Origin of the sequence: Streptomyces sp. NPDC091972, from assembly GCF_044756385.1 — a bacterium.
Taxonomy (GTDB): domain Bacteria; phylum Actinomycetota; class Actinomycetes; order Streptomycetales; family Streptomycetaceae; genus Streptomyces.
Map to the genome: position 1 here is coordinate 57,169 of NZ_JBIVSV010000015.1, position 113,274 is coordinate 170,442.

Genomic DNA, 113,274 nt, shown 5'->3' on the forward strand with positions numbered 1-113,274 from the left:
CCGTGACCGCGATCCGGGTCGCGCTGTCACCGGTCGGGGACTGGAGCCGGAAGTCCGGCAGGATGCCGGCCAGCACCAGCATCGTCAGGGTGGAGACGGCCCACACCGTGACGCTCCGTCCGACCTGACTGGCCACCCGTCGCCAACGCCCCGCACCCACGCCCCGCACACCTCACGTCCCGGCCCGTCGTCGGTGCGGGCGCTGGGATCAGCGTGTCATACGGGTGGACCGTCAGCGTCCGTCGTATCCCGCCGTCGGCATCGACAGCCTGCGGTGCACCCTGGCCTTCATCTGGGCGTCGTAGTGGGGTTCCGCGAAGCCCACCGTCTCGACCCGTACCCCGCGGCGGGCGCACTCGGCGGTGAACTCCTCCACCGAGGACAGGGCGCTCGCGAGGACGCGGAAGCTGGGGGCCACGAAGAGGTCCCGTCCCGCCCGCACCCCGTCCCACAGCACGCAGTGGTCGGCGCGCAGGCCCCGCACCAGCAGCTCCCGCCGCACGGTGTACCCCCGCTCCGCGGCCCAGCGCGCGCACATGGCGTGCTGGCTGCGGGAGTCCACCAGGAAGGGATCGGCGTCCAGTTCCTCCAGCGGCGTCAGACTCGCGATCGCCGTGACGCGGAACGCTCCCATGGTGTCCCCCTCACCTCCGGGTTTCGCCGCCGACCCTACTCCAGCCCGTAGGCTTCGGGGAGTCGCGCGAAGGAGGCAAAGAGGTGCCGGTGGAGATCACCTGGTGGGGCCACGCCACCTGCACGGTCACGGATTCGGACGTACGCGTGCTCACCGACCCTCTGTTCGCCCGCCGGCTCGCGCATCTGCGCCGGCGCCGCGGTGCGGTGCCCCCGCCCGACGCCCGGCGCGCGGACGTGGTCCTGGTCTCCCATCTGCACGCCGACCATCTGCACGTTCCCTCGCTGGCGCGCCTGGAGCCGGGCACGCGCCTGCTCGTGCCCCGGGGCGCACCACGCCAGGTGCCGGGGCTGCGCCGGCTCACCCACCTCAGGGTGGACGAGGTGGCGCCCGGCGACGAGCGGCGCGTCGGCGACCTGCTGATACGCGCGGTCCCGGCCTGGCACGACGGGCGGCGGCTGCCGCTCGGACCGCACCGCTCCCCCGCGCTCGGTTACGTCGTCGAGGGCTCGGCGCGGACCTACTTCGCCGGGGACACCGGCCTGTTCGACGACATGGCCAAGGAGGTCGGGCCGGTCGACGTGGCGCTGCTGCCGGTCGGCGGCTGGGGGCCGTATCTCGGGGAGGGGCACCTGGACGCGGGGCGCGCGGCCGAGGCGCTCACCCGGCTGGGGCCGCGCAGTGCGGTGCCCGTGCACTACGGGACGTACTGGCCGATCGGGATGGACGCGGTACGGCCGCACGAATTCCACACGCCGGGCACGGAGTTCGTGCGGCGGGCGGCGGAGCTCGCGCCCGAGGTGGACGTGCACCGGCTGGAGCACGGCGAGAGTGTGCGGCTGGGGGTCTCGCGGTGACGTGGCTCGCGGCCGCGACCACGGGGGCGACTCCCGGGGCCGCCGGACAGGCGATCGGGTACCCGACGCTGTTCCTGCTGGTGTTCCTGGGGGCGTTGGTGCCCGTGATCCCCACGGGGGCGCTGGTGAGTTCGGCGGCCGTCGTGGCGTTCCACCAGACGGCGCCCCTGGCGCTGCTGTTCGTGTTCGTCACGGCCTCCGTCGCCGCGTTCCTCGGGGACATCGCCCTGTACTGGCTGGGGCGGCGCGGGATGAAGTCGAAGAACGGCTCGCGGTGGCTGGAGGCGCTTCGGTCGAGGGCGCCGGAGGAGCGGCTCTCCCAGGCGCAGGGGAAGCTGGCCGACCACGGGGTGGCGGTCCTCGTGCTGTCCCGGCTGGTGCCGGCCGGGCGGATCCCGGTGATGCTGGCCTGTCTGATGGCCGAGTGGCCGTTGCGGCGGTTCGTGCGGGGGAACCTGCCGGCCTGTCTGGCCTGGGCGGTGACGTATCAGCTCATCGGGATTTTGGGCGGATCGCTGTTCAAGGAGCCCTGGGAGGGCGTGGTCGCGGCGGTCGCGCTGACCGTGGCGATCAGCGCGGCGCCGACGGTGTGGAAGCGGGTCCGTTCCTGAGGGCGCGCTTCCCCGGGTGCTCCTGGGGATGCCCGTGGAGGTGCTCCTCGGGGTGCTCCTAGGGGTGCTCCAGCACCCGTGAGCCGCCGACCGGCAGGTCCCACAGGTCCTCGCGGTCCAGGCCCGCCTTCTCCCACGCCGCCCGCACCCTCGTCAGCGGTTCCAGCACGGGCTCGGCCGACAGCACGAACGTCGCCCAGTGCATGGGGGCCATGCGCCGGGCGCCCAGGTCCTGGGCCGCTCGCACCGCCTCCTCCGGGTCGCAGTGCACGTCGCTGAGCCACCAGCGGGGGTCGTAGGCGCCGATGGGCAGCAGGGCGAGGTCGATGCCGGGATAGCGCATGCCGATGCGGGAGAACCAGTGGCCGTAGCCCGTGTCGCCCGCGAAGTAGACGCGTCGGCCGTCCCGGTCGGTGAGGACCCAGCCGCCCCACAGGGTGCGGCAGGTGTCGGTGAGGGAGCGCTTGGACCAGTGGTGGGCGGGCACGAAGTCGAAGCGGACGCCGTCCAGTTCGGCCGCCTCCCACCAGTCGAGCTCGGTCACCGCGGTGAAGCGGCGGCGGTGGAACCAGCGGGCCAGGCCGGCCGGGACGAAGACCGGGGTGTCGCGCGGCAGGCGGCGCAGGGTCGGGGCGTCCAGGTGGTCGTAGTGGTTGTGGCTGATGACGACGGCGTCGACGCGGGGCAGGGCGTCCCAGTCGATGCCGACCGGGGTGATGCGGGCCGGGGTGCCGAGGATGCGGCGGGACCAGACCGGGTCGGTGAGGACGGTCAGGCCGCCGATCCGGACCACCCAACTGGCGTGCCCCGCCCAGGAGACGGCGACCGTGCGGGCGTCGACGGCGGGCAGCGGTGCCGGTGCGTAGGGCAGCCTCGGGATGTCGGCGAGTCCCTCGGGGCCGGGGCGTACGGCGCCCTCGCGGGCGAACCGGGCCATGGCCTTCAGACCGGGCAGCGGGGCGGTCAGGCGGTCGTGGAAGGACTTCGGCCACGCTCTGCGCTCCCCCAACGGGCGTGGTTCGGCGAGCGGCGGCGACGCGGGCGCGAGGGAGGACGGGGCCGGGGGCTCGTCGGCCACTCGCGTGCTGGTGGTCGACTCGGACTGCTGCGTCATCGAGGAGGCTCCCATCGCTGAGCGTCGTCGCGGAGTTCGTCGAAGACCGACTCCAGGGTGTTCAACGCGCGTTGCACGTGTGGCAGTTCCAACGGCGCGGGTGACGTGAGGCATTCCGCGCGTTCCTCGTCGGAACGGCCGAGCAGAGGGCCGGTGGACAGCCGTACGCGCAGCGCGCCGAGGTCGTCGCCGAAGCGGTGGCCGCCGGGGGCGGGCATGCCGAGCCGGGCGGTCAGGAAGTCCTCCAGGTCCTGGGCGTCGCCGACGCCCCGCGCGGCGAGCGCGGGCCGCAGGGGGCCGAGGTCGACGTAGAGGTGGCGGCCGGCCCGCGGGGGCCGGCAGAGCGCGCCCGCGCCGACGACCACGCAGTGCGCGGCGGCGGCCACGCGCGCGTGGAGGTGTCCTGCGGCGGCGCGGCGGGAGGTGACCGGTTCGGGTTCGGCGAGGGCGTGGGCGGCGGCCGCGGCGACGGGGGCGGCGATGCGGGCGCCGAGCGCGGTCAGGATGTCCAGCACGCGGGCGTGCAGGCCGTCGCCGCTGCCGTCGGCCGGGAAGCGGGCGAAGGCGGCGGGCCAGCCGGCCGGGAGCAGGCTGCCGGCCAGGTCGGTGACGACGGTGACCCGCTCGGGCAGCATCTCGGCGGGGCTGAGCAGGACCGTCTCGTGCGGGGCGTGCACGGTGTCGCGCCAGGTCTCGTCGCTGACCAGGTGCAGGCCCTCGCCCGCGGCGGCCTCGACGGTCTCGTGGAGGACCTCGGGCGGGGCGACGGTGGCGGTGGGGTCGTCGGCGACGGACAGCACCAGCAGCCGTGGGTCGCCGCCCTCGGCGCGCACCCGGCGCACGGTCTCCAGGAGGGCGTAGGGGTCCGGGACCCCGCCGCACTCGGCCGGTGTCGCCACGTGGAAGACGGGTCTGCCCAGCAGGCGTGCGTACGGCGCCCACCAGGCGGCGCAGGGGCGGGGCACCAGGACGTCGCCGCCGAGCGCGGCGGTCAGGGCGAGCAGGAGGGCGGGGGCGCCGGGGGCGGCGGCCACGTGGTCGGGTCCGGCGGGCAGTCCGCGCCGGGCCGCGTAGCCGCAGGCGGCCTCCAGGAGGCGGGTGCCGCCGCCGACGGGTTCGGCGTGGGGGCGGGCGGCCGCGGCGGCGAGCACGGCGGCGAGGTCGGGCAGGACGGGCAGCCCGTCGTCGGGCAGCGGAGGGCCGTAGCGGACGGGGCCGTGGCCTTCCGGGTCGGTCCGCATGGTCACCTCCGCAAGGCGCTGTCCGCCGTCTCGTCCCCTCGCGCCTGGCGCGCTCCCCGTGCTCCGCGTACCCACCGGACGGTCGTCCCATGGGCGCCCGCGCGGGTTGCGCCTGTCACACGGAGGTGAGGTTTCGATCCTGGACATCGGTGCCGGGGGCCTTGCGGCGCAGCCGGTACACGGCGCCCGCGGCGGCGCCCGCGATCAGCAGTCCGCCGGCGACCAGAGCGGGCACGGAGTCGGTGAAGGAGCCGCCCTGGCCGGCCCGGACCGGCCTCTGGACGACCGCGGTGCCGCAGCTGTCGGTGTACGTCTCGGTGCGCGGTTCGGTGTACGTCTCGGTGCGCGGCTCGGCGTGCGTCTCGGTGCGCGGCGGCGGGCACGGGCGGTGGCTGGTGCCCGTGGTGTTCCCGGTGGTGGTGCCGGTGCCCCGGGTGACGGTGAAGGTGGCGGTCCACGCCTTGCCCGCCGCGCGGTCCGAGGTCGGGCAGGTGCCGTCGACGGTCCACGCGGAGTCCGTGCCGTCACCGCCCGTACCGTCCTGGAGCTCCGGGTCGGCGGAGATCCGGGCGGTGCCGCTGTACTCGGGGCCGGAGACCTGGTCGTCCTCGCCGGGCACCAACTCCAGCCGTACGGTCTGCGACTCGAAGGCGTCCGAGGTGGCGTCGACGGTGGCGGGCGGTGTCCCGGTGCCGGGATCGCAGGAGACGGACACGGTGACGCTGCCGCCCGGCTGGACACTGCTCGGGCTGACCTCCGCGGCCGGATCCGCGTAGGCGCTCGGCGCGGCGGCGCCCAGGGCGATCCCGAGTGCGGGCAGGACGACGGACAGGGCCCGGAGACGGGCGGTGCGGCGCATGGGGCGGACTCCTTCGGCCGACGGCTGCGGGGGCCCGTCGTCGGGCGTCGGGGTCTCGACGACCGGGCCGAGGGCACGACGGTCGCACCCACGGCCATCACAGCCCGGCCCTCCCCGTCCCGCGCGCGGCCGAAGGCCATTGGCGGGACGGGGAGGGCCGAGTGGGTGACACCCGACGCCGCGGGACCGGCCCCCGCGGCGTGCCCGGGTCAGCCGGCGGCGTCGCGCATGATCTCCTCGCGCATCCGTCCGCAGCAGCGGCTGATCAGCCGGGACACGTGCATCTGGGAGATGCCGAGCTGCTCGGCGATCCGGCTCTGGGTCATGTCGCCGAAGAAGCGCATGTAGAGGATGGCGCGCTCCCGCTCCGGCAGGGCGGCCAGCCGGGGCTTGACGGACTCGCGGTCGACGACCGTGTCCAGCGCCGGATCGGCCGAGCCGAGGGCGTCGGCGAGCGAGTAGCCGTCCTCGCTGCCGGGCAGTTCGGCGTCCAGGGAGAGGGCCGTGAAGCTGTCCAGGGCCTCCAGGCCGACCAGGACGTCCTCCTCGCTCATGTTCGCGTGCTCGGCGATCTCGGCGACCGTGGGCCCGTGTCCCGGGACGGTCTGGGCGAGGTCCTGGGAGGCGAGGCGGACGCGGTTGCGCAGGTCCTGGACCCGGCGCGGCACGTGCAGGGTCCACATGTGGTCCCGGAAGTGCCGCTTGATCTCGCCGGTGACGGTGGGCACGGCGTAGCTCTCGAAGGCGTTGCCGCGCTCGGGGTCGTAGCGGTCGACGGCCTTGACGAGGCCGAGGGCGGCGACCTGGCACAGGTCGTCGTAGCTCTCGCCGCGGCTGCGGAAGCGGCCGGCGAGCCGGCGGGCCATGGGCAGCCAGGCCTCGACGACCTGTCCGCGCAGGGTGTCGCGCTCGGGTCCCGGGGGCAGTGCGGCGAGCCTGCGGAAGGCCTCGGCGGTGTCGGGCGCGTCGTCGTGCGGGTGGTGCTTCGCGCTCACTGGAGTGGGCATGTGCGTCGCAACTCCCTGGATCGTGCTCTGGTGGACGATCGGCGTGGGGACGCTTTCGCGTGCGGACAGGCGCGGCCGTGGCGGCCGATCGCCGCTCCCACGGACGTGCCTCCGGTCCGAAGCACTGTGAGTGCGCCTGCCCCCGGCCTCGCGGGGCAAACCCCAGGCGACAGCAGACCGTTGACGCCGTCGCCGGGACCACCGCGGACAGGGCCACGGTGGAGGACGTGGTCGAACCCTCGGTGCCCGCGGGCCGACTCCCCGGACACGGACGCCCCAGGCAGCCGTACGGGTCACTGGAGGCGAGCGGAGAACCGGGCGTCCAGGGGGAGGCGGGGCCTCAGGGCGAAGGTGCCGGAGTTCCCGCCGGGGCGGGCGAAGCAGCCGTCGGGAGGGCGGCCGGTTCGAGCCGGTCGCCCTCGGGCTCCGGCAGCATGACTTCCTCGTACCTGCCCAGCGCGAGGACGGCGGCGAGCATGAGGATCGGTATGAGCGCGGCGAGGAGCACCATCGCCATGTCCTTCCCAAGGGAGGTGCGCGGGGGGTTCCGAACGGGTCTCCCGACTTCTGTCCGGCAAACCCCGTGTCGGCCTCCGGTGCACGGGTACGCGGTGCGGACCCCGAAGATCTGGAGGGAGACATGCAGCGAGGCAGCGACCGGCTGAGCCGCCACCGCGACGACGAGATGAAGCACGAACTCCAGGGACTGCTCCGCTCCGGGCACCCCACCCGGACCGAGGAGTGGAACGATCCGGAGCCGACCGCCGACGACGATCCGCAGGTCTGGGGCGGACCCGTGACGCCGGGCAGCGACGGGGCGTCGCTGGAGACCGTCCGGCTGGAGCTGGCCCGGCTCCTGGGCCGCAGCTCGTTCCCCGCCGCTCCCGGGGAGCTGGCGCGGGTGCTGCGCCGCAAGAACGCCCCCGACCCCCTCACCGAGGCGGTGGAGGCACTGCCGGGCAAGGAGACCTACGCCACGGTGCAGGAACTGGCGCGGGCACTGACCCGGACGGCGGGCACCCCGTGACGGCGGAGCTCGTCCGGGACGTGATGACGCCCGGAGTGGTGGCCGTCCGCCCGGACGCCTCGCTGGTCGAGGCGGCGCGGCTGATGCGCGCGCAGGACATCGGCGATGTCGTCGTGGCCGACGGTCAGCACGTGGTGGGGGTGCTCACCGACCGGGACATCACGGTCCGGGCGGTCGCCGACGGCGTGGACCCGCTGACGGTGAGCGCCCGGTCGGTGTGCACGCCCGACCCGCTGACGGTCGCCCCCGGCGACCCGGTGACGCAGGCGGCCGCGCTGATGCGGGCCCACGCCGTGCGGCGGCTGCCGGTCGTCGAGGACGGTCTGCCGGTCGGCATGGTGAGCCTCGGCGACATCGCCGAGGCCCGCGACCCGGGCTCGGCGCTCGCCGACATCAGCCGCGCGGACCCGGACGGCGGGGAACCCGTATGAGGAAAAGGCTTTCCAGGAAAGGACGTTGAATCATCATGCGCATCGCGTTTCTGACCGCACCCGAGGGCGTCGAGCAGATCGAGCTCACCGATCCGTGGCAGGCGGCGGTGGACGCGGGGCACGAACCCGTGCTCGTCTCGACGGAGTCCGGCACGATCCAGGCGTTCAACCATCTCGACAAGGCGGACACCTTCCCCGTGCAGGAGGTCGTGGGCGAGACGTCCGCGGACTCCTTCGGCGCTCTGGTGCTGCCCGGCGGGGTGGCCAACCCCGACTTCCTGCGGATGGACGAGAAGGCCGTGGCGTTCGTGCGGGACTTCTTCACGCAGGGCCGCCCGGTGGCCGCGATCTGCCACGCGCCGTGGACGCTCGTCGAGGCGGACGTCGTACGGGGCCGGGTGCTCACCTCGTGGCCGAGTCTGCGGACGGACATCCGCAACGCGGGCGGCACCTGGGTGGACGAGCAGGTGAAGGTCTGCGACCACGGTGACAACAAACTGGTCACCAGCCGTAAGCCGGACGACCTCAAGGCGTTCTGCGAGACGTTCCTCGACGTGTTCGCGAAGGAGGCCGCCTAGCCGGGGCTCCCGGCCGCGTCCGCGGCGGCGATCGCCGCGCACCGGCGCCGGGGGCCGACGCGCCACTGAGCCCTGCGGGCAGCGCACCGGTGGCCTGCTGATCAGGGGATCGGCAGGCCGCCTTCGGCTGCTCCCGGGCTGCGCACGGTCAGTCCAGCGCCGGCGTCGCCGACTCCCCCGACCCGCGCTCCCGGGCGCCCTCGCGCGTCCGGCCCGCGGCCACGGTCCGGCGCGGGTTGCGGCGCAGATACTCGCCCTCGAGCCGGGCCATGCGCTCGTTGTGCGTGCTGAGCGCGTCGTTCGAGCCGTGGAGCAGGGTCTCGTGCCGGGTGCGGTGGATGGTCTCCAGCTCTTTCATGAGCTGCTGGTCGTCCAACTGGCTGGGGTCGACTCCGGTCATGGTGGTGGTCCGCTCGTCGTGTTCGTTCATGGGCCTCGGGTACCCGCCCCGCAAGCATTACCGCACTGCCCCCGAGCGGCATCCGGGAGGGAACCGATGGATCTCGCTTTCCTGCGTCCACTCTACGAACATCCGGGCCCCTGGGCCTCCGTGTACGTCGACACCTCACGGCGCACGGAGGACACCCCTCACGAACGGCACCTGGCGGCGGTCGCGGTCTCCCGCGAGTTGTCCGCGCAGGGCGCCGACGAGAAGACCTGCGTGGCCGTGCGGGAGGCGCTGGAGGAACTGCGGCACTCGTCGGAACCGCGCGGCCGGGCCGTCTTCGCACGGGCCGGCGAGGTGGTCCTGGACCCGCCCCTGACCAGGTCCCCGGAAGCCGGCCTGGTGTGCTGGGCCCCGCTGCCGCACACCGCGCCCCTTCTGGAACTGGCCGGCGAGGACCCGGTGTGCGTGGTGGCGTACGTCGACCGCAAGGGCGCCGACTTCGAGCTGCGCGGGGCGCTCGGCAGGCAGGGCGCGGGGTCGGTCGCCGGCAGGCAGTGGCCCGTGCACCGGACGAGCAGCTCGGACTGGTCGGAGCGGCACTTCCAGCTGCGGGTGGAGAACAGCTGGGAGCACAACGCGGCGGAGATCGCCGACGCGCTCGCCGTCTGCCAGGAGGAGACCGGTGCCGATCTGCTGGTCCTGGTCGGTGCGGAGCGGGAGAAGCGGTCGGTGCACGAGCGGCTGCCGAAGCGGCTGCACGGCCGGGTGGTGGAGGCCGGGCACGGCGCCGGGAGCCGGCTGCTCGACGAGGACGTGGAGCGGGCCCGCGCCGAGCGCGTACGGCGGCGCGCGGAGCGGGAGCTGGAACGGTTCCTCGCGGCCCGCGCGCCGGGCGACGACGGCCGCCCGGGGGCCGTGGAGGGCCTTTCCGCGCTGGTCGAGGCCGCGCGTGAACACCGTATCGACGAGCTCCTGATACGTCCGGACGGGCCCGACGCGCACCGCGGGGTCTGGGCCGGGGAGGACCCGGACCAGGTGGCGGTGCGCCGCACGGATCTGACGATCCTCGGTGAGCAGATCACCTGGTCGGTGCGCGCGGACGACGCGCTGATCAGGTCGGCGGTGGCGACGGGCGCGCCGGCGCTGTCGGTGACGCCGGTGGCCGAGGAGGCCCCGGTGGGCGGCCTGGGCGCCCTGCTGCGCGGGGCCTGAGAGGCCGCGGACGGGTCCGGTGGCCGTCGGTCACCGGACCCGTTCGACGCGTCGTTCGTCCCAGACCGGCTCCGGGGTCTCGCGCACCCGGCCGTCCGAGCCGAAGACGAGGTACCGGTCGAAGGACCGCGCGAACCAGCGGTCGTGGGTGACCGCGAGGACGGTGCCGTCGAAGGCTTCCAGGCCCTCCTGGAGGGCCTCGGCGGACTCCAGGTCGAGGTTGTCCGTGGGCTCGTCCAGGAGGAGCGCGGTGACGCCCTGGAGCTCCAGCAGCAGGATCTGGAAGCGGGCCTGCTGGCCTCCGGAGAGCCGGTCGAAGCTCTGCTCGGCCTGTCCGGTCAGCTCGTAGCGGCGCAGCCGGGACATCGCGGGGCCGCGGTCCTGGGCGTGCTCCTTCCAGAGGATGTCGAGGAGGGTGCGGCCGAACAGCTCGGGGTGGGCGTGGGTCTGCGCGAAGTGGCCGGGCACGACCCGCGCCCCGAGCTTCCACTGCCCTGTGTGGGCGACGCCGGTGTCCCCCGCCAGCAGTCGCAGGAAGTGCGACTTCCCGGAGCCGTTGGAGCCCAGGACGGCGACCCGTTCACCGTAGAAGACCTCCAGGTCGAAGGGCTTCATCAGGCCGGTCAGTTCAAGTCCCTTGCAGGTGACGGCCCTGACGCCGGTGCGGCCGCCCCTGAGGCGCATGGTGATGTCCTGCTCGCGCGGCGGCTCGGGCGGCGGTCCGGCCTCCTCGAACTTGCGCAGGCGGGTCTGGGCCGCCTGGTAGCGGGAGGACAGCTCGTGGCTGATGCTGGCCGCCTGGCGGAGGTTCAGCACCAGCTTCTTGAGCTGCGCGTGCTTCTCGTCCCAGCGCCGGCGCAACTCCTCGAAGCGCGCGAAGCGTTCGCGCCGCGCCTCGTGGTAGGTGGCGAACCCGCCGCCGTGCACCCAGGCGTCCGCACCGGTGGGCGAGGGTTCCACGGAGACGATCTTCTCGGCGGCCCGGGACAGCAGTTCCCGGTCGTGGGAGACGAACAGGACGGTCTTGCGGGTCTCCGCGAGCCGCTCCTCCAGCCAGCGCTTGCCGGGCACGTCGAGGTAGTTGTCCGGCTCGTCCAGCAGCAGCACCTCGTCCGTGCCGCGCAGCAGCGCCTCCAGCACGAGCCGCTTCTGCTCACCGCCGGACAGCGTCCGCACCTGCCGGAACTGCGCCTTGTCGTAGGGCACCCCGAGCGCGGCCGTCGTGCACATGTCCCAGAGCGTCTCGGACTCGTACCCGCGCACCTCGGCCCAGTCGGACAGCGCCTGCGCGTACTTCAGCTGGGCGGCCTCGTCGTCGACGGTCATGATCAGGTGCTCGGCCCGGTCGACGGCCTGCGCGGCCTCCCGGATGCCGGGCGGCGCGACCGACACGAGCAGGTCCCGAACGGTCGTCTCGTCCCGCACGGACCCCACGAACTGGCGCATCACACCCAGGCCGCCGCTCACGGTGACCGTCCCGCCGTGCGGCTTGAGCTCGCCGGAGATCAGCCGCAGCAAGGTGGTCTTCCCCGCGCCGTTCGGCCCGACGAGGGCCACCACGGCCCCCTCGCCCACCCGGAACGACACATCGCCGAGCAGCGCCCTCCCGTCGGGAAGGTAGTACTCGAGATGTGCGGCTTCCAGATGTCCCATGGGCGGCATTGTGGGTGCAGAGGCGAGACCCGGGCAAACACATAAAGGGCGCGGGGAACCGCGCGACCGGCTCCGTACGGCCGGCGGACGGCACCGACCAAGCGCCCCGACGGCGGGTACCCGCAAGGGCATGAGCCCAGACGTTGATCTCACCGCCCTCCGCACCGGCGTGCGCCCGCTGCGCGACCGCCTGCTCGCCCTGGACTCCCGTCTCTTCGCGTTCGCGGCCGCCCGGAACTGGCCCGCGGCCGAGCCGGTGCTGCCCCGGCTGAGCAGGAGCGCGAACCACGGTGTCCTCTGGTTCGCCACCGCCGCCGCGATGGCCGCGAGCCGCACCCCCCGGTCCCGCAGGGCCGCCGCCCGCGGTCTCGCCTCCCTGACCCTGGCCTCCCTGACCGTCAACACCCTCGGCAAGCGCTCGGTGCGCCGCACCCGCCCCGCCCTGGACCCGGTCCCGCGGGCCCGGCAGCTCGGGCACCGGCCGATCACCACCTCGTTCCCCTCCGGGCACGCCGCCTCCGCGGCCGCCTTCGCGACCGGCGTGGCGCTGGAGTCCCCGGCGTGGGGCGCGGCGGTGGGCCCGCTCGCCTGGTCCGTCGCGCTGTCCCGGGTGTACACGGGCGTGCACTTCCCGAGCGACGTCCTGGCCGGTGCGGCCCTCGGCGCGGGCGCCGCGTTCGCCGTACGGGGCCTGGTGCCCACCCGCGCCCAGGTCGTGCCGCCGGCCCGGCCCCGCGCGGAGGTTCCCGCGCTGCCGCAGGGCGAGGGTCTGGTGATGGTGGCGAACACCGCCTCGGGCACCGCGGAGCGGGTGCGCGCCCTGCACGACGGGCTGCCGATGGCCGAGATCGTCGAGTGCGAACCGACCGATGTACGGGCCGAGTTGGAGAAGGCCGCGGCCCGTGCCACGGTGCTGGGCGTGTGCGGTGGCGACGGCACGGTCAACGCGGCCGCCGAGATCGCCCTGCGGCACGGCGTGCCCCTGGCGGTGCTGCCGGGCGGCACCCTGAACCACTTCGCCTACGACCTCGGGGTGGAGGGCGCGCGCGATCTCACCAGTGCGGTCCGCCGGGGCGAGGCCGTGCGCGTCGACGTGGGCCGGTACGTCAGCGACGGCCGGGAGGGCGTCTTCGTCAACGGGTGCAGCCTGGGCGTGTACCCGGAGCTGGTGCGGGAGCGGGAGCGCTGGTCGGGCCGGATCGGCGGCTGGCCGGCCGGGGTGCTCGGGGCGCTGCGGGTGCTGCGGGCCGACCGGCATCCGCTGGAGGCCGAGTTCGGCGGCCGGACCCGGCCGCTGTGGCTGCTGTTCGTGGGCAACGGCACCTACCACCGGATGGGTCTCGCCCCCGGCCGCCGCACCGACCTCGCCGACGGCCGGTTCGACGTGCGGGTGGTGCACGGCGGGCGCCGGCCCGCGCTGCGCCTGCTCGCCGCGGCCGTCGCGGGTCCGCTGACCCGCTCCCCCGCGCACGCGGCGGTCCAGGTGGGACGGCTGCGTCTGACGGGTGTCGCGCCGGGCACGCTCCTCGCCTACGACGGCGAGGTGACCGAGGTGCGGGGCGAGGTGACCCTGGAGAAGCTGCCCGAGGCGCTCACCGTGTACCGCCCGCTGCCCGGGAGCTGACGATCCATCAGTCCACATTCCAATACGGGGGTCTCACCATTCGACATGCGGGCGTACGGTTCTGCGTACCGACGGACCTGTCGAGAAGGGGAGCCCAGTCATGCCGACATCGCCGGAGACGCAGCAGGAGAAGCCGCGGGAGACCGCCGTCTACACACACGGCCACCACGAGTCCGTACTGCGCTCGCACACCTGGCGCACCGCCGCCAACTCCGCGGCCTACCTGCTCGGTTCGCTGAAGCCCCACATGCGGATCCTGGACATCGGCTGCGGGCCGGGCACGATCACCGCCGACCTCGCCGCCCTGGTCCCCGACGGTCACGTCACCGGCGTCGACCACGCGCCGGGCGTCCTGGACCGGGCCCGGGAGACGGCCGCCGCGCGCGGACTCGGCAACGTCGACTTCGCGGTCGCCGACGTGCACGCGCTGGACTTCCCGGACGACACCTTCTGTGTGGTCCACGCCCACCAGGTGCTCCAGCACGTCGGGGACCCGGTGCGGGCTCTGCGCGAGATGGTGCGGGTGACCAGGCCGGGCGGGTTCGTCGCGGTGCGCGACTCGGACTACGCGGCCATGACCTGGTACCCCGCGTCCGCGGGGCTGGACGACTGGCTGGACCTGTACCGCCGGGTGGCCCGGGCCAACGGCGGGGAGCCGGACGCCGGCCGGCGGCTGAAGTCCTGGGCGCTGCGGGCCGGGCTGACGGACATCACCGCGACCTCCGGCACCTGGACCTACTCCACCGCCGAGGAGCGGGAGTGGTGGAGCGGGCTGTGGGCGGACCGCACGCTGGCCTCGGCGTACGCGGAGCGGGCCGTCGAGGGCGGCCACGCCACCGTGGAGCAGCTGCGGGCCGTCTCGGACGCCTGGCGGAAATGGGGCCGGCAGGACGACGGGTGGTTCTGTGTGCCGCACGGGGAAATTCTGTGCCGGAAAAGCGCCTGAATCTTCGTATTCCGGATACTCGGACAGCAGGAGGTACACATCATGGTTGCGCTTCTGCTGGTCCTGCTTCTGGTGCTGATTCTGTTCGGCGCCGGATTCGCGGTGAAAATACTGTGGTGGATCGCACTGGCCGTGCTGGTGCTGTGGCTGCTGGGATTCCTGATGCGCGGCACGACGTCGTCCGGAGGCAGGGGCCGCTGGTACAGGTGGTGACGGCCCCCGGCATCACTCCCGGGGAAGCAGCGGTCCGAGCGGCCCGAGGTCCAGGTTCAGGTCCTCGGGCCGCAGTCCGTACCGCTCGCGCAGTTCGGTCATGCGCTCGTCGAGCAGCATCAGGGTGAGCCCGATCCGCTCCTCCTGCTCCTCGCTCAGGTCGCCCTCGTCGAACCGGCGCAGCGCCTGGCGCTCCATGAGCTGCCGCAGCAGCTCCACGACGGTCAGCACGAGCTTGACCAGGTCCCGCTCGACCGTGTCGGGCTCCAGGTCCAGCCGATTGCGTCGGGCCGTCACAGCAACTCCTCGAACGGTGAGGGAACTTGCGCGTTGACCGAGCTGATCAGCGCGTTCAGGTCGATGCGGACGAGGTCGACGTCCGCGATGCGCAGGGTGATGTCCCCGGTGATGACGACCCCGCCGGCCAGCAGCCGGTCGAGCAGGTCGACGAGGGCGACCTCGCGGCGTTCGATGACGGTCACGGCTGCTGTTCCTCCCCCGCGAAGGAATAAGCCGCCCAGGGCCCTGTGAGTTCCACCCGCATTCCCGGCACGTCGTCCTTCGTGCGGTCCACCATTTCCACGAATTCCTCGGAGTCGGCGCGCGGCACCAGATAGGCCGCATTCAGAATGTTCTGTCCGGACGCCCCGGAAAGCGCGGGGTTCTGCGGCGCGTGCAGCCGCGCGTCCTCGGCATATCCGGACAGCGTTTCGTGCAGCCGGGTCGCGAACGCCTCCGCCTGCTGCCACATCTCCTCGTGCGAGCGCACCCGCTGGCGGCGCTGGCGCAGATAGTCCCGCCCCGAGGCCGGCCGGGCCGGCGCCTCGGCGGGCTCCGCACCGGCCGGGGCCGCCGTCTCGGCGTACACCTTGACGCCCCACTCCACCCGGTCCTGGAGCCGGTCGAGGGTGCGCCGGAAGCTCTCCTCGCGTTCCTCGATCATCACCCGGACCCCGCTGTCGTCGCGGAACACGGTGCCGAGCCGGAGCGGCAGCGGAGTGGTCACCACGGTGAGCGCGTCGATCACGCTCTGGTGCGCGCGCACGGTCCGGGTCAGCCAGTCCAGGTCCTCCAGATGCCTGCGGAGCGGCTCCTCGGCGAAGTCGCGCTCCGGTACGTGGCTGACCACGGCCACCAGGCCGTGGTGGTGCAGCAGTCTGGGCGGGTCCCCGGCGACCCCGGCCAGCTGGGCCTGCAACGGGGTGCCGAAGGGACGGCAGACGGCGTACACGTACCGCAGTCCGGTCATGAACTCTCCTCCTCCTCGGCACGCCGAGTGGGCTCCAGCTCCTCCAGGCGCGCGAGCCGTTCTCGCAACTCGCTGTTCTCCCGGGCGAGTTCGTCACGGCGGGCGCGGGAGGACAACGCCGGGTCGTCCTCCCACCAGTCGATCCCCATCTCCTTGGCCTTGTCGACCGAGGCGACGATGAGCCGCAGCTTGATCGTGAGCAGCTCGATGTCGAGCAGGTTGATGCGGATGTCTCCCGCGATCACGATGCCCTTGTCCAGCACACGCTCCAGGATGTCGGCCAGGTTGGCACCGCTCCCCTGTCCGTACGGATCCGGGAGCCGGCTGGGCATGCTCATCGTCGGCTCCCGCCCTCGGCGTACTCCTCTTCCTCTTCCTCCTCGGGCAGCTCCTCCTCGGACATCTCTTCCTCGTCCTCGGGAACCTCGTCCTCGGCAGCCTCGTCGTCCTCGGCCACCTCGTCCTCGGGCTCCTCCTCGTCGTACTCCTCGTACTCGTCCTCGGGCTCGCCCTCTTCCTCGGGCTCGTCCTCGGTCTCGTACTCGGCGTCGGGGCCCTCCTGCTCTTCCTCGTCCTCTTCCTCGGCGCCCTCGGCCTCTTCTTCCTCCGCCACCGCGTCCTCGTGGCTCTTGACGACCTCGCCGTCCTGGATCTCGCCGCGCCAGCCGTCCTCCGCCTCCCCCTTGAGGGTGATGAAACGGGCGAAGTGCTTGAGGTCGAGCCGGGCCCGACGGCCCTGGGCGCGCCAGATGTTGCCGGTCTTCTCGAAGAGACCCGTGGGGTAGTACTCGATCACCAGCAGGACGCGGGTGAGGTTGTCGGCGAGCTTGTGGAAGGTGACGACACCCTTGGTCGTGCCCTTGGCGCCCTCCGAGGTCCACTGGATCCGCTCGTCGGGAACCTGTTCGGTGGTGGTCGCCTTCCAGCTGCGGCTGGACCAGAAGATCTTCGCCTGCCAGTCGGTGTGGGTGTCGTCGGCGCGGTTCGCGCTCTTGACGCCCTTCGCGAAGGTGGAGAAGGACTGGTACTGCGTCCACTGGTCGTAGGCCGTGCGCAGGTCCACGCCGACATCGATGTACTCGATGATCACCGTGGGCTTCTGGCCCGCGCCGCCCTTTTTCTTGCCCTTGCCGCCGCCGAGGTTCTTGAAGGCGCCGACCACGCTGTCCTTGGCCTTGCCCGCTCCGAGCTCCAGCGCGCTGCGCAGCGGCCCCTTGCCCTCGGCGAGCTTCTTGCCGCCGTCGAGGGCGAGCTTGGCGAAACCGGGGCTGTTGCCCTCGGCGATGTCGTTCAGCTTGCCGGTGGTCTCGCCCAGCTTGCGCCCGACACCGACCAGCATGCGCTGGGCCTGCGCGGCGAAGTACTCCTGCAACTCGGCCTTGAGCCGGTCGGCGGCCTCGCTGTGGGCCACGTCGGTGAGCGGGTTGCTCTTGGCCTTGTCGGTGGCGGATCCGAGTGTCTCGGTCATCACTCACCGCCTCCCTTCGGCAGCCGGGAGCGCGTGCTCCGGCCGGCTCCCCTGGCCGCGGTCGTCTTCTTGGCGGCCGTCTTCTTCGCCGTCGTCTTCTTGGCCGCGGCCTTCTTGGCGCCCGAGCGGCTCTGGCCCTGCGCCGTCTTCTTCGCGGGCGGCTTGCGGCCGGGCTCCTTCTTCGCGGCCGTCTTCTTGGCCGGGGCCTTCTTGGCGGTCCTCTTCGCCGCCGGAGCCTCGTCCTGCTCGTCCTCGGCCCCGTCTTCCTCGGCCTCGTCGTCCGAGGGCTCCTCGTCGGCCTCGGCCTCCGTGTTCCCAGTCTCCTCCTCCTCGGGCTCCTCGTCCCTTTCGGACTCCTCGTCCTCGTCGTCGGAGAGGCCCGGCACCTGGGGCGCCACACCCGAGAGCTGGTCACGGACCTGGGCGGTCCGTCCGTGCAGCCGGTCGGCGATGGCGTCGATCTGCCGCTCCACCATGGCACCGGAGGCCGCCTTGCCGACGCCTCGCAGGTCCTGGCGGAGCGTGTCGCCTATCTCCTTGAACTGCGGGTTCTTCAGCAGTTGCTGGGAGACCAGTTCGGCCACCGCCCGCGGGGTCAGGTTCATCTTCTTGCCGGCCACCACCGAGCCGACGGCGAAAGCCAGTTTCAGTTTCTTGGTACGTCCGAGGACGTATCCGGCCCCTATGGCGAGGCCCAGTCCCATGCGGTTCATCTCGTCGTCCCGTCGCCAGTCCCCGCGCCGCCGCGCAGGCCGATCTCCAGTCGTTCGAGGAGCTCGTCCTCCTGTCGGTCGAATTCCTCCTCGTCGATCTCGCCCGCCTCGAGCCGCTCCTCGAGCCGGGCGAGTTCGGCCCGGACCGTCGCCGGGTCGTAGTAGAGGCGCTCCGCCTCGTGCAGCACCTGCTTGATCACCCAGGCGCTGCCGCGCACCGGGGCGAACGGCAGCAGCAGCACCTCTCCGATGAGACCCACACCGACTCACTCCTCCGCGTGGTCGACACCGACCGTGGTGCCCGCGGGTTCGGCCGGGCCCGGGTCGACGAAGCTGTACGGCGGCAGCGGGCCGTTGACCCGCAGATCCAGGTGCGGATGGGCCTTGCGCAGCTCGTCGACCGCGTCCAGGAAGGACGCCGCCGCGTCGCGCTCCACGAGGAAGGACACGTTGGCCAGCCAGCCCGAGGACTCGGGGCCCACGCTGATCGCGTCGGCCACGGGTTCCAGGGCGCGCTGCACCTCGCCGGCGTCCTCGGCCTCACGGGCCTTGACCGCGGCCACGACCATCTCGCCGAGCCGCAGGCGGTCCTCGTAACTGCCGCCGCCCGCCTGCCGGTTGGCCTCGGTCATGGCCCGGACCTCGGGGTTGTCGGACATCACGCGGTGCAGGACGGCCTCTTCGTCGTGCGTGGCCTTGACGTTGTACTCGACCTTGCCCTCAAGGGTCCGCAGGCGCTCCTTGTAGTGGTCCTGGCGTTCCGCGAGCACTCCGGTGACGGTCCCGTCGTCGGGGGCCACGCTGCCGAACCGCATGGGCAGGATGCAGCCGTCCGCGCCCGCCTCGCTCAGCACGTTCTGGTGGGCGAGGAGGTCACGGCGCTTGGGCCGCAGCCCTTCCGGGGCATCGCTGACGATGGCCGCCAGCTCGCCCTCCTTCAGCACCCGCACCGGCATCGCGGGCTCACCGACGCCTGCCAGGTCCTCCGGCAGCGCGGGGTGGGAAGCGGCGGTGATGCCGTACACGTACGTGCTCACTCCTGTTCCTCCTTCCTGCGCGAAGCGGTGGACTTACGGGCACGCGGCCTGGACTCGCTCTGGCCGTCGCCCTCGCGTGCCTGCTTGAAGGCGTCGGAGATGGTCTCCGCGGCGCCGGACAGCGCGCCCTTGGACTTGCCGCGCGCCCCCGACTCGGTGATCGAGCCGACGACGTCGGGCAGACCCGGGCTCTTGTTCGGGCCGGACTCCAGGTCCAGCCGGTTGCACGCTTCGGCGAAGCGCAGATACGTGTCGACGCTGGCCACCACGACCCGTACGTCGATCTTCAGGATTTCGATGCCGACCAGGGAGACCCGTACGAACGCGTCGATGACGAGACCCCTGTCGAGGACCAGTTCCAGAACGTCGTAGAGGCCGCTGGAGCCGCCTCCGCCACCGCCCTGTTGTGCCGGGACAACGGTCATGTCGACCGCGCCTCCTTTTCTGTGTGCTGGTGAGTGAATGTCTGTGCGCCGGGGCGGCGGTCTAGCGGCCGCCCTGCCTCTGTGCGTCCGCGCGACCGCGCTCGTAACGACGAACACGCCGATAGCCGGTGAGCTGTCCTTCCGGGTCGAGCTCGACCTGGTAGCTCGCCATCAGGCTCATCGTGTCGGGCACGCGGGACAGCTCGAGCACCTCGATCTCGAGGGACCAGCCGTCCTCCGTCTGTTCGAACGACGACACGTTCTCGGCGGCCATGCCGGTCAGCTCGGCGAGCTGGGTGCGCGCGTTGCGCAGCACCTCCATGGGGTTCGGCCGCCGGTTCTCCGCCACGTTCTCTTCCGTGTCCTCTTCTGTCCCTTTGCGGGAGTTCCGTGAATTCTGTGATTCGGATGAGTTTTTTGTGTTCGACATGGCACCTCTCACCTCGGGTGGCCGCTCGTTCCTTCGCCAAACCTTCAAGAGGGCATCAAGGCGTTCAACCTGCGACGGGCCGGTCCCAGCGCGCGCCCCTTGGCCATCACTCCGGCCCAGGGATCGGTGCGGGCCTGTTCGACCGCGTCGGCGACGGTCCAGCGGCGGGCGTCCAGGTCCGGATCGTCGAGCTGGTCCCAGGACATCGGGGTGGCCACGGGCGCTCCGGGTTTCGCCCGCACGGTGTAGGGGGCGACGGCCGTCTGCGCGTAGCCGTTGCGCTGTACGTCCAGGTAGAGGCGGTCGCCGCGGTCCTTCTTGCGGGCGGCGGTGGTGAGCCGGTCGGGGTGGCCCGCGACCAGGGTGTCGGCGACGTCCTTGGCGAACTCGCGGACCTCGTCGAAGTCGTGCCGGCCGTTGAGCGGCACGACCACGTGCAGCCCGCGCGATCCGGTGGTCATCAGCGCCGAGGGCAGTTCCAGCTCGTCGAGCAGTTCTCCGAGCAGCAGGGCCGCCTCGCGCACGAGGGCGAAGTCGTCGTCGCCGGCCGGGTCGAGGTCGAAGACCATCCGGTCCGGCCGCTCGACGCTCCCGACCCGGGACAGCCAGCGGTGCAGGGTGAGGGAGGCCTGGTCGGCGAGGTACAGGAGGGTGGCGGTGTCGTCGCAGACGGTGTGGCAGACGGTGCCGCCCTCCTTCGGCACCTCGACCCGGCTGATCCACTCCGGGTAGGAGTCCGGGGTGTTCTTCTGCATGAACAGGGGCCCGGCGAGGCCGTCCGGATGCCGTTCCAGCATCAGGGGACGGCCCCGCAGGTGCGGCAGCATGAAGGGCGCGACGGCACGGTAGTAGTCGACGAGGTCGCCCTTGGTGTACTCCTTGGCGCCGTCGCCGCCGGGGAAGAGCACCTTGCCGGGCCGGTGCACCTGCACGGTGCGCTTCCCGGCGCGTACGGTCCGTACGTCGTCCCCGCTCACGGCACGATCGCCTGCTCCACGAGGAGCCGCCCGGCGGCCGCGATCGACTCGGCGTCGATGCCGGCGGCGTGCAGCGACTCCTCCGGCGAGGCCGAGCCCGGCATCGTACGGACCGCGAGGCGCACCAGGCGCGGTACGGGGCGGCCGTCGGTGAAGGCGTCGAGGACGGCGTCGCCGAGGCCGCCCTCCTCGCGGTGGTCCTCGACCGTCAGCAGACAGCCGGTGTCCTCGGCGGCCTGGCGCAGGGTGGCCCGGTCGACGGGCTTGACCGAGTACAGGTCGACGACCCTGATGCGGATGCCTTCCTGCTCCAGCGCCTCGGCGGCCTTGAGCGCCTCGTGCACGGTGACGCCCGCGGCGACGACGGTGAGCCGGTCCTCGTCCGAGGAGCGCAGCACCTTGCTGCCGCCGATCGGGAACTCCTCGTCGGGGCCGTAGATCACCGGGCTCTCGCCGCGGCCCGTACGCAGGTAGCGGATGCCGTCCAGGCCGGCCATCTCGGCGACCAGGCGGGCCGTCTGGTTGGCGTCGCACGGGTACAGCACGGTCGACTCGTGGATCGCCCGCATCATCGCCAGGTCCTCCAGGCCCATCTGGCTGGGCCCGTCCTGCCCGATGGCGACACCCGCGTGGGAGCCGACGAGGTTGATGCCGGCCCCGCTGACGGAGGCCATGCGCACGAAGTCGTAGGCACGGGTGAGGAAGGCCGCGAAGGTGCCGGCGTACGGCACCCAGCCGCGCGCGGCGAGTCCCACGGCGGCCGCGACCATCTGCTGCTCGGCGATGTAGCACTCGAAGTAGCGGTCGGCGTGTTCCTTGGCGAAGTACTCGGTACGGGTCGAGTCGCCGACCTCGCCGTCGAGGGCGACCACGTCACCGCGTCCGGTGCCGAGGGCGGCGAGGGCCTGTCCGTAGGCGTCGCGGGTGGCCACTTCCTCGCCGGTGTCCCAGCGGGGCAGTTCGAGGTGCCCGGCGCGGACGGCGTGCAGGATGCGGGCGGCCGGCGGCTCCTGCACCCGGACGCGGAGGTCGCGGACGCCACCGAGCTCCTCGATCGCCTCGTCGGCGTCCTTGAGCGGCTTGCCGTGCAGTCCCTCGCGGTCCTCGATGTCGGCGACGCCCTTGCCCTTGAGGGTGCGGGCGAGGATCGCGGTGGGCTGGCCCTTGGTGGACGCGGCCTCGCCGTACGCACGGTCGACGGCGTCCACGTCGTGCCCGTCGATCTCGACGGTGTGCCAGCCGAAGGCCTGGAAGCGGCGGGCGTAGGCGTCGAGGTCGTGGCCGTGCCGGGTGGGGCCGCGCTGGCCGAGCCGGTTGACGTCCACGATCGCGGTGAGGTTGTCGAGGTGCTCGTGTCCGGCGTGCTCGGCGGCCTCCCAGATCGAGCCCTCGGCGAGCTCGCTGTCGCCGCACAGCACCCACACGCGGTAGTCGGCGCGGTCCAGCTTCTTCCCGGACAGCGCGATGCCGACGCCCACCGGCAGGCCCTGGCCCAGTGATCCGGTCGCCGTCTCGACCCAGGGGAGCCTGCGCGGGGTCGGATGTCCTTCGAGCCGGCTGTCGAGCTTGCGGAAGGTCAGCAGTTCCTCGTCGTCGACGGCACCGGCCGCCTTGTACGCGGCGTACAGCAGCGGTGAGGCGTGTCCCTTGGACAGTACGAAGCGGTCGTTGCCGGGGTGTGCGGGGCGCTCGAAGTCGTAGCGGAGGTGGTTCGCGAGGAGTACGGCCATCAGGTCCGCGGCGGACATCGAGGAGGTGGGGTGCCCGGAGCCCGCGGCGGCCGAGGCGCGCACACTGTCCACACGCAACTGCTGGGCGAGTTCGACGAGTTCACCGGTGTTCATGAGTCTCCTTCCGCGGGGTCCGCGTCAGTGCGCTTGGCGGGACCGGGGGTTTGTCCCGGCTCACCGCCGGGCTGGTTGCTTGCTGGTTCGGCGGCCGGCTGGTTCTTGGCGGGTTCATCGCCGGGCTGGTTCCTGGCGGGCTCCGGGCCCGGTTGGTTCCTGGCCGGTTCCGGGCCGGGCGGGTTCCCGGCGGGTGCGGGCGCCCGGTCCTGCGCGGAAAGGCCCGGCGGCACCTCTTCCGGCGATTCCCACTCCGGTGACCCCCACCGCACCGGCTCCCGCCCGGGCGACTCCCGTTCGGCCGTCTCGCGGGCCTTCGCCTCCGCGATCACCGCCTCGCCCGCGCTCCCCGCGTCGGTCGGCTCCCGCGCGTCGGTCATCTCGGCCTCCTCGGCCCCTTCGGCCTCCTCCAGGAGGTCGCCCGACCCGTCCGGCCTACCTTGCGCGGCCGCTCCGCGCTGCGGCGTCCCGTGCCCCGGAACGGTCTCCCGCTCGGTCGCGGCGCCGGGTCCGGAGCGGGCGTCGGCCTTGTGCTGCTCCTGCGGTCGTCCGGGGACGCGTGCCACTTCCGGCGAGGCGGTGTCCAGCGGCACCGACCAGGACCGCACGAGGCCCAACTGCACGGCCTGGCGCGGGAGTACGGCGTCCAGCAGCCAGTCGGCGGCGACCCGGACCCGGTTGCCCGGCATCGCGGCGAGGTGGTAGCCGCGGGTGACGGCACCGGCGGCGAGGCCGGACAGCGGGACGCCGAGCGGATTGGCCGCGGCCTTCGCGCCGCCGAGGTCCACGACGAAGCCCAGGTCCCGGTGCTCGTAGGGGCGGCGCACCCCGGCTCCGAGCGAGGCGGCGACGTTGAGGGCCGCGACACGGCCCTGCCGCCAGGCGTGCTGTGCCGTCATCGGCGTGTACTGCCCCGGGTTCTCCAGATCGGGCACCGCGGCCGCGTCCCCGCACGCGAACACCTCGGGCCGGCCCGGCACTTGGAGGTTCGGGTCGACGAGCAGCCGGCCGCGCTCCATGGGCAGTCCGAGCGACTCGGCGAGCGGATCGGGCCGTACTCCCACGCACCACACCAGCGACCGGGTCGCGACGAACTCGCCGTCGGTCAGCAGCACCCCCTCCGGTGTGGCCTCCTTCACGGAGGTGCCCATCCGCACCTCCACGCCCCGTTCCCTGAGCGTGCGGTCGGCGGTGCGGGAGAGATGCGGGTCGAGTTCGGGCAGGACCCGCTCGGCGACGTCCAGGAGGATCCAGCGCGGCCGCATGCCCCGGCGCAGCGGGTGCCTGCGCACCTGCGCGTCGGTGAAGAGCTGCCCGTGCGCGGCGACCTCGGTCCCCGTGTAGCCCGCGCCCACCACGACGAAGGTGCACCGGGCGGCGCAGGTCTCCGGATCGTCGGCGGCCGCGGCGAACTCCACCTGCCGGGTCACGTGGTCGCGCAGGTACAGCGCCTCGGGCAGGCCCCGGAAGCCGTGCGCGTGCTCGGCGACGCCGGGGATGGGCAGCAGCTTGTTGACGCTGCCGGCGGCCAGCACGAGCCGGTCGTAGCCGAGGGTGCCGCGGCCGCCCTCGGGGTCGGTGTAGTGGACGGTGCGGGCGTCCAGGTCGATGCCGTCGGCCTCGCCGAGGACCAGCCGCACCCTCGGCAGGGTGTCGGAGAGAGAGACGGTCACCCGCCGGGGTTCCAGGAGGCCGGCGGCGACCTGGGGCAGCAGGGGCAGGTACAGGAAGTAGTCGGTCGGGTTCAGCAGGGTGATGTCGGCCTTGCCGCGGGCTTTTCGGGACAGTTCCTTGGCCGTCCGGTACCCGGCGAAGCCGGCACCGACGATCACGATGCGGGGTCGACTCACGGTTCGCCTCCGGGGCTGTCGCGTACCTCGGGAGCCTTCCGCGTCCCCCTGCCCGGAGCGCCCAAACGCCGGTTTCCGCACGGGCCGCCGGGTACTCGGACGGGGCCCCTCTGATCACGGAACCGCCGGAGGTACCCCCCATGCCCGAATACGGCTATTTCCTGTCGTGCGAGGAGTTCGGTCCCGCGGACCTCGTCGAGCAGGCGCGGATGGCCGAGCAGGCGGGCTTCAGCTCGCTGTGGATCTCCGATCACTACCACCCGTGGAACGACGCGCAGGGCCAGAGCCCCTTCGTGTGGTCGGTGATCGGCGCGCTCTCGGAGGCGGTGTCCCTGCCGATCGAGACCGCCGTGACCTGCCCGACCGTGCGGATCCACCCGGCGGTGGTGGCGCAGGCCGCGGCGACCTCGGCCGTGATGACGAACGGCCGCTTCCGCCTCGGCGTCGGCTCCGGCGAGGCCCTGAACGAGCACGTGCTCGGCCATGTCTGGCCGCCCGCGCACATCCGCCTGGAGATGCTGGAGGAGGCGATCCAGGTGATGCGCCGCCTCTTCACGGGCGAGGAGGTCAACCACCACGGCACGCACTACACGGTGGAGAACGCCCGTCTGTACACGATCCCCGACGAGCCGGTCCCCATCGACATCTCCGGCTTCGGCCCGGCGGCCACCGCGCTCGCGTCCCGGGTCGGCGACGGCTTCATCACGATGACGCCCGACGAGTCGATGGTGGAGCAGTTCCGCAAGGGCGGCGGGGCCGGGAAGCCGGTCATCGGCGGCACGAAGGTCTGCTACGGCATCGACCGCGACGAGTGCGTGCGTACGGTCCGCAAGCTGTGGTTCAACCAGTTCCTGCCCGGCGAGATGGCCCAGATCCTGCCCTCGCCGCGGCACTTCGAGCAACTGGGACCGCTGGTCACCGACGAGATGGTGAGCGAGAAGGCGGTGTGCGGGGACGACGTCGACGAGCACGTCTCCGCGCTGAGCGCCTTCGCCGACGCGGGCTTCGACCGGGTCTACGTGAACCAGATCGGCCCCGACCAGCGCGGCTTCTTCGACTTCTACCGGACGAAGGTGCTGCCCCAGCTCCAGCAGGGATGACGGACGGAGCGGGGGAGCACCGCGTGGCCCGGATCCCCGGCCCCGGTGCTCCCCCGCCCGGCCGGTCCTCGTCTCAGCCCCGGCGCCGCAGACCGGCGGTCACCGCGGCGCCCACCCCGCCGGCGGCCGCGGCCATGAGCATGCGTCCCCGGTTCCGGGACAGCCAGCCCTGCGGGCTGGAGGACACGGCCTCGTCGTCGAACCGGCCGTGCGCCCCGAAGTCCCGGCCGTGCGGCCCGTCCGCGGGGGCCCACAGGTTCCCGGGGCCCTCGTGCCCGCCCTCCTCCTGCTGCGCCTCGACGTTGGTGCGGGCCAGGTAGCGGTCCAGCACTCCCGGTACGACCGCGTTGGCGATGAGCGTGGCCACGGTGGACCCGCCCACCCAGTACTCCCGCCGCCGCGCGTGGGAGGCCGCGTGGACGACCGCGCGGGCGGCGACCTCCGGCTGGTACACCGGCGCCACCGGCCGGGCCTTGCCCGGCATCCGGTTCAACACCCAGTCGAACTGAGGGGTGTTGACGCCCGGGAGCTGCACCATCGTGGTACGGACTCCGCTGCCCGAGTGGAGCAGCTCGCACCGCAGGGACTCGTTGAAGCCCTGGATGGCGTGCTTGGCCCCGCAGTACGCGGACTGAAGAGGGATGCCCCGGTAGGCGAGCGCGGACCCCACCTGCACGATGCTGCCGCGGTCCCGGGGCAGCATGTGGTGCAGGGCGGCCCGGGTGCCGAACACATAGCCCAGGTACGTCACTTCGGTCACCCGCCGGAACTCGTCCGGGGTGATCTGCGTGAAGGGTGCGAAGACCCCGGTGAAGGCGTTGTTGACCCAGACGTCGATGTGTCCGTAGGCGTCCACGACCTGCTGGGCGGCGTCGTCGACGGCCTTGGGGTCGGCCATGTCGACGCTCACGACGAGCGCCTCACCGCCGGCCCGCTGCACCTCGTCGGCGGCGGCCGCGAGACCCTCGCGGCCCCGGGCCAGCAGGGCGACCCGGGCTCTGCTCTCGGCGAAGGCCCGGGCGGTGGCCCGTCCCACGCCGCCGCTGGCCCCGGTCACCACGACGACCTTGCCGTGCTTCACGCGTGCTTCCTTCCATGCGCCGCGCACCAGGCGTCAGGCCCGGTGGTGCGGCTGCTCGGGGTCGATGTCGTCCTGTCGCGGCGCGGCGCCCGGCTTCGCGGGGGTCTCGGGGGCGACCGACGGCATGGGCGGGACCGGCGTCCCGAGCCCGCTCGGCGGCGCGGCGACCGGCGCCGCTCCCCCGGCGGCCCGGTCCGGCACGGCCGCCGCCTCGGCGTCCCGCGCGGCCGTCGGCCGGGACGCGGACGGTTTGGCCGCCCCGCGCAGTGTGTAGGCCACGGCCGCCAGGATCACGGCGGTGATCAGCGCGGCGGCCCAGTCGGGCAGTCCGAGGGCGAGGGCGAGGCCCACGGCGAGTGCCAGGGCCGCTCCCGCGTACAGCGCGACGGCGCCGGACGCGGCGTACAGCATGGCCGTACGGCGCTGCTTGCGCGTCTGCTCGCGCAGCTCCTCGCGTACGGTCTCGCGCGCCACCTGCGCCAGCTCGTCGACGAGATGCCTGTCCAGATGCTCCAGGTGATCCAAGCGCTCCATGACCGCCGGGTACCCGTGCGGGCGTGCGCGTAACGCCGGCCCGGTGTGCGCTGCGGGCGGCCGGGTGGGGAGGATCGCGTGAAACGATCACCGCGCCCCGGTCCCCCCAACTAGGCTCGTCCGCATGGACATTCTGGGAACCACGCTGCGTGTCTGTGTCGACGACCTGGAGGCCGCGGTCGTCTTCTACGAACGGCTGGCGGGCGCCACGGCCCTCCGTTTCGAGCGCGGCGGCGTCCAGGTGGCCGCGGTGGGCTGCTTCCTGCTGATGAGCGGCCCCGAGGCCGAGCTGGAGGTGCTGCGCAAGGTCGCGGCGACCATCGCGGTGAAGGACGTCGACGAGGCCCACCGGCTCCTGAGCGAGCTGGGCGCCCGGATCGTCGCGGGCCCGGTGCCCACGCCGGTGGGCCGCAACCTGATCGCGATGCACCCGGACGGCGTGGTGTACGAGTACGTGGACCGCAACGTCACCTAGCCGGACCGGCGCCCTGCGTCCCGGGCCGCATGCGGAAGTCGTGGTGCGGCGGCAGCGGTTCGTCGCTGATCCGGCTCCACAGGTCGCCGATCGCCTCGTCGCCCTCCCGCAGGTCGGCGACCTCGAAGCCCTCCTCGAAGACCGCCCGGGCCGCCTCGGGCCGTTCCTCGGCGAGCAGCAGTCCGGCCTCGATCAGCCGGAAGCGGCCGCGGGCGCGGATGGCCGGGTACAGCCGCTCCCACCCGGCACGCGCCTCGGCCGTACGCCCCGCCGCGAGCAGCGCCTCCAGCGTCTCGCGGCCGAGCGCGGCGGTGGCCGCCGTCCAGGACTCGCCGTCGTCGCGCCGCTCCTGGCACAGGTCGTCGAAGGCGTCGGCGTACCGGTCGGCGGCCCGCTCCCGGTTGCCGGTGACCTGGTCGGCGACGGCGAGGCAGCGCAGCAACGGCCAGCGGGACGGCGCCAGTTCGAGACCCCGCTCCCAACTGCGCACGGCCTGCGCCCGGTCGCCGGCGTGCCACTGGGCGACCCCCAGGTGGTACTCGGTGAGCGGGGTGGCGGGCGCGGTCTCCAGCATGTCCCGCCAGTGCGGGGCGACGAGCGTCTCGCCGGGCGGACGTACCCGTCGCGGTTCGGGCAGGGACCCGGCCCGCAGCAGCTCCAGCCAGGGGGCCTGCGCCTGCCCGAGGGTGCTCTCCTCGAAGGGGGTGCCGGGCAGCTTCCAGCCGGCGCGCAGGACTTCGAGGGCGCCCCAGCCCGAGCCGACGGCCAGGATCCCGGCGGGTTCGGCGTCGGCGTACGGCGTCCAGGCGGCGTGGGCCTCGTCGACGGCGGCCCGCGGCAGCACGGCCTCCAGGCGCGCCTCCGCCTCGGCCGTCACCGGTGCCGCCGCCAGGGGCCCGTACGCCTCCAGCCACGCCACCTCGCTCTCGGCGTCCAGGCGTACGTGCTCCAGCTGGGTGCGGGCGAGCCCTGCCTGGATCTCGCAGTAGCCGCCGGTGCCGGGTTCGGTGAGCCATTCCTGCCAGCGCCGGCCGCCGCTGCCGGTGCCCCAGGCGAACAGCTTGCGGCCGCGCAGGAGGTCGGTGGAGGTCTGCACGAGGCCGTGGCCGTCGGGGTCGAGGGCGGCGATCCAGCGGCGCTGTGCGTCGGGCAGGTCGTAGAAGTAGTCGGTGGCGTGCGGGCCGGCCAGGGGGTCGGGCGGGACGGGGACCCGGCGCAGGTGGCGCTCGTGGCCGAACTGCCAGGCCGTTTCGGCCGGGGCGAGCACCGTGCGTCCTTCGGGCACGGCGATGTTCGACCACCAGTAGCCCGGCACCGGCCGCTGGTGCGGATTGCGGATCCGTACCCCCACGTACAGGAAGTCCGAGCCGTCGGGCAGCCACAGGTCCACCTGGAAGGGCAGGTCACGCAGGCGTTCCCACTCCCACAGGCGGAGCATCTCCCCGCCGTCGGGGGCGGGCACGCGGGCGGCGTGCAGGGGGGCGCAGGACAGGGTGGTGTGGCCGGTGGCGCCGATGTTCCACTCGATGCCGCCGGAGAACCAGGCGCCGTTGAGGGCGAAGTTCGCGGGCTGGAACACCGGGTTGCGGTAGAGGAGTTCACGCCCGGTCGGCCGGTGCACGAGGGAGGCGACCCGGCCGCCGAGACCGGGCAGGACCGTGGCCGTGAGCCGGTCGTTCTCGATCACGAGCGTCTCGAACGTGCGGGGTGCGCGCTGCCTGCCGTAGCCGTCCCGGACGCGGACCGGCAGCAGGCTCCCGAGGTGCCCGTACCCGGCCTGCCGGGCCATGTCGCGGGGCAGGTCGTCCCGGTGGCGCACGTCCACGCGGTGCACCTCGTGCGGGAGCCGCAGCGGGGGCAGGGGGTTGTCGGGGCCCAGCGGTGCGGCGGGCAGGGTGATCGCGTCTCGCCGGATCGTCGTCACGATCACCATGGAAACCGCTCCGCGGCGAGTCGGCCAGGGGAGCTGCCGGTCAGGATTGCGCAAAGGCGTCCACGACGATGTCGGTGAGCAGGGCGCCCGCCGTGCCCTCGGGGTCCAGGTCGGGGTCGTAGATGGTGACGTTGAGGCCGGCGCAGGCCGGGGAGGCGAGCAACGGCCGCAGCAGCGCGACGAGTTCGGCGGGCAGGAGACCGCCCGGGTCGGGGCTGTCGACGGCGGGCATGACGGACGGGTCGAGGCAGTCGGCGTCCAGGTGCAGCCAGAAGCCGTCGATCTCCGGGGTCTCGAAGGCCTCGGCGGTGGCCCGGGCGAGGGCGTCCGCGCCCCACTCCCGGATGTCGCCGACGGTCACGACGGGGATCCTCAGGGCGGCGAGCTCGGCCCGGTCCTCCTCGAACGCGTCCCGGATCCCGAAGTACCGCACGTCCTCGTCCCGCAGATAGGGCCTGAGCCCCTCCAGGTCCGTCAGGTCCTGCTGTCCGCGCCCGGTGGCCAGTGCGACCTCCTCGCCGCCCGCCGCGCCGATCCGGTCGGAGTTGCCGGGGTGCCGGAAGTCCGGCGAGGCGTCCACGGCGGCCAGTCCGTACCGCCCGATGCGGCGCAGGGCGAGCGAGGCGCCGAGCTGGATGGAGCAGTCGCCGCCGAGGACGACGGGGAAGTCCCCGGCGCGCACATGGCGCTCGATGCGGTCGGCCAGCTTCACGGTGTACGCGGCGATGGCGGCGGCGTTGAACACCCCGTCGCCCTCCTGCCAGTCCCCGCGGTCGTAGCGCGGCGGCACCACCACCCCGCCCTCCAGGGCGCGCAGCCGCTGCACGATCCGCTGCTCGCGCAGGGCGCCGGCGAGCTTGTGGCAGCCGGGCACGGTACCGGGGGCGGGAGGACGCAGGCCGAGGTTGGAGGGGGCGTCCAGCACGACGATATTCCGCATGCGGATCATCCTCGCCGACGTACAGTCGGCCGTCCACGGAGATACGCGAGGGAGCGACAGTGAGCGAGCAGCACACCTACCGGGTGATCGTGCGCGGAACCTGGGACGGGCTCACCGAGGAGGCCCGCACCCGGCTGCTCGCCGAGGCCGCGGAGCACGGCATGGCGAACATGCGGTTCTGCGAGGAGGGCTCGCTGACGTACGAGCCGGCGCCGCTGAAGCACTTCTCGATGCGGTACGTGGTGGTGTCGGACGCGGCGGACGGCGAGGAGATGGCGGGCGCGATCGCCGAGGACCGCGCGGAGCGGGCGCTGCGGGAGCTCGGCTACGGCTTCGGGGCCCTGAAGTCGACGGTCACCGACCTCGACACCATGAAGATCAACCGGAAGGCCGCATCTCGGCGGTGAGCGCCCAGCGCTCGTGGTCGCGCCACTCCCCGTCGATGTGGAGCATCTTCGGGGAGAACCCTTCCAGCCGGAAGCCGCAGCTGCGGGCGAGGGCGAGGGAGGCGGTGTTGCGGGGCTGCGCGTTGATCTCCAGCCGGTGCAGCCCCATCCGCCCGAAGGCGTGGCCGATCACGAGTTCCAGCCCTTCGCGCATCAGTCCGCGCCCGGCGGCGTGCGCGAAGGCGCCGTAGCCGAGGGCCCCGCACCGGAAGCCGCCCTGGACGATGTTGTTGATGTTGATGAACCCGGCGATGGCCCCGTCGCCGCGCTCCCCGTCCTTCTCGCAGACCAGGAACCCGGCCTTGGTCGGGTCCTCGATGAGCCGCCCGGCGTACGCGAGGTAGGCGCTCTCGCTGTCCGGCGGGAACAGCCAGGGCTGGTGCAGTTCCTTGCTCTCCCGAGCCCGGGCGGTGAACTCGGCGGCGTCCTCGTAGGTGAAGTGGCGTATGCCGGTGCGGGGGCCTTCGGCGAGCCAACGGGAAGCGGTGTGCGGCATTCCGCCAGCCTACGACGTCCTAGCCGCGGCGTTTCACGACATACGCCCCGCACAGGGCGCCGATCAGGCCGGTGGCGAGCAGGGCCGTCCACAGGGGCACGGTCACCTCCGGCCCCAGCAGCCGGATCCTCGTGGCCCGGGTGTTCTCGAAGACGAAGATCAGGGCGACGACGGCGAGCAGCAGGACGACCAGGCGGGCGGGCGCCGCGGCCCCGCCCGTGTTACTGGTGGTGCCGCCGCTCTCGGAGGTCTTCGGGCTCATACGCCCAGGGTGGGCCCACCGCCCGCGTCCCGCACGGCGAGGGCCCCCCACCGGGTGACCGGCGGCCGGTGTCCGGCCTCCCGGCCACCCCCTCGTCAGCGGAGCGCGGGTTCGTCGAGGGTCAACGTGCCCGCGTCGGCGTCGAGTTCCGCGGCCACCCCGAAGGGGATCGTCAGCGCCCCCTCGCAGTGCCCGAACCCGAACTCCTCGACGACGGGTACGCCCAGGCCGCCGAGCCGGTCGAGGAGCAGCGCCCGCACCCCCTCGTACGGTTCGCACCTCTCCCACGAGCCGAGGAGCACCCCGCGCACCCCGTCGAACCAGCCGGCGCGCAGGAGTTGGGTGAGGTAGCGGTCGAGGCGGTACGTCTCCTCGCCGACGTCCTCCAGGCAGAGCAGTCCACCGCGTGCTCCGGGCCGGGCGTGCGCGGAGCCCAGTTCGGAGGCGAGCAGGCACAGACAGCCGCCCAGGGTGGTGCCGCGGGCCCGGCCGGGGACGAGGGCCGTGCCGCCGGAGGCGATCGTGCGGACCGTCTCCGGCGCGAACAGCGTGGCCCGCAGGTGCTCCTGGGCGCGGGCGTTCTTGATGAAGTCGACACCGGCGGCCATCGGGCCGTGCAGCGTGACCAGGCCGAGCCGGGCGGCGAACGCCTCGTGCAGCGCGGTGACGTCGCTGAACCCGACCAGCACCTTCGGCCCGGCCGCGCGCAGCGCGTCCCAGTCGAGGAGGTCGACCATGCGCAGCACGCCGTATCCGCCGCGGGCGCACAGCACGGCGTCCACGGAGGGGTCGCACCAGGCGTTCTGGAGGTCGGCCGCCCGGTCGGCGTCCGTGCCCGCCAGGTAGGTGAACCCACTGTGCCGGTCGAGGACATGGGGTGCCACGACCGGGTCGAGGTCCCAGCCGCGCAGGACGTCCAGGCCGGCCTGGAGGCGCTCCTCCGGCACCGGTCCGCTGGGGGCGACGACGGCCACGCGGGCTCCGGGCGCGAGCCTGGACGGCCGTACGAGTTCCTTCACCTGGTGAGCTCCAATGTCGGGACGCCGGGCGGGTTCAGCCCGAACACCTGGGCGTACAGCGAGAGTTCGGCCTCCAGTGCGCGGATCATGGTGTCCGCGCGGCGGAAGCCGTGCCCCTCTCCCTCGAAGGCGAGGTAGGCGTGCGGCACCTGCCGGCCGGCGATCCGGGCGAGGAACCGCTCGCACTGCGCGGGCGGGCAGATCACGTCGTCCAGGCCCTGCAGCAGCAGGAAGGGCGCGGTGACCCGGTCGGCGTGCTCGACGGGCGAGCGTTCCGCGTACCGTCCGGGGACCTCGGCGAGCGGTCCGACCAGGCTCTCCAGGTACTGGGACTCGAAGTCGTGGGTCTCCCCGGTGCCCCAGCCGGCCAGGTCGAGGATCGGGTAGACGATCGTGCCGCAGGCGTAGACGTCGGTCATGGTGAGCGAGGCGGCCGCGGTCCAGCCGCCCGCGCTGCCGCCGCGGACGGCGAGCCGGTCGCGGTCGGCGGTGCCCTCGCCGGCGAGGGCGAGCGCGACGGCCGCGCAGTCCTCGACGTCGACCACGCCCCACTGTTCGCGCAGCCGGTTGCGGTACTCCCGGCCGTACCCGGTCGAGCCGCCGTAGTTGACCTCGGCGACGCCGATGCCGCGCGAGGTGAAGTAGGCGATCGAGAGGTCGAGGACGAGGGGCGCGTGGCCGGTGGGCCCGCCGTGCGCCCAGACGACGTACGGGGGCAGCTCGTCGCCCGGGGCCCGGTACCCGGGGTGGTGCGGCGGGTAGACGTGGGCGTGGATGTCCCGGCCGTCGGGCCCGGTGAAGACGCGGATCTGGGGTTCGGGGTAGTACGCGGGGTCGACCGGGTCGTCGTGCTCGGCGCCGATCACCCGGGCCCGTCCCGTACGGGCGTCCAGTTCGACGACCTCGTGGGCGGTGCGCGGGCTGGCGCCCACGGCGACGACCCGCTCGCCGTGCACCGCGAGGGTGGGCGCGAACTCGGTCCAGGGGCCGGCCGCGTCGACGAGCTCACCGGTCTCCGGGTCGAGTATCGCGAGGGCGGTCGAGCCGGTGCCGTGCACGACGGCGATCAGTCCGCTGTCCAGCGGGGCGAACCAGCGGTGCCCGAGCTTCCACAGGGCGCCGCCGAACTCCTCCTCGCGCGGGCAGAGTTGCTCCCCGTCGCGGTAGAGGTTCCACCAGCCGGTGCGGTCGCTCGCGTACAGGAGGCGGCCGTCGGGCGACCAGTCGGCCTGGGCGATGGACTCGTCCGGGCCGCCGGCCACCGTGCGGGGCTCCCGGAGCGTGCCCTCGTGGACCTCGGCGACGACCAGCTCGGTGCCGTCCCAGGGCATGCGGGGGTGGTCCCAGGCGAGCCAGGCCGCGCGTGAGCCGTCCGGGGAGAGACGGGGCCCGGTGACGAACCGGTGGCGGTCGTCGGTGAGTTCACGCACCGCGTCCCGGTCCTGCACGGCCGAGCCGTCCAGCGGCACGGCGGCCAGGACCCGGCGGACATCGGTGGGCCCGTCGCCGGTGAACTCCTCCAGGACGCACCACACCTCGCCCAGGTCGGGTCTCAACTGCGGCTCCGCCCAGCGCAGTCCGCCGCCGACCGGGGAGACGGGCGTGAGGGGGCGCGGCTCGCTGCCGGGCTCGTACCGGTACAGCCGCTGGTCGGCGAAGTGCACGAACACGACGAGCGGTGCTCCCTCCACCACCGCGCCCGCCCAGGGGTGACCGCCGTACTCGATGACCCGGCTGCGCACGTTCCACGGGGCCGGCAGCACCGGCTCCTCCCGGCCGTCGGCGCGCCTGCGCACCAGGGTGCGGCGGCCGCCCTCGGCGGGCCGGGGCTCGGTCCACCACACCTCGTCCCCGACGAAGCCCAGCCATTCGGGGTGGCCGTCGTGCGCGGCGGCGAGCGCCGCGTCGATGGGCGAGGGCCAGGAACCGTATGCCAAGGTCTGCACGTTCTCCCCCACTTGCTCAGGCCGTCCTCAGGAAGCGGTCGAGTACCCGTACGCCGAAGTGCAGCGCCTCGACGGGGACCCGCTCGTCGACCCCGTGGAACAGGGCCTGGTAGTCGAAGCCCTCGGGGAGCTTCAGGGGCGCGAACCCGTACCCGGTGATGCCGAGGCGGGAGAACTGCTTGGCGTCCGTGCCACCGGACATGCAGTACGGCACCACGGCCCCCTCGGGCGCGAACTCCTCCACCGCGGCCCGCATCCGGGCGTACGTCGGCGAGTCGACCGGCGCCTGGAGGGCCACCTCGCGGTGGCTGTACTCCCAGTCCACGTCGGGTCCGGTCAGCAGGTCGAGGGTCGCACGGAACTCGTCCTCGCCGCCGGGCAGAAAGCGGCCGTCGACGTAGGCCACGGCCTGGCCCGGGATCACGTTGAGCTTGTAACCGGCCTCCAGCATCGTCGGATTGGCGCTGTTGCGCACGGTCGCCTCGACCAGCTTGGCCGCCGGGCCCAGCTTCTCCAGGAGCCCGTCCACGTCGCTCAGGTCGCTCTCGATGCCGTAGAGCGCGGCGAGTTCGGTGAGCGCCGCGCGGACGGTCGGGGTGAGCCTGAGCGGCCACTCGTGCTCGCCGATGCGGGTCACGGCGGCGGCGAGCCGGGTGACCGCGTTCTCCTTGTTGACCTTGGAGCCGTGTCCGGCGCGGCCGTTCGCGGTGAGCTTGAGCCAGCCGGTGCCGCGCTCGCCCGCCGCGATCGGGTAGATCTGCCGCCCGGCGCCGTCGTGGAAGGTGAACGCCCCGGACTCGCTGACCCCTTCGGAGCAGCCCTCGAAGAGCTCCGGGTGCTCGTCGGCGAGGAACCCGGAGCCGTCCTCGGCGCTGGCCTCCTCGTCCGCGGTGAACGCGATCACCACGTCCCGCCGGGGCCGTACGCCCTGCCGGGCCCAGGAGCGCACCACGGCCAGGATCATCGCGTCCATGTTCTTCATGTCGACCGCGCCCCGTCCCCACACGACGCCGTCGCGGACCTCCCCGGAGAAGGGGTGCACGCTCCAGTCCGCGGCCTCGGCGGGCACCACGTCCAGATGACCGTGGACGAGCAGGGCGTCCGCCGACGGGTCGGTGCCCTCGATCCGGGCCACGACGTTGGTACGGCCCCTGGTGCGTTCCAGCATCAGGGGCTCGAGTCCCGCCCCGGCGAGCTGTTCGGCCGCGTACTCGGCGGCGGGCCGTTCCTGGCAGTCGCCGCCGCCCCGGTTGGTGGTGTCGACGCGGATGAGGTCGGACGTGAACCGGACGACCTCGTCCAGTGCCTGCTGGTCAGCCATACTGCTCCTCCACGGCGGCCGAGACGATGGTGGTGACCGCCTTGAAGGTACGGATTCCCGCGTACATGGTCCCGCTCGTGTACGCCACCTTCCGCGCCCCGGTCCGCTCGACGCCCGGCACCACGGTGGCGGCCATGGCGAGGTGCTCGGCGTCGAACTCGACCGCGATCGTGAACGGGCCCGCCTGCGCGGGTTCCTGACGTACCGCCAGCCGGGCGGCCTCCTTGGCCGCGGCCCGGATGTCGGCGGCGGTGCGGGCCGGGGTACGGCACACGGCCGCGTACCGCGACACATGGTCCTTGACGGCGACCTTCAGCGCCCCGGGCGCGTACCCGAGGGCGTCCTCGCAGGCCACGTCGTCCCCGGTGACGAGGACGACGGGGACGCCGTACTCCGCGACCACGTGCGCGTTGAGGTACCCCTCGCTGGCGGGCACGTCGTTCAGCCACACCCCGGTGATGGAGTTGGCGAGGTAGGTGTGGGCGAGGACGCCCTCCTGGCCCGCGCCCGCGTGGTAGCCGATGAAGGCGATGCCGTCGACGTCGCCGTGCTGGACGCCCTCGACCATGGAGAGCGACTTGTGCCGCCCCGTGAGCATCTGGACGCGCTCGTCGAGCCGCTCCAGGAGCAGGTTGCGCATGGTCCAGTGGGCCTCGTTGACGAGGACCTCGTCGGCTCCCCCGTCGAAGAAGCCCAGCACGGCGGCGTTCACGTCCGAGGTGAACATCGACCGGCACCGCTCCCACTGCGCTGTGCCCGGCAGCACGTCGGCCGGCCAGGTCACGCCGGTGGCGCCCTCCATGTCGGCGCTGATCAGGATCTTCATGGTCCGCCACGTTACGCGTCGCGGAGGTTTGCGTCGCCCGCGAGGGGTGAGGCGAACCGAACGCGGCTCACCCCCGCCGCACGGGCAACCCCTGGAAGACGCGTATTCTCCCTCGCGGGTTCCACAGGAGACGGACAGGGAGAAGCGTGAGCGACACCGCACAGCCCGTACAGACGGCACGAGGGACGGCGGCGACCGCCGCGCCGGAGAACACCTCCGGGCGCCCGAAGCAGCGCGACGCGTTCTTCGACAACGCCAAGTACCTGGCGATCGTGCTCGTCGCGATGGGCCACGCCTGGGAGCCGCTGCGCTCCGACAGCCGTGCCGTCACCGCGCTGTACACACTCGTCTACGCCTTCCACATGCCCGCCTTCATCATCATCTCGGGCTATTTCTCCCGCTCGTTCGACGCGAGCCCGGCGAAGATCAAGCGGCTGGTCACCGGAGTCGTCGTCCCCTATGTCGTGTTCGAGACGGCGTACACCCTTTTCACCCGGTGGTCGGACGGCGTCCCGGACCGCCCGATCAGCCTCCTCGACCCGCTGTACCTGACCTGGTTCCTGGCCGCCCTGTTCATATGGCGGCTGACCACGCCCCTGTGGCGCTGCGTGCGGTGGCCGCTGCCGGTCGCCCTCGCGGTCGCCGCGCTCGCCACCCTCAGCCCGTCCATCGGCGACGACCTCGACCTCCAGCGGACCCTGCAGTTCCTGCCGTACTTCGTGCTCGGTCTGTGCCTGCGCCCGGAGCACTTCTCCCTGGTGCGCACATGGCGGGTGCGGCTGCTCGCGGTACCGGTCATCGCGGGCGCGCTGGTGTTCTCGTACTGGGCGGTCCCGCGCATGGACTACGCGTGGTTCTTCCACCGCGACGCCGCCGAGCACTTCGGGGTGCCCGCCTGGTACGGCCCGCTGATGACGCTGGCCCTCTTCGGCTGCTCGCTCGTCCTGGTCGCCTGCTTCCTGTCCTGGGTGCCGGGGCGCCGCATGTGGTTCACGGCCCTGGGCGCGGGCACGCTGTACGGCTATCTGCTGCACGGTTTCGTCGTGCAGGCCGGCAACCACTTCGACTGGGCCGGCCACCGGTGGCCGCACACCCCGCTGGGCGCGATCGCCGTGACGCTGGTCGCCGGCGCGGTGGTGACCGTGCTGTGCACCGCGCCCGTACGGCGGGTCTTCCGCTGCGTGATGGAGCCCCGGATGGAGTGGGCGTTCCGGAGGACCTCGCCGGTCACGGGCTCGACCACCGCCCAGGCGCACCGCTAGGACTCGGCTCGGGAAGGAGCACGCCCGCCGCTCCCCCTGATCCGCGGGACCGCCGGCAACCGCCCGCCGACGCAGCGGAGCCGGCGATCCCTCACCGGCCCCGCCCCGCCCGTCAGGCGGTGCGGCCCACCACCCACCACTTCGAGGGCAGCTCGATCCGGGTGCCGTCGGAGCGGTACTCGGTGGTGATGAGCGGCAGTTCCCCGCTCGCCACCACGGTCAGCCCGGCCGCCCCGAGGTACACCGGCACCGCTTCGTCGGCCACCTCGCCGGGCGCGATGCCGTGCCGGAAGACGGGGGCCAGCTTCGGGGGCGGCCCGTCGGGGCCCTGCGCCAGGCCCACCAGGACGGACTTGGCGGCCTCGGAGAGCTCGACCAGGAAGGCCCGGCCGCGCTCCCCGACGAGCGTGGCGATCCCGTCGACCAACTGCTGCCGGTCCTCGGGCGCGGCCTGGTGCAGCACACCCCGCATGTAGACGTTGGTGTCCCCGAGCTCGGCGTGCAGGTTCTGCGGTTCGCTTTTGTCGGAGGCGTCCATCAGCCGGTACGTCACCTGGCCGCCGGGATCGGCGTCGCGGGCGCGGTCGAGGGCGGCGGCGGACAGGTCGACGCCGACGACCTGCGTGAAGTGGGCGGCGAGGAAACGGCTCTGGGTGCCGTTGCCGCAGCCCAGGTCCACGAGGGGCAGCCCTGGATCGACCAGGAGCGGCTCGAAGTGGGCGAGGTGGACTCCGGCGGTCAACACCGGCTCCGCGTCCCAGAACACGGCCCCCTGCCGCGCCGGGGCCTCCCGCCAGAAGCCCTCCCAGGACTCCCGGTACCGACCAGTCACGCTCATGCCCAACTCCCCAGGATGCGCCACAACCCGCCACACTGGCGGGCCAGTACGGTGTATCGCGCCGGGGTCACGCGGACAAGCGCACGGCGCATTCCTTCACCGCCCGTTCGCCGGCCGCGCGCCCGCGCGAGGGACCGCTGGACGCGCGCCTCCGCGAGGGACCGCTCAGCGACGCGGCAGGGTCAGCTCGAACCACACGGTCTTGCCGGCCTTCGTCCGGCTCGCGCCCCACTCCCGGGCCAGCGTGCTGACCACCCTGAGCCCCCGCCCCTGCTCGTCGGTGGGCCCCGCGCTCAGCAGGTTCGGCAGATCATGGTCGTCGTCGTCCACCTCGCACAGCAGCGTGTCCTCCCGCACCAGCCGCAGCTCGACGGGCCTGCGGTGCGAGTGCCGTACGGCGTTGGTGACGAGCTCGCTCACCATGAGCTCCGCGCCGTCGGCCAGTCGCGCCAGTCCCCAGTCGTGCAACTGCTCGCGCACCACCGCCCGGGCCCGCCCCACCTCGGCCGGGTCGAGGGAGAGCCGCCATTCGGCCACGTCGTCCGGCTCGATGCCGTTGAGCCGGGCCATGAGCAGCGCCACGTCGTCCTTGCGCCCGCCGCGCGGGTTGAGCGCACGGATGATCGCGTCGCAGGCGTCGTCCATGGACGCGGCCGGGTGCGCGGCGGACTCGGTGAGCGTCGCCAGGCCCACCCCGATGTCCTCGCCCCGCACCTCCACCAGTCCGTCGGTGCACATCAGCAGCCGGTCACCGGGCTCCACGCGGACGCGTACCGCCTCGAAGGGCACCCCGCCGACGCCGATGGGCGCGCCGGTGGGCAGGTCGAGCAGCTCGCTGCGGCCGTCCGCGGCCCGCACGATCACCGGCGGGATGTGCCCCGCGTTGGCGAGGTGCAGTTCGCTCGCGATCGGGTCGTAGACGGCGTAGAGACAGGTCGCCAGGTAGGTGTCGCCGAGCCGCTGGGCGAGGTCGTCGAGGTTGCGCAGCAGTTGGGCCGGCGGCAGGTCGAGCGCGGCCATGGTCTGTACGGCCGTCCGCAACTGGCCCATCATGGCCGCCGAGTTGAGCCCGTGGCCCATGACGTCACCGACGACCAGGGCGGTGCGCGCGCCGGGCAGCTTCACGGAGTCGAACCAGTCGCCGCCGACGCGTCCGAGGAGGGTGCCCGGCAGATAGCGGGTGGCGATGTCGCAGCCCGCCATCCGCGCCGCGATGTGCGGCAGCATGCTGTCCTGGAGGGTCTCGGCGACGGACTCCTGGAAGGTGTACATGCGCGCGTTGTCCAGCACGAGGCCCGCGCGGGCGGCGAGTTCGGCGCCGGTGACCCGGTCCATGTCGTTGAACTCGGCGCGCTCGGGGTGCCGGAGCAGGATCATGAACCCGAGGACCACGTTGCGGGCCTTGAGCGGTACGACGAGCATGGAGCGGCCGGTGATCAGCGGCCGGATGTCCCGCTTCTCGAACTGCGAGGCGATCGCGTGCCCCATCTGTTCGCTGATGCGCGGCACGAGGACCGGCTCACCGCTGGTCATGCACTGGAAGAACGGGGTGTGCGCGGGGAACGGCATGGCCTCGCCGACCGGCACCACGTCGTCCCAGCGGCCCGGTTCGTCGGTGTGCTCCAGGGCCACCCGGTGCCACATGGTGGTGGTGTCGGGCACCCCGTCGGGGAACCCCTCGCCGGCGACGACCTGTTCGCGCAGATAGGTGCCGGCGACATCGGTGAAGCGGGGCACGACGGCTTTGCTGACCTCGACGATGGTCCGCGACAGGTCGAGGGAGGTGCCGATCTTTCCGCTGACCTCGTTGAGGAACTCCAGGCGCTCGCGCACGGCGACGTACTCGAGGTCCTCGCCCTCGTCCGGCTCGTCCTGCGGCACCGGCAGGCCGGCCGCGACCGCCCGGGCCGCCCGCTCCCGGCGGGCCCTGCGCTCGGCGCGCCGGGGCACACCCCAGTCGGGGGTGACGGGCACCCGGTCGTTCTGGCTGAACTCCAGGACCGGATAACCCAGTTCGAGGATCTGCGCGACGATGCGGGCGCTTTCGCCGACGCTCATGCTGGGCAGGATCTCGGGGAGCCTGCGGGCGAGTTCGTCGGCGCCCGGGAAGTCGGTGTGCAGGGCGAAGGCGGGCGCGATCCGCTCGACGGCCGCACCGCCCGCGTCGAGGCCGGGGTCGCGGTGGAGCCCGCCCGCGTCGGCGGCCAGCACCAGCAGGCGCTCCCGTCCCGGGCCCACCAGCGGGTAGGCCCACCACAGGACGTCGACGCGGTCCGCGCCGGGCACGGTGAGGCGGGCACGGCCCGCGGCCGGGTAGGACAGCCCGCCGTCCAGGGAGGACTCCAGGTCGGGTCCCAGTCCGTCGTAGGCCGCGTGGACACCGTGGGGCGGGGTGCTCAGCTCGTCGGGGAGGGCCCCGGAGACGGGCAGCAGGTCGGCGGCGGGACGGCCGATGGCCTCCTCCTTGCCGGCGCCGAACAGCCGGCTCGCGCCCCGGCTCCAGTGGGAGACCAGGCCGTCGCGGTCCACGACCACCACGGCCAGCGGGACCCGTCCGGCCGCGGCGGGGCCGTCCGCCGTGCCGTTCCCAGCTCCGCGGCTGGGAGGTGCGCCCCTCTCGGTGCCACGGTCCATGGCCCAGGCCCTCTCTCCGCAAGATCTGTGCCGCCTGCCTCCACCGTACGGCGCCGGTCGGTCACGGTGTGCGGCAATGCGGGAATTGGCCCGGACCGGATCGCTCCGGCGCGCGCCCCGCGCTGACGCCCCGTCAGTCCTCGTGTCCCAGCAGCAGATCGCGCTCCGTGCGGGCGCCCCCGGGCACTCGCAAGGCGGCGGCGACGGGCGGGTATCCGGTGGCGATGACGGTGTACTCGCCACCGGACAGGTCGACGAAGCGGAAGGTGCCGTCGGGCCCGGTCGTGAGGGTGTCCACGACGTTGCCTGCGACGTCCAGGAGCGTCACGCGCGCGTCCGGCACGGTCCGTCCGCCGCCGGCTCGCACGGTGCCGTGCAGCAGCGCGCCGCCGGCGAGCTCGACGTCCTGGCGGGACTCCCGGGAGGCCCGGACGGTGACGGACAGCGCGGCGGGGCGGAGCGCTGGAGCGCCGGCGGCGAGGGTGTACTCCCCCGCGACCAGTTCGGTGACGGCGTAGGTGCCGTCGGGGCCGCTGCGGGTGGTGGCCACGACCTCGCCGCGCGCGTCGGTGAGGGTGACGACGGCGTCCGGTACGGGTGTGCCGTCACAGAGCACGCGGCCGGTGAGCCGTCCGGCGCCGCCGAGGACGACGTCCAGTTCGACGGGGTGGTCGCCGGCCGTCACGGAGACGGCCTGCGGCTGGTGCCCGCTCGCGGCGGCGATGAGGACGTACGGCCCCGGTTCGGGCGCCGACAGCGCGAACCGTCCGTCCTCGCCGCCGGTACCGCGCCCGGTCTGCGCTCCGGCCGCGTCGATGAGGGTGAGCGCGGCCCGGGGGACCGCGCTCCCGTCGGAGTGCCGCACGGTGCCGCACACCGGGACCGCGGCGGTGTGCTGCGGCGCGCGGGCCGGGGGGACGGGGGCGGTCTCGGTCTCCGGGTCGGCGGCGTGGGGGGACACCAGCGGTTTCTCCTTGAGGAAGAGGGCGAGGAGCAGGCCGAGGACGAGCACCGGCACGAGGTAGAGGAAGATCCTCGGCATGGCGTCGGCGTAGGCCCGGACATAGCCGTCGCGCAGCGCCGGGGGCAGGGCGTGGACGAGCTGCGGGGTGAGGGACTCGGGGTCGGGCAGCCCCCGCGCGCCGGGGAGCCGCTGTCGCAGCGAGTCCGCGAGGCGGTCGGCGAAGAGGGTGCCGAAGACCGCCGCTCCGACGCTGCCGCCGATCTGCCGGAAGTAGTTGTTGGCGCTGGTGGCGGTGCCCAGGTCGGCGGGGCGCACCGAGTTCTGCACGGCGAGGATCAGCACCGGCATCACCATGCCGATCCCCGCGCCGAGGACTGCCATCCAGACGCTGTAGTGGAGCCGGGGGGTGTCGGCCTCCAGCCGGGACAGCAGCCACATCCCGACGGCGGCGAGGGCGCTGCCGAGGACCGGCCAGATCCGGTAGTGCCCGGTGTGGCTGATGAGCTGCCCGGCGACCACGGAGGCGCCGACGATGCCGGCCATCATGGGCAGCATCAGCAGGCCGGACTCGGTGGCGCTGGCGCCGTCGACCATCTGGAGGAAGGTCGGCAGATAGCTGGCGGCCCCGAAGAGCGCGACCCCGATCACCAGGCCCACCAGACCGGTGATGTTGAAGACGGAGTCCCTGAACAGCCTGAGCGGGATGAGGGGTTCGGCGGCGAAGCGCTCGGCGACCAGGAAGAGGACGCCGGCGGCCACCGCTCCGGCCCCGAGGCCGAGGATCATCCGCGAGTCCCATGCGTACTCGCTGCCGCCCCAACTGGTCAGCAGCACCAGGCAGGTGGAGGCCGCGGCGAGCAGCAGGGCGCCGAGGACGTCGAAGCGGGGCCTGGCCCGCGGCTTGGGCAGCTTCAGCACGGCGGTGACGACGGCCAGGGTCAGCAGCCCGAAGGGCACGTTGACGTAGAAGCACCACCGCCAGGAGAGGTGGTCGGTGAACCAGCCGCCGAGCAGCGGGCCGGCGACGGAGGCGAGTCCGAAGGCGGCGCCGATCAGGCCCATGAAGCGGCCGCGCCGCCGGGGCGGCACGATGTCGGCGATGATCGCCTGCACACCGATCATGAGGCCGCCGGCGCCGACGCCCTGCACCGCGCGGAAGGCGATCAACTGGTCCATGGTCGCGGCCCGTCCGGCGAGCGCGGAGCCGGCCACGAAGACGACGATCGCGAACTGGAAGACGCCCTTGCGGCCGAGCAGGTCGCCGAGCTTGCCGTAGACCGGCAGTCCGATCGTGGCGGTGAGCAGGTAGGCGGTGATCGCCCAGGACATCCGGTCCAGGCCGTGCAGTTCACCGACGATCCTCGGGAGCGCGGTGGCGACGATCATCTGCTCCAGCGCGGCGAGGAGCAGCGCGAGCATCAGGCCGAAGAAGACCAACCGCACCCGGCGCGGGGTGAGTTCGACGGCGGGGGCGGGGATCTCCGGTGGCGCCTCGACCCGTTCCTCGTGCGTCGCAGTCGTCACGCCCACGTGCCGCTCCCCTCGTCGCGCCTGCCCCGCATTTCCCGCATGAGGCGACAACTACGGGCAAGCGCGACGAGTTACGGCATCCCGGCGGGCCGCACGGAGATCCACTCGATCCGGTGACCGGGGGCAACGGCCGCCGGGTGCCGGTGACTTACTTCTCGACCTCGGCGGCGAGCCGGTCCAGGAGCGAGTCGTAGATCCGGCCGAGGCCCTTGGGGGCGAAGGTCTTCTCGAAGAAGCCGCCGATGCCGCCGGCGCCCTGCCAGACGGTGGTCACGACGACGCGGGACTTGCCCTCGCCGGCCGGGGTGACCCGCCAGGTGGTGACCATGGAGGAGTTGCGGTCCTTCTCGACGAGCTCGCCGTCGGTGGGCTCGGTGACCTCCAGGAGGCAGTCGCGGACCCGCTTGCTGGTGGCCTGGAGCTTCCAGTGGACGAGGGTGCCCTCGCCGTCGCCGCCCTCGCGCACCTCGTACTCGCTGAACTGCTCGGGCAGCACCCGCGAGCGGGTGCCGCTGTAGTCGGCGACGGCGTCGAACACCTTCTCCGCGTCCGCCGCGACGATCCGCTCCGTAGTGGCCTCGACCTGCGCCATCGACTTCCTCCAGGACTTCGGGTTCTCGGGCTCGGGGCAAGCCAACCACCCCGGGCCACGGCCGCCCAAATCGGGGTTGCGCCGGAATTCGAACAAGTGTTTCACTCGAAGGGCAGTGCTACCGAGGAGGCCTCATGCGCTGGGAGAACCTCACCGAGTCCACGGAACACGGACGGGCCGACGCCGCCCTCTTCGGCGCCGACGCGGTGGTCAGCCGTACGTTCGACACGCCCGAGTTCGCCGGGATCACGTTCCACGAGATCCGGGCCCGCTCGATCATCAACCGGGTGCCGGGCGCCTCCCGCATGCCCTTCGAGTGGACCGTCAACCCCTACCGGGGCTGCACGCACGCGTGTGTGTACTGCACTGGTAACCCCATTTAGGCCTAGGAGGGCCGATGCTCAGCACTCCGAACGCGGACAAGGCCTGGAAAGGCATGACGAGGTCCTTCCCGACCTCCAAGGCGCCAGGCCAGTCTGCCGCCCCGAGCAAGGCGGAGAAGACGGCTTACGCCGTGCTGCTGCGTGGACCGTCTGCGCGCTCAGGCGGCGCCGACGCGGGTCAGTGGCTGCTGCTGCGCGACCGCACAGCGAAGCGCCTGTAACCGAGGCACCAGCAGCAGCCGCACTTCAGGAATGCTTCGGAAGTTGCGCCTAAGGTGCTCCCTTGACGGCGTGGCAATCGGGTAGGAGGGCCGGGCGATCCGGCCCTCCTACCCGATTGACACGCCGGTGTCTCGTCTTGGGCATCCCCGGGTCCGGTGGTGTCCCTGAGGAGACTCCTGTCGCCACCGGCCGGACGCGACATCGACGCTGACTGCCCAAGCCCCCAGACAAGACACCAACGAGCCCCGTCAATACACCAGCCGGGACACGCATTGGCCTCCACCAAGACCCTTGACGGCACCTCACGAATACGCCCAGCGCCTGTCGCTGAACAGAGGGCCGGCCGGTTCGCCACCACTGCCTCGATCACGCGGCCGGTGGGCGGTTCGCACGACAACCGTGCTGACGTTCTCGGGCGTCTCGCCACCTGCTCAATGGCGCCGCGCTAGCGGCGGAACGCGCCGCCGCGGCTTGGGGGCGTGAGTGTGGGGCTCTTCGCAAACCTTGCGCGTCATGCCGAGAACAGCTCACTGCAGGAAGGCTGCGACGGAAGCGGGGAGATGATCCCGCAGATCGGTGATCTGAACGTGGGTGGCATGGGTCGCGGTGAACTGGGCGACGGACATGCTCGGTGTGCCGAAGACGGTGGTGAAGGTCCGCAGTACCCCTGGGCTGCGGACGAGGGCCCAGGCCGCGGTTGAGGTGCTGGTGGTCAGGAAGCGGCAGGACTCGGGGCCGATCACGAACAGCTCTGCCCGGCGGCCCACGCGCCTGCGCCGTGCCTGGTTGGCGATGCCGCTTTCGCCAGCGCCCCCAACACGGCCTGCAAGCGCGTCTCCCCCGGCGCACTGGCCGAACTGGGCATCCCCTGCCACCGTCTTGACCTGCCGCAAAGCATGGGGGCAGTGGCTGTACGGCTGAAGACCACCACCAGCGGGGCACAGCAACCGGACTGCAGAAGACCTTTCGTTCGGGTCCGAGTGGTGCGCGCCTCCTATTACGTCAGCGGACCCGTGCTTGCGGCCTGCTGGGCATCGGCCTGAGCTTGCTGGCGCCACTTGCGCTGGCGGTCGAGGACCGCGACGGTCCGGCGGCGAATAGTCTGCAGCGCCTGGTGGGCGTCCTTTCCATGGTAGGCCCCCAGAGTTTCGACGAGGTCCTCGAAAGCTCCTAGGACGGCCAGGACCGCCGCGGAGACGGTTTCCGGGTCGGCCTGCAAGACCGGCTGGTCCTCCTCGTCGTACGCGAAAGCCTGAGCAACCATCCATACGGTGCTGTGCGAGGTGGCGGATGATATGCGATACCAGGCAGGAAGATGCGTCGGTCGCTTGGCAGCGATATCGGTGAGGTTCACCGCGAACGGTGCTGCCGCCGAACCCAGCACTGCCGAGCTCGGACGGCCCTTCGAATCCAGGCCGATGGTCATCCCGGCACGCTGTGCGGTCTGCTCGGCGGACTGCCAGATCCTGTCAGCCCCAGGAACCGCCTGAGCGCCGACGTCCTTCGCCGCGGTCTGATGCTGCCGGGCTCCGTTCAGCCATGCTGCTGCGATGCGCACTGCACGCCGCTCCGGGCTGAGACCGGGCTCATAGAGGTGACACACTCGGATGGTGCCCTCCTGCACGACGCGCGAGAGTGAAACGAGTGACCAAATGGCCACAGGCTCGCCCACCAGCGTCCGCTCGATGGCCTGCACGTGATCGAGGATGTTACCCAGAGTGAGCTGCGTGCTCCAGCCCGCCCAGGCCCACAACCGGGAACGTGCCGTGCGATACCGGTGGTGGGAGGAACTGACCCAGCTGGCATCGGCGGGCGACATTCCGTCGACGGAGTCCCCCTCGGAGAGGCTTCCAACGAAGGCTTCGAGGGACGTGCGGGCATGGCGCAGGGTGCGCGCGCCCTCGTCCACGACTTCCTTCGGCACCCCGAGGCGACGTGGGTCAAATGCTCCATCTGTGTTCACGTCAGCAACCGTACATATCAACACCCCGCATCAACCCTGCGTTTTCACACCCGCTACACCGCCGAGGGGAAGGTTCAGCGCGCCGTCGAAGGGTTCTCACATTCCTGTGCCAAACCGTTCGTTGGCTAGCTGCTCAGCCGCGCGGCGGGCAGCGGAACGCTTCCGCGAAGCGGGGGCGACTGGGTAGTGCAGCGGGCCGCTGAGCGATGATGTTGCCAGAGTGACGGAGCCGATCGGGGGGCCTGCCATGCATCTGAGTCGCGTCAAGGTGAGCGGTCTGCGCGCGAGCGCAGAGACGCCAATGAGCTGTGACCTTCCTGGCAGGTTCAGTGTGCTGATCGGGCCCAACGGCGCGGGCAAGACCACTCTCACCGACGCGATCTACCTCGCACACCCGGGAAACCGGTTTCCCGTGCTCCCGAGGCCGACTTCAGCCGCGCTGGCGTCGCCCGATGCCGGCGTCGAGCGCAGCATCGACATCGCGTACGCCTTGGCCGACGACCTCCATGCCGAGGGGCGCCTCGGTCGCGAGCTTCACGCCACAGGGCACCGGCGGCTCGGCGGAGAGGCTGAATCCTGGAGTGTCTCCCTGCACCGCCAACTGGGAACGGTTACCTCGCGCCTGACAAGCAGCCATGGCATCGCCCGGAAAATCGACCAGTTCAAGCTGATCTATCTTCCCGCCTGGCGTCAGCCACTGGACGAACTGGCGCGCCGCGAGGTGCGCATCCTGGTGGAGCTGCTACGCGCACGGCAGCAGGAACTCCATGGCAGCCGCAACCTGGTAGCTCTACGGGCTCGCGCCTCACGGCTATTGGAGGATCTCGCCAAGGACAGCTTGATAGACGCCGTTGAGGCACGCATCGGCGAGCAGCTGGGCAGACTGTCCGCCGGCGTGAGCCGACAGTGGCCCTATGTGCGCGGCCAGGTGATCGACGACACCTATCTCGCTCGCGTCCTGGAGATCATGCTCGCCGTGATCGAGGGCCGCTCCGCAGCCCGGCCTCTGGAGGTCTCTGGCCTGGGGTACGTCAACCTGCTGCATATTGCCGTGACGTTGGCTGCGATACCTGATTCCACCGAGGTTCCCCTCGCCTCCACGAACTCACCAGAGAGCGGCGAGCGCGAACTCCCGTCCGAGGAGGAGCAGGCGCGGCAGGCGTTCGAGAATCTGGCTCAAGCACAGGCGGAGGCGGCTTCCGAGGAAGATTCCTTCTTCTCCACGGCCCCGTTTCACGCAACGGTCATCATCGAGGAGCCAGAAGCTCATCTCCACCCTCAGCTGCAGCACTCGTTGGTCCGCTACCTGCGCAGAGTCGTCAAGGCGCGCCCTGAGCTACAGGTGATTCTCACCAGTCACGCCACTGACATCATCACAGCCTGCGACCCCACCGAGCTCGTCGTTGTGCGTCGCACTGACCATGGAAGTGTGAGCCAGTGCGTCAAGGATGTCGTCCCGGAAGAGCATCGCGATGCCACGCTGCGCATGGTCAGATTGCACCTGGACGCAAGTCGTTCGTCGGCTCTTTTCGCCGAGCGTCTGCTCCTGGTCGAAGGAGTCACTGAGGGCGCGGTGGTGCGTGAGTTCGGCCGTGCCTGGGCGGGTGGCGACGAAGCCAAGCAAGCTTTCATTGATGCTCTGAGCATCGTCCCGATGGGCACCAAGGTCGGCCAGTGGGCTGCCCGTCTCCTGGCGACACCGGGCAAGGAGCTGTGCACGAAGCTGGCGATCCTCCGTGACAGCGACAGCGATCTTCCGTTCGACAGCGCACGTGACGTGCCCAGGTGGGCGGCGGAGCACGACTCGTCCGTGGTCCGGGTTTTCATCAGTCATCCCACTCTTGAGCCGGCGATCACTCCGGGCAATGAGGACCTTGTCGCGGAAGCCCAACGAGCGGTCGACCCCAGCCATCCTTTGGTCGAAGTCACCGTGGACAGCGTGCGGTCCTACTTCGCCAGCCGACGGTCTGCAAAGGACGGCGAGGCCGCAGTCAAAGAGGGCCGGGGTGCGCGGCGCAAGGCAGAGTTTGCCCTCGCTTTCGCCGCGGCGCTCCGGGAAGCCAACGACGCCGACCGCGAGGCGGACGATGGCCTCTCCGTCGTATCCGTACCCGGTCACCTTGAAGACCTCTTCAATTTCCTCTATCCGGCCGTGCCAGACTCCCCCAGCGATCTGGCGTCCGAAGACGCTGCCGCGGAACCGCCCGAGTGGCTTGCTCCCGACAGCATCTGGGAGCAATTGCCTGACGTCATCGACTGGGATGACGACCTCGACGACCCGGCGTACTGGCCAGAGGACGAGCCCATTGACGCCGAGCACGAGTTCGAGTTCGGTGCCGCGGCAGGCGAAGCCGAGGAAACCGCGGACTGGGACGATCCTCTGCGCTCACATCCGATCCGGCAGAACCACACGGCAGGGCGCCAGCCAGGCAGCTGGCCCACGCAAGCGATACCCGGAGCCTGGCCGCAGGAACAGAACAATGCCTAGATCCAGCACCGGGCTTCATGCACTGACACCCCAACAGCTCACCGCGAGTGGCAGCGCCCGTGACCGCGTCTACGTCGAAGCGGCACCCGGCTCCGGAAAGACCACTGTGTCGGCCCTGCGCTTCGGCCTACACCGCTTTGGCGCCCCCACCGACGCACGTGCTGTCGTAGCGGTCAGCTTCACCAGGTCAGCCACCGAGGAACTACGAACGCGGATCGCCCGGCAATGGGGTTCGGCCTCACTGCGCTGGCCGCACCGCGTCGTGACCCTGGACTCCCTTTTGTGCGACCTGCTCTTCCACCTACTCAATGAAGGTGTTCTGCACTGGCCAGGAGGACACACGGAACTTGACGTGTTGGACTCATGGCGGACGGTCCTCCCGACAAAACCCGGCCGCATAAGACCCGTTCTGCAGGTCGACGGCGGCCACGTCGTCATAAGAACCGTCAACGAGCCCCAGGACACCAGCAACCCTTCAGCTCTGCACTTCAAGGGAGCCGTCTCGGCCGGAACGTGTACCCATGACAACGTACGGGAGGCTCTTCAAGGGGCTCTCACAGCTGGCCCCGCACGCCGAGTTCTCATCTCGTACTTCGAGAACACGGTGCGCTCGTTGACCGTAGATGAGGTGTTCGACGCCAACGATCTGGACCGGGACATCTTCTCACTCGTTGCATCAGCATCCAGCTCTCTCACCTTGGTCGGCGACCCCTGGCAGGCCCTCTATCAGTTCAGAGGCGCTCGTCCCGCTGCCATGGCGGCCTATATAAGCGAGAACGGCTTCGTCACACACCACTTGGACAACTCCTTCCGGTGGGGAACCGACAGACAGACATGGCTTGCACGGCGCCTACGCCGAAGCCTGCCCGTCACGCTGCCAACCGGTTCTGCCCGCGATGCCGATATGGTCCTCGCCCTCAAATGGAAGGCATTATGGGATTGCGATCCACACGTCCTGCCCCTCGCCATCAAGCCAGGTGTCGGTCAGGTTCAAGAGGCGATCTGCACCCTGCTCCTCAATGAGATCGCACAGAATGCGCTGGGCATGCAGGCAGTGTTTCTGCACGACACTCTGGTCACGCTCGGGCTGGAAAGGGAAGCGTTAGCGACAACGCTCCGCCCCTGCCTGCAGTCCGCGATAACTGACCTCAAGTACGGCGACCAACCGGCCGTAGTGTGGCAGAAGCTGACACGCAGTCTCGCTGCGCACATCCCGGCAATCGCTACCACCCAGCTCACACGCAAGCCACTTCGCGCCCTGAATCGTCTACAACTCCGGCTCGCAAACGACCAGCTGAGACCTGGCCTTACCGCTCACCAGTCCAAGGGACGCGAGTGGAACACCGTAGCCGTCAGATTGAGCCCGGCAGACGTTGCGGCCCTGGCACACGGCCTCGACCCTGCACGGGCAGACCATCGCGCCCTGTACGTGGCACTCACGCGCGCCCGCCTCAACACCACTGCTTTACCTTGACATTGGTACACCCCATACATCCCAGCCGAACATCGTAGCCGTCCCCGGGGGAAGCAGAAGTTCACTCTCGACAACCAGGTGGCTGCGAAGGTTTGCCGGGGCCCCCGGGCCTTACGTAGTTCGACCGGATCACCGCGGACCGGCCAGACGGGCGCAGTTCGGCTCTGAGCGGGCCGGCGTCGGCGTACGGCAGGTGGATCAGCGAGCGGCCCCCAGCCCGCCTCCCGGCCACAACTATCCGTATCGGCATGTCACGGGCGCGAGGGAAGGTCGCCACCTCGTGATGACGGGCCTTGAGCCACAAGTGTGTTGGGGCAGCCGGACCCGCTGGAGGGACCGCGTTGTCGTAGCCGTACGCCAAGATGACCAGTCATGGCCCCCCCTGAAGAGGAACGCCCTGACGCGGCGGACGAAGACCTCGAAATCGAACCTTGGCATGCATCGGATCTGCTCCGCGATCTGGCCGCCCTGCGGTCGGTCTCCAACGCGCAGCGCCGCGGCTACAAGCTGGAAGCGCTGCTGGAGCGGATGTTTCGACAGGCTCACTACCAGGTCGTGCACAATCCGAGGATGGCGCGCCCCCGGCAGACCGACTTCGCGGTCATCTCCCACAGCCGCCACTATCTCGTCGAAGCGAAGTGAGAGCGCCGGCCTGCCGGACCCAAGGTCGTAGATGCGGTCCGCAGCCGCCTGGGCCGTCTCGACGGCACTGTTGTGGCTCTGCTGTTCACCATGTCCGGGATCACCGAGCAAGCGGAGGAGGCGATCGTCGGGGACCGCAGGGATGGACTGGTCCTCGTCTGCAATGAGGTGGACATCCTCAGGGCTCTGAGGGCTCCGCAGGAATTGGACCGCCTTCTTCGCCTGAAGCACGATGAACTCGTTGTCCACGGGCGTGTCCATCGCGGTGAAAAGAGCGGGAGGCCGAGGAGGCCGCCCGCAGTCCGTGCAAGACGGCAGGGAAGCTGCCTATGAGCCGCTACAGGCTGCTCAACGCCAGCGGGGACACGGTGCCATGGTTCTACGGAGCAGGAGGGTTCAGCCCCGGGGTCTTCTGCCTCGACCTGCCCGATGTCGACTGGGTGCCGGCTGCGGGAAGCGGCGTGTGCCTGGATATGCCGCTCACCGCATGGGGCCAGCCTGACCCCCTCCGCCTCCTGGACGCGCTGAACGAACTGGGGTGGATGTGAGAGCGGAGTCAGTGGAGCATCCAGCAGCACGGCCGGAACTGGCATGGCTGTGGTGCCGATGGCTTTGCCGAGGCCCTCAGGCACTGGGAAGAACGGACCAGGGACGTGGAAGATCCGCACCACAGCGAGGAGTTCGTCTACCTCGAAGTCTGTGACAACGCTTTCTACACCGTGTCAGGTAGCATCTCCGCAGAAGAAACACGTCACGTCATGCGCTGCAATGTCTCCTTCCAGCTCATCGGCATTCCGCTGGACCCTGGCTCGCTGCAGCAGCTCTACCGGCAGTTCGACGTCCCCAGCCGCGGCTACTTCCGTCCGCTGGCCGAACGGTCAGTCACCCGAGAGCGATTCCACGGCCGCATCCCTCTGCACGTGCTGGGGGACGTCATCGAGCCCGCCGATCAAAGCGGGGACGAGGCAGACTGGGTCGTCGGCCTCCAGGCGCCCGACGATCTGGCAAGTGACCTGGACCGCACTGGCGTGATCGTATGCAACCTGCGCTCGTACCATCCCCTCAGCAAGCCACAGCAGCGCTACGAACTGTGGTCGTCCGAGCGGGCCAGGACTTCAAACGCCCACGCGCTGCGCATCGTCGCCGAATGGTGGCAGTCCGAAGACGGCGACGAGCAGCGGACCGACTGGCGGGCGTGGAAGCTGCCAGCCTCAGGCGACGACTCCTAAAACAGCGCCTACAGCCTGATCTGTGACGACCAAGTGTGGCCGTCTGAACGCTCCGATCTTCCCGTTGGCGCCCAGCCGTCTGAGCGGAAGCCGACCGTCGACAACCTGTGGGTCTGCGAATCAACGGTCGCACAGGGGCGAGCGACGTCCGCGGTAAGGGTTCGCGTTGAACACGCACCCTTTGCGCGGACTGCTCGCCCGCGGGGTCAGCCCATCCCCGGGAGCGGCTCGATGCGTACCGATCGCGGATCGAACGGCGCCCTGCCCGGACGGCCGGGCAGGAGCGTGACCGTGGCCAGCGTCTCGACCACCGCGCGCTGCCGGTCCAGCATCAGATCCTTCCAGGCCTTGACAGGGTCTTCGGCGGTCACGATGTCCACCAGGATGCGCGACCGCTGTAGGCCCGCCATCTCCACCTTGACGTCAGCCAGCCGGGCCTTGATCCTGCGGATAGCGGCCTTGAATTCAACGGCGTCCGCATCGTCGTCATTCGCGAACTCGTCGGTCAGGGCTCTGATCCGGGACCGCAGGGCAACGGCCTTCGCCCACAGCTCCCCCGTCCCCGGTGCGCTCTCGTCGACGAGGAGATCGATGGCGTCGGGGCGCGACAGACGCCAAATCACGTACTCCTCGACGGTGAAATCGATCGGTCCCGTACCGCGCGCCAGGTGCTTCGTCTTTCGACACCGGTACAGCGGCGTCGTGAGCCCCCGCGTGCCTTTCGGGCCGCCCCGCGACCCGGACGTCACGGTCGTCCCATCGCCGCAGACCCCGCACCGGGCGATCCCCGACAGCAGCCACCGCCGGCCCGCTCCCGGGCTCATCGCCCGGCTCCCGTCCTCAAGGACGTACTTCGCCGCCCGCCATGTGGCCTCGTCCACAATGACCGGCCACTTGCCCGGGTACAGCTCGCCGTGGTACTGACGAAGCCCCGCGTAACGCTCGTTCAGCAGTACGCCCCGGATGGCGTTGTGTGACCAGGGTCTGCCGTTGCGAGTGAGGATGCCCCGCTCGTTCAGGCCGGCAGCCATCCCGGAGAGGGTCGCCCCGGCAAGCAGCGCGCGAAAGCAGTCCTTGACCTCAGCGGCCTCGTCTTCGACGAGCTCCGTGCCGTCTGCGGTGTACCCGAAGCAGCGCGGCCCGCTCGGCGGCAGGCCGCGCTCGACGCGCTGGCGCATCGCCCGCTGCTCCCGCTCCGACATCTGCTCGACCTCGAACGTGTCGACCTCGCCGAGGAGGCCGGCGAGGAGACGGCCGGCGGCGGTCGTGAGGTCCAACTCGGGGCCCTTCACGCACAGCACGGACACCTGGTGCTTGCGGAGGATCTCGATCCCCTCGGCCCGTTCGCGCCGGTTCCGCCAGAGCCGGCCGAGCATGTAGACGATGATGACGTCGACTTCGCCGCGCTGTACGGCAGCCATGAGGAGCTCGTACTGGGGGCGGTGCTTGCCCTGGGTAGCCGACTTGTCGTTGTCCCGGAAGCGGCGTCCCTCAAGGGGGATCCCGCGCCGTTCGGCCAACTCTGCGGTGTCCTCCCCCTGACGGATGACACCGTCTTCATCGCCGTCATCCGCCTTGCTGATGCGCTCGTATGACGCACCCTTCGTGTACTTCACCAGGCCGTACTCAAGGTGCCGCCCGCAGCATGCACCCCGGCCGTCGAGCTCAACAGAGAGATCCGTGACGGGGTCTGGGTCGCCGAACTCACCTGCGGTGTGCTCGACGGCTGGCCCAAGGGCATGCGGCTGATCGTCCGGAAGGAACAACCGCACCCCGATGCCCAGTTGCGGATCACAGACGCCGACGACATGCGCATCACCTGCTTCGCCAGCAACACCATCGGCCAGCCCATCGCCGGGCTCGAACTCCGCCACCGCCTGTGAGTACGGGCCGAGGGCCGCATCCGGGCTGCCCGCGCGACCGGCCTGCGGAACCTCCCCCTGCACGACACTGCCCAAAGGATCTGGCTAGAGATCGTGCAGATCGCACTCGACCTGCGGGCCTGGATGCCGATGCTTGCACTGAAGGTCAAGCCCCGGCTCTGGGGACCCCGCCACCTGTTCAGCCGGGCTGGCCAGCTCGTCACCACCGGACGCCGCGTCACCGACGCCCTCGAACGGCGCGACCCACTGCTGAACCCAGTCTGACCAGTAGCTTCCCCGTCCCTACAAGCAGCACCATCCGTCTTCGGAGCAATGGAACCCGGAGCCCACCCGACACGACGGTCGGGCCACCGGCCTGCCCGCAAGCAGCTACGGAACGCGAAACGGTCTGCCGACTCCGTCGGCAGACCGTCACGAAAAATCGAGCTCGGCGATGTCTCAGTTGGCGACAGAGCCCCTTCCGGCAACTCGTACCAATTGCTCAACTCACCAGGTTCGCCTGTCTGAATGAAGTCAAGAACGATGCCCCAGGTGTGATCGATAGTGAGCGCGAAGCCTGCGGTGACCCTGTGCAGAGAGCAAGCCGTCCGCTGGCGGGCGAACGGGAGGATGTGGAGACGAAGGCAACTCTCGTAGACGGCGATACCATTCTCCCGCCTCCCTCGATGGCGCATGTGCAGCGTGTAGAAGCTGACTGTTTTCGATTTGCCGGTTCCTCGCGCTTCTGGTGTGAGCGCAGCGACATGATGCATGTGGAGCTCGGTTCCTTTCCGGAGTTCGCGAGGTAACGAGCCCGCCAGCGGAGTCCTCGTCCGTGGTCGGCGGTCGGATACAGGGGTCGGAAGCTCGTACCGCAGAGGCACGGGAGGTCACCTCGCTCGGGTTTTGAAAATCTTTTGTGCCAGCGGTCGAATGGGGCGAGTCCGTCGGGCACAGATTTCCTCACGCTTCCTCGGCGATCTGTTGTCGGTCTGCCCTGGTGGCTGAATGGGCACCGCGTACAGGGCTTTCACGGGTAACTCTTTCCAACGCAGAACGTGATTATGCACAGTTGTTCATGGTGTTCTGATCGGACAGCAAGTGGTGTCACACTGTGCAAGATCGTGACGCGACACCTGACCCCCGCCTCCTGTCTCTCGGCATGCAGATCCGCAGAATCAGAGAAGAACGCGGCTACAGCCTCGAACAGCTCGCCGAAAGAAGCGACCTGAGCTTTCGCGGCCTCATCTACATCGAGCACGGCCAGCGAAACCCCAGCATCCTTACCGTGGTTGACATTGCGAAGGCCCTCGATGTCACCCCGGGCGAACTCACTGATCATCTGGCGGCCGAGTGAGGAGGAATCCCAAGGCACTCGTGGCCAGACTCCCTGGTCGGCTAACCGGGCCAGTGTCGACGGGCGTTGCGGGTGACGCCACACCTGACTTTTCATCACGTGCACGGCTGGCCGCCCACGGTTTCTGAACGTCGGCCGTGCTGCGCAGCGTGGCTCAGTCACTTCTGGTTTGTGCCGGAGCAGTTCTTGAACTTGCGTGACCCGTCGCCGGCGTCGATCCCGTACGTCATCAGGCCGCGGCAGCCCTCGTCCGCCGTTGAGGCGGAGGTGCCCGTGGACCGGTGGATGGACGGGCTGGAGGCGGATTCCCCCTTGCGCGGAGCCAGGCAGGTGCAATGAGCGGTGTGCGTCGTGAAGTCGCAGGTCGCGGGTCTGGTGTGAATGGCTTTGTCGGTGAGTTCTGGGCTCTAGCAGATCTTGGGGAGTGTCACCGCGGCGTTCGATTACAAGGACACAGATTCGCGTGAGACGGCGTACGCCTTCCCGCCCTGCATCAGGGAGTGACGCTCCCTCAGCTCCGCGCTCGGCCTCTCTGGCAACCGCGGCGAGCGGTGACGGTGCTGGTCATGCAGGCCGGCGCAACCTTTTGGGACTCGCTCGTGTTCGACGGAATCGACGACGTGGACGTCGAAGCGGTGACCGCCGCCTTCATTACTGGCGGAGGCCGGGCAACCGAGGCAGCGTGTCCGGACTATGGCCGCTCTTCGAACCGAGTGCACGACTCCTACCAGCGCAGACTCGTTCTAAGGTCCGGGCTGGTCCGTCGCAACGCCAACCCGGCGTTACGAGAAGCCCCCGCCTTCAGCCGGGAGGAGTCACCGACCCGAGTGCTGCCCGCGAGTGGCCTTTGCCGCCGCATGAGCCTCACCGTTACCACCAGCGGCCCGGCACCGGGAACACAATCCGGGCACACATACAAACGATTTTGGACTCTTTTCCGGTTCGCCCGCCGGATCGTGGCGGCTCGTGCACGATGAGCGCCGACAGCTTCACCCTGTGTTTGTGGTGTCAAGGAGCAACAGTGGTCTAGCAGTTGGCGGGGGCCGGTGAACCGGGCGACAACGACAACTCCAACGGCCGGCCGCGGATATCTGCGGGACGAGCCCGCCTCGTCCGCGCAGCGGATGGTGCTGGGCTACGCGTTGCGCAGGCAGCGCATGAGCCTTCGTCTGAAGCAGGAGGAGGTGGCCCGCCGTCTAGGGTGCTCTCCGTCGAAGGTGAGCCAGATCGAAAGTGGGCATCACCAGGCTGCGGTCGTCAGCGACGCTGGCGAGCCAACATCCGTCCGGGCTGATGGCCACGCACCGCACGGGTCGGGTACGGCCTTCAAACACGTCGCACTGTCGGTCACCGGTCAGCGTCCACAATCTGACTTGCCCGTCTTCGCCTCCACTAGCAAGCCACTCGCCAGTGCGTCGAGGGACACTGCTCAATGAGATTGCGGAACGACGTCCTGCCGCGATGCAGCTGTTTGAGCGTGCGGGCCGCATCGCGCCTACAGGAGTTGCACGAGTTCAGCGAGCCAGCGTCCTGGCCCGTCGGAGTCCACGAGCCACGGCGTCACCAGCCCGGTCGGCAGCGCCAGGACACTGGCGGCCAGACCCGCGGCGGTGAATCGTTTACGCACCGAAGCCGCCTCCGCCCAGGCCGAGCGGACGGCCACCCGGACCGCTGCGAAGAGGATGAGCGCGCACACGATCGAGAACACCACGCCGTAGGCCACCAGCTTCGCCGCACCCGGTCCGGGTATGGCCCGAAGGGCCGCGGTGTAGGCGGTCGTCAGGCCGGTGAGGGCCAGGGGGGCCATGCCGGCGGTGATCCACTCTGTTGCCCTGAAGGGGACGAGTTCGGCCAGGTCGTCCTCCCCGTTGAACCATGTGGCGGAACGCTTGGCGGTGATCCGCTGGTAGGCCTGTCGAAAGGCTGCGACTTCGTCGTCGGTGGCCTCCATGAGCCGTACCAGTTCCTCAAGTTGGCTCCAAGTGGCGGGCACGTCGTCGCCGTCGATCCAGCGCCCGACAGCGGCGCGGAGCACGTCGTCCTTCATCTGATCGGGTAGCGCGGCGCTGAGTTCGCCGATCGATTGCACGCCGGTACGGCGCAGCAGTTGGGACAGCGACAACGACAACGCGTCTGCGGTGTCCACTGCGTTCAGCCTTACCACCAGCTCAATGGACACCGCATGCCGGCCGTCCACGGCGTGCTTGCGTGACGCGGCCGGTCCGATCTCTTTAGGCGTAGCCAGCCCGTCGTGGCCGGTCAGGGGTTTTCTGGGATTGTCCAGCGCGTGGGGCGGGACATCCGCCGCCGGGGGGCCGCCGGAGTCGACTACCTGGCCCCAAACAATCTGGGTGACCACGGATTCGCCGTAACCGTCTTTGCCCGGCTCCGCGCCCAACTGCTTGCCGAGGACGTCTAGTTCGTCGTCCTGGGCGTCCAGCTGTTCCTGGGCGGCGTCGAGGAGATCGCGGATGTGGTGCAGAGGCGGCAGGTGCAGGCCGTCGATCGCCGAGTCCGTCGGGATGGGCGGGCCAAGGGTGTCCGCGGCAGCGTCGCGGTCCAGGCGCATCAGTGCGGCACGCTCGGCGGCCACCTGCTTCTCCGCCGCCAGCCGCAGCTGCCGTGCGCGGTCCTCCGCGCGGCGGGCGTGTGCCAGTTTCTCGTCGGCCTGGCGCCGGTATTCGAGCGACATCCGCAGCTCACGCTGCAGTTCGGCGCGGGTCTCCTGTCTGGCCTGGTCACGCTCGCTCTCGATGATCGTGATGCGCTGCTCCAGAACCGAGACCATGGCCTCCAGCTCCTCGCGCCGTCGCTCGGAGGCGGCCAGCTTCTGCATCGCCTCGATCTGACGAAGCCGGGCGTCGTCCAGACGCAGCAGCGCCACGGTCACCGGGTCGACCCGGCGGTTGGCCGCCAGCAGCGCCGAAAGGTCCTGGCTACTCGGGGCAGTCCTGTCCTCCAGATCTTTCGCCGCCTGGTGAGCGGCCGTCAGCAGGCGCAGTCCCTGTTCCAACTGACGTGCGTGCATCGCCGGTTCGCGCAGATAGCGCTCAGCGACCTGCTTGACCAGATCCGGGGACGGGAGCCGGCTGCCGTCACGAAACCCGCTCCAGGAGGACTTGCCGTAGGGGAAGTCATCCTCCAGGGACCGCACTGTCACGTTGGTGGTGATCCTGCGTAACCAGCGGGCGAACTCGTTGGCCTCTTCCGTCCGGCCCTTTAACGCCCCTAGCGGCCGCCCCATCCACTCCCCCGTCTCACGCTTGTCCAGGGACAACCCCCGGGTTGTCCCCGATATACGAGTGTCCACCTGCGGCAACCACGTTCGCTGCGAGGGAACAACGCCATCATGAATGACCGTGGGTCTCCAGCAAAGCATCCGTCCCCCTGGAGAGCCCGCCATGTCACAGCCCAACTCCCCCCAGCCGCACCACCGTTCGTGGCCCTACGTGACCGCCGCCGCGATCACCCTCACCATCCAGCAGGGCTGGAGCGCCGAGCAGGTCATCACCCTCACCACCTGCCTCCTCGTCCTGATAGCGCTGATCAGCTCGACCGGTCACGGTGACTGACATAAGGCCGAGGAAGCGATCTGCCCCGCTGCGAGCCGGTGCCGTTGGGACGAACGTGGGCAGCGACTGCCGCAAACGTCGTTTCGATGCCCGCAGTGCACCTGCACGGCAAGCGCATCTCGGGCGGCCGGAGCTCGCCCTCCAGCAGAAGGAGCCGCCAGCGAGCCCCGGCCCGTCGGCCGCGGCATACGGCCGCCGAGTCAGCCGGCACTGCCTTGCCCCATACAACGCGGCCGCCGTGGCCGAGTCGTGCTCTTCTCACCTTGTGGCGCCCTGCACCTGATGCACGTTTTCATCGCGCCCACCGCTACAAGGCAGCGCGCCGCGCCGCGGGCGGGAGCACTCCGTGACGGGCATACCGCGCCGCGGCGGTCGCGGTCGTCTTCGTCGGCACATGCGATAGGGAGTCGCCCCAGCGCCAGCACCGAGTTGCGTAAAGCAACTGCATTGGCCGGCGAAGGCCCCCGGCCTCGCCACGTCGCCGAAATTGCCTGGGGCAGGACGCCCCGTGCTTGAGCGTCATGTCCCCTGCCGTGACTGTTCTGTCACCTGTAGGAAGGTCCCATCAACCTCAGGGAGGAGAGTTCTGCAGGACGAGCTCCTTGGGCTCCACCAGAAGTCTCTTGATCGCCAACTGACTTTGTTCAGGAGGACACCACCTGGCAAACACGGACGGTCCGCACCCCATCGATGCGGATGCCCTCCAGGCATCCCCCGCGCCCGCAGGAAAATTCAGCATGCACCCCGGGCGGTACCTGTGTGGGCGTACCGTTGGTTACCACTGCCGCCCCGGGCGGCTATACCGAGCTACGGATCATTTCCGGTGGGGGCGCTGTGCTGAAGAATCCTGCGGTCTTGGTTTCCCTGCTTTTACTTGCAGTCGTCGCCTTGGTGGCACGCATATATTTTGTGCACCAGGGCATCCTTTACGGCGACACTCAGGTCTCACGTGTGGACGGCATCGTCGCCAGCTTCGGGATCGGCGTGGTCGCCGCGATCGTGGCCAGGACAGCTCCAAGTTCGGGTGAGTCGCTCGTCGACCGGGCAGGTCTCCTCACAGCGATCGCCGGCGCGGTGGTCCTGCTCATCTCGGCAGTCAATCTCTTCGTTCCCGCGGATAAAGTAGGTCTCTCCAAACCTTCATGTACCGGCTCACACACTCTCAAGGCAAAGTACATCGGAATTACTGCCGGGGAGTTCGGCAACAACAGCAGGAGTGGCCCCGCGCGGCATTACCCGGCGAACGGCAGATTCTCGGCAGACTGCTCCGTCGGGTTCTCTGAATACTGCATCGGTGATCCAATTCTTGACGGTTCGGGATCTTCCGACCAACAGCAATGGTTCACCAGCAGATGGTTGCGCGTAGCCAAGCAGCCACCCGGCTGGAAGGCCACCTTCGCCAAGTACCTTTCCGGTGAGACCAGCGATCCGCAGTTCATTTCTGACGCCTATGTGACCCCTGAGTCGAATTACGAAGATCTGCCGCTAGCGCCGCCCGAAAACTGCCCCAGCTCTTACCGCGCGCCTTCCCGCGCCAAGCTGAAGGAGTTCGATTCGACTCGGCAGGTTTTGACGGCCACAGCGGACCATGCGGTGAACATCGGCTTTTCCGTGTGGCTCCCGCCTGGTCAGGGTTTCCGGGAGCCTGGGTCTTATCTGCCGATTTATGACCCTTCACTCCCTGCCGCCCAGAACCCCGGAGCTGTGCCATCGCAGCGAGGCAACACCAAGTCGGTGACCTGGACTTACAGCAAGTCGCTGTTGCCCAGACTGTCAACGCAGCGACCAGGTGGGGCGAACGCCAAGGCCAACGTCGTGGTGATGGCGATCCCATGCATTGCCGACAACCTTCCGGCCGACGTCAATACCGCCGCAGTCGCCACCTTCGACATTGCCAGCGGAAAGAATCCCGTCAGGCAGTCTGAAAACACCGCGGGTTATGACATGCAGACCCTGGCACGCGCCGCCTGTCAGGCCAACATCTGACGCGGGACACCGCACGCCCCTACATGCCGGCCAAGAGTGTTGGGAACGGGCGATGGGCAACGAGATTCCCCTGCCCGGGCTCATCGCGCACTGGGCGCGACGCTGGCCTATGACAGCCGCGGTCCCGCACGGTGCGAGGCCGACTTGAGAAGGTGCCACGGAGTCCAGCCTGGCCGATCAGCGGTGTCGGGGCGGGCTCGACCGGCCGACGGCACCACCCTCGCCGGTTGATGACGTCTGCGGAGGCGAAGTAGCTTTCGCGTCAACTACCGGCTGATTCCGGTAAGTTCTCGCTTCTATGCCCTGTTCGTCAGGTACTTTCCCAGGGCATCTTCGGCAACAGCTGACATCGCAGGGGGACGCGTGAGCAACGACGGCAAAGGCCAGCCGCGCCTGTTGATCTCTGTGATCGACGAGGATCCGTTGCGGGCTCGCAGCGACGTCCGCGAGCTGCTGGCCGAGGCGTTGCAGACGGATCCGGCGGCCTTCCTGTGCGTGCCCTCGGCCGGTCCCTCGGTGAGCACCGACAAGGGCGGCGACGTCTTGGAGGCCGTCGGTCTGGTCCTCAGTGCCGGTTCGCTGGCTGCGGCCTGCGTACAGGTGTGGCTGGCCAAGGTCCCTCAGCGCACGATCGTCGCGACCCGTCCCGACGGAGCCACCCTGCGCATCACAGGCCGCGAGGCGCGTGAGGACGACGAGCGCCTCGAACGGTTTCTCGCGGAGGGTTCCTTGCCGCCAGGCGGGAGCAGTGCACACGGCTCGCCGGGCCAGGGCGGCGACACCCCCGCGACGGGCTGACCGAGGGTGCGAAACAACGACCGCTACGCCCTTCTGATCGGCGTCTCGGAGTACGACAGCGAGGACTATCACGACCTTCCGGCGGTACGTGCCGATCTGCACTACATGCAGGCCGTCCTGCAGAGCACGGAGATCGGCCAGTACAACGACTGCGAGATGGTGGCGGAACCGACGCGTGCGGAAATGCTGCACGCCATCGAGTCGTTCCTCGAAGAGCGCCAGCAAAGTGAGAGCGCCCTGCTGTACTTCAGCGGGCACGGGGAGTTCTGTGAGGCCGACAACCAGCTCTACTTCCTGACCCGCGACAGCGACCCTGCCGATCTTCCCCGTACGGCGGTGTCGGCGGAGTTTCTGGAGCAGACCCTCCAGTCCTGCCGCGCCGCATCCAAGATCGTGCTGCTTGACTGCTGTGCCAGCGGTTCGGTCGTCCAGGGCTGGCATGCCAAGGGCCGGGAGAGTTCGCCATCAGACGAGCCGGAACGCAGCACCCTGTTGCGCCCGACCGGCGTCTACTTCATCACCGCCTCGGACGCGCTACAAGCCGCCTCCGCCATGGCCCCCGAGGGATCGACGCTCGGTACCTCACGGTTCACCGGCGAAATCGTCGAAGGACTGCGGAACGGGCGGATCAAGGACAGCGGCTGGATATCGCCGGAGGATCTCTTCGAGTATCTGACCGCGCAGATGGTGCGCAAGGGTGTACCGGAGGAGCAACGCCCGACCAAGTCCACCATCCGCGCCACCCACACGCTGCACTTCGCCCGGTCCGTGGCCCGCCCGGTCCATCTTCCTGCTCCGCCCCATGAACCGCCCCCGACGTCTGCGGCTCACCTCAAGGCTCGTGAGCGGGCCGCGGCTGACCAGGAGAACGCCAACGACTGGCAGCGGCTGCTGCGCTATTACGCGCAGTGCCTGAGCGCCCAGGCCGCGGCGAGCATGCTGCCCGACCGGCAGGCGGGACGAAACTCGCAGTACTTCCTGGTGGATGGGGGACCCGAGACCGTTCAGTCCGGTCTGTGCCCGGCACTTCCGGCTCCCAGGAAACTGCCCGGTGCGCACAGCTCAGGCGGCACCACGGCGAAGAATGGCGCAGGGCGCGCTGCCGATCAGCACGAGTACTGGTATGGGTATCCCGCCGTCACGCTCCCCTTGCGCGGCGAGGGCGGCCGGCGCACGGACGTCGGGATCGCCCCGCTGCTGATTCAGCAAATGGAGTTGGCGCCGGACGAGAGCGGCCGAGCGGTGCTGCGCCCGAGCGGGGTTCCGTCCCTGCACACCAAGCTCGTGACCGAGCTTCTCTCCGAGGACGAGGCCGCCCAGTTGCTCGCCCGTTGGCAGCCCAATTGGCAACACGGCAACGACGCACAGATGATCAAAGCCGTACGGGAGTTACTCGACGTCCTGGGCCTTCCGGAGCTGGAACCGCTCGACGCCTCCAGTCTGAGCGGGGACTCGGTCAACGAGGCCCTGCGTCCCGGCGCGCACAACACCGCCGTGATCCTGGCCCCGTCGAGCGTGGAGCGGTTCGCCACCGACGGCATTGTGGAGAATCTCCTGGCCATCTCCACCCGCACGGACGAGATCCCAGGTACGGCACTTGACGCGCTGCTGAACGGCGGCGCCCCCGCCCCCACAGCGGATCCCGTTCTCGTCGTGTCGGCAGGGCCCTCCAACGAGAGCCAGGAGCAGGTGGTCATGTCGTCGATGACGCAGCCGCTGACCGTGGCCACCGGTCCCCCCGGAACGGGAAAGAGTGAGGTCGTCACCTCGGTGGTGGCCACCTGCGTCGCGGCAGGTGAGTCAGTGCTGGTGGCGTCGACCAACAACGAGGCGGTGAACGTCGTCGCCCAGCGCTGCGACGACATCGCTCCCGGCTTGCTGATGCGTACCGGCAACGTCGAGGCCCTGGTCAAGGAGGCCGAGAAGCTGGAGCAACTGCTGTCCGCGCCGCCGGCCCAGCCCCGGCGCAGCTCCGCCACCGTGGCAGGTGAACTGCGCAACCTGCGCTCGCGCGCCGCCGCCCTGCGCGACCAGGCCGGACGGCAGGTCGCGGGTGAGGTGCGGCTGGCCCAGGTGCTGTCGCAGCGCGCCGAGTTGGCCGGAAAGGTCGAGCTTCCGGTGCCGCTCCTGTCACGGCTGTGGCAATCCGACGACCACTCGGCGCCGGCGCGATGGGAAACGAGGGCCCGCCGGGCAGCAGCGGCGGGCGGCTGGTGGGGGCGCTGGCGCCGAACGCGCGCCATGAAGGCGTTCGTCGCAGCTGCCGGTAGCGACGCAGCGCTGCAACTGCCCCCATGGGTGGGGGAACGGCCCGTTGCCCCGGACCTCCTCGACGACCTGGCGAAACTGACCGGCCTGGAGAGCCAGGTGCGTGAACTCATGCCGGCTCAGCTCGCCTACGACGAGGAGACCCTGCGCCAGGCCCGCTCAAGCTGTGCGACGACGCGGGCCCAACTGTCGGCAGAGCTGTGCCAGGCCCTGTCGGCGGAGGTCCTCAATCGCGGGCGATCGCTGCTCGACCAGCGGCTTCAGACGCTGCGTCAGCGCAAAGGGACCCAGCGGAGCCAGCTGAACCTGCTGCGCCACCTGAAGGGGTGGGCGATTACCACCCATGCGGTGCGCCAGCTGAGGCCTGACCCGAAAATTTTCGACCTGGTCGTCATCGATGAGGCCAGCCAATGCTCCATCGCGGCGGTGCTGCCCCTGCTGTTCCGCGCCCGCAGGGCCCTGATCATCGGGGACCCGATGCAGCTGACCCACATTCCCGGCATCTCGCCGGAACAGGAACGTCAGGCCCGCGTCAGGGCGGGACTGAGTGCGGCCTGGCTGGAAGACCGACGGCTCGCTTACCACGTTCACTCCTCCTACCAGGCCGCCGCACAGAACGGCGAGAGCACACTGCTGCTCGACGAGCACTACCGCTGCCACCCGGAAATCGCCGACATCGTCAACGGCCACTGCTACTACGGCGCGCTGGAGATCATGACCGACGTGCGCCGGCAGGTATCCGCGGTCGATCTCATGGACACCGGGGAAGTGGCTCCCGTACTGGCCTGGGCGAATGTGCCCTCGGGCGAGTCGGCACGCGGCCCGGGAGGAAAGTCCTGGCGCAACCCGTCCGAGGCTGCCGCTGTCGTCGACATCGTGCGGGCACTGCTCCGCCGTCTGCCCGAGAGTGCAACCGTGGGCGTAGTGACACCGTTCCGCGCGCAGAAGGATGCCCTGGAGAGCATGATCGGCAGCGACCGGGTACGGGTGGGAACGGTGCACGCCTTCCAGGGCGGTCAGCGCGATGTGATGATCCTCAGCCCGGTGGCCACCGCCAACACCCCGCAACGAACCGCCCACTGGGTGGCGAGCCAGGTCAACCTCTGGAACGTCGCGATCACCCGCGCCAAATCCCAGTTGATCACGGTGGGCAACCATGGCTATTGGCAGCAGGAGACAGGGCTCCCGCATTTGCTGTCCTCACGCTCGCTCCTGTGGGACCAGACACGGGCGGCCGGTGTGCAGCCAACTCCTGTACCGGAGCCGCGCCTGTGGCAGGACCGGCACCGCAGAGATCTCACCGACGCCATGCAGCAGGTCCTCGCCTCGCGCGGTGTTGTCGAGCTGGAACGCGATGCGCTGGTCGGTGGACAGCGGATCGACCTGCTGATCACCGCGGCCGAAGGCAACACCGCGGTGGTCGTTGACACCGGCCCCGAGCCGGCCCGTGATGCGGCACGACATCTTCGGCTGGTACATGAACGAGCCGGCCTGCTCATCGGGCTGCCCTCTGGCGGTCGGGGTGCGAAGGCCGGTCCTGTCACGCGCGTGGTCCGTATTCCCGCCTGGCGCATCCTCGCCGGCCCGAACGCACTGGAGCCGCTGTTCGACTGATTGACCGATCGACCATCAGTGGTCGACCGGGACATCCGACGTGGGGAGGGCAGTCATGGCAAGCACTCCGAAGACTGAAGAGGTCCTGAACAGCCTCAGGCAGCAGGTATCCGTGTCGGTTCACTCGACGCGAGAGCTCGTGGGCCACTGCAGTCAGAGGAGTTGGGACACGCTTTCGCACTGACCGTCAGCGAACAGATCCTCGCCCGCCGCTACCCGGACCACAACGTCTCCTTCGTCCGCGCTGACACCGCGTTACGGGCCGGCTGGACGCTGACCAGCCGCGACAAAGCGAAAACCAAAACCGTCGGCTACCCCTACCGTCCGCAATTCTTCGCCGAGGTCTGGAAGCCGGGAGAGTCCTCGCGCGTCATCCCCATCGCATGCAAAGGCAACCACAGCGACCGGCAGAAGGCTTACGAACAGCTCGCCTCCGCAGCCGTCCACGCCGACGGAGTACACATCGGAGCCTGGAACGAAACCCCGGCCTTGCTGTTCAGCACGGAGATCTCCCTGACCGACCCTCTCACAGTCCACGCCCTGCACGCCGATGGCCCCGGCGGCTGGCTGCACATCCCCGAGGGCACCCCCGCCGCCAACATCGGCCTGGACCTACACGACAAGAACCCGGACATCGGCATCCTCAAACCAGGACATAGCAAGGAACCCGACTCCTCCGAACCCGGATGCCAAGTCGGCCCCAAAGACCCCGAGGAGTACGAGTGGTTCCAGCGCGTTCTGGCCCGTGTCGGAGCCGCTGGCCTGACGGCCTTCGCCGGGGATGGCGAATCCACCGCCGCGCTCCTCACCACACGCCAGGGCAGCGACTTCTTCCAGGGCTTCGCACACGCCGCCTCCGGCAGCATCCAGGACCTGCACTACACCCTGCTGGGCGAGAAATTCGAGGGCACGGACCATGTCTTTCGGCTCAACGGCAAACGAGTACAAGCGTTCTCCGGCGTCGCCGCCGACATCCTCGATGCCCTCATCACCAGGAAACAGCCCAAACGGCAGGCCGATATAGCCGCCTATCGGCAGCGGGTCCACGCGAGAAGGACCAAGAGACACGGGACATTCTGGGACCACACCTGGGGCGGCGTTGTCTCGATCAGCCGGGACGGCACGGTTCTTGCCATGCGTCAGATACCACCCTTCCGAGACGAGTAGCACTTATGTCGCATATAGCCCGGCGGCAAGTAACGCCGGAGCCAGGTCTCACGACGGGCGTCGGCCTGGCAGGGGGCCAACGCCCGTGAACCCGGTGCAAGATCTGATCTCATCGCAGCGAGAGGACCGCTCCGCAGGCTCTGCACGAGGGAATCCCGTGATAACCGCGTGCTCGACGGTCTGGCGGGCGTGAGCCTGCCAGGATCATGGTGCCATCAGGCAATGGACCTGGAACTAGAAGCGGATCAGTGCTCTGATCCGCGCCAGGGTCACCGCTGATCCTCCCCACCTGTGCTGGGCCCGCCTGAGCACCGCCTCCTGGACCCGCTCGGTGAACCGCTACGCCAACGTGTCTGTCCCGCCGGCGCACGACATCCGGATAAGGCGGAGCCTGGCGATCACGGAGCGATGCGTCGCGAAGTCCGATCTAGCAGCCCGCTGAGCCCGGTGCACATCCTCTTGCAACTCCCTGAACGCCGTCTGAGGCAGGACGAAGACCCCGGAGATGTTGAACCCGGTATCGATCTTGGTAAGCAGGATCCTGCGAAGGTCTCTCCAAGCACTCTCCACCGCGATCTGCTGCTCGGAATGCTTCTCCTCCGGAAGGACGCGCAGTCTCTCCAACTCGATGACCAACTTGTCCACATGGATTTCAAGGCTCGTGGAGAGCCGACGGACCCGAGCGAACACCTTCAGCGACGCAGCCACGCCTGCCAGGCTCAACGTGACCATGGTCCCGAACACGACAGTCCTGTACTCGCCGTGCTCCCTCAATCCCTCGAGCAGGAAGAACAGCCCCGCCATCCCGCACCAGATGACAGCGACCCGCACCGGCGCGGCTCGGCGCAGCCTTCCGCGAAGACGCTCGTAAGCGAAGCCCGACGGCTCGAAAGCGGACCCGTACAGGGAGTGGCACGTCCACACGAGGAGCAGAAGCATCGATGCCCGGCCACGATCCTGCGGACCCAACAGCAGGCAACAGAGGACAAACAAGGCGACCAGGCTCAGGTAACCGATCAACGGCACGGTCGTGATCCGCCGCTGCTCCTTCCGCGGCAGCGCCTCAAACCAAGGGCGCATCAACCATCCGGCAGCGACGCAAGCGACGCTCGCCAGCGCCAAGCAGATCACAGCGCCTCGTCCTGAGCCGATCGTCACCATGATCAACTGAAGTGCCACGAAAGGGAATGCGAGCGCATGCCCCACGGCGAACTGCCATGTCTCTGAATGCCCTCGCAGCCAGGACTCGAGAAGATCCTTCCACCGGCTCAGAAGTGCGCCCAGGCGCGAGTGCTGAACTGCTGCTGCCATACTGTCCCCCTGTAAAACGTCAAGCACTGGAGCCAGTCAACTCTACGAACTCCGCATGGTGGTCATGTCCCGCAGGGGAGACCGTTGGCGATGGGACGGCGTCTATATGGTGGATTCGCCGTATCTTCGCGTCGGAGGTACCTAGATCATTCTCAAGTCGACGGATTTCTCACACAACGCGGATCAGGTGGGCGCCCCGACATCGGATGACCGGCAGTGGCGCAGGTGGCTTCAGATCGGGGTGTCCAGGCGCTGGTGATACGCGGAGGCTGACGGATCGACCACCGAACGGCGACAGATTCGTGCGGCAATGGCAGCGCTGTGCCGTTCACGGTTCTCGGTCATTCCTCTTGGTTTGCCTCCGCGTTGGCACCATGGTGCCGCGGCATGACGCGGCCCAGCCACCGAGGGGCGGCACCGGCGCGCAGGAGATCTTCATAGGTATCGCGCGACCCGCACCACGTTCCCATGGCCCTGAAGCGGAGCTGGAGTGTGCCCGAGCTTCCTGCAGGGCCGCTGAGTTCGAGACGGCATTCACGGTCGTATCGAGGATCGGCCCAGGAGGCGTCGCATTGGCAGTGCCGCAGGTCCACGCTCAGCGGCATACCCCACCACGAGTGGATGAGGAGATCAACGAGGAGATCGTGGGGTGGCTGCACACCCGGGTCGTGGCGCAGCTCGAACTTCCAGTCGTCCCAGGTGACCCAGTACCGAGTGCAGTAGGCGGCGCCCACTTCGTGGAGGAGTCCTACCCGGCGGAGCAGGCCGCTGGAAAGCCAGGAAGAGCGTTCCGTCGCCAGGCACCACTTGGCATGCGCTGCGCGGAAGTCTCGTTCCTGCTCGGCGAACAAGGGATCGCCCCAGCAGGGCCGGTAGCCGGCATCCGTCAGCTCTCTGTGCCGTGTGTCGAGGAGTGTCTTCCAGTCGGTGTCGCCAGCGCTGGTGAGGATCAGGCTGGCGGAGGTGCCCACAAGAGTGAGATGGAGAGCAGTCCGGGTTGCCCGAAGTACTCGGATGCCCTGCACGCCGATGATCTCCGGGTCGTCTTCGGATCGCTCCGACGCTGGGAGTTCGACGGGGAGCAGGCCCTCGATCGCATGGGCGGCGAGCGTATGGCCGTGCCGTGTCGAGGAGGCGTCGAGCGTGAGGGTGAGGCTGCCCGTGGCGGGAAGAACCGATGTGATTCCCACGGGGTGCGCGAAGTAGTCGACGTCTCCCTTGAGGTGCTGGAAGACGAGGCCTTCAAGGAGTTGCTGGGCACCTTCGGCCGTTGGGATCGGCCGGTTTCCGGGTGCACGGTCCTGGAGCTGCCGGAGAGCCGCTTGGTGGCCAATCCCTGTGTACTGCTGGTAACGCCTGGCGTTGCGGTCGGCGTGTCCTCGGGGCATAGCTCTCTCCCTGGCGCATGGCTGCCAGCCGCCGACCCGGCGCGGCCAAGTGCAGGACGAGAGTGCGTGATCGAGATCTGTTGGTGCATCTCGAATGGAGCAAAGAACGACTCCTTCGTCCCGAGGCACCGCGGTCGGTCAGTGTCGGGAGGGGCCTTCCGAAAGGCCGAGTTCACCATGCACCAGGCGATATGGCGATGTCACGCTCTGCTGATACCTTGTCACCTGTTTGGTCTGTCGGCGGGCCAGCGGGTGCCAGGCCCTCACGGTCTGCCAGCACCTGTCCGCTGTACTCGCCGAGGAACTCGGCATAAGAACCGTCCCAAGCGCCTGCGCCAGTTGCACCAAGGCATTCTGCTGGCGGACCCCGCTCTCGGCCCGCTCCGCCCGCCTTCGGACGGGCTGCGACAGAATCCCGACCTAGCCGGCAGCCTCCCGGACTCACGGCGACTGCCAGCCGTCGGTGCCGGACGCCCGCCCGAGCAGGCCGAACGCGTGCGCCGCCGAGACCATCGTGACGTGATGGTGCCAGCCCCGGAACGACCCTCCCTCAAAGTGACGCAGGCCCGACAGCTCACTGAGACGCTTCAGGTCCTGGTCGGCCCGGGAGCACAGAGCCAGCAACTCCGGCAGTCGGAGGACCGGGTGCTCTCTGCATTGGTGACCCACGCCGACTCCACGCAATCGGGCTCCGCACCCAGCCCACCACGACCCTCCGCGTGCGATGCGCCAGGCTGGCGCTTCGCTGCCGGGCAGCATAGATGAGCTGCAGATGCCATTGCCGGTCGCCGGTCTCCGGAGTGCTACGCCGTCTAGCGCTTCCGCCAACTCGTCCTGGTCTGCCGCGGGCTGAGTGTGCAGCGCCCGACCGGCATAGCCGGGCGGACGGGCGTTGGTCTTGGTTCGCCGCCTTGAGGTCCGGGGACCGGCGCGCGTTCAGGCCATCGTCACTGGCTCCGGGAGCAGGGCAAAACGGCATACGGGTTGAAGCAGGGCCGCATATCGGATCATCCTTGCCACTATGAGTCTTGTCTCCGCCTCCTTCGACCTGCCCGTCACGGGCGACTACGCCGGTGATTGGGCCCTGGTGGACGTGGAGACCTCCGGGCTCATCGCGCGGCGGGACCGAGTGCTGGCCGTCGCAGTGATCACGATCGGACCGGACGGTGAGCAGACCGGCGAGTTCTCCACGCTCCTCGACCCGGGATGCGATCCGGGGCCAGTGGAGGTGCACGGGCTGACCGTCGAGCGGCTGCGGGGTGCGCCGACCTTCGACCAGGTTGCCGGTCGGATCGGGGCGATGCTCCAGGACCGGGTCCTGGTCGCCCACAACGCCCAGTTCGACTACGACTTCCTGGCCTACGAGTTCGCCCGCGCGCGGATGTGGCTGCCGGTGTCCCAGCGGCTGTGCACATTGGCTCTGAACCGGCAGGTTGACCCGCCGACCGACGACATGAAGCTGGGCACACTGGCCGCCCACTACGGCGTACCGCAGCAGCGCGCGCACGATGCACTGGACGACGCCCGGGTGCTTGCCGGGGTCTTGCGGGCTTCGCTGCGCGAAGCAGCGCGGCTCGATCTGCCGTTGCCGCTGGTGAGTTGCCCGCCACGGGCGGAATCGCAGTTCACGCCGAAGCCGCCCAAGACACCGTGCGCCTACCGCAATCCAGGGCGGATGGCCCCCGGCGGGCCGCTGCTGCAAGGGATGAAGATCGCGATAACCGGTGAGACCGCACACGCGCGGGCGGAGCTGGTCGGGCGGGCTGTCGCGGCCGGGCTCAACATGATGACCTCCGTGAGCCGGCACACCAGCGTGCTCGTCACCAACGAGCCGGCCTCGCAGTCCGCGAAGGCCCGACGTGCAGCCGCCGAGGGCGTGCCAGTCATCGACGAGCACGCGTTCCTGCGGCTGTTGGCCGACGTGCAGAACGGGACGGTGCATGAGGCGACGGTCGCTGCATCTCTGACCGCTCCGCCAACGGCAGTCCAGGCCACCGTGCCAGAATCCGCTGTTGCGTCCGTCCCGGAAGTGTCTGCCCTGACGCCGTCCTCCCCCGGCACAGCTGTCCCCGTCCCGCGCCAACCCGGCGAAGCGGACGGCATCTTGGGCGTGCCGCTGATGGGCCGCCGAGTGCTGGTGCTTGGCGGTGCTCACGCCGATGCCGCCGCAGCTCGTAGCCGCGTGGTCGAGTTGGGCGGGTCCGCAGCGGTCAACCTGTCCACGAGTGTCACCGACGTCGTCGTCCTCGTCGACGGCGACAAGGACCGTCGCATGAGCCGCATCACCGCTCTCGGCCTTGCCGTGCACGACGCGGACTGGCTCATGTTCCCGATTTCCACCAACCTGGACACTGCGGCCAGCAGACCGAAGGAACCGCACGTGCTGCCGCGGGGCGGAGTCATCGATTTGCCCATGACTGCCGGCCAACCGGCGCCCGAGTGGTACATCACAGCCACCTGGGCTCCGCAAGGCGACTGCGAGATCGACGTTGTCGCCTTCATCCTCGACGAGGACGAACAGGTCCTCTTCGACGAGGACTTTATCTTCTACGGCGCCCCGGAAAACCCCGCCGGGACTGTGCGGCTGCTGACCGGCGGACCCGCTGAACAAACCATCGCGCTTCATCTAGCATCCCTGCCGCCCGCGACGCAGAAGGTCGTCGTCGCCGCGGCCATCGACGGCCCCGCCACCTTCGGAGCAGTCGGCCCGATCCAGATCGGTGCGGCTCCCGGCACCAGCGGCTCTCCCCTCACCCGGGCCACCCTCGATGCCGCGACAACCGAACGCACCCTGCTACTGGCAGAGATCTACCGCAGAGGCCCCATCTGGCGCCTACGAGCCATCGGCCAGGGCTACGACCACGCACTCGACTCTCTCGCCCGGGGATACGGAGTCGACGTCGCCAACTAGGGTCAGAGCCGCTGATGCCGGCCGAGCCGGTCCGTGGGCGGCGGTGGGCCGACCACCGCCGCACGCTGGAGGCCATCGCGTGGAAGTACCGCACCTGCTCGCCCTGGCGCGACCTTCCGGACGAGCTCGGTTCGTTCCAGAGCGCTCACAAACGGCTGATCAGGTGGGCCGTGGACGGCACCTGGGAACGGATCCTCGCCGCAGTCCTGGCAGCGGCCGATGACAGCGACGACATCGGCTGGACGGTGTCAGTGGACTCCACGGTCGTCCGGGCCCACCAGCACGCCGCCGGAGCCCTCAAAAAGGGGCGGCCCACCCCGGCGAGCCCGCCGATCACGCACTCGGACGCTCACGCGGCGGACTGAGTACCAAAGTCCACCCCGCAACTACCTTGGCTTTCTTGGACTCGCCGCCGCCCTGTACTGCTACAAGCGACTCGTCCGACTCACCACGTATGACGCGGTCTTAGGCTGTCGGGTGTTCGGATAAGGCGATACGGGCGGTGATGCGTTTGCCGACCGGTTCCTGCTCGATGAACAGGCTTTCGGTGACGGCCTCGACGATCTCCAGTCCGCGCTGGCCGATCCTGCCGGGATCCGCCGCCCGGGCCGTCGGCACCAGGGGGTCGCTGTCCCACACCACGATCTCCACCGAGCGGGCCGTGACGCGCAGTTCCATCAGTACAGGGCCGGGAGCGTATTTGAGGGCGTTGGTGACCAGCTCACTGACGACGAGCTGGGTGAGGTCCCTTGCGCGGGAGGTCACCGGCAGGTGATGGCCGGCGTGGGCCTGGTCGAGGAATGCGGCGGCGTGGTGGCGGGCGTCGGCGATGCACCCGTCCTCTGCTTCCAGGGCGAAGCCAGCACGCAAGACCACTTCCTCTGCCTTCGCCTGTTCGGTACAGCCGTCGCCGGTATGGGATCCCACCGGCATCGCCTCCCTCCCCGGTCCCGGGCCGGTACCCGCCTGCCATCCGTGCAGTCTGCAAGGATGTGGTCCGGTACGGCCGCCCGGGTGTAGCCGGGCGGAGCGGTGGGGCAGACTCGGCACGCACCCCGAACCGGGGTACCGCCGAACACTGTCGAGGAGACGTGGCCGACATCGAGAACGCGGACCAGCCCAAGAGACTCTTCGTCGAGCATGCCGTGGTCGACGGGGTCCGGGTGGTGACCGTGCGCGGCGAGATCGATCACGACGTGCGGGAGGTCTTCCACAAGGCCTTGCAGTTCGAGGACGGGACGCCGGCACCCTGGCGGATCGTCGTGGACCTCAGCGGGGTGTCGTTCATGGACTCCAGTGGCATCAACACGTTCATCGCCTGCCACCGGCAGGTGAGCCAGATGCAGGGGTGGGTGCGGATCGCGAGTGCCCACCCGTTCGTCGTGCGGGTGCTTGCGCTGGTCGGTGTCGATGCCGTCATCGCCTGCTACCCCAGCGTCAAGCAGGCCCTACACGCCTAACCTGCCCTCTCCCGGTCGGTCCCGGTCCGTCCGGGGTGTCTTCCCTGCGGCGCTGCACGGCGGCGTCCAGCTCCTGCTGCACCGGTTCGGGAAGTGTGTGTCTCAGGGCCCAGGCGATCACCGCTTCAGCGACCGTATGCAGTTTGATGTTGGTGTGCTGGGAGACCTCGCGCAGTACCTCGAACCCGGCCGCCGGCAACAGCCGGTGGGTGGCGATGAGGACACCGATGGCCTGGTCGATCGTCGCGTGGGCGTCGACGGCGTGCCGCAACTGAGAGTTCTCCCGCACAAGACGCGCCTCCGCGTCATCCCCGTCGGTCGGTCGCTTGGCGCGGGACGTCGTCATCACCAGTCTCCATGCGCAATCTGGTCGCGCTTGTCGGGCTCGGCGTCCGGCCCATCCACCGGCCCTGCTTTCACGCTGGGGCGCATCTGCTGTCGGGACTCATTCCGCTTGTAAGTCGTCGTGTAGGAGGCCTGGTTCGTCTCCATGTCGAGCGCGGCTATGTAGTGGGCTCGTTGGGCAGCCGACAGACCGTCGTAGGCGGCACGGAACTATGCTTCTTCGGCTTCACGGCCGTGCGAGAGATCAGGCTCGTCGAACCAGCGCGTGGCACGGCGGTTGAGCGGTGTCGTGGCCAGCCGGAGGGCCTCTATGACATTTGACTTGCCGGGACGCCTACGAGCAAGGTGATGCCGGGCCGGAAATCGACCTGGACGTCGTAGCACGACCGGAAGTTCTTGACGTCGATCTGCCGCAGATACATCCCGGCTCTCGGCTCTTGCTGGCTCACCTATACGCCCCCGCCACCCCACGCATCCATTCAACACAAAAGGGCCATTAGCGCCGTGCATCGCGTAAGCAGCCCGTGTGCACTTTGGCACACGATGCACACAGCGAGAGGTACCGCCCAGTAACACACAGCGACCTAGGTCACGTTGCGTCGCCATCATGCAGCCTCGCAGTCAGTCGCAGGCTTGCTACGAGGCCTGGGACCGGGTCGCCGCTCACTCCAATAGCAACGACATCGATCCCGTCGAGGTAGGCGGTGAACATGATCCACATCCGGGGACCGGATCGCAGGACCCCGTCCCAACCACCCAACGCGGGCCAGGAGTCAGGAGCAACCAGGGCCGCAGCGATGAGCTCCATGACCTCCCGCTGGTCATCGTCGGACAGCGTCGCCAAGGCCTTCTCGACGTCAAACTCAAGGTTCACCGCATACGTCATCGCACACCCCCGTGTTCAGTCATCTCCTGGAGCTTGCACCGTACGGTTTGGCGGGAGAGCGCGTGATGCCTGTGGATAACTCAGAGCAGCGTGAGCACTACCGACGACACGCGTCCCGACGTGCCAGCAGCCATGCATTCGGCCGTTGGCCCAACGTGACACTCCCCAGGCAGGCTTCGGCCCCGTCTCGCTGGCGCCGTTCGACGTGAGTGTGGCTCGGCAGTGGCCCGTGACGCAGCACGTGTCTCGCGCTTACCACTAGCGGGTACGGTGCCGGGCGCACAATCCGGGCACACATACAAACGATTTTGGACTCTTTTCCGAATCTCCCGCCAGATCATGGCGGCTCGTGCACGATGAGCGCCGACAGCTTCACCCTCTGTTCATGGCGTCAAGGAGCAACAGTGGTCCAGCAGTTGGCGGGGGCCGGTGAACCGGGCGATAACGACAACTCCAAGGCCGGGCGCGGGTTGCGGTATCTGCGGGACGAACCGGCACCGTCCGCGCAGCGGATGGTGCTGGGCTACGCCTTGCGCAGGCAGCGCATGAGCCTTCGCCTCAAGCAGGAGGAGGTGGCCGGCCGCCTGGGGTGCTCCCCGTCGAAGGTGAGCCGTATCGAAGGGGGGCATCACCAGTTCAAGGAACGCGACCTGCTGCGGTTCTTTCACGTGTACGGCATCAATGACCCCTCGGAGCAGGCACTGCTGCTGGCTCTTGCCTCGGGAGCCAACGAGGCGACCTGGTGGCAGCCGTGGTCGTGGGTGGCACCCAAGTACGTGCAGGCCGTAGTGAGCTTCGAGGACCTGGCCCAGCGCATGAGGGCGTACGAGCCACTCCAGTTGCACGGCCTGCTGCAGACGTCGGCCTATTCCCGCGCGCTGATCGACCGGACCAGCAGCTCGTCCAGGGAGCGCGACGCGCTCGCCGAACTGCGCGAGGAACGCAAGGCGCGCTTCGCCAGCGCTCCGGCGAACAAGATGGGCATGTTCATCATCGACGAGGTCACGCTGCGACGGCCGGTAGGGTCCCCGGAGATCATGCGGGAGCAGTTGGAGTACCTGCTCGCCTTGTCAGACAATCCGCGCTATCAGTTCCGTCTTGCCGAGTTGGGCCGTTACAACCTGCCGGTGGATCTGGGGCCGACGACGATCTTCGACTTCGCCGGAATGCTGCCCACCATCATCTACGCGGAAGGGTTCGACGGCGGCCTGATCGTCCAGGATGACCAGGCGGTCGACCGGCGGACGAAGGCTTTTGACGCTCTGCTGGTGGCCTCGCTGGCGCCCCGCCCTACGTTTCGCAAGATCAGCGACCTGTTGCGCTATTACCGCCGTTGATCCCCCGCTGTGCGGTCAGGGTTTGCGGGCGACCCCGGCGTAGAGGGAGACCTGTGCGTCACTGACCAGGCTGGGCCCGCTGCCTTGTTCCGGCCGCCAGTGATGTGCGACGACCAGGCCCGGCTCGATCAGGTCCAGACCGTCGAAGAACCGCAAGACCTCCGCCCGGCTGCGTACCTGGGCGGGGGTCCCCCGCTTGGTGTAGGTGTCGACGATGGCCTGCCAGGGTTCCGGTGCGAAGTCCCCGGTGGCGTGCGACAGGCTGAGATAGGAGCCTGGGGCGAGTTCCTGGAGGAAGCGGCTGACCACGCGGTAGGGCTCATCGTCTCCGGTGAAGAAGTGCAGCAGGGCGTGCAGACTCAAGGCGACCGGCTGTTCGAAGTCGATGAGGCGCTGGCGCTTGACTGCGGCGATGACGTCGGCCGGCTGGGAGGCATCCGCCTGGACGTAGGAGGTGGCCCCCTGGGGAGAGGTATCGAGGAGCGCGTCGGCGTAGACGAGCACAATCGGGTCCTTGTCGACGTAGGCCACCCTGCACTGCGGCACCACGGCCTGAACGATCTCGTGCAGGTTGGGCGAAGTGGGGATGCCCGTGCCCACGTCCACGAACTGACGTACGCCCTGCTCGGCGAGTGTGCGCATTGCGCGGTGCATGAAGGCTCGGTTGGCCTGGGCGGCAGTCTGGATCGCCGGGAACAGGCCGATGACGGTCTCAGCCGCGGCCCGGTCGACGGCGTAATTGGTTTTGCCGCCGAGGTAGTAGTCGTACATCCGTGCGCTGTGCGGTCTGTCCTGCCCTAAGTCCGACTCTCTTACCTGTCGGTGTTCGGACTGCTCCTCCGCCATGGCCCTCCCAGGCATCCGGTCCTGTCCGCCCATGTCAGGGGCGGAATGCACTTGCATTGTGCCCTTATCACCGGCTGGTTACTGCGAATGTTTGGCACTGAGTGACTTGTTGAGCTTGCGGTCGCTTCCTTGCCCGGCGTTGTCGCCGGAAGCGGTCGTTCCGGTGACAACGCCGCCGGGCCGACCACGACACAGCAACCTGTCTTTGCACGTGCATACCGCGGTTGGCGCCGTACCGCGCTCGCCCCCCCTACAGGTGACCGTCGGCCACCGCGGAGGCGAAGGCGCGCGCCGAGGGCCTGGACACTGCAACCACGGGCCCGGCGGGCACCTTCGAGTCACGGAACCAGACCTGGCCGCCGACCGGCTCGGCAATCTCTAGGCACGCTCCTTGTGGATTGCTGTGCGAACTCTTCCGCCAGCGGACCTGAGGCTGCCTGCCACTGCCAGCATGACGACTGTGCACACACGTCGGTTTCCCCACCGGACGACCTCCTGCGGTGAACGAACACCCCGTTGCCCGAATGCAATTGCATTTCGGGCCGACGTTAGGAGAATCACCGCCCTCCCGTCAGATATGCACGCTTGGGGCAACAATGTCTTGATTCGGCCGCTGTGCTGCCTGCAAATGCGCGGGCGGCTCCGGCGCGCTCATGGCTCTGCCCAGTCGGCCGACGGCTGCAGCCTCACCGCGCCGGTCAGCGTCGAACACAGTTAGATGCGCCACATAGTGCTCGTCGCACGAGCTTCTCACCAGCGCAAACGAGGTGGGGGCCCAGTATGGGCAGCTCCGTTCGACCGAACACTCCGTACCTGTCCGCGACAGGGGAAGGCGGTTCCGCGCCGGCCGGAAGGGTCTCAACTCGCACTCTGGGCCGGTGAACTGCCAGATGATCTGCCGCGTTTCTCTTACCGTCGTTCGCGTTCAGCCACAGGGCTGGGCGGCACTGGGTCCCGCCAGCAGTGATCTGGCGAGCCTCCGCCGGACCTGTGTCCACGACCTGCCCCGGAGAGCACGATGGCCTCATCCTCCTGCGCGCGGCGCTCGCACTACTCCCGTCCTCCCGCCACGCGCTGGGCCTCGGGCGAAGGCCCGCATCCCTTCCGTGACTGCTGTCCGGTCGCTGGCCCTGCATCTGCATGGCCCGCGGGTGCCGGTACTCGGTGGCATGACGCTGCGGATCGGTGTTCGGCGAGCAGCGGGCGACGCTTATCTTCTCGTCTGCTCTTCGAACGCCAGCCGGCGCAACGAGTGCCGTCACGGCTGGACCGCGGCCTCGCCAATTCCTCCGTCCCATCGCAACCCGGTGAAGTGCTGGCAGCCAAATGGAAGTAGTTTTCGATCCCATGACTTGCCTACCGGATCGAATCTGATCGCCTTCTTCACTTTTCAGATCGATCAGTGACGAGGCGGGAACAGGCAGCGGCAGCACAGCAACGTCAGGACCGGAGCAAGAGGAAAGCCGCCGGGAAAGGTGATCTGCGCAGAGGGCATCCGCATACAACACCCCTCAAGGGACACTCAGCCGCCCCTATGCCGTGTTCGACCGGGGATGCTCCGTGCACGTAAGCCAGCTCGACACCAAGTGGCGCCGCCCTCATACGCGATGGGAACCGCTCAGGAGGAGTACAAGACGGATCCGTGACCACGCAAGATCGGCCCTTGCCCGGGCCATGCCATTTCCGCGAGTCACAACCCGGTTCAAGATTCGACTACCACTGCTCGTTTTACGCTTCCGAGCAACGAAAGTACCTGCCCAGTATCCGGATTAAGCCCAGCGGAAGTGGCCGATATCACAGACCCCCCAGCGCGCGGCAAGGCCTGCTTCACCACCCGGGCGCAGGGGCCCGTGCACTTGAGCAGGGCCGCAAAATCCGGTTCCCAAGGGGAAGTTGAGGCACATTTTCCGTTCGGATGGGGCTGAGAGCGCAGTGGCTTTCGACAGGTAGTGTTATGACCGCCTTCCCGGCCGGCTGAGCGCTCCCGCAGCGCACACGCTGAGTGGCTGATCGCGAGCGCGCTCAACCGGCCGAGAAGGGAGGAAGAAGACCCGATGGTGCCCGCAACACTGGGTCCAGGGGATCCAGAAGACGGCAACCAGTGCCTCGCGCTGGGGGTACACCCCCGGTTCCCGTAAGCCGACGGCAATCGGCCCACAGGTTCCCTTCCCTCACCGGGGAGGAGCGCCAGACACAACCGTCATCATCCTCGGCCCCGCATCCTCGCTCACCGCAAATGACTTGGATGCGGGGCCCGTTACAGTCGAACGACGGCATCGGGTCCTCGCCAAGCGGTCTCCACACTGGATCCAACGCGCTGCCACTACAGCATCGCCCTGCACCCTTAAATGACATACCACCAGGTCAATGCCCCGTATGGAAAGCTAAGTTCCCGCCTACGGGGGGCTCCTCGCATCTCTAGTATGAGTATCGGAGCATTGGGAGGGAGTGTCGATGGCCCGAGGGCTCGCGACAGGGTTCGACGGTGAACGCTTGCGAACGGCACGGTCGGCGGTCCACTTGAGCCTTGCCGCCCTGGCGGCTCGCATCGGAGCGTCCAAGGAGGAGATCCTCCTCTATGAGTCCGGCAGACGCCGACCCGAGGCTCCGCGGATCAGAACTCTCGCCGAGGCACTCGGCGTCGCTCCCCTCGACTTGGCTGATCCGAAGACCAAAGAGCAGTGGACCTTGGCGGATCTGCGCCGTCTCAACGGCTACCGCCTCCAGGACCTGAGCAAGGCCGTTGGGCTGTCTGTGCGCTCGTACGGTCGCGTCGAACGCGAAGGCCTGTTTCCCCTGCAAGGCTACGGGCTCCTTGCCGAGTTGGCTGACAGACTCGGCGTGTCTGCCCCGGAGGTCGAGCATGCCATCAACCAGTCGCCCAAAGTGAAGGAACGGCTTGCTGCAGCAGCGCCGGTACTTCAGTCACTTATCCACTGCTACACGCGCCGTGGCCACGTGGGAATTCCGTCGACGGAGGATGGCGAAGTGAAGGATCTCGCCGCTCTCTGGAACCGACCGGCCACCACTATCGCCGTAATCGCCGGACAGGAGATCGACACTCTACGCGCTTTACTGCGTCGCCGGGCATCTCTCCAGGCAACGGCCGACTTCTCTTCAAACGCCAATGAACAAAGCGAAGCAATTATCGGAATACAGGCTCATACAGAGCGCGTCCAGCAGGTCGTCTCGACGCTTCCACAGCGAATGGATTCCTTCTTCCGCTGCACATTGACCGCTGAGCACTGGCGCGCATTATCCCACCTGAACTCAGTTGCAGAAACTCTCGGAGTGCCCCTGAGCGCTGCTCAACTCACCACCTCCGCCAAGACCCTCGCAACCATACCCGGGAATCTGGTCGACACCTTCCGCGCGGGGTCCACTGAGGACGTCGTTCAGTACGCAATTTCCGAGGAAGGCGTAAAGCACCAGCTCCAGTTCGGGGCCTGGTACGACGCGCTCTACCCGCGTACTCGTTCCCACCTGCAGCTTCGAAGCGTCACCTCAAATGGACACCTGCCACTGGTAGAACTTCAGCGGCGTTTCGCCGAGATCGACACGGTCCTGCTGAGCTTTGACGGGCTGTTGTGCCGGCTCTTCACCACGAATCGGAGTTCAGTCACTCATGAACTCACCCATGCGGCCAACAGTCTTCATCTTCCCCTCGACAGCCAGTCCACGACCGATCCGGTAGGCATGCTGCGCGCTTCAGTTCGCCACGGGACGTCCTCCACACTGCGGCGACTGGACCATCTGCTCACCTCACTGGAGGTGGAGGCGGCACGTCAAGCCGAGCCGCTGCCCGGTGTCACCCAGTTCCTGCGCATCGTTTCCGAGCGCGATTGGGCCGCGGCAGTCGTCACCGACCATGCGGCCGACGCAGTGGAGACATTTCTTGCCGACCTCAACTTTTCCATCACGCCCCATCGTCTGGGCGTCTTTGGCCGCCCGGTGGATCCCCGCAGGATGAAACCGCATCCGCACCTGGTGTCGTTGGCCACTGCCACGCTGCAGGCCAACCGCACACGGACTGTCCTCCTCGGAGAGTCGGTGGCAGACTTTCTGGCGGCCCGCGCCGCAGGGGTGGAGTTCATAGGGGTTGCCTCCTCTCCCCGTCAGCTCCGCCTGCTGCGGCAAGCGGGGGTGACAGGCACAGTCAGCAGCATCCAAAGCCTCACCAGGGCCCTGACCGGGCTTTAACCGCCATCTCGACGTGCTCGCCGCTGACGGCGGCGAGGCATCAGAGGGGGTCGGAGGACCGACCCAGGGCCTGGAGCGCTTCCTTTGCCTTGCGCGTTTGAGGGTGGGCAGCACCCAAGGTTCGGGAGGCGGATGCCTCCACGCCGCGCAGCAGGGCTTCGGCCTGGGCGGCTTTCCCACGAGCATGAAGTACTCGCGCAAGCCGGTACTGCGTGCTGAGAGTGGCGTGGTGCTCTTCGCCGAGAACTCGCTGGCGGGCAGCCGTGACTGCAAGGAGTTCGTGGTGCGCCTCAGCCAGCATCCCGAGGTCTGCGAGGACACACGCCCGGTTGTGACGTGCCGTCAGCGTCCGGGGGTGGTGCTCGCCGAGCAACCGGTGCCGTGCGGACAGGACCAGCTCGTACTCGTCACGCGCTGCGTGGAAGTCACCCTCGTCGTGCAGGACACGGGCCAGTTCATGCCGGGCGGTCAACGTGTATCGGTGCTCATCTCCCCGCGCATCACGGTGCGCCTGCAGCACTGCCGACAGATGCGCGTGAGCGCTGCGCAGGTCCCCGCTGTCGTGGAGCAGTCTGCCCAATTCATGGCGTGCGATGAGGGTATGGAGATGTTCATCTCCCTGCAGGTCGCGGTTGGTACGCCAGACCATCTCGTAGAGGTGGCGTGCTTGCTCCATCTGCCCGAGGTCGTGCAGTGCCCGGGCCAAGTGCTGCTGCGTTGAGAGGGTGCCGGCGTGCTGTGGCCCCCAAAACTCCAGCCTGACAGCCAGAATGCGTTCGAACTGGTGGGCCGCCTCATGGACCTGCCCCCGGGCGCGCAGATAGCGGCCCGCGGCCTCGGCAGCTTCCGCCAGATGACCACGGCAGGGCAGTTCCAGCTCCGGTTGCCGGGCATGATCGAGCAGAGTGAGCGCATGAGGGAAGAGAGCGTGCCAGGCCGACCAGGCTCCCGGTTCCTCGGGCTGGCGCAGTTCTTCCAGTTGCAGAACCCAGTTCAGCAGATGCGCGGCCTGTGATACCTGCGTCCGGGATCTGCTTGCGTCACGGATCAGCGGGTGCAGGGACACCGTGGGCGGAGCGTCCTGAGGGTTGTGCAGGTCGATGAGACCAAGTGCGGACAGCTCACTCAGTGTGGCCCACAGCGCAGGTCCGTCCAGGTCTGCGAATTCCGGGTGACTGTCTGCAAGAGCGTCCGGCCGCAGGAGCAGGGTGTACGGGATGGGGGCATCCGCGAACGTCGCAAGGATGTCCAGCAGGGGCCCGGCGTGACGGAAGCCGTGTCCGTGCAGGTACTCGACCGACATGCGCCACGTCTTCTCGATCGCTCGGGCCGGGTGCAGGCCAGTGCCAGCAGGCCCATCCAACGCTGCCTGATAATCACTGAAATTGATGGGAGTGTCAGGGTCACGAAAGGCTCTGGGCATCCCGTTCACCTCAGCTAGATAGGAACCGGCCATACGCAGCGCCAACGGCAGCCTTCCCAGACGAGTGGCCAGCGCTTGAGCTGCCTCAAGCGTGCCCGCCTCTGGGCCCGCGTGATCAATCAGGATCTGCGAGGCAGCGGCATCCGAAAGCGGGGTCAGCGCGTGCAGTTTCGCCGAAGGCCCCCACGTGCGGGCGTTTCCGTCGCGTGTCGTGATGAGGACCACCCCGGACGGGGCGGCGTGAGGCCTCAACCACCCCGTTCCCGATACCAGGCGCCCAGGACCGTCCAAGACGTGCGGGTCGTCAACATTGTCGATCACGAGCAACCAGTCATCGCGCATGTCGGCCAAGCGCTCCCACAACACGTCCACGGCCCATCCGGCCGACGCCTCTTCACGTCCGACTCCGGCCTGCCGCGCCACAGCTCTCAAGCCCGTGCCCAGCACCACCGCGTGCCGAGCATCCACCCACCACACCATCCGGCGGGGCACCCCTGTGCGCCCGCTGCGCAGACGGTGAACCAACTCCAAGGCCAAGGCGGTCTTGCCGCAGCCGCCCAGACCGTGGAGCACATGCAGCAGTCCGCCACCGCCCGACCGGCACACCTGCAGCAGCTCTGCCAGCAAAGCCTCGCGTCCTCGCAACGGATAGGCGGGGTCACGGTCCCCTACCGGAGGTGCGAGCGTGACCGGCGCGTCTTGGGCCTGCTGTTCCATGCCCAGGACAACCTGCCGGATCTGCACCTGCCCAGCAGCCCAGGATCCGGATTGTGCAACCACCCCCGCCGCAGGCGCCCCCTCCGGGACGACGGGCCTCACGGGCTCCCTTCCGGCTGGGGTCCCGGGAAAGGGTGCTCGATACGCAGACCCCCTTCCAAGCGCACCACTCCCCCGGCCACGGAACCATGATCAGAACGAATGGTTACGTCACGGCCCGCCGAGACACTCTGCGCTTGCGGCGGCGCTGAAGTCCCGACGAGAGCGATCAGCTCACGTACCTGATGCACGTGTAGTTCCAGTTGCTCCGGAGGAACGCTGCTGAGCAGCATCTCCAGACGGGTCTGCCATATCCCTTCCCACCGCGCCCGTTGACTCTGCAGATCCGACTCCGCCTCGCCTCCGACCAGAGTGCTCTGCGTCTGGTCCAACCGCTCTAACTCCACCGCCTCCCGATTCGGCTCGCCACGGCCCAACAACCGTGCCACAGCCCTACGGACCTCCGTCCACGCGTCTGTCCCAGCCGCTTGCACGATGGCCATTCCCCCGGCTGCAGCTAACTCCGCGATCGCCTCGCCCGCCACAAGACCCCCCTGTCTGTGTCCAGATGGTCCACTCGCAGTTATCTGCCCGCTTTCAAGTACATGCCTCCAAAATGGACTGATCATCCGCGGCCAGAGCTCGGTAGCGAAGTCGTGTCGTGGCCCCAGAGCAGCCGTGACCCAACCCGCCAAGCTCTGCTTCCGTCTGAAACGCCTGGCTGCGGGGACACGCCGCTGCCGCTTCCGACTGCTGGGAGCAATGCGACACATGGACATGGACTCGACCATCAAGACACACTTTTTCGGATCGGTGGATCGCTCAGCTGCTCTGGGGAAGTTCTGGTTCGCCTTCACTATGTGGATCTGTCTCGGACGGGTGGCTCCCGCGCAACACTGGCCGCAGCCTCGGGCAGGGCAAAGTGGCTAGCCGTTCTCGCTGTATGACGTCAAACGCTCCAAGCTCAAGGCCAGCGGACATCGATGATCGCGGGCGGGCCGGAACGACCGCGCAAATGCTGCGCTACGACTGGACGCGGGCGAGGAACTCGGCGTGGGTACCTTTGGCGTTGGGTTCGGCGGTAGCAAGCCGGGCCACGAACGTCATCTGGTCGACTTCGGCCTCGGGGGGCAGGCTGGCGAGTCCGGCGAGCAGCACGGCGTGCGCGAGGACCGGCGCGGTAAGAAGGCCGGTTGCGGCCGCGCGGGCGGCCTGGTCGCGGTAGAGCCCGAGGTGCGCGGCGAGGGCGGAGGCGAGCCAGGCGTCGACGTTGGCCTGCACATACCCGCCCGCACGGCGGGTGACTTCGTCGCGGCTTCGTGCCCGTCGCGGGGCCCGGTCTGCTCCGGCGTGCCCACCTCGCGCAGCGCCTGGAGCTCGTCGGCGCGGGCCGCGATCCGCGCGGCGTCGGCGGCCGCTGCCCGGACGACGTCGTCAGCATCCGGGGCGTAGACGCCGCCCGACGTCGAGTCGACAAGCATCTGGGCGATGCGCTCCCACCCCGCGAGTTGCGCAGACCGCGGACGTCGTGGGCCAGGTCTTCGTGTGGGGAATTCTGCCGGGCGCCGAGCCGGGCGTCCTGGAGGGTGCTGGCGTCCTCCAGGACACCGATCGCCTCTGGTCCGCCGGTGACCTGCGCGAAGCGCTCTCCGCGCTCGCATCCAAGGAGAACCGAACCCGCAGGGGAGCCTGGCCCACACCCCCCTCCGGAACCACCTCTGGACGCTCAGCCGAAGGCGCCTACGCAGCAATCCCCGGGCACCTCCCATGCCAAGCCTGCGAGAAGCGCCAGGCCATCACCAATTTGGGCCTATTGGACCGGCTGTCTTCTCCGGCTGGCAGCTACCGGCCGGCGCCCGCGGAGGTGGCCGAAGCACGCGCCCTGGGCAGGCTGATTCCCTCGGCCCGAGCCGCCGGCCCCGGGCGCAGTGTCCAGGGCACCGGTGCAGTATCGATCAGCCATCCGTTCGTCAGCAGGCGTCTCACGATGAACGCGCGCAGGGATCGCTTCACATCCCAGTCCAGCCCCGAGCAGAGCTGAGTGTAGGACGGTCCGTGTCCGTGCTCAGCCCGAAAAGCCACGGTGAACTCGGCCGCCAATGGGCCCCGGTCCGCATGCGTGTTCTTCCACTCACCGTAGGCCGCCCTGACCGTCTGAGTGACGAAGTTGGAACGGACGGGGGCCATGAACGCCTGCGCTACCCGCTCCTCTTGCAAAGAGCACACGGCGCAGTTCTCGACCGCCTCGGCATGCCGTCGCAGCGCGGGGGTGGCTGCGCTCTTCCACCGCATCCATGCTTCAGCGCTGAACTGGAACTGCCGGGTCGGAGAGCCTGTGGCCCGAGCGTGGTTCCGTGGCTGTGTTGCCTGCTCCTGCTCCTGCGGGGTGGCATGACGCGTGCACGTCAGGTGTCGTAGGGCGGGATCGAGGTGGTAATGCTCTTCTGTCAGCTCTGTGAGGATGCCCTTGGACAGAAGCTCGGGGAGCGCGCCGCGGCAGGCCTCGGGAAGGTACGGCGGGATTTGCGTCAAATGTGCGGACGTACTGTGCGCCGCGAGGAACAGCATGGCAAGGCGTGTGACAGGAGGCAGCTTCTTGACCGCTTTGGCGGACGTGGTCCGTGTGGTCCATCCGGACACCCGCGAGCGCACGTGCTTGCCGAATGGCAGAGGGTGGTCTTCTTCCCGCGTCAGGTCGGGGACGGTAACGGGGATGGGTGTAGCAGGGTCGCCGTCGAAGAGAGCATCGTCCAACTGCCAGCCGAGGCCGCGCAGGGCATAGACGGCGCCACGTGCGTCGGACAGCCGCAGAGCAGCTAGATCCATCCCGGCGATGTTGCCGACGCCGCCGCGCGCTGCGCGAATGGCGACCACCACGGCGAGAAGCTGGGCGTCGGGACTGGACAGATCCAGTGAGGCCACGTAGCGCAGCAACGTTCGCGCCGCTTCCCCTTGTTGACTTGTCAGAAGAAAGGGCAGAGGCCGAGGTTCCTCGGCTGCGGCGGAGCTGACGTTATTCGGGCTGCATTCGGTCTTCGACACGGCCCATCCAACGTGCGCCGAAGACCGAAGTCACTGCACGTGCTCCTGCGGAGTGACGACATATCACCCCTGTCACTCCAGCGGCGCATCGCAAGGTCCCCATGCTGGAGACGTCGAGGGTCAGGGTAGGCGAGGCGTCCTCATCGCCGCGAGGCGTGTCGCCGAGGGCCGAGTAGGCTTCATTCAAGGCCGGATTGCCCTCTCATTCATCGTCCGGCCGGGAACGCCTGCACGTGTGATCACACCACCGCAGTCTGCGAGTGACGGTGCCAACCTCAGCCCGAAGGCAGGGGCGGAACCACGGGCTGCCCACCCGTGTCGTCCCCGTACGCCCGCGTCCGGCCGGCCTGCAGCAGGAGAGGTTACTCAGGTCCGGCGCGGCAGTCTCGCCTGCGGCCAGTCCTCCCCGAGAAGAAGGGCGAGCCTCTCGGCGTTCGCGAAGAGCAGTCTCGCATCCTCCTCGAGGGCCAAGACGATGTTGGCGCCGTCGTGCTTCCTGAAGTAGCGGGAGCGCATGACGCCCTCGCCGCCCCAGTTCCTCCAGGAAGCGTGAACGGCATCGTCGCGACGGCCCTTGAGTTCGTTGTCCTTGCCCACTCAGGGATTTCGGCAAGTGCGGCGGCCTGTGGAATGGTCCTGGAGGACTGGGCGATGAGCATTTTGTGGGGGGCTGCCCACGTTTCGTCAACGAGCGAGAAGCCACCCTGCTCGTCCCTCAGCAGCAGGATGAGCCGTTTCATAGCCGCCTCGACGTGCCCTCCGGGAGCCATTGTCAAGAGTTGTGGATCGAGTCGTTCGCATCGGAGGTGCTGTCGCTCGGGTTGAGGAGGTAGGAGCCCCTCGCGACGTTTTGCAGGATGCTGTCGGCGGTTGCCTGAGCGGTCAGGGTGGTGGAATCCAGGACATGGGCCTCATAGGCACCCAGGTTGCTGAACTGGCCGTGCAGTGAGCGAATCGGCTCGGCGTCGGTCAAAGCGTCGTCGGCCCGGCTCGTTGCCCGTGCCAGTGTGGTGTGTTGGTCCGGCCGAAGGATGACGTAGCTCAGCGGCAGGGCCCGCTCCCGGGCCGTCACGCGGAAGAGGTCGATGAACCAGAGCCCGACGATGCCGTCGCAGATCACCTGGTATCCGCCCTCGGCGTAGCCGAACGCTGCCGAGACCAGTACCTGCAGAACCACCCGGTTCTGCTCGTGTGCTTCGGGCAGGTAAGGCGCGATCCAGCCCTGCTTGATATAGCGCCAAAAATCGTCGCTGTGCAGATGGACGCTGGGAGCGGCGGCAGTCGCGCTGTCGGATGGCTCTGAAGATTTCAGTAGCGCAAGATTCATTTCAGTGGAGATTTTAGTAGCGCACGAAAGATTTCAGTCCGCTCACCCGGGGTGATTGTGGTCCGGCGGGCGTGGAAATCTTGTACCCGCTCCCAGCAGGTAGCGGGCAGTGGGGTAGAGCCGTCTCCTCGTGCGCCGCTCCGCCGAGGGTGGAGGTGAGCACTGGTAGGAGGTGATGCCGCTCGGGGCTGTGATCACGGTGAGAAATCGGTTGAGCTGCGCGGTGGCAGCGTTCACGGAGAAGACGACTGTGTTCCGCCTCACAGGCCAGCTCCAGGTCTAGGAGGTTGTCATCGACAGGCGCTCGCCAAGGTCAGTTCACGTCGCCGGGTTGCCCATCGCCTGCGCGGTGACGGTTGCCAGGACCTTGGCTCCGGGGTAGCGCTCTTCCAGTTCCTTGGCCAGAGACTGCACCCGGAGCGGCGTCTCACCAGGGCTGACTCCCCGCAGCAGTGGAAGGGATGGCGGGTCCTCGCCGTTCGACCATTGCCCCTCGATGACCAGGTCCGGCCCGATCAGTCGCCACCTTTGCTCGTGAGCCTCCTCGGCCTGTCGCGCGGGCGGCGGCGTTCGTGTTACTCGCAATGTCAGTGTGTACCCGACGTATGGTCCCTCCCGGACCGGTTCCGGCAGCGCTGGCTGAGCGCGGCGGGGCTCGATTGGGTGCCGTCGGCCGATAGGCCACAACCGCGGCGCGTGCCGTTCGGAGTCGTAGGCCGCAGGTACGGCCGGCCGGTGACCGGGTTGACCGTCTTGCGGGCCTGTTCGATCCACCGCTCCAACTTGCGGGAGTACTGCGCACGTTCACCGCGGGCTTCTGTAACGGGGAGCCCGTAGACCTCGGAGATAGCGCGCTTGGGAGAGAGCCCAAGGCGCAGCGCGTACCCGTACAGGGTTGCGATGGTCTCGGCGCGCAGCCGCACCCCGTTCTTCTTCTTCCCGTGGGGCGAGGGAAGTCCCAGTGAGACAAGCCAGATCGAGCTGCGGGGCGCCTCATAGGACGCCTCGGCAGCCTTCTTGATCCGCTGTACCAGCCCAGGGTCGTCGCATGGCCGCCGGGCGTTGCGCCTGGTGCGCGGTGGAGGGATGTCCCGAACCTCCCCGGCGCTCCAGGTCCGCCAGCTGATATCGACCTCGATTACCCACCCCGGCCACCCGTAGAGGTCTCGCAGGACGAGGCCTTGGTTGGTCAACGCTCCCGACGCCACCTGTCCACTATCGCAAAGTGCCCGGTGTCCGATGGCCTTCCGTCGCCCTGCAGAAAACCCCCGATTTTGTCGGCCAGGATCTGGCGGTGATCGTCGCGAGCCTTAGCGCAGGGCTCCTGGCACTTCCGCCCAGGGGCTTACGAGCAGAGCCTGCTCGCTCCCCGCCGGGACAGTGCTGTGAGCAGGCCAGAGCCGAGAGGCGCAGGGATGGATACCTGGCACGTCGACCTAGACCTCGTTGTCTTGCTCCTGGTCGGTCTGCTGACCGCTTACGCGGCCTACAAGTGGAAGGATTTGGCAACTCCCCTCACCGTGGGGGCCGTCGTCGTGACGCTTCTCGTGCTCCTCCTGCAGGGACAGGACGGAGGAAGCTCCGAGCAGCGGGTACCGCCGACCTCCTGCGCCTACGAGGTCGAGCGCTGCCAAGAAGATGGTGGAGGGGCCACGGCGACGCAGATCAGCACTCAAGGGCCTGCTCGCGAGTGATGCTCACTGATCTGGCTGGGTACGGGCGGCTCGAGCTGCGACGGCCTGTCCGCACCCAGCGCGCAGCACCGTCACTGGTCCTGCCGGGCCTGTTGCTCCTTCTCCCAGCGGTGATAGCTCCAGTTCCCGCGCCACGCCCGGATTTGCCGGTGGGCGCGACCGATCCGGCTGTCGAGGACGTGGTACTCGGGATCGGCCAGTCGGACCAGGTCCTGATCGACGCCCAGGGAGATACCGAAGAAGGTGCCGTCCTGGACCTCCTCGTACTGGGCATTGCCGCTGACGACGACCGTGTTGATCGGAGCCCTGGCCCGGTATGCCTCACGCCGGTCGGGCAGGAGCACGGTGTGGGAGAGGTCTGAGAGGTCGAACCAGGCATCAGCGACGGGGACGGCGTTGTAGCCGAAATCGTTGACTCCGAGGTACCACGATCGGTAACCGCCGACGTTGCCGAAGTAGTGCTCCTCGAGGTATCCGAAGCGGCGGTTGCCGAGCCAGGCTCGATGGATGACGGCAGTGTCGGCGAGATCCGCGAAGGTGCTCTTTCCCAGCCGGATCCGCGTTTCATGGACCCGCACCCAGGGCCGGAACTGGCCGTGGTGATCCCGTACATGACCACGATGTCGTCCTCGCACCATGTGACCAGGTAGCAGAGCTTCGACAAAAGCCAGGTCCGGACAGTGAGTTCTACCTGCCGCCCCTCGGCGTCGGCTTCTTCGGGCTCCTCTGCCGGGGCAATCCGCGTGCAGTGCATCGTTGACTGCCATGTCGGTTCACCGAAAAGGGACTCGACATAGTCGCGCCTGACGCCTGGCGCGATCTTGCGGAGGCGGGTGGTGGCATAGAGCCGGCGGCCGACGGTACGGCGCCACCCTTCAGTCAGGGTCTTGATAAGTGTCCAGCTAGCGACCAGCACTCCTGCCAGCGTCCAGAGGTTGAGGGTAGTGCTGTACCTGGGCTCGGGATCGGGCTTCATCGCTGAAGAATGCCGTATGCCCCGGGTCCGCAGCAGTCTGCTGTTGGTGGCCAAGCAGGTCAGGCGCATGCCGCCGGGGATGCTACAGCGCAACTGGGCGGACGGGTATAGGCGTTCCCTGCATACGAAAAGTCGCACGTACTTGAGCTGGGTGCAGCTGCCCGAGGCGAGCAGCCCGGAGCTCCGCCGCTCCCGTCCCAAGAGGGCTCGCGTAGCTGCAGGGTCCTTGGACTGGGTGAGTCCGTGAAGCCGGCCCCCGAGGTGACGCCTTGGCGCGGGGCTTCGGCGTGTAGTCGGGCCCGGTCAGAACATCTCGTGCGGAAGGCGGTAGCTGATGTCCATCCGCTGTACGGGGATGGACAGATTTCTTCGGACAGTCCCACTCACGTTTGTGGCAGTGGCACACCACTCGACCTGGACAGGCTCCGATGTCTCTCTCGTGCTGTGAAGAGCCACCGGATCCAAGGTCATGGTGGCGTGCGGCCGCAGGTCTACGGCCGGGTAGCGGATGACCAAGTGGCCGTCCTCGTACTCCATTTCCGGATACTGGGAGTCCGCCCGGGCGTAGTTGAAGTACCCGACGGGACCCAGGGTGCTGGTCAGATTGTGAAAGCCCCGGGATCCGAAGGTCACAGGTGGGGTGGGCCAGTCCACCTCCTCCTCAGCTACAAGGCAGGCCTGCACCGTGTCGGGAATCCTGAGAATGACTTCGACCTGCTCGATGAATGTCTCCCCGGGGTTGGCCAGTCTCAGGCGCAAGGGTGAGCCGATGCGGTCGATCTCGCGTGCGAGCGACAGATCCATAGTGGCCTCGAAGGCGTCCAGAAACTCCTCCACCTCGTCTCGGAACTCTTCGGGGGATCGGCGCTCCGGAGTCCCGGCCAGGCCGCTCATGGAGCTAAAGGGAGGTTTGAGCTGCGGCGCGTCCAGCTGCCTCAGCAGGCCCTTTTGGAGCAGATTCCGTGCCTCTTGGCGGACTCCGTCAAGCGCGCGGTTTACCGCGATCGTCGCGTTGGCGGGGTCGACGGTGACGTCGATGCGCTGAGCCGCGCGTCGGGCGCGGTCGGTGAGAGCCTCGATCTCGGGTGGCCGGGCAGGCTGGGTCTTGCCCGCATACCGGTGGAAGACGGTTCCCGGGTAGAAATTCTGGAATTCCTTGCGCAGCGTGTGAATCGGGTCGCCCCAACGTGGTGGGAAGACATCGACCAGCATGACCTGCTGCGTTCCTTCACCGTTGTCGAAGGGGACGTAGGTGAACTGGTAGCGGTCGAAGTCGCCGAGATAGCGCCCCAGCCAGGAGTCGACTTTCTCGATGTCGTGTGGTGTCACGCCGTAGAGCGCCGTTTCATCAACGCCTACCAAGAGGTAGGCATGGCCGTCGGCCCACCGAGCTGCCACATCAGGCGAGCGGTTGGCGAACCCGAGGACCGCCTTCGAGACGGCGAAGGCTCCTTCGGCTTTCGACACGTCATGCTGCGACTTCCACTCCAGCCAACGCGACTCGTCTGCGCTACTCGCGCCGAGGACGGCCCTGATCAGCGCCTGCTGTCTCTTCAGTCCTACTACTGGCTGATCTGCCTCGAAGTTCAACGTCATGGTCGATCCAGAGTCCTTGTCATCAGGTGAACTTCCAGAATGGATGGTCACACTGACAACACCGACTGGTTTTCGCGGGCGGCACCGACCCGGGAAGGCTCGACGACGGCATGCCATAGCGCCCGAGCTGGCTGCCCGTCCCCACCGCCGACCCACCGGCACCGCCAGGACACACTGGGTGCGGCGCAGGACAGTCGCTCGTGGCCGCGGGCCAAGCTGCCGCGCGGGGCCGGTGCCCGAAGCCGGGCGCCGCAAGTTATCCACAGGCCGGTGCGTGACCGGCCGCAGGCCCGTACGGTGTGGGCTTCGCTGATCACGAGCACGGGGGTGCGTTGTGCCGTACGAGGTTGATCCGGCCATCCGGGCGGAGGATGCGCTGGATGAACTGCCGCCGGAGGGACGGCAGGAGGTCATGGAGACGATTGCCGCGGCGCTGGTGCGGCCGCGCGCGTGGCCCCAGCCCGGCGGGTGGCATGCGGCGGTGGTGTTCGGGCCCCGCTCGTGGGTGTCGTTCACCGCGTTCCTCGGCGGCATCGAGGTGATCGACGTGGGCTGGGCGGGCTGACGCAGTCCGGCGTCCTCGAAAGGAGCGCGGCCGCGCAGGCCAGCACGTCTTGCGGAGTGTGCTGGGCGAGCAGACCGTGCAACTGCGACTCAAGGCGGTGACGCCCTTCGCGTCGCTCGCGCGCGAGACCGGTCGTGATCCGCTCGCCCAGGACGTCCCGAGGTCGCCGGCCGCTGGCGGCCGCCTCCCGGCGGATCGCGGCGGCGACGTCCTGGGGGAGGTCGACATTGAGCAGGACGCGGCCGTCGCGATCTGGGTAGTGCGTGGTCAGCACGTCGATCGGCAGAACGTCGTCCAGCCGGCGCCGCAGCCGGTGCAGGGTGCGGCCCGGACTCGTGCCGCTGTGCACCGTCATCAGCCGGGTGCGGTCGGCGTTCGCCGCGAACAACATCCTGCGACGGGCTCGGTCGAGCTCCCGGGCGGTAGCGGGTCTGGTCAAGGAGATCTCGACAGCGTACTGGCGCATCGTCACGAGTGGGTCTGCCGCGGTGCGGGACTGCCGGGACCGGGACGGCGCCGGTGAGCGGGCAGGCGCGTGTGGATGTGTTCGTGGTGGCGGAGCGGGTCGAAGGGCTCCCAGTCCGCCACGGCGAGATCACCGGCCGTAGGGGTGGCGTCATGCTGAAGACACCGCTGACTGCGCCAGCGCAACTGCTCCTGATATGGCAGCGCGGACAGGCTGTAGACGGCCATGACGTCCGACGGCAGTGCCAGTTGACCGCGGTGCACGCTCACGGGCACCAGATTCCACACGCCACGCAGAGCGGGGCCGAGCACCTTGGCGCTGCAGCGCACGCGGCGCCGGGTCTGGGTGACGCACTGGATCTCGTCGATGGGGCAGGACGCCAGGTAGCGCAGGTACAGCAGTTGCACCACGGGCCTGGCCGGGCGGCAGACCTCCTCGCCCGGTCGCGGGCCGTTCGGCGGCGAGGCCGCGGAGGGGGCGAAGACCCCGGCATCCAGCAGCCTGCGCGTGCGCAGGGCAAGAGAGCGCCGCAGCCCCGAGAGCTGGAGCGCGTCCGGCGGCGCCGGACGCGCGGGACACAGTACGGCGTGCGGCAGGCGGCACCAGCTGCTTCCGTCGCCCGAGGGATGAGCGACACCGGAGCTGACGTGCCAGCGGCAGGACTCCGGCACCCGGCTGGTGGGCATCTCGTGCGGATGCAGTCGCACCCGGCGCTCGTTGCTGCGCACGTACCACTCGATCGGATTGCCGCATTCGCGGCAGGACGCGGTCTGGCCGCAGCGCAGCAGCCGACTGACGCCCTCCGGGTCGACCCGCAGGGACCTGCGGGGTGGGGCGCTCATGCGGCTACCGTCCCAGCGGCGCGCAGAAGGATGAGGCGAAGAGCACATGCGGGCGAAGCTGCCAGCCAACATGCCGCGCCGACAGCACCCGGCCCGCCGGATCCCCCGGGCAGACCAACGCGGGGCGACAGCAGTGCGAACGGCTGATCGCGCGTTCGATGTGGCACTGCCGGTTCGGGTGATTCGCACCAGCCCCCCGACCTCTGATCAGCCGTCGGTGTCCCCGGGCGGCTCATGGCCGCGGCAGAGGGTCGCGAAGAGCTCGTCGAACGGCGTGTCAAAGGCATGGGCGAGGGCGTGCCACGTCTTGAGCGTGCCGACGGTGCGCCCCTGCTCGATCTCGATCACAGTGCGCCTGGCCAGGCCGCTGCGGGCCGCGAGCTCGTCGTAGCTCCACCCGCGGGCGGCCCGCAGCCGCGCCAGCTCCAGCCGTAGCGCGTCGAGGTCCGGGTCGGGCGGCAAGATCGTCACCCGACCATCCGACGGTGCAGACCCCTGCCCTGTCAGTGCAGATCTCTGCCCTATTTCTCCTGATGGACCCGGCGGCGGGAGGGCAGGGGTCTGCACTACGGTGGCCGCCGCCCGCCACAGGTGAGGAGGGGCCGGTGCGGGATCGGGAAGGAGGGGCGCTTGTCCATGCGACTGCGCACAGCGTGTCCTGCGGCGCCGCGCGCCTGGACGGTGGAGCTGCGGTCCCAGGCGGGCCGATTGGTCCTGACATGCCAACAGTGCCCCCTGGCCGGCAGGCCGGTCACCGCGGCCTCCGCCCGTTCGGCCGCGCTGGCCCACCTCGCCCGGCACGCCCGCGGTGACCTGCGAGCACCCCATCTGCGGACGTGCCACTGCCATGAGCGCGGCTGCCGTTGGCACCGCCGCCACCGCGGGTGCGACGGACCCATCCGCCTGCTCCTGACCCGCGAACGCGGTGGCCGGGTATGGCGCCTCGTCGACGCCTGCGGCGCGTGCGCCGCCGCAACCGACCAGGCCGCCGTCGTCCCCGACACCGTTCTTGTCGGCTCCCTCCACCCGACTTCCACACGGCCGCGCCGCCCCCGGCTCACGAGAGGGCCGGGCGAGCGCGTGCGCGTGGGCGAAATCCTCAGATACCTTGCCGCGGCCCTGCCCTCGGAAGTGTCCGCTGAAGCGAGGCTCCTCGCCCTGCAGTGCGCGCTGCGCATGAACGCACAGATGAGGGTCACCCTCCCTGCAGGCGTGCCGCACAGCCTTCGCGTCGGCGCATCACAAGCCTGCCGCGAGCTGGAGCAGGCGCGGTGGCTGGGTCTCGATGACGCGCCCGGAGCGGCCGGAACTGCCGCGCAACTGCTCGATACCGCACTGCTCGCCCAGCCACCCGCCCGTCCTGACCGAAGACGCGCCGCCGACTGGGCGCTGCGCACTGGGTGCCCGGCACGGATCGGGGTGGCAGAGCCAGGGATGCAGCTCCTCGGCACCTCCCTCATCGCCCACAGCGATCCGTCCTCAGGAGACGGGCTGCGCGAAAGCGACCGTGTCCTACGTGACTGCGGCATGCCCGAGCACGAACTCGCCCGCGTTATGGACCGTTTGGCGGACAGCGGCGTTCTGGAGAGGTGGCAGATCTGCGCGCACTCAGGCGACGTGCACTGGACTCTCACAAGGAGCCGGTGAACTTGCGCTCGAACCAGGTGCAGCTCCGGGCCGGACACAGGAAGATGCTGGCGGTCAGGACCCTTCGGATGCACGCGATGCCGTGGGTGGCGAGTGGGTCAAGGCGGCCAGCCGCTCGACGAATACGGCGCGCTTGTCTGCTTGTTCGACGATGCGTCCTCGGACATGAAGACGACTTCGTCGGCGGCCGCGCGGGCGAAGTCCATTTCGTCGATGACGACGATTATGGCCATGCCAGTGGCGGCAAGGTCTTCCATGACGGTGACGACCTGGCCCACGAGTTCGCGGTCGCGGGTTGAGGTCGGCTCGTCGAACAGCATGAGTTTGGGCTGCATCGTCTGCACCCCCGCCATCGCCGTCCGGCCTGTCGTCATCGATCCGGCTGCTCGCTGCTTCCTGCTGGTGCTCGCCGGGCACCAAGGCACCGAGTGCTGGTCAGTGCCGGACGCACCTGTGCGGGCGGGCGAGCCTTACCGTCGGGCCGCGGTGCGTTACCTGCGACGGCAGGCTGGTCTGCCAGCCGTGCGGATCACGCCCGTTGTCGGGGCCCTTCGGCCTGTCGGCGGTCGCAGACAGGCCGAATACCTGGTCCTGGCGAGACCGGCCAACCAGGCCTGGCCACCGAACGTGCGTGCCCTGATGGGGGACGGAGCCCGTTGGTGGATCTGAAGGCAGACTGCCGCGGAGAAGGACATCCAGACCGTCATCGAACGCATCCTCACGGACTCGGTCCACGCCCACTGAGCACTCAGAAGGATGGCGCGAGCCAGCTACCGGAGGGCGAAGCGCGTGATCATTTACACCACCTCGCGGGATGTGACCCTCATTAGCTACTTCTAGGTCACAGGTAGGACTGGAGGGAGCCACGGCGGCGGACGTCGAGCGTGGCACAGTGGAAGGAGCCGCCGAAACTGTTGAAGTGCCGGAAGTTGCAAGGGATCGGCGTGAAGCCGAAGTTCCTCAGGGCCTTGATCATGGGCTCGTCCTGGCGCTCGACGATGACACGCTCCTCATCCAGCATGAGGATGTTCATGTTGAGCCATTTGCTGGTCATGTAGAGCGGGTGAGAGTCGGGTATGACGGGGGCGGGGGCACGCAGTACGTCCCAACGCTTGAACAGCTCCGGCACCTCTGTCACTCGCTCAGGGTGGATGAGCAGTTTCCCTGGGGCCAGCGGCACCAGAGTGGCGTCGATGTGCATGGGGTGCGGATCGTTGAACTCCAGGACATGGATGTTGAACTGGTCCCCCAGATGCCGCTGCAGCCACTCGATACCGAAGTCGTTGGTGACGTTGCTGCGCTGGGCGATGATGTCTCGCCCCAGGCGAGTGAAGTCCGCGGCATCGAACGTCGGCTCGAACTCGGTTACGACTAGACGCGTCGGGCCGTCCTCACCTGGGTCGGCCCAATCCAGATCGAACTGCTGGTCCGTGAGCTCAGGCTTGGGGCCGGCACTCCACCTGGCACCCGCGCGAAAGTATTCTTTAAGTAGTGGCCTGTAGGCCAGAGACTCGTAGTAGCGCGACCGCCAGGCCATTGGGCACTCAATGATCTCATTGCCGACCACCAGCAGAGCATCACGTGGCATGGCCGCGTATAGGCCGGTGCTAGTCCAGTTGAGTGTGCTGTACGTCTGGTTGTGCGGGATCGGCTCGGGGCGGCGTACTGTTACGCCCTCGCCCTCCAGGATCCGGACGAACTCGTCGAGTTCCATGCGCGCCGCCTCTACGAGGTGGGGTGGGAACGGGCGACCCGCCTGCTGACGGAAGGTCTCATGCTGATTCAATGGCAGGACCGGTGGTAGGGACATGTGCCAAGTGGGAAAACTGGCCCCATCGACGATGCCAACGATGACCTCCTCCAAGGGATCCCACTCGGTATAGGAACTCACGGGGCTGGTTCGCTCGGCCTGGATCACCCGATTCAGGTCATTGAGTGTCAAGGTTCTAACTCCTTGCAATTGGGTCTGCTCCAAGACGGCGCAGACCCAATTGCCTGCACCGCATCACAAGATAAGTAAGCCCTCGCAGACGGCAAGCCTTCGCCGTGACTTCGAGCCGACTGCTTCTCCGGGGAATTCTAAGAAAGGCGCACAAGACGGTTAGTCGCGGATAGCCATCTTGACTGAGTAGATTTCATCTACGATCTCTCAATTTCGAGAAACATTCTTCTGCGTCATCCTTCGCTCTCTATGGAAGTGCGTTCCCAGGCCTCGCGATTCTGGACGTAGAGCGGGTTATCGGCGGTAATAGAGACAGTTTCCGCCCTACCGTAAGAAAGGTTCCATCGTACAGATCCAGTCACTTTCGACGCGAATACGTCGATAAAGGACTGACATGCGTGGCGCAGGGCTCCGAACCAGCGCCCTTCGAGGGCCTCGCGCACCCACAATTGTTCAAGGTGCATCTTTTCGCGCATCTCCTCGGCCCCCGTCACGGCCGACTCGATATGGCGATAGGAGCGCAAGAGGATCGCTGCAGCTGGCATTTCTCGCACTTCGAGCACCTTGACATCATCGGCAAGGTGTTCCAAGCCGCTGTACCGACCGATACCGTAGCGTCCTACGTCGGTATTGAGGGTGGCGATAACCCCCGACAGGGGCAGATCGACGCCGTTGACCGAAACGGGAACTCCGGCCTTGAAACCGATGTCGAGCATCCGAGGCCCAGAGGGCTCGTCGGCCCGGGTCCAGCGGTAGAGTGAGGTCGGGACTACATGGTGTTCCGGGTTGTCGATTATGCCAGACTCAAATTCACGGCACCAGAGATTATTATCGCCGCTGACGATTCTGCGGCTCATCTCATCCAGTCCTACTACTGATAGCTCCTTTATCTTCTGATCCCGATCTACAGGGGTGAGGTCATAGGGACTTCCGTACTGCCCCTCGAATCCCAGGTAATGAAACGCTCCGTTGAGCCGACGCAAAGTGTTCTGAGAGCGATTCGCCGTATGCAGTACCGCGGCGGCATCAACTTCCCGGGCGACATCAAGGACTACTTGTGCAATCAGGGGGCGGCTCAGCGACGAGCTGATGGGGTGGGTGTCGAGATACACAGCCTGAGCCGCAATCGCGGGACGGACGAAGGATTCCACAAAATCTGAGCGTGCATCAATTAGATGCCAGGCGACGCCCAGTCGGTCGGCGATGGACGCGACCTCGGGCCAGGCCTCCTCTCCACCAAGGTCCACACTTACGGCATGGATGTTGCGGGCGCCGCTGTGTCTGAGCCGGTGGAGCAGATACGTGCTGTCCAGTCCGCCACTGAACAGTGTCACCACCGGCTGATCCACCAGGCGGAGGTCTGCGATGTCACGGAAGGACCGGACCAGTTGACGCCGCGTCATGAATCAGTCCCCTTCCTCACGACGATCTGGTGTAGTTCCCTGGTATTGCCGCCGCAGGCGGGAGACGTTGTCTTCCAGCGTCTGCGTGTCGGATGCGCTCATGATGTATACGTCTCGGAAATCGGTGGAATGACGTACTCCGCCCTTGCCGTCGCCTGCTCCCGAGTGGTGGGAATGCTCCACTACCCCGTATGTGTCGAAGAAGCTCGCATCGACGCCAGGCCCGTCGTGCCGTCCTGGATAGAAGGCAGCAAAGCCGCAGACCCTCTCATTCCCTCCCGGATCACGAGGCGGGAGTTCCACTTTCAGACCTGCCTGAAGACGTAGGGATATTTCAGCAATATTGATACCGTGCTGAGCTTCGATGACCGCGGGGATACCCCCGCCGGCGGGCCTCCCGGCGACCTCACAGAACACCAGCGTGTCGTCTGGGGTATGGAAGAGCTCGAGGTGGGTCACACCGTCCCGCATGCCCAGCGCCTTCAGGACTTCCTCGTTGAGTGAGACGATGCGTTCTCGCAACTGCCCTTCGGTTACCAAGGCTGTGCCGAAAAATCCCCCCTCTTCGTAAGCAGCCGGATTGGCAAGATACCGCCCCACGCTTTCGAATCGCACCTTTCCGTCCTGCATGACCGCGTCACAGTGATAGATGTCACCATCGATGAAGTCTTCGATCTCGTAGTGGTCGTTCTGCAGATCTAGGCCCGAGCATGCCTTACGCGCGGCGTCAAGCGTATCAACGACCTGTACTCCATTCGCCCCGAGCCCCAGACGGCTTTTGATGACTTTCCTACCGGAATTCCAGTCAATCTTGTCCAAAACCTCATAGCTGTCGAGGTTCGAGAACTCTGGGACCGGGGCTGCATGGACGCTGCGTACGCGTTCCTTCATCGACGTCTTGTCGCGGAAGAGTGTCGCGGTTTCCACATCCATACCGACGAGCCCATACTGAGAACGCAGCTCTGCCGCGAGCAACACCACATTCTCGTGAAGGGCCAGCACCCTAGTAATTGGGTAGCGCCGCAGGGCCCATTCACACGCCGTCCTCAACTGAGCAGGATCACGCACATCGCATATCGCGGTGCGTGGGAACTGGTGCGACACAAAGTTGGTGAGCCCATATGGGCTAGTAACGAGGTGGACGGTGGCTTCCTTGATGGGTACCAGAAGACGTCCTCGCCTGCTTAGCGCAGTGTGCGGGTGATAACCAATGAGCAGGACCTCTGGCGTCACGACTTCTCCTCGCGGGACGATGCAAATGGGATCGCCGTTCCGCAAGCACGGTGGGCGGGACGGCTCCGGCAGCGATACAGAAATGTGGCGGGGCCTGGCAGCTGCCCCCAGGCAGGCAGTTGACCGCTCAGATCTTCGTGTGCCCTGGGCGTGCTCGGGGTCTGGTCAAGGTGCCGCCCAAGGCCAGACCGTCCGATGCCGGGCTGCTGCGTCGGATCACCCAGCAGGTCTGCGTGAGTAATCCGCTGAGGGCTCCGGGCATCGCGTCGGAGCCGAGGAACTTGAAGCGTCGGCTGGCACAGGGCTCGGGCACACCTCTGCGGCCACCGTCGCCGGGTTCGCCGCCCCGAAATCCACTTTCGCGCTCGCAGTACCGCTCTTCGGTACGCTCGCCGGGTAGGCAGACCGGGTCCGAACTCCGCACGTTGCAGCGGGTTGTCGATTCGCCTGCGGTCGTCGAGCTGGCATGTGTCCATCGGCGGCTGCTCATATGCTCGTTGTTCGTCTCCACCGCTCGCAAACATGACCTCGCCCCCCGCGATGCTTGTCCCACTTGCTCGTGCCCGCTCAACCTCTGAGTAGTTGCTGGGCGGAGGTCGGCGCGTGTTGTCAGAACTGGCCCCGTCTCAGCCAGGGAAGGACACGCGGTCGGTTAGAACAGCGCGCTCTGCACTGCGGAGCCTGGGGAGGAGAATTCGCCTGCAACGAGGCGCATACCCTTGAGTTTTCCGAGGTCTACCAGGTAACGCAGGGGGGCCTCTGACTCCTCCGTCCGAACAAGAGCAGTCTGACCACAGCATCCCTCGACATACAGTCCGTGCTCGCCCGACAGGACATCGTGCTCGTAGACAGGCCACCCGCCTGGCGGCGCGGTCACGATGGCCCGCGTCTCGTCTGGCGGTTCCCATGCCGTACGCAGGCCACTCAGCCCGCTTGACGTACGCGCAAGACGCTCGACGAGTGACACAACGGAGCGAAGCAGCTCATTGTGGCGTTCTTGCAGTTGCTGCGCCGGCAGAGGCGCAGCCAAAGCGGCCAGCTTTGCCGACCTGCTCTTGGTCTGTGCCACTGCGCAATCGCGGGTGATCGCGTCCTCCACGTTGCGCGCGATGCGTCCGTCGGCTGTGCGTGCGACGTACGTGGCTACTAGGGCTCCCTGTTCGTCCAGACGGGACTTCTGCCTTTGGTTGGCTGCTGTGCCAACCTTGCTGGTCCCGTCCGCGAAGGTGGCGATGTATACCCAGTGCGGCTGCTGCATATAGCGAACGAGGGAGTCCGGGGCGTGGCCCCCGGTATGGAAATGATGGGCGAATCGGAAGTCATCCTGGCTAGCACACTGTGCGCACTGACCACCCTTGTCGGCTGCCCCATGAGTTGGGCAGGGCACGTGTACCGTGTCCGTCTGCTCTGAGAAGGCGTATCGGCCGGTGCAGTAGCGCAGCGGGGAGGGGACGCGGAAGCCAAGAAACTGACCCACCAGCGGGACATGGCTGGGGGCATTGGCCGACGCCTCAACCACATCAAGGCACGGTACGCCGCTGCGCCAACCGACCCCTAGGCACAGATAGGAACCTCCGAGCCGCCACGCCGAAGACGCTGTCATTGTTGTCGCTCGCTTCCTGCGTAGGTGGTGTCCCGGACATGATGCGTCATCGACGCAATGTGCTGCCGAGCGCTGGCCAGCAGCGAGCTGACCAGCTCGGTGGCCCAGGCCTGGGCGTCGTTGTGCGGCAGCGTGCCGGGAACGACGACGCATTCGTGATTTCGTCCCCAGTCGAGGTAGCTCTGCCTCACCTGCTCAAGGTAGTCGGCGCCCATAGTTTCGAAGCGGTTGGTGTCGGACTGAGTGGCAAGCCGCTCAGCAGCTACTAAGCCTGGGACGTCCACCACGACTGTGCGGTCGATGGCGACAGAGGCTGACAGGACCGACTCCAGTGCGCTCAGAAGCAGCGAGTCTGTGCCAGCGACAGTCCCATACGCCACCACGGCTCCAGCCCATCGTTCGAGGACGACGAGGTCCTCAGCGGCAGGGTCGATCGCGTCTGCGGCATGGAGACGTGCGCTCGCGAAGGCCAGGGCTTCCGCCTCAGGGTTGAGATCCCCGGTCTCCATGATGGCCGTGCGCACATCTCGTCCGAAGGCAGTGCTCTGTACCGGTTCCGCCTTCACCGCCGTCCGGCCACCGGCTGCTAGCCAGCTGTCCATGAGGATTTGCGCCAGGGACGTCTTCCCCGAACCGTTGATGCCTTCCAGGCATATGATCACGAAGCTTGTTCCCTGCGTTGAGTTGGTGGATGCCAGCCGGCCGGTCGGGGCGTCGTGTGTTCTTCGGTCGGGGATCTACAACCCCGTCTCGATCATGTTGCGCAGTCGTTGGGTGTGCGGGTAAACGAGCCAATCGTGCTCCCCCGGTTCCCCGTCCAGCCAGCGCACAAGAGCCTTACGGAAGAACGCCGAAGGTGCGTTGTTGGCCTTGGCGATCATTGATCCGTTGGCGCTATCCAGGGCGAGGTAAGACCGGCTGGACTCACGCACCATGGTGGCGGCGGCGTCGATCCAATCGTCACAGGTTTCCAGGTCAACACTGTCAGAGACCGTCGCGATGAAGTCCTGGACGGGCCTTTCCGTGGCCACGACGTGAACGTGAGAATGATCGTGACAGGAACCGCCCTTATCGCGGAAGTTGAAGCTGCCGTGCTCGAAGAGCACGACGTCCTGTCCCGTGCGCCGGGCCATGCGCTCCATGACTTCACGACTCACGGTTCGCAGTTCGGCGCGCTCCTGTTCACTCAGCCAGCCGGAGGACAGCGTGTGCCGGCGAGGAACAATCAGCACATACCAGTCGGTCAGCGCACCGATGCATGGAATGACGACGAAGTTCTCGCTGCTGTGGAGCACGTAGTCATCAGAGGTCTTAGCCACACCCAGGTCGTAGAAGGGGCTCTCGACACCGGAAACCTCGTTGCAAAAGGTGCAGATATCTTCGTACGTGGGGCACCCCGGCTCCACTTCCATTGCTTCGATCATGACACCCATAATCCCTTTCTCGTGTGCGTAGTTGCTGTCATGGAAGGCCTAGTCAGGAAGCCGGCCCTCCACCAGACGCACAACCTCCGAGGCCACCTCGTCGGCAGTGGCCTCGCCGGGAGTGATGACATCCCAGTGATAGTGGTCGGCCATGAGCAGTAGATTGTCCCTGACGATGGCCTGAAACGTCTCAAAGGTGCTGTCTGCACTAGCCAGCAGGCCACGCTCTGCATCAGAGAACTCACGTCGACCAGCTGCCGCCTCCGGCGATACGTCCAGCATGACGACCAGGTCCGGTTGAGGGAGAGGTGCTAGCATCTGCAGCAACTCGTCGAGCTTGAACTCGCCGTTGCTGGCCATCCTCGCCACCAGCTTATTGATCCAGTTGTCCATGACGGCAATGCGCCGCACGCCAAGTTCGGCACTCAACGCGTAGTGTGTCGCTGCGAAGTAGGACGCATTTAGAAATACCCAGTGAAGACTGCCCACGGCGTTGAGCCGGGCATCATGCGGAACGCCCCAGAGACGCTCAGCCAATGCCTGAAGCTGCTCTCGTGCGAAAGGTTCACGAACCGCGGTGTTGCGCTTGCTTGTTGAGACAACCGAGTGCCCATGCTCAGTCAGCTGTTGAGCCACAAGAGCTGCTGTCGTGGTCTTTCCTGCACCATCAATGCCTTCGAGAGCAATAATCACGCGACACCTGTCCGTTGCGCTAGATCGGCCGGTCGTTCGAGCCTGAACCAACAGTCATGATGCCCGACCCCCGACGGACGGGCAAGGAAGGATCTCCCCAACCCACCTGCTGATGACCGCACTTGAGCGACCCTTCTACAGGCTGACCTCAGTCGGCCCAGCCTTCACCTGGTTGGACGAATCGCCAGCACGTCGTGCAAACCACGTCCAAACAACAACAGAGACAAATGCGGCGCCAATACCCGGAATCCAGAAGAGCTCCCGGCCGAGTCCATCCGCCCAGGCATACACCACGCCGGACAATGGAACGGCTCCCAGGATGAACATGCGGATCACCGCATTGACTCGGCCGGCCACCTCAAGAGGAATCATCTCCTGGCGATAGGTGATAGAAGCGACATTGCTTCCACCAAGACAGAAGGAAACGCCAATGAAGCCGATTACCTCAGTTACCGTGCGAGGGATAGCCGTAATAAGCAGAGAGATCAAAGCCAGCGCGAGGAAGAACATGATCCGCCGCTCGGCAGACCGTTGCGGCAGTATGTGAGGGCCGACACGACTACCAATACCACCAGCGAAGAGCCCGATGGCAACAAGGACGGATACGAGGAACGTGTCCAGCCCCTGAGAGGCGAATAGTGTCACCAGGGCAGTCTCAAGCGCCCCATACGCGAGGTTAGCCACAGACATCGTCACAACAAGCCAAAGGATTTGAGGCCTGATCAACCAGGAGAATCCTACAGACATGCTTCGCTTGGGACTTGCATGTGTAGAATCCTGTCGCATTTTCGGGAGGAGCAGTGCCGCCACGCCCGCAGCGCCGTATATTACGGCAACAGTTGCCGTGGCAGCGCGTGGGCTCATCGCAGAGAATGCGACGCCACCGAGTAGAAGCCCTGCGACCTTGGAGAACTCGATTGCCGATGTCAACTTTGCGATCGCCACGGAGCGTTCCGCCGGGGCGATGAGGCGGGGAATCAAGACGAATTGGCCGGTGATAGTGGAGACGACACCGCCAAACCCTGAGACAAGAAGCAAGACGGAAAGTACCCACGGGCTGGAGAGGAACGCAGCCGCAAGCACCATGCAGACGGCTTGCTCAACCTGAGCACCGACGAACATCGTGCGTTTGTCAAACCGGTCAATAAGGCTTCCGAGGAACGGCGCAGCGACGTACGCGACTCCACGCAGCGCAAAGACCAGGAGACTCGTCGCCACCGAATCCGTCTCGTCCAGTACGGCAAGCGGAACCACGATACCCAGTTGCCAGTACGCGATCTTCGACAGGACGGAGGTCGTGGTGATGATTGTGAGCGAGCTCGGCTGCCAACGTTTCCCGCTCTGATTCATCTGGGGTTCGGCCGTGGCATTCTCATTAGCGGTCACTGCCACCCCCTGAAACATTCAGCGGCTGGTCGTCGTCCCCGAGAAAGAAATGAAGCGCGTCGTGATTATCGGGGTCATGGTGGTCACCCAGACTCGGATGTGGACCCACTTTATCGTAGGACTCGAGCCGTCGGCGGATTTCGCCCCGTGCGCGCGAGCTCTTGAAGGAGGGATGATCGAAGGAAGAGCGCGCCTGTACCACCAGCGTGAAACACGGACCCACGTTGCGGCTACGCCTTCTTCGGTGTCGAGGCGAGCTGAAATTAATGAATAGCTCGGTGTGGTCGAGCCACAGCCTCCAATCCGGGTCTCCCGGGCTCGGTAGGCCCTCGGCGTTTCCGTCCGCGACATTCTGCTGCATGGCGGATCGCACGATGTTGCGAGCCAGTTTTAAGTCATCCTCAAGGGTGACGTGTTCTGACTGTGGAACAAATAGGACGCCGACGGCGTCGGGAGTTTCTCGGAAACGGGAACACAATTCTTTCAGCAGCTGCACTATGGATTCGATATCCTCTTCTTGAACTAGGCCGAAGAAAATCTCCTGCCGCACAAAAGGAGATGAAGAGAATATGCACGGGAATTCAGGATTGTTGACAATCGAACTGAAGTCGTGAACGAGCTTGTATAGGGTGCCCGGTGCCGGCGGATCTGTGTCGCGGAGCTGACTGAGGCTGTACAGCACGCTCCCCCCCCTGAATTCAGTCTGGCAAGCTGCGATGTGACCGATCCGCGCATTTCCAAAGCGGGTCGTATGCGTGCGGTGTGATGGCGACAGGGACTCAGCCCTCAGGGGGCTCCTATTCATCACGCCACCGAATACCCAACCAGCCGACCCTGTGCGCGTCAAGGTTCTCCTGCCTCCTCACAGGACACCGAGGGCGTTGTCCCGGTTGCCGACAACTTGATCGCTTTGTCGGTCTTTTCCGTACAGTGCACCAAAGCTCCAGATAGGTGAACATTACACTTTGTAGCATTTCTTGGGTCCCGTGACCTGATTCGATATCTCGGACGCGACAGTAGCGATGAACCGCGGGCGATCGGATGGAGAACTCCTTGCGACGGCTACGGCACCATGCTTCAATGCCGAAGTCGAACGTTTGAGAGAGTCAGGTGCACCTCCCTAGAAGCTGGAGGCCGGTCGACCGGAGCGGGCGATGGCATAGGCTCAATCTCATTGACAATGATCGCCTTGGTTGTACGCTCCATCTGAAGCTATTTTTTACTTTCTTTGCAGCGCATCCAAGCACGCAGTGTCTGGTGGAGTGCTGAGCAGTCGATTGCTCCTCACCGACGCGCCTTAACAGGCACTCGCGAAGTTTGCAAGAAGCTTAATGGTGAGCCTTCGGGGGTCTTTTTTTTGTCCAGTCATGTCCGAGTGTCGGATTCCACCGCCAGTGACGGCGCGACAGTCCGTCATCTTGTTCTCGGAAGCATCGAGCACCAGTTCTCTACGCGCGTCCCCTCGACCCTTCCCCTCATCGTTGCGGAGTTACCTGGCGAATTGGCCCCGGTTTACGCAAGCGCCCGCCTGGCGAGAGAGGACTGCGTTGCGTCGCGTCTGATCGTTGCCCCCGAGCATGGCGGGGAAGTCGTTGAACTGGCTGGACCTCTGAATGTGTGGCAGGGACTTGGCCAGGCCCCCGAGGTCACCAAAGTGCTGTCGCAGACCGCAGGTGTGGACGCGGGTAGCACCAGTCGAGTTGCACCTCTGCTCCTCCTCCGTGCCGTCGCATCTAGCTCCAGCGAGCAGCACCTCGAGGTGCTGACATGCACGCGGATGCGAGAGATCGGCCTCGTCTTCACGCGGGTGGGTTCACTGGCGCTGCCCGCACAGACCCCTGTCCTGGAGAAGGCACGAGAGGCACTTGCGCTCGCTCGCCCTTGGAACGAGCGGATCGCCGGCGAGGCGAATCAGTACTTCAACTTCGAGCCGGAGACAGAAGTCGAGGCGAAGATCACGGTCGAGTCGCTTCAGACGCCCTGGGACCTCGCCAGCCACCTCGCCGCCGTAGTATCCCGTGGTGACCTGCGGGGGTTCATTCCAGACGTAGGCACGGAATTTCAACGCTGGCAGCACCACCAGGACACGTTCGAGATCACTGGGCCGGCAAACGAGGTTGGGTACTTCGCGTTTCTACCCAAACCAGAGGGATCCTTCCTGCTCAAGCACAAGACCTTCGCCCATGACGCCCTGCGGCGAAGGGAGGTCTTCAAGTTTGACGTCACGCTGCCGGAAGGCACGGACTTTGAGGGCTACTTGAAGGAGACCTTTCCCCGGCTCACGGTTAGGCGCCTGCCCCACTTGGTGCGGACACGCTTCGACGTCAACGTCGAATCAACGCAGACCGGCCACTTCTACGGCATCGAGGTGGACGAGGTCGTTGTCGAGGGCTACCCGCAGACGCTGCGACAGGTTGAGATCGAGTACCACCACTCACGCCGGCATGAGGGCCTGTCGCGTGACTCCATAGAGCCGGAACTCCTCGGCCTGGAGAAGGCCGTGCGCAGCGAGCTCGACGCCCTCGGAGTCACCTGTCATTCCGGGTTCTACTCCAAGCTCTCCTTCCTCAAAGACACGATCGCCTCCCGCCCTGCCTGCCAGGAAACCCCAGCGGTCTGATCACATCAGGGTTTCCGCCGGATGTGTCGTGTCCCTTTGCGGTCATGCACTCGCGATTACCAGCATTCCTGGACTGCGCGCAGTCCCCTTCCGCCACGAGCAATCGAAGGGTTCCACTGATGTCCCAGAACGCATGGATCAAGCTTGCACTCCTGGCCAACGGCATATCGCTCGCACCGGAGTTCATCACGTGGTTCGGCGGCACCGACGGCTACGTCCGGCGCCGCAACTTCTACAACAGCCCGAACTGGGGTCCCACCGACGCACCTGCACCACCACAGGAACTTCGGCTGAGCGGTGAGCGGTCCGTCACCGTAGCTGTCAATGACTACGGCCAGACGCGCTGGCAGCTGACCTGGTCGGAGGAGACAGGCCCCGTCGTCGTCTCAGACCTGCTGCCCGAAGGCCAGCCCGTCGAGTTGGTCACCGACCTGAGCACCCTGCACTCCGATGCCGAGATCGCACGGGTGAGCAACCTCTACGGCGGCAGCGCGCTGGCCTTCTTCTCACCCCGTGCGTGTTACTTCTTCGCCGAAGGGACAGGGTGCCGGTTCTGTTCCCTGGACGGAACTGCCCGCGAGAACGGAGAGTTCGCCGGGCGTCTGACTTACGACGAAGTACGCAACGCGGTGGCCACCGTCATCGCTGGAGACCGCAAGGCGATCAACCAAGTGATGATCGTCGGCGGCAACGAGCGTGACCTTGACCGTGGCTTCCGTAATCAACTCAAGCTGGTCCACGCGGCCTCGGACGCGCTTGTAGAGGCCGGCCTAACCGACCAGGTGTCTGTGCACCTCGTGGCCATGCCCCCGCGGGACCTGGACATTATTGACGCCCTGGGGGAGATTCCCAATGTCCACGCCGGTTTCGACCTCGAGGCGTGGGATCCGGAGCGGTTCGCCGCGATCGCACCCGGCAAGCACGCGGACTACGGGCAGAAGTCCATCCTGACCGCACTGGAGCGCCTGCGGGACGTCGTCGGCCCCTACCGCGCCCACTCGATCCTGATTGCCGGCCTCGAACCGGCCAAGTCCACGCTCGCCGGAGCGCAAAAACTGGCTGCCGAAGGCATCTCGCCCATCATCAACGCGTACCACAGTGACCGGCATTCGGCGCTGGGCTTGAGTATCCGCCCCACCTACCGGCACCTCGCGGAGGTCGCCTCCGGCCTGCAGGAGTTGCACGACGCTTTCCCAATCCAGCCGTACTGGAAGGGCTGCGGGCGCAACGCCATGGATTTCGAAGCATCGCACGGGATGTTTCGCGGCGCCGTTCCCCAGTACAGCTGAGAGGTCTGCATGTCGAACAGTATCGTGCAGGAGATCCTGACCCCGTTCTCCCGGCGCACCGCTCCGTGGGAAGATGTTCAGACCGCTCTCCAGGACGCCTTGGTGAGCCGCCCGGTCTACCTGGGTGGTGACGGACTGCGCCCCTACGCCTGCTGGACTGATGGCGCGAGCGTCCATATTCATGGCGTCCAGCCAGCTTCCCTTCCCGAACCGCCGCTTGTGCAGGAAATCCTCCGCGGCGACCACGGTCTCCCCGTCCGCACCCAGGAGGAGGCGGGCAGGTACTCGGTGCGCCTGCCTCTCAGCACATCATTGGCTGACCGCCTCGACGTCCCTCGCTTGCTGCTGGTCGGGCTCGGGGACGCAGAGCGGTATCGCGGCGCCCGCCTGCCCTTGGGCATCGCCCGGCTGAGCCAGTGGCTGCGCTTCACCCACTGCGCGAGGGTGACCGTCGTCGACTACAACATGGTGGACGAGCCCCTGCGACACGTCGAAGACCTGCTCGACCGGGAGCAATTCGACATCGTTGGCGTGTCGGTCAACTTCGGCCAGTGGCATATGTTGGAAGACCTGGCTCAGCTGGTGAACAAGCACCAGCCCCGCCTGGTGGCACTGGGGAACATCCTTGCGGCGTTCTCCCCCAATCGGGCTGCCTCCCTCTTCGACGCAGCCCGCGACGGAGCGGCGTTCGTCGCCACGAGCCTGGGCGAACGCCCGCTGGAACGGCTATGCCGGGAGTTCCGTAATCCCTCAGCATGGCCGGGCATCGAGGGCCTTATCCGGCCCGGCGAGGCACCCGCACCGCTGACCAGTGTCCCCCAGCGCGTGGAACCGCCGGAGCTGGTGTATCCCGACGACTCCCTCGTGCTGGAGATCGCTGCACGCGGCGGGCAGATCGCGCTCGAGACCTCCTTCGGCTGCCAGTACGGAGCCTGCACCTTCTGCCCGCGTGATCACCGGGGGGACGGCTGGGAGAGAGGACACGACGCCACCGTGGTGGCCACCCTGGAACGTGTGGCACCCCTCGGGGCAGTGCTGTCGGTAGTGGACGAAGAGTTCTTCGGCACAGAAGGGCTCATCGATCCTCCTACGGAACGACTGCCGGCCGCGACCATTCTCGCCGCCTGTCGCCGACTGGGGGTGTCGTACGAGATTTACACCCGCCTGGAGCAGATCTTTGACCGGCGCCGATCGCGGGAGTGGAACCTCGCACGCGCCCAGCTGCTCGCTAGAGAGGCGCAGCACATGCGGCGGATCTTCGTCGGCGTGGAGTCCGGCAGTCCCAGTCAGCTTCGTCGCTACGGGAAGGGACAGACCGTCGTCCAGACCGAGGACGCACTGCGTATCGGTAGCTCACTGGGCATACCGATGGAATTCGGCTTCATCACCTTCGACCCCCTTCTCACACCGCAGGAACTAGCTGAGAACCTCGCCTTCCTCGCACGCCGCGACGTGATGACCGCGCCCGTTACGGGCGGCACGGCAGCCCAACTAGCCGCAGTCACTGACTACTTGGACCAGCGCCACGTCGTCCCCTCCGGAGTACCGCTCTTCCAACACGTGGCCTACATGGCCACCGAGCTAGAGGTCCTGGCCCACAGCCGCTACGCGGACAGTCTGCGGCGCAGACATCCCGACCTACTCGATGGCGCCTACGACCCAAGCTTCGCGCGATACGGCGTGCACTACCGCGACCCACGGATCGGCGAGCTGGCGGGATGGTGCCGTGTATGGACCGAGGGTATGTTCACCCCTGTCTACGAGGCACGCATGACGGCACGTGCCTCAGAAGACCCCTCCTCCGCCGAGGTGGCGGTTGACCTCGTGGCTCGATATCGCACGGCAACCTTCTCCTTGCTGGCCAGTATGACCGCGCAGCTTTTGCCCGAACTCAAGGAACCGCTCGGCCCGTTGTTTGACGAGTACGCGATGCCGTCCTGCGAAAACCCTCGCGAGTGGCTCGACCATCTGGCACAACAGACGCTCCCGGAACAACCCCCAGTCGCTTTCGATCTAGAACTGCGCGACCAGCGGCGGCAACGCTAGGGATGGTTCCTCAGGGCAGCAACGCGAGGTACAAGTCAGATGGCCAGCAACCATAGCTGATGCGATGACCATGCTGGGAATCGCCCAGGTAGGAACATTTGGACCGGGCTTTTCATCGACATCGGAGTGGGGGACCAAACCGGGTGTGCCCCGGGCAGCCAAAGGAGAGCTTGGTCCGGTGCGGGCAGCCCGCACCGGACCAAGTCGTTACCAAGCCGTCAGTTCTCGCGGGTCGTCACAGTAATCTTCCGGGCCAGCTCGTCCGCGCGGGCCTTCGCCGTTTCAGGTGTCGCGCCAGTGGCCGTCGCGCAGCCCACCCGCTCACGGGAACAGGACAGTTCACGGACAGTATCACCGGGTGTGACGAAAACAGTGACAGACTCATGCACGTTTCCTTCCGCCTTCGCCGGTACGGAGGGCGCGTCCACGGACACGACGCGCCCTGGCTGGGCGGTGGCGAAAGCAGCGGCGGCGGCCGCTGCCGTGGGCTGTGAGCGGCAGTCAGCTTCGCGGAGCCCGAGTGGCCAGCCCAGGCTCCAGCGCTTGAGGTTGACGCCGGTCACGGCATGCACCAGATCCGGGATACTGCCGCCCGCGACACGGTTGTGCGACTCGATGATTTTCACCTTGCCAGCGGAAATCCTGAATTCCGTGTGCGCCGGGCCGTCTGTCAGGCCCATAGCGCGCAGGAATTCGGAAATAGCCACCTCAATCTTGGCAGCATCCCCAGGGCCGAGTGTGCCGGCTGGCACCACATGCCCGAGTTCAACGAAGTTATCTGTCGCATGCTTCTCCACTACAGCGAGGAGTGCGTGCTTGCCGTCGATGCTGAACGACTCGGCACTGTACTCAGGGCCGTCGATGTACTCCTCCATGATCACGGAGGCCAAGCAGCCGACGCCTTCCAGGTCCTCCGGTCTGGTGAAGTGCCTGATTTCTGTGCTGCCGGTTCCGTCCTTAGGTTTCACGATGACGTCGCAGTCCCAGGATCGCATGATGGCAGCT

At 68.3% G+C, this 113,274-nt stretch carries 105 protein-coding genes and 4 pseudogenes (2 of these 109 cut by a window edge); 38 read left to right on the forward strand and 71 right to left on the reverse strand.

The features are described from left to right. Both ACIQJT_RS34600 and ACIQJT_RS34605 read right to left on the reverse strand, forming a co-directional pair. Positions 1-169, reverse strand: partial view of a phage holin family protein gene (locus tag ACIQJT_RS34600; RefSeq protein ID WP_402649728.1) — the beginning only. It extends 1,916 nt beyond the left edge of the window; the window shows 169 of its 2,085 coding nt (coding positions 1-169); the start codon lies at positions 167-169; the stop codon falls past the left edge of the window. Between the two features lie 63 nt (positions 170-232). Beyond that, the gene (locus ACIQJT_RS34605) at positions 233-634 is read right to left on the reverse strand and encodes a hypothetical protein (protein WP_053853152.1); all 402 of its coding nucleotides are present in this window, start codon (positions 632-634) and stop codon (positions 233-235) included. 83 nt (positions 635-717) lie between these two features. Between ACIQJT_RS34605 and ACIQJT_RS34610 the strand changes: the two genes are divergently transcribed. Both ACIQJT_RS34610 and ACIQJT_RS34615 read left to right on the forward strand, forming a co-directional pair. Continuing rightward, a complete protein-coding gene (locus tag ACIQJT_RS34610; protein WP_365458677.1) occupies positions 718-1,491 on the forward strand; it encodes an MBL fold metallo-hydrolase in 774 nt (257 codons plus the stop codon). Then, positions 1,488-2,102 carry a DedA family protein gene (locus ACIQJT_RS34615; RefSeq protein WP_053853260.1) on the forward strand — a complete coding sequence of 205 codons (615 nt, stop codon included), beginning with the start codon at positions 1,488-1,490 and terminating at the stop codon, positions 2,100-2,102. Before ACIQJT_RS34610 ends, ACIQJT_RS34615 begins: the two co-directional genes overlap by 4 nt. A gap of 58 nt (positions 2,103-2,160) precedes the next feature. Here the strand turns inward: ACIQJT_RS34615 and ACIQJT_RS34620 are convergent, their stop codons facing one another. The 5 genes from ACIQJT_RS34620 to ACIQJT_RS34640 all read right to left on the reverse strand — a co-directional run bounded on the left by ACIQJT_RS34620 (position 2,161) and on the right by ACIQJT_RS34640 (position 6,840). Then, positions 2,161-3,216, reverse strand: a complete 1,056-nt coding sequence (locus ACIQJT_RS34620; RefSeq protein WP_402649729.1) for an MBL fold metallo-hydrolase — start codon at positions 3,214-3,216, stop codon at positions 2,161-2,163. Further along, complete coding sequence (locus ACIQJT_RS34625; RefSeq protein WP_402649730.1) at positions 3,213-4,457, reverse strand: aminotransferase class I/II-fold pyridoxal phosphate-dependent enzyme; 1,245 nt, start codon at positions 4,455-4,457, stop codon at positions 3,213-3,215. Before ACIQJT_RS34625 ends, ACIQJT_RS34620 begins: the two co-directional genes overlap by 4 nt. A 115-nt stretch (positions 4,458-4,572) precedes the next feature. Further along, on the reverse strand, positions 4,573-5,316 hold the full coding sequence (locus ACIQJT_RS34630; RefSeq protein WP_402649731.1) for a hypothetical protein: 744 nt from the start codon (positions 5,314-5,316) through the stop codon (positions 4,573-4,575). Between the two features lie 209 nt (positions 5,317-5,525). Beyond that, entirely contained in the window at positions 5,526-6,323 is a 798-nt protein-coding gene (locus tag ACIQJT_RS34635) for an RNA polymerase sigma factor SigF (protein WP_402649732.1), read from the reverse strand. A gap of 340 nt (positions 6,324-6,663) precedes the next feature. After that, on the reverse strand, positions 6,664-6,840 hold the full coding sequence (locus tag ACIQJT_RS34640) for a hypothetical protein (RefSeq protein ID WP_159044377.1): 177 nt from the start codon (positions 6,838-6,840) through the stop codon (positions 6,664-6,666). Between the two features lie 123 nt (positions 6,841-6,963). Here ACIQJT_RS34640 and ACIQJT_RS34645 point away from each other — a divergent pair, with 123 nt between their 5' ends. From ACIQJT_RS34645 to ACIQJT_RS34655, 3 genes are read left to right on the forward strand one after another with little or no spacing between them, the layout of a single operon-like run. Beyond that, on the forward strand, positions 6,964-7,350 hold the full coding sequence (locus ACIQJT_RS34645; RefSeq protein ID WP_365458659.1) for a DUF2795 domain-containing protein: 387 nt from the start codon (positions 6,964-6,966) through the stop codon (positions 7,348-7,350). Continuing rightward, complete coding sequence (locus ACIQJT_RS34650; RefSeq protein WP_365458656.1) at positions 7,347-7,781, forward strand: CBS domain-containing protein; 435 nt, start codon at positions 7,347-7,349, stop codon at positions 7,779-7,781. Before ACIQJT_RS34645 ends, ACIQJT_RS34650 begins: the two co-directional genes overlap by 4 nt. 35 nt (positions 7,782-7,816) lie before the next feature. Continuing rightward, a complete protein-coding gene (locus ACIQJT_RS34655) occupies positions 7,817-8,359 on the forward strand; it encodes a type 1 glutamine amidotransferase domain-containing protein (RefSeq protein ID WP_402649733.1) in 543 nt (180 codons plus the stop codon). Positions 8,360-8,507: 148 nt separating this feature from the next. On the opposite strand, the gene ACIQJT_RS34660 is transcribed toward ACIQJT_RS34655, so the two are convergent. Beyond that, positions 8,508-8,789, reverse strand: coding sequence for a DUF6158 family protein (locus ACIQJT_RS34660; RefSeq protein WP_053850371.1), 282 nt, complete (start codon positions 8,787-8,789; stop codon positions 8,508-8,510). A 66-nt stretch (positions 8,790-8,855) separates the two neighbouring features. Here ACIQJT_RS34660 and ACIQJT_RS34665 point away from each other — a divergent pair, with 66 nt between their 5' ends. Then, complete coding sequence (locus tag ACIQJT_RS34665) at positions 8,856-9,959, forward strand: Vms1/Ankzf1 family peptidyl-tRNA hydrolase (RefSeq protein WP_402649734.1); 1,104 nt, start codon at positions 8,856-8,858, stop codon at positions 9,957-9,959. Between the two features lie 30 nt (positions 9,960-9,989). On the opposite strand, the gene ACIQJT_RS34670 is transcribed toward ACIQJT_RS34665, so the two are convergent. After that, entirely contained in the window at positions 9,990-11,612 is a 1,623-nt protein-coding gene (locus ACIQJT_RS34670) for an ABC-F family ATP-binding cassette domain-containing protein (protein WP_402649735.1), read from the reverse strand. Positions 11,613-11,742: 130 nt separating this feature from the next. Here ACIQJT_RS34670 and ACIQJT_RS34675 point away from each other — a divergent pair, with 130 nt between their 5' ends. From ACIQJT_RS34675 to ACIQJT_RS34685, 3 genes are all read left to right on the forward strand, one after another. Next, positions 11,743-13,236 carry a bifunctional phosphatase PAP2/diacylglycerol kinase family protein gene (locus tag ACIQJT_RS34675; protein ID WP_402649736.1) on the forward strand — a complete coding sequence of 498 codons (1,494 nt, stop codon included), beginning with the start codon at positions 11,743-11,745 and terminating at the stop codon, positions 13,234-13,236. A gap of 100 nt (positions 13,237-13,336) precedes the next feature. Then, complete coding sequence (locus ACIQJT_RS34680) at positions 13,337-14,182, forward strand: class I SAM-dependent methyltransferase (RefSeq protein WP_402649737.1); 846 nt, start codon at positions 13,337-13,339, stop codon at positions 14,180-14,182. A gap of 42 nt (positions 14,183-14,224) precedes the next feature. Further along, positions 14,225-14,395 carry a hypothetical protein gene (locus ACIQJT_RS34685; RefSeq protein WP_053850366.1) on the forward strand — a complete coding sequence of 57 codons (171 nt, stop codon included), beginning with the start codon at positions 14,225-14,227 and terminating at the stop codon, positions 14,393-14,395. A 12-nt stretch (positions 14,396-14,407) separates the two neighbouring features. Here the strand turns inward: ACIQJT_RS34685 and ACIQJT_RS34690 are convergent, their stop codons facing one another. The 13 genes from ACIQJT_RS34690 to ACIQJT_RS34750 all read right to left on the reverse strand — a co-directional run bounded on the left by ACIQJT_RS34690 (position 14,408) and on the right by ACIQJT_RS34750 (position 24,388). Next, on the reverse strand, positions 14,408-14,692 hold the full coding sequence (locus ACIQJT_RS34690; RefSeq protein ID WP_053850365.1) for a gas vesicle protein K: 285 nt from the start codon (positions 14,690-14,692) through the stop codon (positions 14,408-14,410). Then, positions 14,689-14,877, reverse strand: coding sequence for a gas vesicle protein (locus ACIQJT_RS34695; RefSeq protein ID WP_037706474.1), 189 nt, complete (start codon positions 14,875-14,877; stop codon positions 14,689-14,691). The genes ACIQJT_RS34690 and ACIQJT_RS34695 overlap by 4 nt, the downstream gene beginning before the upstream one ends. Further along, positions 14,874-15,644: a GvpL/GvpF family gas vesicle protein gene (locus ACIQJT_RS34700; protein ID WP_402649738.1), complete on the reverse strand. Its 771-nt coding sequence runs from the start codon at positions 15,642-15,644 to the stop codon at positions 14,874-14,876. The genes ACIQJT_RS34695 and ACIQJT_RS34700 overlap by 4 nt, the downstream gene beginning before the upstream one ends. Then, a complete protein-coding gene (locus ACIQJT_RS34705; protein WP_053850363.1) occupies positions 15,641-15,982 on the reverse strand; it encodes a gas vesicle protein in 342 nt (113 codons plus the stop codon). The genes ACIQJT_RS34700 and ACIQJT_RS34705 overlap by 4 nt, the downstream gene beginning before the upstream one ends. Further along, a complete protein-coding gene (locus tag ACIQJT_RS34710; protein ID WP_402649739.1) occupies positions 15,979-17,112 on the reverse strand; it encodes an SRPBCC family protein in 1,134 nt (377 codons plus the stop codon). Before ACIQJT_RS34710 ends, ACIQJT_RS34705 begins: the two co-directional genes overlap by 4 nt. Next, positions 17,112-17,825, reverse strand: coding sequence for a DNA primase (locus ACIQJT_RS34715; protein ID WP_402649740.1), 714 nt, complete (start codon positions 17,823-17,825; stop codon positions 17,112-17,114). The genes ACIQJT_RS34710 and ACIQJT_RS34715 overlap by 1 nt, the downstream gene beginning before the upstream one ends. After that, on the reverse strand, positions 17,822-18,085 hold the full coding sequence (locus ACIQJT_RS34720) for a gas vesicle protein GvpG (protein ID WP_365458627.1): 264 nt from the start codon (positions 18,083-18,085) through the stop codon (positions 17,822-17,824). Before ACIQJT_RS34720 ends, ACIQJT_RS34715 begins: the two co-directional genes overlap by 4 nt. A 6-nt stretch (positions 18,086-18,091) precedes the next feature. Next, positions 18,092-18,862, reverse strand: a complete 771-nt coding sequence (locus tag ACIQJT_RS34725; RefSeq protein ID WP_365458625.1) for a GvpL/GvpF family gas vesicle protein — start codon at positions 18,860-18,862, stop codon at positions 18,092-18,094. Further along, positions 18,859-19,287 carry a gas vesicle structural protein GvpA gene (locus ACIQJT_RS34730; protein ID WP_020119150.1) on the reverse strand — a complete coding sequence of 143 codons (429 nt, stop codon included), beginning with the start codon at positions 19,285-19,287 and terminating at the stop codon, positions 18,859-18,861. Before ACIQJT_RS34730 ends, ACIQJT_RS34725 begins: the two co-directional genes overlap by 4 nt. A gap of 61 nt (positions 19,288-19,348) precedes the next feature. After that, positions 19,349-19,717, reverse strand: a complete 369-nt coding sequence (locus tag ACIQJT_RS34735; RefSeq protein WP_365458622.1) for a gas vesicle protein — start codon at positions 19,715-19,717, stop codon at positions 19,349-19,351. A gap of 44 nt (positions 19,718-19,761) precedes the next feature. Then, positions 19,762-20,694 carry a non-homologous end-joining DNA ligase gene (gene ligD, locus ACIQJT_RS34740; protein WP_402649741.1) on the reverse strand — a complete coding sequence of 311 codons (933 nt, stop codon included), beginning with the start codon at positions 20,692-20,694 and terminating at the stop codon, positions 19,762-19,764. Beyond that, a complete protein-coding gene (locus tag ACIQJT_RS34745) occupies positions 20,691-22,538 on the reverse strand; it encodes a transketolase (RefSeq protein ID WP_402649742.1) in 1,848 nt (615 codons plus the stop codon). Before ACIQJT_RS34745 ends, ligD begins: the two co-directional genes overlap by 4 nt. After that, entirely contained in the window at positions 22,535-24,388 is a 1,854-nt protein-coding gene (locus ACIQJT_RS34750) for an FAD-dependent oxidoreductase (protein WP_402649743.1), read from the reverse strand. The genes ACIQJT_RS34745 and ACIQJT_RS34750 overlap by 4 nt, the downstream gene beginning before the upstream one ends. 140 nt (positions 24,389-24,528) lie before the next feature. Between ACIQJT_RS34750 and ACIQJT_RS34755 the strand changes: the two genes are divergently transcribed. Continuing rightward, positions 24,529-25,488, forward strand: a complete 960-nt coding sequence (locus ACIQJT_RS34755) for an LLM class F420-dependent oxidoreductase (RefSeq protein ID WP_365458610.1) — start codon at positions 24,529-24,531, stop codon at positions 25,486-25,488. Positions 25,489-25,561: 73 nt separating this feature from the next. Here the strand turns inward: ACIQJT_RS34755 and ACIQJT_RS34760 are convergent, their stop codons facing one another. Further along, positions 25,562-26,569, reverse strand: coding sequence for an SDR family oxidoreductase (locus tag ACIQJT_RS34760; RefSeq protein ID WP_402649744.1), 1,008 nt, complete (start codon positions 26,567-26,569; stop codon positions 25,562-25,564). 33 nt (positions 26,570-26,602) lie between these two features. Further along, positions 26,603-27,103, reverse strand: coding sequence for a phage holin family protein (locus ACIQJT_RS34765; protein WP_402649745.1), 501 nt, complete (start codon positions 27,101-27,103; stop codon positions 26,603-26,605). A gap of 124 nt (positions 27,104-27,227) precedes the next feature. Between ACIQJT_RS34765 and ACIQJT_RS34770 the strand changes: the two genes are divergently transcribed. Then, positions 27,228-27,578: a VOC family protein gene (locus ACIQJT_RS34770; RefSeq protein ID WP_053850351.1), complete on the forward strand. Its 351-nt coding sequence runs from the start codon at positions 27,228-27,230 to the stop codon at positions 27,576-27,578. Here ACIQJT_RS34770 and ACIQJT_RS34775 read toward each other — a convergent pair. Further along, a complete protein-coding gene (locus ACIQJT_RS34775; RefSeq protein ID WP_402649746.1) occupies positions 27,571-29,511 on the reverse strand; it encodes a DUF5107 domain-containing protein in 1,941 nt (646 codons plus the stop codon). The two genes, ACIQJT_RS34770 and ACIQJT_RS34775, sit on opposite strands and share 8 nt — an antisense overlap. A 40-nt stretch (positions 29,512-29,551) precedes the next feature. Continuing rightward, positions 29,552-30,451: an arginase family protein gene (locus ACIQJT_RS34780; RefSeq protein WP_402649747.1), complete on the reverse strand. Its 900-nt coding sequence runs from the start codon at positions 30,449-30,451 to the stop codon at positions 29,552-29,554. A gap of 59 nt (positions 30,452-30,510) precedes the next feature. On the opposite strand from ACIQJT_RS34780, the gene ACIQJT_RS34785 reads away from it, so the two are divergent. Beyond that, positions 30,511-30,858, forward strand: coding sequence for a DUF6204 family protein (locus tag ACIQJT_RS34785; RefSeq protein WP_402649748.1), 348 nt, complete (start codon positions 30,511-30,513; stop codon positions 30,856-30,858). Here ACIQJT_RS34785 and ACIQJT_RS34790 read toward each other — a convergent pair. From ACIQJT_RS34790 to ACIQJT_RS34815, 6 genes are all read right to left on the reverse strand, one after another. Beyond that, positions 30,830-31,393 carry a GNAT family N-acetyltransferase gene (locus ACIQJT_RS34790; protein ID WP_402649749.1) on the reverse strand — a complete coding sequence of 188 codons (564 nt, stop codon included), beginning with the start codon at positions 31,391-31,393 and terminating at the stop codon, positions 30,830-30,832. The two genes, ACIQJT_RS34785 and ACIQJT_RS34790, sit on opposite strands and share 29 nt — an antisense overlap. A 19-nt stretch (positions 31,394-31,412) precedes the next feature. Next, positions 31,413-31,655 carry a DUF1049 domain-containing protein gene (locus ACIQJT_RS34795; RefSeq protein ID WP_365458590.1) on the reverse strand — a complete coding sequence of 81 codons (243 nt, stop codon included), beginning with the start codon at positions 31,653-31,655 and terminating at the stop codon, positions 31,413-31,415. A 95-nt stretch (positions 31,656-31,750) separates the two neighbouring features. Continuing rightward, entirely contained in the window at positions 31,751-32,674 is a 924-nt protein-coding gene (locus ACIQJT_RS34800) for an LD-carboxypeptidase (protein WP_402649750.1), read from the reverse strand. After that, positions 32,671-34,620, reverse strand: coding sequence for an LpqB family beta-propeller domain-containing protein (locus ACIQJT_RS34805; RefSeq protein WP_365458584.1), 1,950 nt, complete (start codon positions 34,618-34,620; stop codon positions 32,671-32,673). Before ACIQJT_RS34805 ends, ACIQJT_RS34800 begins: the two co-directional genes overlap by 4 nt. Positions 34,621-34,636: 16 nt before the next feature. Continuing rightward, a complete protein-coding gene (locus ACIQJT_RS34810; protein WP_365458581.1) occupies positions 34,637-35,941 on the reverse strand; it encodes a M20/M25/M40 family metallo-hydrolase in 1,305 nt (434 codons plus the stop codon). Further along, positions 35,934-36,767, reverse strand: coding sequence for a M55 family metallopeptidase (locus ACIQJT_RS34815; protein WP_365458578.1), 834 nt, complete (start codon positions 36,765-36,767; stop codon positions 35,934-35,936). The genes ACIQJT_RS34810 and ACIQJT_RS34815 overlap by 8 nt, the downstream gene beginning before the upstream one ends. A gap of 146 nt (positions 36,768-36,913) precedes the next feature. Here ACIQJT_RS34815 and ACIQJT_RS34820 point away from each other — a divergent pair, with 146 nt between their 5' ends. Next, a complete protein-coding gene (locus ACIQJT_RS34820; RefSeq protein WP_402649751.1) occupies positions 36,914-38,029 on the forward strand; it encodes an acyltransferase family protein in 1,116 nt (371 codons plus the stop codon). 112 nt (positions 38,030-38,141) lie between these two features. Here the strand turns inward: ACIQJT_RS34820 and ACIQJT_RS34825 are convergent, their stop codons facing one another. The 4 genes from ACIQJT_RS34825 to ACIQJT_RS34840 all read right to left on the reverse strand — a co-directional run bounded on the left by ACIQJT_RS34825 (position 38,142) and on the right by ACIQJT_RS34840 (position 44,587). Further along, positions 38,142-38,867: a class I SAM-dependent methyltransferase gene (locus ACIQJT_RS34825; RefSeq protein WP_365458572.1), complete on the reverse strand. Its 726-nt coding sequence runs from the start codon at positions 38,865-38,867 to the stop codon at positions 38,142-38,144. A 165-nt stretch (positions 38,868-39,032) separates the two neighbouring features. Continuing rightward, positions 39,033-41,501, reverse strand: coding sequence for a SpoIIE family protein phosphatase (locus ACIQJT_RS34830; RefSeq protein ID WP_402649752.1), 2,469 nt, complete (start codon positions 41,499-41,501; stop codon positions 39,033-39,035). Positions 41,502-41,634: 133 nt separating this feature from the next. Further along, positions 41,635-43,995 carry an MFS transporter gene (locus ACIQJT_RS34835; protein ID WP_402649753.1) on the reverse strand — a complete coding sequence of 787 codons (2,361 nt, stop codon included), beginning with the start codon at positions 43,993-43,995 and terminating at the stop codon, positions 41,635-41,637. 148 nt (positions 43,996-44,143) lie between these two features. Beyond that, entirely contained in the window at positions 44,144-44,587 is a 444-nt protein-coding gene (locus tag ACIQJT_RS34840; protein WP_402649754.1) for an SRPBCC family protein, read from the reverse strand. A gap of 134 nt (positions 44,588-44,721) precedes the next feature. Here ACIQJT_RS34840 and ACIQJT_RS34845 point away from each other — a divergent pair. Together ACIQJT_RS34845 and ACIQJT_RS34850 are read left to right on the forward strand one after the other, a co-directional pair. Next, positions 44,722-44,952: pseudogene (locus tag ACIQJT_RS34845) on the forward strand (radical SAM protein); the annotation flags it as partial. Between the two features lie 32 nt (positions 44,953-44,984). Further along, a complete protein-coding gene (locus ACIQJT_RS34850) occupies positions 44,985-45,191 on the forward strand; it encodes a hypothetical protein (protein ID WP_402649755.1) in 207 nt (68 codons plus the stop codon). Between the two features lie 528 nt (positions 45,192-45,719). Here the strand turns inward: ACIQJT_RS34850 and ACIQJT_RS34855 are convergent. Together ACIQJT_RS34855 and ACIQJT_RS34860 are read right to left on the reverse strand one after the other, a co-directional pair. Next, positions 45,720-45,959: a hypothetical protein gene (locus tag ACIQJT_RS34855; protein ID WP_402649756.1), complete on the reverse strand. Its 240-nt coding sequence runs from the start codon at positions 45,957-45,959 to the stop codon at positions 45,720-45,722. Positions 45,960-46,189: 230 nt separating this feature from the next. Continuing rightward, positions 46,190-47,155 carry a hypothetical protein gene (locus ACIQJT_RS34860; RefSeq protein WP_402649757.1) on the reverse strand — a complete coding sequence of 322 codons (966 nt, stop codon included), beginning with the start codon at positions 47,153-47,155 and terminating at the stop codon, positions 46,190-46,192. 220 nt (positions 47,156-47,375) lie between these two features. Here ACIQJT_RS34860 and ACIQJT_RS34865 point away from each other — a divergent pair, with 220 nt between their 5' ends. From ACIQJT_RS34865 to ACIQJT_RS34885, 5 genes are all read left to right on the forward strand, one after another. After that, positions 47,376-49,643 (forward strand): ATP-dependent nuclease, encoded by a 2,268-nt coding sequence (locus tag ACIQJT_RS34865; RefSeq protein WP_402649758.1) that lies wholly within the window; start codon positions 47,376-47,378, stop codon positions 49,641-49,643. Then, a complete protein-coding gene (locus tag ACIQJT_RS34870; protein ID WP_402649759.1) occupies positions 49,636-51,117 on the forward strand; it encodes a UvrD-helicase domain-containing protein in 1,482 nt (493 codons plus the stop codon). The genes ACIQJT_RS34865 and ACIQJT_RS34870 overlap by 8 nt, the downstream gene beginning before the upstream one ends. Positions 51,118-51,489: 372 nt before the next feature. Continuing rightward, a complete protein-coding gene (locus ACIQJT_RS34875) occupies positions 51,490-51,759 on the forward strand; it encodes a hypothetical protein (RefSeq protein WP_402649760.1) in 270 nt (89 codons plus the stop codon). A 329-nt stretch (positions 51,760-52,088) separates the two neighbouring features. Beyond that, a complete protein-coding gene (locus ACIQJT_RS34880; protein ID WP_402649761.1) occupies positions 52,089-52,307 on the forward strand; it encodes a hypothetical protein in 219 nt (72 codons plus the stop codon). Between the two features lie 105 nt (positions 52,308-52,412). Further along, entirely contained in the window at positions 52,413-52,988 is a 576-nt protein-coding gene (locus ACIQJT_RS34885; RefSeq protein ID WP_402649762.1) for a hypothetical protein, read from the forward strand. 206 nt (positions 52,989-53,194) lie between these two features. Here the strand turns inward: ACIQJT_RS34885 and ACIQJT_RS34890 are convergent, their stop codons facing one another. Next, positions 53,195-54,604, reverse strand: a complete 1,410-nt coding sequence (locus ACIQJT_RS34890) for a recombinase family protein (RefSeq protein WP_402649763.1) — start codon at positions 54,602-54,604, stop codon at positions 53,195-53,197. Between ACIQJT_RS34890 and ACIQJT_RS34895 the strand changes: the two are divergent. Beyond that, positions 54,599-55,135 (forward strand): annotated as a pseudogene (locus ACIQJT_RS34895) (transposase); the annotation flags it as partial. The gene ACIQJT_RS34890 and the pseudogene ACIQJT_RS34895 sit on opposite strands and share 6 nt — an antisense overlap. An 877-nt stretch (positions 55,136-56,012) precedes the next feature. Further along, a complete protein-coding gene (locus tag ACIQJT_RS34900; RefSeq protein ID WP_063793623.1) occupies positions 56,013-56,207 on the forward strand; it encodes a helix-turn-helix transcriptional regulator in 195 nt (64 codons plus the stop codon). A 1,196-nt stretch (positions 56,208-57,403) separates the two neighbouring features. Here ACIQJT_RS34900 and ACIQJT_RS34905 read toward each other — a convergent pair. Further along, positions 57,404-57,697 carry a WD40 repeat domain-containing protein gene (locus ACIQJT_RS34905; protein ID WP_402649914.1) on the reverse strand — a complete coding sequence of 98 codons (294 nt, stop codon included), beginning with the start codon at positions 57,695-57,697 and terminating at the stop codon, positions 57,404-57,406. Positions 57,698-57,702: 5 nt separating this feature from the next. Further along, on the reverse strand, positions 57,703-59,484 hold the full coding sequence (locus tag ACIQJT_RS34910; protein ID WP_402649764.1) for a hypothetical protein: 1,782 nt from the start codon (positions 59,482-59,484) through the stop codon (positions 57,703-57,705). A gap of 124 nt (positions 59,485-59,608) precedes the next feature. Between ACIQJT_RS34910 and ACIQJT_RS34915 the strand changes: the two genes are divergently transcribed. The 5 genes from ACIQJT_RS34915 (at position 59,609) to ACIQJT_RS34935 (ending at position 67,612) form a co-directional block, all read left to right on the forward strand. Continuing rightward, positions 59,609-59,779: a hypothetical protein gene (locus tag ACIQJT_RS34915; RefSeq protein WP_402649765.1), complete on the forward strand. Its 171-nt coding sequence runs from the start codon at positions 59,609-59,611 to the stop codon at positions 59,777-59,779. 759 nt (positions 59,780-60,538) lie between these two features. Then, positions 60,539-61,765: a hypothetical protein gene (locus ACIQJT_RS34920; RefSeq protein WP_402649766.1), complete on the forward strand. Its 1,227-nt coding sequence runs from the start codon at positions 60,539-60,541 to the stop codon at positions 61,763-61,765. Positions 61,766-62,128: 363 nt separating this feature from the next. Continuing rightward, a complete protein-coding gene (locus ACIQJT_RS34925; protein WP_402649767.1) occupies positions 62,129-62,563 on the forward strand; it encodes a hypothetical protein in 435 nt (144 codons plus the stop codon). A gap of 6 nt (positions 62,564-62,569) precedes the next feature. Then, a complete protein-coding gene (locus tag ACIQJT_RS34930) occupies positions 62,570-66,445 on the forward strand; it encodes an AAA domain-containing protein (RefSeq protein WP_402649768.1) in 3,876 nt (1,291 codons plus the stop codon). Between the two features lie 162 nt (positions 66,446-66,607). Further along, entirely contained in the window at positions 66,608-67,612 is a 1,005-nt protein-coding gene (locus tag ACIQJT_RS34935; protein ID WP_402649769.1) for a hypothetical protein, read from the forward strand. Between the two features lie 339 nt (positions 67,613-67,951). On the opposite strand, the gene ACIQJT_RS34940 is transcribed toward ACIQJT_RS34935, so the two are convergent. The 3 genes from ACIQJT_RS34940 to ACIQJT_RS34950 form a co-directional block, all read right to left on the reverse strand. Continuing rightward, complete coding sequence (locus tag ACIQJT_RS34940; RefSeq protein ID WP_402649770.1) at positions 67,952-68,923, reverse strand: hypothetical protein; 972 nt, start codon at positions 68,921-68,923, stop codon at positions 67,952-67,954. 341 nt (positions 68,924-69,264) lie between these two features. After that, positions 69,265-70,311: a hypothetical protein gene (locus ACIQJT_RS34945; protein WP_402649771.1), complete on the reverse strand. Its 1,047-nt coding sequence runs from the start codon at positions 70,309-70,311 to the stop codon at positions 69,265-69,267. A 441-nt stretch (positions 70,312-70,752) separates the two neighbouring features. Continuing rightward, positions 70,753-70,980, reverse strand: a complete 228-nt coding sequence (locus tag ACIQJT_RS34950; protein WP_402649772.1) for a hypothetical protein — start codon at positions 70,978-70,980, stop codon at positions 70,753-70,755. Between the two features lie 352 nt (positions 70,981-71,332). Between ACIQJT_RS34950 and ACIQJT_RS34955 the strand changes: the two genes are divergently transcribed. Together ACIQJT_RS34955 and ACIQJT_RS34960 are read left to right on the forward strand one after the other, a co-directional pair. Then, positions 71,333-73,222: a TerD family protein gene (locus ACIQJT_RS34955; protein ID WP_402649773.1), complete on the forward strand. Its 1,890-nt coding sequence runs from the start codon at positions 71,333-71,335 to the stop codon at positions 73,220-73,222. A 14-nt stretch (positions 73,223-73,236) separates the two neighbouring features. Continuing rightward, a pseudogene (locus ACIQJT_RS34960) lies at positions 73,237-73,607 on the forward strand (IS5 family transposase); the annotation flags it as partial. An 80-nt stretch (positions 73,608-73,687) separates the two neighbouring features. Here ACIQJT_RS34960 and ACIQJT_RS34965 read toward each other — a convergent pair. Then, positions 73,688-74,155, reverse strand: a complete 468-nt coding sequence (locus tag ACIQJT_RS34965; protein WP_402649774.1) for an ATP-binding protein — start codon at positions 74,153-74,155, stop codon at positions 73,688-73,690. Positions 74,156-74,313: 158 nt separating this feature from the next. On the opposite strand from ACIQJT_RS34965, the gene ACIQJT_RS34970 reads away from it, so the two are divergent. Then, positions 74,314-74,682 carry an STAS domain-containing protein gene (locus ACIQJT_RS34970; protein WP_402649775.1) on the forward strand — a complete coding sequence of 123 codons (369 nt, stop codon included), beginning with the start codon at positions 74,314-74,316 and terminating at the stop codon, positions 74,680-74,682. On the opposite strand, the gene ACIQJT_RS34975 is transcribed toward ACIQJT_RS34970, so the two are convergent. Together ACIQJT_RS34975 and ACIQJT_RS34980 are read right to left on the reverse strand one after the other, a co-directional pair. Continuing rightward, complete coding sequence (locus ACIQJT_RS34975) at positions 74,660-75,028, reverse strand: ANTAR domain-containing protein (protein WP_402649776.1); 369 nt, start codon at positions 75,026-75,028, stop codon at positions 74,660-74,662. The genes ACIQJT_RS34970 and ACIQJT_RS34975 overlap by 23 nt on opposite strands. A 588-nt stretch (positions 75,029-75,616) precedes the next feature. Then, the gene (locus tag ACIQJT_RS34980) at positions 75,617-75,913 is read right to left on the reverse strand and encodes a hypothetical protein (protein ID WP_402649777.1); all 297 of its coding nucleotides are present in this window, start codon (positions 75,911-75,913) and stop codon (positions 75,617-75,619) included. A 404-nt stretch (positions 75,914-76,317) separates the two neighbouring features. Here ACIQJT_RS34980 and ACIQJT_RS34985 point away from each other — a divergent pair, with 404 nt between their 5' ends. Further along, positions 76,318-77,250, forward strand: a complete 933-nt coding sequence (locus tag ACIQJT_RS34985) for a helix-turn-helix domain-containing protein (protein ID WP_402649778.1) — start codon at positions 76,318-76,320, stop codon at positions 77,248-77,250. A 15-nt stretch (positions 77,251-77,265) separates the two neighbouring features. On the opposite strand, the gene ACIQJT_RS34990 is transcribed toward ACIQJT_RS34985, so the two are convergent. Both ACIQJT_RS34990 and ACIQJT_RS34995 read right to left on the reverse strand, forming a co-directional pair. Next, positions 77,266-78,111: an SAM-dependent methyltransferase gene (locus tag ACIQJT_RS34990; protein WP_402649779.1), complete on the reverse strand. Its 846-nt coding sequence runs from the start codon at positions 78,109-78,111 to the stop codon at positions 77,266-77,268. Positions 78,112-78,346: 235 nt separating this feature from the next. After that, a complete protein-coding gene (locus ACIQJT_RS34995; RefSeq protein ID WP_402649780.1) occupies positions 78,347-78,580 on the reverse strand; it encodes a DUF397 domain-containing protein in 234 nt (77 codons plus the stop codon). Positions 78,581-80,550: 1,970 nt separating this feature from the next. Between ACIQJT_RS34995 and ACIQJT_RS35000 the strand changes: the two genes are divergently transcribed. Next, entirely contained in the window at positions 80,551-82,296 is a 1,746-nt protein-coding gene (locus ACIQJT_RS35000; protein WP_402649781.1) for a helix-turn-helix domain-containing protein, read from the forward strand. 40 nt (positions 82,297-82,336) lie between these two features. Here the strand turns inward: ACIQJT_RS35000 and ACIQJT_RS35005 are convergent, their stop codons facing one another. From ACIQJT_RS35005 to ACIQJT_RS35030, 6 genes are all read right to left on the reverse strand, one after another. Continuing rightward, complete coding sequence (locus ACIQJT_RS35005) at positions 82,337-84,436, reverse strand: tetratricopeptide repeat protein (RefSeq protein WP_402649782.1); 2,100 nt, start codon at positions 84,434-84,436, stop codon at positions 82,337-82,339. Positions 84,437-85,498: 1,062 nt separating this feature from the next. Further along, positions 85,499-85,756 carry a hypothetical protein gene (locus tag ACIQJT_RS35010; protein ID WP_402649783.1) on the reverse strand — a complete coding sequence of 86 codons (258 nt, stop codon included), beginning with the start codon at positions 85,754-85,756 and terminating at the stop codon, positions 85,499-85,501. Between the two features lie 561 nt (positions 85,757-86,317). Then, the gene (locus ACIQJT_RS35015; protein ID WP_402649784.1) at positions 86,318-87,517 is read right to left on the reverse strand and encodes a hypothetical protein; all 1,200 of its coding nucleotides are present in this window, start codon (positions 87,515-87,517) and stop codon (positions 86,318-86,320) included. A gap of 366 nt (positions 87,518-87,883) precedes the next feature. Next, positions 87,884-88,114, reverse strand: coding sequence for a hypothetical protein (locus ACIQJT_RS35020; RefSeq protein WP_402649785.1), 231 nt, complete (start codon positions 88,112-88,114; stop codon positions 87,884-87,886). Positions 88,115-88,289: 175 nt separating this feature from the next. Then, positions 88,290-88,844, reverse strand: a complete 555-nt coding sequence (locus ACIQJT_RS35025; RefSeq protein WP_402649786.1) for an ATP-binding protein — start codon at positions 88,842-88,844, stop codon at positions 88,290-88,292. A 318-nt stretch (positions 88,845-89,162) separates the two neighbouring features. Then, a complete protein-coding gene (locus ACIQJT_RS35030) occupies positions 89,163-89,429 on the reverse strand; it encodes a hypothetical protein (RefSeq protein ID WP_402649787.1) in 267 nt (88 codons plus the stop codon). A gap of 830 nt (positions 89,430-90,259) precedes the next feature. Here ACIQJT_RS35030 and ACIQJT_RS35035 point away from each other — a divergent pair. Then, the gene (locus tag ACIQJT_RS35035) at positions 90,260-90,538 is read left to right on the forward strand and encodes a hypothetical protein (protein ID WP_402649788.1); all 279 of its coding nucleotides are present in this window, start codon (positions 90,260-90,262) and stop codon (positions 90,536-90,538) included. Positions 90,539-90,609: 71 nt separating this feature from the next. On the opposite strand, the pseudogene ACIQJT_RS35040 reads toward ACIQJT_RS35035, so the two are convergent. Both ACIQJT_RS35040 and ACIQJT_RS35045 read right to left on the reverse strand, forming a co-directional pair. Further along, positions 90,610-91,583: pseudogene (locus ACIQJT_RS35040) on the reverse strand (ETEC_3214 domain-containing protein). Positions 91,584-91,817: 234 nt separating this feature from the next. Then, the gene (locus tag ACIQJT_RS35045; RefSeq protein ID WP_402649789.1) at positions 91,818-93,110 is read right to left on the reverse strand and encodes a hypothetical protein; all 1,293 of its coding nucleotides are present in this window, start codon (positions 93,108-93,110) and stop codon (positions 91,818-91,820) included. A gap of 334 nt (positions 93,111-93,444) precedes the next feature. Between ACIQJT_RS35045 and ACIQJT_RS35050 the strand changes: the two genes are divergently transcribed. Beyond that, positions 93,445-93,675 (forward strand): hypothetical protein, encoded by a 231-nt coding sequence (locus ACIQJT_RS35050; protein ID WP_402649790.1) that lies wholly within the window; start codon positions 93,445-93,447, stop codon positions 93,673-93,675. Here ACIQJT_RS35050 and ACIQJT_RS35055 read toward each other — a convergent pair. The 3 genes from ACIQJT_RS35055 to ACIQJT_RS35065 form a co-directional block, all read right to left on the reverse strand. Continuing rightward, complete coding sequence (locus ACIQJT_RS35055; protein WP_402649791.1) at positions 93,623-94,114, reverse strand: hypothetical protein; 492 nt, start codon at positions 94,112-94,114, stop codon at positions 93,623-93,625. The two genes, ACIQJT_RS35050 and ACIQJT_RS35055, sit on opposite strands and share 53 nt — an antisense overlap. 29 nt (positions 94,115-94,143) lie before the next feature. Next, a complete protein-coding gene (locus ACIQJT_RS35060; RefSeq protein WP_402649792.1) occupies positions 94,144-94,983 on the reverse strand; it encodes a DUF6083 domain-containing protein in 840 nt (279 codons plus the stop codon). Between the two features lie 207 nt (positions 94,984-95,190). Continuing rightward, positions 95,191-95,454 carry a helix-turn-helix transcriptional regulator gene (locus ACIQJT_RS35065; protein ID WP_402649793.1) on the reverse strand — a complete coding sequence of 88 codons (264 nt, stop codon included), beginning with the start codon at positions 95,452-95,454 and terminating at the stop codon, positions 95,191-95,193. A 615-nt stretch (positions 95,455-96,069) separates the two neighbouring features. On the opposite strand from ACIQJT_RS35065, the gene ACIQJT_RS35070 reads away from it, so the two are divergent. Beyond that, positions 96,070-96,630 carry a hypothetical protein gene (locus ACIQJT_RS35070; protein WP_402649794.1) on the forward strand — a complete coding sequence of 187 codons (561 nt, stop codon included), beginning with the start codon at positions 96,070-96,072 and terminating at the stop codon, positions 96,628-96,630. Between the two features lie 98 nt (positions 96,631-96,728). Here ACIQJT_RS35070 and ACIQJT_RS35075 read toward each other — a convergent pair whose 3' ends face one another. The 10 genes from ACIQJT_RS35075 to ACIQJT_RS35120 all read right to left on the reverse strand — a co-directional run bounded on the left by ACIQJT_RS35075 (position 96,729) and on the right by ACIQJT_RS35120 (position 106,996). Next, a complete protein-coding gene (locus ACIQJT_RS35075) occupies positions 96,729-97,004 on the reverse strand; it encodes a hypothetical protein (protein ID WP_402649795.1) in 276 nt (91 codons plus the stop codon). A 467-nt stretch (positions 97,005-97,471) separates the two neighbouring features. Next, positions 97,472-98,572 (reverse strand): amidinotransferase, encoded by a 1,101-nt coding sequence (locus ACIQJT_RS35080; RefSeq protein WP_402649796.1) that lies wholly within the window; start codon positions 98,570-98,572, stop codon positions 97,472-97,474. Between the two features lie 233 nt (positions 98,573-98,805). Next, positions 98,806-99,975, reverse strand: coding sequence for an argininosuccinate synthase-related protein (locus ACIQJT_RS35085; protein ID WP_402649797.1), 1,170 nt, complete (start codon positions 99,973-99,975; stop codon positions 98,806-98,808). A 3-nt stretch (positions 99,976-99,978) separates the two neighbouring features. Further along, a complete protein-coding gene (locus tag ACIQJT_RS35090; protein ID WP_402649798.1) occupies positions 99,979-100,977 on the reverse strand; it encodes an acetyl-CoA carboxylase biotin carboxylase subunit family protein in 999 nt (332 codons plus the stop codon). 883 nt (positions 100,978-101,860) lie between these two features. Then, positions 101,861-102,811, reverse strand: a complete 951-nt coding sequence (locus ACIQJT_RS35095) for a DUF2797 domain-containing protein (protein ID WP_402649799.1) — start codon at positions 102,809-102,811, stop codon at positions 101,861-101,863. Further along, positions 102,808-103,473, reverse strand: a complete 666-nt coding sequence (locus ACIQJT_RS35100) for a dTMP kinase (protein ID WP_402649800.1) — start codon at positions 103,471-103,473, stop codon at positions 102,808-102,810. Before ACIQJT_RS35100 ends, ACIQJT_RS35095 begins: the two co-directional genes overlap by 4 nt. Positions 103,474-103,548: 75 nt before the next feature. Then, complete coding sequence (locus ACIQJT_RS35105; protein WP_402649801.1) at positions 103,549-104,235, reverse strand: HIT domain-containing protein; 687 nt, start codon at positions 104,233-104,235, stop codon at positions 103,549-103,551. Between the two features lie 48 nt (positions 104,236-104,283). Next, a complete protein-coding gene (locus ACIQJT_RS35110; protein WP_402649802.1) occupies positions 104,284-104,928 on the reverse strand; it encodes a dTMP kinase in 645 nt (214 codons plus the stop codon). A 135-nt stretch (positions 104,929-105,063) separates the two neighbouring features. After that, a complete protein-coding gene (locus ACIQJT_RS35115; RefSeq protein WP_402649803.1) occupies positions 105,064-106,320 on the reverse strand; it encodes an MFS transporter in 1,257 nt (418 codons plus the stop codon). Further along, positions 106,304-106,996: a YqcI/YcgG family protein gene (locus ACIQJT_RS35120; RefSeq protein WP_402649804.1), complete on the reverse strand. Its 693-nt coding sequence runs from the start codon at positions 106,994-106,996 to the stop codon at positions 106,304-106,306. The genes ACIQJT_RS35115 and ACIQJT_RS35120 overlap by 17 nt, the downstream gene beginning before the upstream one ends. A 972-nt stretch (positions 106,997-107,968) precedes the next feature. Here ACIQJT_RS35120 and ACIQJT_RS35125 point away from each other — a divergent pair. From ACIQJT_RS35125 to ACIQJT_RS35135, 3 genes are all read left to right on the forward strand, one after another. Continuing rightward, entirely contained in the window at positions 107,969-108,934 is a 966-nt protein-coding gene (locus ACIQJT_RS35125) for a hypothetical protein (protein WP_402649805.1), read from the forward strand. Between the two features lie 119 nt (positions 108,935-109,053). Continuing rightward, complete coding sequence (locus ACIQJT_RS35130) at positions 109,054-110,223, forward strand: radical SAM protein (RefSeq protein WP_402649806.1); 1,170 nt, start codon at positions 109,054-109,056, stop codon at positions 110,221-110,223. Positions 110,224-110,232: 9 nt separating this feature from the next. Beyond that, positions 110,233-112,269 carry a B12-binding domain-containing radical SAM protein gene (locus ACIQJT_RS35135; RefSeq protein ID WP_402649807.1) on the forward strand — a complete coding sequence of 679 codons (2,037 nt, stop codon included), beginning with the start codon at positions 110,233-110,235 and terminating at the stop codon, positions 112,267-112,269. 218 nt (positions 112,270-112,487) lie between these two features. On the opposite strand, the gene ACIQJT_RS35140 is transcribed toward ACIQJT_RS35135, so the two are convergent. Then, a protein-coding gene (locus ACIQJT_RS35140; protein WP_402649808.1) for an ATP-grasp domain-containing protein crosses the window boundary here: on the reverse strand, positions 112,488-113,274 show its 3' portion. Its footprint extends 407 nt past the window's final position; the window shows 787 of its 1,194 coding nt (coding positions 408-1,194); the start codon falls outside the window, past its right edge; the stop codon is at positions 112,488-112,490.

Bases quoted from the DNA above. Each gene is read 5' to 3' on its own strand.
- ACIQJT_RS34730 (WP_020119150.1), bottom strand. From the start codon at position 19,287: ATGACCGTTGTCCCGGCACAACAGGGCGGTGGCGGAGGCGGCTCCAGC.
- ACIQJT_RS34875 (WP_402649760.1), top strand. From the start codon at position 51,490: ATGGCCCCCCCTGAAGAGGAACGCCCTGACGCGGCGGACGAAGACCTC.
- ACIQJT_RS35045 (WP_402649789.1), bottom strand. From the start codon at position 93,110: ATGACGTTGAACTTCGAGGCAGATCAGCCAGTAGTAGGACTGAAGAGA.
- ACIQJT_RS34990 (WP_402649779.1), bottom strand. From the start codon at position 78,111: ATGCCTGGGAGGGCCATGGCGGAGGAGCAGTCCGAACACCGACAGGTA.
- ACIQJT_RS34775 (WP_402649746.1), bottom strand. From the start codon at position 29,511: ATGGTGATCGTGACGACGATCCGGCGAGACGCGATCACCCTGCCCGCC.
- ACIQJT_RS34795 (WP_365458590.1), bottom strand. From the start codon at position 31,655: ATGAGCCCGAAGACCTCCGAGAGCGGCGGCACCACCAGTAACACGGGC.
- ACIQJT_RS35085 (WP_402649797.1), bottom strand. From the start codon at position 99,975: ATGACGCGGCGTCAACTGGTCCGGTCCTTCCGTGACATCGCAGACCTC.
- ACIQJT_RS35000 (WP_402649781.1), top strand. From the start codon at position 80,551: ATGGCCCGAGGGCTCGCGACAGGGTTCGACGGTGAACGCTTGCGAACG.
- ACIQJT_RS34635 (WP_402649732.1), bottom strand. From the start codon at position 6,323: ATGCCCACTCCAGTGAGCGCGAAGCACCACCCGCACGACGACGCGCCC.
- ACIQJT_RS34905 (WP_402649914.1), bottom strand. From the start codon at position 57,697: ATGCGGCCCGCACGCTCAAACAGCTGCATCGCGGCAGGACGTCGTTCC.
- ACIQJT_RS34790 (WP_402649749.1), bottom strand. From the start codon at position 31,393: ATGCCGCACACCGCTTCCCGTTGGCTCGCCGAAGGCCCCCGCACCGGC.
- ACIQJT_RS34625 (WP_402649730.1), bottom strand. From the start codon at position 4,457: ATGCGGACCGACCCGGAAGGCCACGGCCCCGTCCGCTACGGCCCTCCG.
- ACIQJT_RS35005 (WP_402649782.1), bottom strand. From the start codon at position 84,436: ATGGAACAGCAGGCCCAAGACGCGCCGGTCACGCTCGCACCTCCGGTA.
- ACIQJT_RS34870 (WP_402649759.1), top strand. From the start codon at position 49,636: ATGCCTAGATCCAGCACCGGGCTTCATGCACTGACACCCCAACAGCTC.
- ACIQJT_RS34655 (WP_402649733.1), top strand. From the start codon at position 7,817: ATGCGCATCGCGTTTCTGACCGCACCCGAGGGCGTCGAGCAGATCGAG.
- ACIQJT_RS34735 (WP_365458622.1), bottom strand. From the start codon at position 19,717: ATGTCGAACACAAAAAACTCATCCGAATCACAGAATTCACGGAACTCC.
- ACIQJT_RS34765 (WP_402649745.1), bottom strand. From the start codon at position 27,103: ATGGAGCGCTTGGATCACCTGGAGCATCTGGACAGGCATCTCGTCGAC.
- ACIQJT_RS34915 (WP_402649765.1), top strand. From the start codon at position 59,609: ATGTCACAGCCCAACTCCCCCCAGCCGCACCACCGTTCGTGGCCCTAC.
- ACIQJT_RS34715 (WP_402649740.1), bottom strand. From the start codon at position 17,825: ATGAACCGCATGGGACTGGGCCTCGCCATAGGGGCCGGATACGTCCTC.
- ACIQJT_RS34975 (WP_402649776.1), bottom strand. From the start codon at position 75,028: ATGACGACGTCCCGCGCCAAGCGACCGACCGACGGGGATGACGCGGAG.
- ACIQJT_RS34965 (WP_402649774.1), bottom strand. From the start codon at position 74,155: ATGCCGGTGGGATCCCATACCGGCGACGGCTGTACCGAACAGGCGAAG.
- ACIQJT_RS34980 (WP_402649777.1), bottom strand. From the start codon at position 75,913: ATGACGTATGCGGTGAACCTTGAGTTTGACGTCGAGAAGGCCTTGGCG.
- ACIQJT_RS34770 (WP_053850351.1), top strand. From the start codon at position 27,228: ATGGACATTCTGGGAACCACGCTGCGTGTCTGTGTCGACGACCTGGAG.
- ACIQJT_RS34645 (WP_365458659.1), top strand. From the start codon at position 6,964: ATGCAGCGAGGCAGCGACCGGCTGAGCCGCCACCGCGACGACGAGATG.
- ACIQJT_RS34680 (WP_402649737.1), top strand. From the start codon at position 13,337: ATGCCGACATCGCCGGAGACGCAGCAGGAGAAGCCGCGGGAGACCGCC.
- ACIQJT_RS34665 (WP_402649734.1), top strand. From the start codon at position 8,856: ATGGATCTCGCTTTCCTGCGTCCACTCTACGAACATCCGGGCCCCTGG.
- ACIQJT_RS34745 (WP_402649742.1), bottom strand. From the start codon at position 22,538: ATGAACACCGGTGAACTCGTCGAACTCGCCCAGCAGTTGCGTGTGGAC.
- ACIQJT_RS34710 (WP_402649739.1), bottom strand. From the start codon at position 17,112: ATGACCGAGACACTCGGATCCGCCACCGACAAGGCCAAGAGCAACCCG.
- ACIQJT_RS34940 (WP_402649770.1), bottom strand. From the start codon at position 68,923: ATGGCAGCAGCAGTTCAGCACTCGCGCCTGGGCGCACTTCTGAGCCGG.
- ACIQJT_RS34830 (WP_402649752.1), bottom strand. From the start codon at position 41,501: ATGGACCGTGGCACCGAGAGGGGCGCACCTCCCAGCCGCGGAGCTGGG.
- ACIQJT_RS34840 (WP_402649754.1), bottom strand. From the start codon at position 44,587: ATGGCGCAGGTCGAGGCCACTACGGAGCGGATCGTCGCGGCGGACGCG.
- ACIQJT_RS34605 (WP_053853152.1), bottom strand. From the start codon at position 634: ATGGGAGCGTTCCGCGTCACGGCGATCGCGAGTCTGACGCCGCTGGAG.
- ACIQJT_RS35130 (WP_402649806.1), top strand. From the start codon at position 109,054: ATGTCCCAGAACGCATGGATCAAGCTTGCACTCCTGGCCAACGGCATA.
- ACIQJT_RS34620 (WP_402649729.1), bottom strand. From the start codon at position 3,216: ATGACGCAGCAGTCCGAGTCGACCACCAGCACGCGAGTGGCCGACGAG.
- ACIQJT_RS34675 (WP_402649736.1), top strand. From the start codon at position 11,743: ATGAGCCCAGACGTTGATCTCACCGCCCTCCGCACCGGCGTGCGCCCG.
- ACIQJT_RS35095 (WP_402649799.1), bottom strand. From the start codon at position 102,811: ATGACAGCGTCTTCGGCGTGGCGGCTCGGAGGTTCCTATCTGTGCCTA.
- ACIQJT_RS34880 (WP_402649761.1), top strand. From the start codon at position 52,089: ATGAGCCGCTACAGGCTGCTCAACGCCAGCGGGGACACGGTGCCATGG.
- ACIQJT_RS34955 (WP_402649773.1), top strand. From the start codon at position 71,333: ATGAGTCTTGTCTCCGCCTCCTTCGACCTGCCCGTCACGGGCGACTAC.
- ACIQJT_RS35105 (WP_402649801.1), bottom strand. From the start codon at position 104,235: ATGATCGAAGCAATGGAAGTGGAGCCGGGGTGCCCCACGTACGAAGAT.
- ACIQJT_RS34630 (WP_402649731.1), bottom strand. From the start codon at position 5,316: ATGCGCCGCACCGCCCGTCTCCGGGCCCTGTCCGTCGTCCTGCCCGCA.
- ACIQJT_RS35025 (WP_402649786.1), bottom strand. From the start codon at position 88,844: ATGAATCTTGCGCTACTGAAATCTTCAGAGCCATCCGACAGCGCGACT.
- ACIQJT_RS34640 (WP_159044377.1), bottom strand. From the start codon at position 6,840: ATGGCGATGGTGCTCCTCGCCGCGCTCATACCGATCCTCATGCTCGCC.
- ACIQJT_RS34700 (WP_402649738.1), bottom strand. From the start codon at position 15,644: ATGACCGGACTGCGGTACGTGTACGCCGTCTGCCGTCCCTTCGGCACC.
- ACIQJT_RS34900 (WP_063793623.1), top strand. From the start codon at position 56,013: ATGCAGATCCGCAGAATCAGAGAAGAACGCGGCTACAGCCTCGAACAG.
- ACIQJT_RS34755 (WP_365458610.1), top strand. From the start codon at position 24,529: ATGCCCGAATACGGCTATTTCCTGTCGTGCGAGGAGTTCGGTCCCGCG.
- ACIQJT_RS34780 (WP_402649747.1), bottom strand. From the start codon at position 30,451: ATGCGGAATATCGTCGTGCTGGACGCCCCCTCCAACCTCGGCCTGCGT.
- ACIQJT_RS34705 (WP_053850363.1), bottom strand. From the start codon at position 15,982: ATGAGCATGCCCAGCCGGCTCCCGGATCCGTACGGACAGGGGAGCGGT.
- ACIQJT_RS35060 (WP_402649792.1), bottom strand. From the start codon at position 94,983: ATGAGCGCCCCACCCCGCAGGTCCCTGCGGGTCGACCCGGAGGGCGTC.
- ACIQJT_RS34945 (WP_402649771.1), bottom strand. From the start codon at position 70,311: ATGCCCCGAGGACACGCCGACCGCAACGCCAGGCGTTACCAGCAGTAC.
- ACIQJT_RS34660 (WP_053850371.1), bottom strand. From the start codon at position 8,789: ATGAACGAACACGACGAGCGGACCACCACCATGACCGGAGTCGACCCC.
- ACIQJT_RS34850 (WP_402649755.1), top strand. From the start codon at position 44,985: ATGCTCAGCACTCCGAACGCGGACAAGGCCTGGAAAGGCATGACGAGG.
- ACIQJT_RS34825 (WP_365458572.1), bottom strand. From the start codon at position 38,867: ATGAGCGTGACTGGTCGGTACCGGGAGTCCTGGGAGGGCTTCTGGCGG.
- ACIQJT_RS35035 (WP_402649788.1), top strand. From the start codon at position 90,260: ATGGATACCTGGCACGTCGACCTAGACCTCGTTGTCTTGCTCCTGGTC.
- ACIQJT_RS34810 (WP_365458581.1), bottom strand. From the start codon at position 35,941: ATGGCTGACCAGCAGGCACTGGACGAGGTCGTCCGGTTCACGTCCGAC.
- ACIQJT_RS35135 (WP_402649807.1), top strand. From the start codon at position 110,233: ATGTCGAACAGTATCGTGCAGGAGATCCTGACCCCGTTCTCCCGGCGC.
- ACIQJT_RS34685 (WP_053850366.1), top strand. From the start codon at position 14,225: ATGGTTGCGCTTCTGCTGGTCCTGCTTCTGGTGCTGATTCTGTTCGGC.
- ACIQJT_RS34670 (WP_402649735.1), bottom strand. From the start codon at position 11,612: ATGGGACATCTGGAAGCCGCACATCTCGAGTACTACCTTCCCGACGGG.
- ACIQJT_RS35075 (WP_402649795.1), bottom strand. From the start codon at position 97,004: ATGACGACAGGCCGGACGGCGATGGCGGGGGTGCAGACGATGCAGCCC.
- ACIQJT_RS34815 (WP_365458578.1), bottom strand. From the start codon at position 36,767: ATGAAGATCCTGATCAGCGCCGACATGGAGGGCGCCACCGGCGTGACC.